Raw genomic sequence first — 115,343 nt, 5'->3', positions numbered from 1 at the left:
GTTGTAGAACTCAATCGTAAAAAGGCCATTGAGATGGCACTTGATGAACAAGAGGGCGATGAGGTTGTCGTCATTCTTGGAAAAGGGGATGAGAACTATCAAATTATTTATGATGAGAAATTACCTTTTGACGATAGGGAAGTTGTAAGAGAACTTCTCAATATTTAAGTATACAAAAAGTCAATATTATTAAAATCTAAAGTTTATACCGACATAACCAATATTTAAGTGTGATGAAGGTGTGAGTGTAGAGTTAAGATCAAGCTTTTGATAGGAGATATTTTTATACTCATATGCAAGTTCTAGATCAAAATGCTCGCTGATTGGGATGAAAAAGCCAGCTCCTAAATTAAATGAACCATAGGTAAGTGAACCGTTATGTAGATCTGCAGGAGTCTCAAGATACCCTCCTCCAAATCCTGCTTTAAGGTAAGGGTTGACATAGATACCAAAGTCCCATGCTTTTAAAAGCTCTACATTAAAACCATATTTTTTCCCATCGTTGGAGTCGAAGATACGAGAATTATTGTCTACATAATCAAATGATAGTTCAACTGCATAGGCTTTTCTGTCTCCATATCCTACTTTAATCTGTGCAGCATTATTGTCAATCGTCCAGTCATCTTCACCATAAGTGATTGTTTCACTATTGTATGCATAACCGGCACCAAAATAGATTTTTGACTCGGCATTGAGCAGTGAAGTGATAAGCAGTAAAAGCAGTATAATTTTTTTCAAAATAGTTGTCCCAAATTTTTTCAAAATTATATCTTAAAAATATGAACTTATTTAGTGATGTTAGAAAATAGGCTGATATTTTTGATATAATTGCACAAAAATTTTAAGGATAATTTCTATGGGAATTCCACAACCGGCATTTTATATTTTCAAATGTGAGCAGTCAGCTCCTCCAGGTATGCCAAAACCATCATGTGTTACACCACAAACTCAAGACCTTTTTCAATATCTTGCACAAAAATTGATGCAAGAGGGAATCATGGGTACAGTTCAACCGATTCGTACTTCATGTATGAACCGTTGTCAAATGGGACCAGTTATGCTTGTTGAGCCAGGTCATACAATGTATGCAGGATTAACTAAAGAAAAAATTGATAAAATAGTACAAGAGCATATCCTAGGCGGAAACGTTGTTGAAGAGTTTGTAATTGACTCTGAGATGTGGGATGAGCCAATTAGCCCGGCTGATATGAAAAAACAGATGGGAATGTAGGAAAAATAATGACAATAGAGATGTTGTACAGCAAAATCCATCGAGCTACTGTGACAGATGCCAACTTGAACTATGTTGGCTCTATTACGATAGATGAGGAGCTTTTAGAGGCTTCCAAGATGCGAGTTGGACAAAAAGTAGAGATACTTAACATCAACAATGGTGAAAGATTTTCTACTTACATTATCCTTGGTGAGCGTGGAAAGCGTGATATCTGTCTTAACGGAGCAGCTGCGCGTAAAGTTCACAAAGGTGACAAAGTCATCATTGTTGCCTATGCTACATATGATGAGAAAGAGCTTGAAACATACAAGCCGACTGTTGTTTTACTTAATGATGAGAACAACATTGACGAAGTTCTAGAGAGTATCTAATGTTTGGGGATATGGGTGATTTAAGTAAAATGCTGCAAGGCTTTGAAGAAAATGCCCAAAAGCTCAAAGATGAACTTGCAAGCAAAACTTTTTCTGTTAAGAGTGGCGGTGGTATGATAGAGCTTACACTTAACGGTAACGGTGAAGTCATTGATTTAAACATCGATGATGAACTTTTAAGTGATAAAGAGTCTCTACAGATTCTGCTTATCGGTGCGATTAATGATGCAAACAAGATGGTTCAACAAAACCAACAGCAAAGTGCTCTTGGCATGCTAGGTGGTATGGGCTCGTTTGGTGGAGCAAAGTAGGTGTTTTTTCGCCTCTTTGTTCTTGCTTCTCTTCTTTTTATAAATCTATACGCCTGTAAAGGCGGTTATGCTGCCTGTGTGGCAAAAGTAAAAGATTCTCACGCAATACAAAACAATACTTTACAAATCCCTCTTAAAAAAAGTACAAGACTGCTTTATACACATAGTAAACCAGATGCAAAAATTTTAAAATATGACCCTTTTCTCTCACTTTATCTCATAGAGGACCCAAAACCTTTTGCATACCCTTTTGATATCAATATGCGCTTGCAACTAGGCACTGCAATGGTGACAGACAAAAGCTCACGTGAGGGAAAATTTATTGAAAATCAGATAGGACTGAACACTTTGGCACGTTACAGTGAACCACTGCTGATTCCATCACTGCTTACGAGTTCTTGCTGTTCACTCGAAGGTGTAGTAACTTCTCGTGACATCATCCAAAAAGAGTATCTTAAACATTTTATAGATGCAAAAAAGAGTGAATATGGTGATATTGGTATTCGTGTGAAAAACGAGAAAGGCTCTGTTATTGTCACTGCAAGTGATCCGTTTTTTGAACACAATCCTTTTCAAGTGGGTGACTGCATAGTAGTTTTTGATGGAAGAAAAGTAAAAGCAGCCTCAACACTGATGCGTATGATTCTTTTTAGTAAAAGAGGTGTGAAACACAAAGTAAAAGTAAAAAGAGGTAATCAATATCTTACCTATACAGTCACAACAAAAAAACGCTATGGTGGCGGTGAACTCAGTGATACATTTTTAGAATCACGGGGGCTTTATTTTGACAGAGCACTCCGACTGATAAGCATAGAGAAAAAGTTCAAAGGCTATGGCATCAAAAAAGGTGACAGACTCATTCAAATCAACGGTGTGAAGATAAAAAGCCAAAAAGAGTTGCGTGAGTATCTTCAAAAAGCCAAAGACTACTCTTCTTTACTTTTTGAGCGTAACGGCTTCCAGTTTTTTGTAAATATTAAGTAGAAAAAAAGTACAATTTCACATGCAAAACTTCGAGCAATTTTTATTAGATAATTTACCACAGTCAAAGAGTATTCACCCGACCTATGAGAGTGCCCTGCACAATATGCTCGAAGCTGGCGGAAAGCGTTTTCGTCCTGCACTGCTTTTAGGCGTTGTCAAAGCCTATAATCCTCTGATGATTGAGTCTGCCTATCATGCGGCATATGCAATAGAACTGTTGCATACTTACTCCCTTATCCATGATGATCTGCCGGCAATGGATGATTCACCTCTGCGCCGTGGACATCCAACACTCCATGTCACTTATGATGAGGTAACGGCAATACTCGTTGGTGATGCGCTTAATACCTACTCTTTTGAACTGCTGAGCAATGCTCCTTTTTCAGATGAGATAAAAGTAAATCTCATCCGTGAGCTCGCACAAAACGGTGGTCTTAACGGTATGGTACTAGGTCAGGCAATAGACTGTTATTTTGAGAACAAGCCTTTGGCTCTTGAAGATATAAAAACACTCCATACAAACAAAACTGCCAAGCTTATAGCTGCGGCATTGAAGATGGGTGCACTCATTGTTGAGCGTGAGAATGAAGCAGATGAGCTTTATGATTTTGGTATAAAACTTGGTCTGCTTTTTCAGATTCAAGATGACATACTCGATGTAACACAAAGCTCTGAAGAGGCAGGCAAACTGACAAACAATGATGAAGAGAAGAACTCTTTTGTAACGATTTTAGGTTTAGATGAGGCTCTGCGTGAGGCGAATCTTTTAGCAGATGAATTAACAAAAAGTATGCAGAGTTTTGATGAGAGCCTACAGCGTGAGCTCTCACCAATACTTACAAAGTACATTAATAGACATAAAAACTAAGGATAGATGATGAGTGATAATGCAATGCGTCAAAAGATGGCAAACAGTATAAGATTTTTAGCAGCGGACATGGTTCAAAAGGCAAATTCAGGTCACCCGGGTGCACCTATGGGACTTGCAGATATTGCAGTGGTTTTAAGTGAGCATTTAAAGCACAATCCTAAAAACCCATCATGGTTAAATCGTGACAGACTTGTATTTTCAGGTGGACATGCAACAGGTCTTATCTACTCACTCTACTATCTTTGGGGATACGGTTTAGAGATTGAAGATCTTAAAAACTTCAGACAGCTCGATTCACTGACACCGGGACACCCGGAATTTGGACATACTGCAGGTGTTGAGATCACAACTGGACCACTTGGTCAGGGTGTGGCAAATGCGGTTGGTTTTTCAATGGCTTCAAAATTTATGGGCGCACAGGTAAACAGCGAGACTGCAAAACTCATTGACCATCACGTTTATTGTCTTTGTGGGGATGGTGACTTGGAAGAGGGCATCAGTTATGAAGCATGTTCTATCGCAGGGCACAATAAGCTTGATAACCTCATTCTTATCTATGACTCAAACCGCATAACTATTGAGGGAAATACTGACCTTTCAATTTCAGAAGATATCAGAGGCAGATTTGAATCTCAAGGCTGGGAAGTTTTAGAGTGTAATGGACATGATTATGACGAGATTGATGCGACTATCACGCAGGCAAAAAAAGCTGACCGTCCTGTAATTATCATCGCAAATACTATCATCGCAAAAGGTGCAGGTCCACTAGAAGGAAGCCATCACTCACATGGAGCACCGCTTGGTGAAGATGTTATCGCTGATGCAAAACGAGGAGCTGGATTTGACCCTGAGAAAAAATTCTTTGTGCCTGAAGATGTAATGGCGCGTTTCCGTTGTGCTATAGAAGCAGGGGACTTGGCAGAGCGTGAGTGGATTCACTCACTTAAAACTGCACCGCTGATGGAGCAAAATGAAGCTTTAGAGGCACTCCTTAACCATGACTTCTCACGCATTCAGTGGCCTGAATTTGACAAAGCGGATGCGACAAGAAACACAAATGGAAAGATTTTAAATGCTATTGCAAAAGCAATTCCTGCATTTATTGGTGGTTCAGCAGACCTTAGTCCATCGAACAAAACATTTTTAAATGACATGGGTGTATTTCCAAAAGGAAAAAACATCTACTTTGGTATCCGTGAGCATGCGATGGCTTCCATCGCCAATGCAATGGCACTTTATGGGCCATTAATGCCATTTACTTCGACATTCTTTGTCTTCTCAGATTACCTTAAACCTGCAGCACGTATTGCAGCACTTACGGGTATTCAGCAGTTCTTTATCTGGACGCACGACTCTATCGGTGTTGGTGAAGATGGACCAACACACCAGCCTATCGAGCATCTTTCACAATTCCGTGCACTGCCTAACTTCTATGTATGGAGACCGGCTGATGGACGTGAGAATGTAGAGGCTTGGAAAAAAGCATTGACAATGGAAAAATCTCCATCTGCTTTTGTCTGTTCACGTCAAGGTTTGGCTGTTTTACCTGATGCTGTTACAGGTGAGGCAAGCCGTGGCGGATATCTTCTAAGCGCTGATGATAATGCAGAAATCACTCTTATGGCTTCAGGAAGTGAAGTGGAACTTGCACTCAAAACAAAAGAAGTTTTAAATGCAAAAGGCAAAAAAGTAAATGTTGTTTCTGTACCGTGTTATGACCTCTTTATTGAGCAAGATAAGGCTTACATCGACTCTATCATTAAGGCTGAAACGAAAAAAGTAGCGATTGAAGCTGCTCGTGGATTAGAGTGGTACCGTTTTGCTGATGAGGTTATCGGGATGGATACATTCGGTGCTTCAGCTCCAGCGGCACAACTTTTTGAAAAATTTGGCTTTACTGCTGAGAAAATAGCACAAAAAATATAAAATAACTCTCTAGATTCTGTCTGCATAAGCAGGCAGTGTCATTATTCTACTATCTACAAACCCACGTCCAACTGTAAAGTGATATAAAATCTGAAACTTATTGTTCTTGAGCCCCAAAAGTGAATGCATCGTATCATCAAGATAACATCCGATACCCGTACCGCTAAGTCCTTGTGAGGTTGCTTCAAGATAGAGCTGTTGCCCAATCACTCCACACTCCCAGTAGAGTTCTTTGTATCTGTGTGGTCCATAATTGACTATCTCTTCTGAAAATCTACAAAGCATTCCCAAAGAGAAACTCCCGTCACTTGCTATATCTTGCGAGCAGCTGATGGCCTTTGATGCAAAGTGGTAGTCATCCTCTTTTAAAAAGTAGAGGTTCTCTAAATCACATGTTTGCCATAAAAAGTCACTGTGCATCTCTGATTGGAGGCTCTCTTTGTCTGCTTCATCTCGGAGTAAAATATAAAGCCCGCTTTTATATCCATCTACTCTATGAACAAATATACAGAGATGTGTTGCATTTCTCTTGCCGTCAAGTGAGCCGTTTACACTGGCAAGTATGGTGTGAAACTGCTTCTGCGTGATTGTTGAGATATCACTCTTCATTACGTGAACACTTCTGCGTTTTAGCACAACCTCTTTAGACTCTTTTGTAGGCTCTCTTTGTACGGAGAACTTTTGGAGCTCTTTTTGTGATATCTCTTTTGTAGAGGTTGCTTCGATGATTTGTGGAATTATCTCCCATTCATGCATCGAAGGGCTTAACTTATTGGCAATGCCATCGTATTTATCTGGCAGAGCAGTGACGAGCTCTGAAATATCGCTCTTTGGAGATATCTCTGTTGGAGAGATGGACAAAACCATATCGGGATGTTCTGTTTCGAAAAAGCGCTCTTTTTGGTCCAGCCCTAAAAGTTTCGCCATCACTGCATCATCTAGCGAGTCCAGTCGCGTTGTATGCCACCCTAACATCTTTGCAGAGAGCACAACACTCTGCCATGCATGCCCTGCATCAAGGTTAACATATCGAAAAGCTCGCTCGCCATATTTCCAGACCTCTCTCCATGCAATGCTAGAGAGGGCAAGAAAAAATGTTCCTTTAGGAAATTGTTGCCATATATCACTCTCAAACTTAGCCAAAAGTTCTAAAGTGTGCTCTTTTGGAGCATAGTGTATGACAGATGAGTGCTGCGATATATCAGAAAGTGCTGGCAGAATCAAATAGGCTTCTGTTGGATGCAGATTCCCACTTGAAGCATTACACCGCACTGCCCACTGGCTTGTGTTAGAACTTTTCCAAGCTGCTATTGCCAAAGAGAATTGCAGTAGTTGTGAGAGTGCTTCTTTACAGAGTGGAGCAGAAGGATTATCGGCATCAAGTAAAGAGTAGGGAATTGTGGCATTCTCTATAGCAAGAGGAAGTACTGTTTTTTGTGTCCCTTGATACTCACGGAAAGGATCTGGTTGCGTACTCCAGTCCATATAACCGAGTGAGCGTGCATATCTTTGCTGTGAATGTTTTGTGACTTCATGGTAATGAAAAACCCTGTTTATATCTTTATTCATAATTTTATTTTAGTTATATTTTCTTAAATGCAAGAGAAAATTTTTTCGCTAGAGATATTTGTAACATTATTTAAAGATAGTCAAGCGCTTTGATGCCTACAAAGATAATGCCAAGAAAAAGAAAGGAGCTGATCAGCACAAGAGCTGTTACAACTTTTGGTCGGCAGTCATAGAGGGATGCCAGATTGACATTGGCAACTGCTAGCGGCATAATGAGCTCTATAAAAATGATGCCTTTTATCATGGAGTCTAGTTCAATGTTATAAAGAACCACAAAAGCAATAAGCGGCAGCAGGAGAAACTTAAAACCCAGTACCCATGAGATGAGCGTTTTGTTTATCTTGTTGATTTTTGTACCATAGAGGTAGATACCAAATAAAAAAAGCTGCATTGTTATAGATGCATAGGCTCCCATCATAAGCATCTTCATAATGGACTCATTTGGTTTGTAGCCATTCACGCTTAAAAATATTGCGAGTATTGCTGCCCAGAGAATAGGCAGCTTTATAATGTTTTTGAGAGATGTTTTTACATCAAAACTTCCGCGTGAGTAGAAATAGACACCTATTGTGTAGACAACAAAGACATTGACAAGGTTAACAACCGTTGTGTAGGGGATGGAAGCCTCTCCAAAGATGGCGATGTTGAGAGGAATACCTAAGTTTCCGGTATTGCCGATGATGGCTACTACCATGGCTATGGAGTACTCTTTTTTATGGCTAAAGAGATGGTGTGCAAAGAGTGCTGAAAAAATCAGCGCAATAACAACTATGACAAGATAGAGTGAGGGCGCATAGAGCAGTGTAATGTCAACCGGATGCAGCAGTAATCCCCAAAAGGTTAGAAAAACCTGTAAAAAGTAGATATTTAAGAGTGTGATGGTCTTATCATCGATTTGTTCTTTAAAAGTTCTTTTGGACAAGTAGCCCATAACGATAAAAACATAAATACTTAAAATTGAAAATATAATTGAACCCATGTTAAAAGTCTAGTATAATTTCACTTATGAATACAATAGAAAATATAGAAAAAACAATAAAAGAGAATATGGCAGTGATGCTTTATTTCTCAGCACCGACTTGTAATGTCTGTCATGCACTCAAGCCAAAGCTGCTTGATGCGATAGAGAAGAATTTCAAAGAGTTTGAGATTATCACTGTCGATGTCTCCGTGGAACAGGATATCGCAGCACACTATAGTGTCTTCGCGATTCCGACGGTACTTATCTTTTTAGACGGTAGAGAGTTTGTAAGAAAATCTCGTCATATGTCCATCGATGAGGTCATAGCTGAGATAAAACGTCCGTATGAGATTATGACCTCATAAAGGCGATAAGTGCAGCTGTGATGGCAACATTGAGTGATTCAACCCCACGTTGCATTGGAATCTTGATGGAGTCATTACAGAGTGCAGCAACCTCTTTGCTCACTCCCTCACTCTCATTTCCAAGTACATAGATACTTCTCTTTTTCTCTTTTATACTGTAGATATCACTCTCTGCGTGAGAAGAGAGTGCGTAGATGTTAGCATCGTCAAGCTCACGCAGCAGATCTTCAAGTTTGTCACAAAAGTAGATAGGGAGTTTAAAAAGTGTTCCTGCACTGGCTTTTACGACCAAAGGGGAAATCTTTGCAGAGTTTTTCTTTGGAAGGATGATACCGTCAACATTTCCTGCAGCACAGCTTCGTATAATCATTCCAAGATTTTGTGGATTGTGAATGCCATCAAGAGCAATGAGCCGATAAGAGTCTAGTTTTTTTATCGTATCAGTACTTTGGTAACTTTTTGAAACTATGTCTATTGCTACGCCCTGGTCCTGTTTGGCATTTTTGGAAATGCGTGAGAGTGCATTTTTGTCATGTTTAGTGACTTCGATACCACGATTTTTTGCTAAGGTCAGTATCTTTTTAATGGAGCCGTCAGGTTTGTTTGAGTTTGCCAAATGAAGTTTGTGAATAGTTATGCTCTCATCTTGCAGCATCTCAATGACAACATTTCTGCCATAGAGTGTAATGACTTTTTCAAAAAAAGCCTTTTTATCTTTATACTCTTGTGAATCACTCATCTTTTACTCCACTATATTGAAAACTATTTCAGTTTTGTTTTTTGTCTTTTTAATCTCATGGACACTCAGCCCTTCTATCTCAAGGCTGTTAAACTCCTCAAGTGATGTGATATTGGCACGTGCTACCTCACGCAGGACTATGCCTCGATACGCTTTTGCCCAGTGAGAAACTGTTTTACCATTCTTTAAAAACTTGAGTGTCGTGTAGGGTTTTGTCACTTTGTAAAACTTGTCATAATATCCTGCGCGCAGGTCTAAAATATCATGCTCACTCAAGTAGAGGTCAAGTTGGTAGGAAAAACGCTCTTTGTAAAACTTCTCAGGAGCAATTTCTCCAATAGAGTTTCCCTGTTTCACTTTATAGTTCGCAATGGTGTCGCCTCCAAGGAGCGGTCCGTAGAGGTTTGAAAATATAAGTGTATGCTCACGCAGGTATGCCTGCGTGAGGCTATCTTGCTCACTGTATTTGAGATAGTCATAAGCCACACCGGCATAACGCTTTATGGCATGCATAAGCGGTGAGTTGAAAATATCTACAATATAAGGCTCACACTCAGAGAACTTTTTAAATCCAAAGAGTTTTTTTATAGCCTCTTCATCACCTGATAGAACTATATCATTGTATGCTTTTAAGATCTCGTCTCTTGCATGTGTCGCTCCAAAGAGCTCTTTAGGAGTTTCATTACCCCCTGCATTTTTTCCTTCTGATGGTGAAAAAAGTATTTTTAACATTATAGTTTTTTGTCCTCAGTAAATTTTTATCTAATTATATCTACATAATGGTATAATGTTTGCAAATGATTCAAGAAGTGTGTATGAAAAACGAGAAAAGTATTCAAGTATTGGGAGCATTTGGGACAAAGGCCAAAGGCTTTGGTACGACATCATTTTTAGTGAATCCGACCACTGCAATAGATGCGGGGAATTTACTCGATGCTTTAGAAGAGCGCTCTATAGAGATAGAAAATATTTACTTGACACACTCACACCTCGATCACATTGTCGATATCGCTTACATATTGGACAACTACTTTAGCCTTCGCACAAAAACACTCAATATCATGGGTTTACCTGAAACGATTGAAGCTGTAAAAGAGAGCTTTTTAAACGATACAATCTGGCCTGATTTCTCTACTATCAAACTCTATGGAAAAGATGAGATGGTTATCAAATACACTGAGATAAAAGAGGGAGAAGTATACCAGATTTCAGAAGATGAAACAATTACACCTTTTTTGACAGACCATACAGTGGCAAGTTGCGGATATATCTATACAAAAGAGAACAACTCTATTATGATTACAGCAGATACCTATTCTTTAGAGAATGTGCAAAAAATCATAGAGAATGATAAATGTATAACGAGCCTGATTCTGGAGTGCTCTTTTTCAAATAATATGAAAGAACTCGCTATTGAGAGTAAACATCTTACTTCTGAGCTGCTTTTTGAACAACTCAATAAGTTCCAAAGAGATGATTTTTCACTCTATATCAATCATATAAAACCGACATATCGAGAAAAAATCTACAGTGAGATAGAAGATTTCAAAGGAAAATGGAAGCCAAAAGTTTTAAATGATAAAGATTTTATAACTTTTTAGCAAAAACTCTTGACATTGAAAATATTTTGCACTATAATTCTGGCTCAAATTCGATGCCGACATAGCTCAGTTGGCTAGAGCAGCTGATTTGTAATCAGCAGGCCCGGGGTTCAAATCCTCGTGTCGGCACCATTGAATTTTGAATATTAGAAACAGTGTTAGACCAGAATATGATACAGTAAGTATCACGGATGGTGGGATAGTCAAGTGGCCAACGACGGCAGACTGTAAATCTGCTCCCTATGGGTTCAGAGGTTCGACTCCTCTTCCCACCACCACTCAAAGAAAAACACGCGGGTGTAACTCAGTGGCTAGAGTTCCTGCCTTCCAAGCAGGCTGTCGAGGGTTCGAATCCCTTCACCCGCTCCACTTTGATTCTGGAAGCTGAAGTATAATTTCACCTTACTTCATAATGACTATATATTATTTATACAAATATCTATATAGCAAAAAATCTAATCACATTTACTAATATTTTATTATATGTAAAGAATCATGCAATGATTTCTTGAGTTTGATAATAACTGTGCTTATGTGGCTCAGTGGTAGAGCACTTCCTTGGTAAGGAAGAGGTCGTGGGTTCAATTCCCATCATAAGCTCCATCACGAAACTATTTAACAAATTTAAGAAATAATTGAATGATTTTTGGATATAATTCCATTTCAATTCACAAATTAAGGTCGGAGGACACTATGGCAAAAGAAAAGTTTGAACGTACTAAACCGCATGTTAACATCGGTACAATCGGTCACGTTGACCACGGTAAAACAACACTAACAGCAGCTATTACTGCAGTACTTGCAGTTAAAAATGAAGCACAGTTTATGGATTATGATCAAATCGATAATGCTCCAGAAGAGAGAGAGCGTGGTATTACTATCGCTACTTCACACGTAGAGTATGAAACTGACAAACGTCACTATGCACATGTTGACTGTCCAGGTCACGCGGATTATGTTAAAAACATGATTACTGGTGCTGCACAAATGGATGGTGCTATTCTTGTTGTATCTGCAGCGGATGGTCCAATGCCACAAACTCGTGAGCATATTCTTCTTTCTAAGCAAGTAGGTGTACCATACATCGTTGTTTTCATGAACAAAGAAGATATGGTTGATGATGAAGAGCTTTTAGAGCTTGTTGAGATGGAAATTCGTGAACTTCTTGATCAATACGAATTCCCGGGTGATGATACACCAATTACTGCAGGTTCTGCATTAAAAGCACTTGAAGAAGCAAAAACTGGTACTTTAGGTGAGTGGTCTGATAAGATTATTGCACTTATGGATACTGTAGATGAGTACATTCCTGAGCCAGAGCGTGAAACTGATAAAGATTTCTTAATGCCAGTTGAAGATGTGTTCTCAATCTCTGGTCGTGGTACAGTTGTTACTGGACGTATCGAGCGTGGTATTGTTAAAGTAGGTGACGAAGTTGAAATCGTAGGTATCAAAGATACTCAAAAAACTACTGTAACTGGTGTTGAAATGTTCCGTAAAGAGATGGAGCAAGGTGAAGCTGGTGATAACTGTGGTATCCTTATTCGTGGTATCGCTAAAGACGAAGTGGAGCGTGGTCAAGTTCTTTGTAAGCCAGGTTCAATCACACCACACACTAAATTTACTGCTGAAATCTACGTATTAAGTAAAGACGAAGGTGGTCGTCATACTCCATTCTTCAATGGTTACCGTCCACAGTTCTACGTACGTACAACAGATGTAACAGGTGCAATCACTTTACCAGAAGGTACTGAGATGGTTATGCCAGGTGATAACGTAAGCATCACTGCTGAGTTAATTCACCCAATTGCAATGGAAAAAGGTACTAAGTTCGCTATCCGTGAGGGTGGACGTACTGTTGGTGCTGGTGTTGTTGCAGAGATTCTTGAGTAGTTTGGATTTTTCCAAACTGCCCAAATCCTTCTAAAGGTAAACAATAATGAGAGAAGCAATTCACTTAGGTTGTGAGAAGTGTACAAGACGTAACTACCACACAACTAAAAATAAAAAAACTCATACTGAAAAATTTTCAGTAAGAAAATATTGTAAATTCTGTAAAGAACATACAATGCACAAAGAGATGAAACTGTAAGGTTTCTTCTAAATTAAGGCACTGGTGCCGCGGGCTTCCTGCCGAAGGAAACCAAGCGTTAGCGTAGATGGCGGAATTATTTCCGACATCGTCACTATTTAGTAGGGGTGCCCTAAATTTTTTACAAAAATTTAGGCGTGTAGCTCCAATGGTAGAGCACCGGATTCCAAATCCGGGTGTTGGGGGTTCGAGTCCCTCCACGCCTGCCACCCATTTATTATTAGTAGAGCTTGAGAGCTTTATTTATAATAAATGACATTTTAAGTATAATGGAAAGAATTCATGGAATTAAGTAAACACATTCGCAATGCAAAACTAGAGTTAAGTAAAGTTATCTTTCCTACAAAAGGTCAGGTAAAACAAGCATATATCGCTGTAATTATTGTTGTATCGGCAGTAGCAGCATTTTTGGCTTTGGTTGACCTTTTAATGTCATCAATAATGTCAGCGATTTTAGGTTAAGGAGAAAGTTATGGCACATCAATGGTACTCAATCCAAACCTATGGAAGTGACAGAGCAGTTAGAGATGCAATCTTTAATATGATTGAAGAGTATGGTCTTCAAGACAAAATTACAGATGTAATTGTTCCAACAGAAGATGTTATCGAAGTAAAAGATGGCAAGAAAAAAGTAAGTGAGCGTTCACTCTATTCTGGGTATGTATTTGCAAGAATCGATCTAGATACTGAGATTCAGCACATGATTCAATCGATTCCAAAAGTATCTGGATTTATTGGCGAGGCAAATGTGCCAACACCTTTAAGTGAACATGATATCAATGTTATACTTGATCGTGTAAATAATCGTGCAGCACCAAAACCAAAAGTATTTTTTGACAACGGTGAAACTGTTCGTATTATTGACGGACCGTTTGCAAACTTTACGGCAACTGTAGATGAGTACGATTTAGAACATGGTACTCTCAAACTCAATGTATCAATTTTCGGAAGAGCTACTCCTGTAGATATCTCTTATACGCAAGTTGAGAAAATCATATAATTTAAATTCATAAAAAGGAAACAAAATGGCAAAAAAAGTCATGGACTATATCAAGCTACAAATTGAAGCTGGTAAAGCAAACCCTGCTCCACCAGTAGGACCGGCACTTGGACAACGTGGTGTTAACATCATGGAATTCTGTAAGGCGTTTAATGAAAAAACAAAAGATAAAATGGGATTCAAAGTTCCTGTTGTTATCACTGTTTACAATGACAGAAGTTTTTCATTTGTTACAAAACAACCACCAGCATCTGAGCTTTTAATGAAAGCAGCAGGTCTTAAAAAAGGTACAGATAATCCTCTTAAAAACAAAGTTGGATCAATCACACGTGCACAATTAATGGAAGTTGTTGAAGCAAAAATCGAAGATTTAAACACTGATGATAAAGAGATGGCTGCTAACACTTTAGCTGGTTCAGCTCGTTCAATCGGTATCGAAATCAAAGACTAATTATAGTCAAAAATCATCGACCACAATGATTTAAAACTCTGTGGCAGAATTATTATGGAGAATTTGTTATGAGCAAAAGATATAAACAATTATTAGAAAAAATTGATAATACAAAATCTTACAGTGTTGAAGAAGCTACTTCTACTGTTAAAGATTTAAAAAGTGCAAAGTTTGACGAAACTGTTGAAATTGCTATGAATTTAAATGTAGATCCGCGTCACGCTGACCAAATGGTTCGTGGTGCAGTTGTACTTCCACACGGAACTGGTAAAACTGTTCGTGTTGCTGTATTTGCAAAAGGTGCTAAAGCTGATGAAGCAAAAGCTGCTGGTGCTGACATCGTTGGTACTGATGACTTAGTTGCACAAATCAAAGAAGGAATCTTTGATTTTGATGTTGTTGTTGCTGCACCAGACTGTATGGGACTTGTTGGTCAAATCGGTCGTATTCTTGGGCCAAAAGGTTTAATGCCTAACCCTAAAACTGGTACTGTAACTCCAGATGTTGCTACTGCTGTTAACAATGTTAAAGGTGGTCAAGTTAACTTTAGAGTTGACAAAAAAGGTAATATCCATGCAGGTATTGGTAAAGCTAGCTTTGATGCTGCACAAATCAAAGCGAACCTTGAGAGCTTTGTTGTTGCAATTAACAAACAAAAGCCAGCTTCAGCAAAAGGTCGTTACATCAAAAATGCTGCACTCTCTTTAACTATGAGTCCAGCTGTTAAACTTGATGTAGTTGAGTTAGCTGACATCAAATAATTTTCCACCCTTATGGGTGTGAAAGTTTTTATTTTGAGATAGTCTTATCTCAGAGTAAAGATTTTCATTTTTGTGGGAATCTGGATAACTTGGACTAAAGATAGATGGGGGCATCTACCGAGTTGGTAGTGAGCTTAATCGTTACCTTTCACCCCTCTTGAAGTTATGTCTGGAAAGGAGAACTAAATGCTTAAGTCAAAAAAAGCTGAAGTAATTGATCAATTAACTACTTCATTTGCTGACACAACTGCAGTTGTTATCTGTGACTATAAAGGTTTGACAGTAGGTCAACTAGAAGAGTTACGTAAAGCTGCACGTGCAAAAGACACAAGTGTTCAGGTTGTTAAAAATACTTTAGCAACAATCGCACTAAACAATGCTGGCATGAGTGGTGTTGAGATCAAAGATACAAATATTTTCATTTGGTCTGATGATGTTATCAACGCTGCTAAAATTGCTGCTGATTTTGCTAAAACAAATGATAAGTTTGTCATTAAAGCTGGTTACTTAGATAAAGAACCTGCAGACGTAGCTAAAATCGAAGCGTTCGCTAAACTTCCTGGTCGTGATGAGCTACTTGGTATGCTTGCTGCAACTTGGATGGCACCAATTACAAATCTTGCAATTGGTATCGATGCACTACGTAAGAAAAAAGAAGAAGAGGAAGCTTAATAGCTGACTCTAATGTGGCATAGGTCACAAAAATTAAAAATATAAAAATAAAACAAGGAGCTATAATATGGCTGTAACTAAAGAAGACGTATTAGAATTTATTTCTGGTTTATCTGTTCTTGAGCTTTCTGAGCTTGTAAAAGAATTCGAAGAAAAATTTGGTGTATCTGCACAACCTGTTGCTGTTGCTGGTGTTGCTGGTGACGCTGGTGCTGCTGCTGGCGCTGAGAAAACTGAATTTGATGTAGTACTTACTGATGCTGGTGCTAAGAAAATCGGTGTTATTAAAGCTGTTCGTGCTCTTACTGGTCTTGGACTTAAAGAAGCAAAAGAAGCATGTGAAGCATTACCATCTACAATCAAAGAGGGTGTAGATAAAGAGACTGCTGAAGAAGCTAAAGCTGCTTTAGAAGAAGCTGGTGCTACAGTAGAAGTTAAGTAATTTCACTTAACAATTTGTGAGGGCTTTGCCCCTCCATCTTTGGGCGCTTTAGCGAAGAGAGAAGACTCTCCTCGCTAAAGTGCCCTTATGTCGTTTATAAGCACTGTAAAAATCTCTTGATTTCCAAGAGTACTTAAAATCTATCTGGTGACGACTAGATACGATATGCTTGAGATATTCAAGCCCCTAATTAACAACTTATCGAGGTAGCCTATGTTAAACACTTTATATTCCGGAAACCGTCTTCGTGTAGACTTCTCTAAAACTCCTCAAGAAATTGAAGTACCAAATTTACTCCAACTCCAACAAAGTTCATATGAAACATTTTTAATGTTAGACAAAAAAGATAGAACTGCTAGTGGAATTGAGAAAGTATTTCAATCAGTATTCCCTATTCATGATGCGCAAAACAGATTGACTGTTGAGTACATCGGTTCAGAGGTAACAAACCCTAAATATACTGTTCGTGAGTGTATGGAGAGAGGTCTTACATATGCTGTAAGCCTTAGAATGAAAACACGTCTTGTACTTTGGGACAGAGACGAAAACACTAAAGAGAAACTTGGTGTAAAAGATATCAAAGAACAATCAATCTTTGTTCGTGATATTCCACTTATGACAGATAGAACTTCTTTTATCATCAATGGTGTAGAGCGTGTTGTTGTAAATCAGCTTCACCGTTCACCTGGTGTAATCTTTAAAGAAGAAGAGTCAACTACTGCTGGAAACAAACTTATCTATACAGGTCAGATTATTCCAGACCGTGGTTCATGGTTGTACTTTGAGTATGATCCAAAAGATATTCTTTATATGAGAATCAACAAGCGTCGTAAAGTTCCTGTAACTATTATGTTCCGTGCTCTTGGTTACTCAAAACAAGATATCTTAAAACTTTTCTATCCTATTCAGACAATTAAGATTGATGAGAACCAATTCTTAATGGATTTCAATCCAAAAGATTATGCAGCACGTCTGACATATGATCTTATGGATGCAGATGGTAAAGTTCTTGTTGCATCTGGAAAAAGACTCTCTGCGAAAAAAGCACAAAAATTCATCGATGATGGACTTAAAGAAGTTCAGTATCCTTTAGAAATTCTACTTGATCGTTATCTTGCAGAGCCTATCATTGACCCTGAGACTGGTGAAGTTCTTTTTGATACGATGACACACATTGATGAGTCAAAACTCAAAAAGATGGCTGAAATCGGTGTAAGTGAATTCAAAATCGCCAATGATTTGGCAGAAGGTGTTGATAGCTCAATCATCAATGCATTCAATGCTGACGCAGATTCATTGAAACTTCTCAAACAAACGGAAGAGATTGAAGATGAGAATGATTTAGCTGCGATTCGTATCTACAAAGTTATGCGTCCAGGTGAGCCGGTAACAAAAGAAGCTGCGAAAATTTTCGTAAATCAGCTTTTCTTTGACCCAGAACGTTATGACCTTACGCAAGTTGGTCGTATGAAGATGAATCACAAACTTGGAATGAACATTCCTGAGTATGTAACAGTACTTACGCATGAAGATATCATCGAGTCTGTAAAATATGTTATCAAAGTTAAAAATGGTCAAGGTCATATCGATGATAGAGATCACTTAGGTAACAGACGTATCCGTTCAATCGGTGAGCTTTTAGGAAATGAGTTACACAACGGTCTTGTGAAAATGCAAAAAGCGATTCGTGACAAGCTCTCTACTATGAGTGGTCCAATGAATGAGCTTATGCCGCATGACTTAATCAACTCAAAAATGATTACATCGACTATCATGGAGTTCTTCTCAGGTGGACAACTTTCTCAGTTCATGGATCAAACGAATCCACTTTCTGAAGTTACACACAAACGTCGTCTTTCAGCTCTTGGAGAAGGTGGTCTTGTAAAAGAGCGTGCCGGATTTGAAGTGCGTGATGTTCACCCGACTCACTATGGTAGAATCTGTCCGATTGAGACTCCAGAGGGTCAAAACATTGGTCTTATCAATACTTTAGCAATGTATGCAAAAGTAAATGAGCATGGTTTCATTGAAGCACCATACAAAGTGATGAAAGATGGAAAAATAACAAATGAAGTTGTTTATCTGACTGCTACACAAGAAGAGGGCAAAATGATTGCTGCTGCTTCAAATAAACTTGATGAAAACGGTCAGTTTGTTGAAGATCTGATTGCAGTACGTCAAGATGGAGAGATTTTACTTCGTAAACCGGAAGATTGTGAATATGCAGACCTTTCATCACAAATGGTTGTTGGTGTTGCTGCTTCACTTATTCCGTTCCTTGAGCATGATGATGCCAACCGTGCACTTATGGGATCGAACATGCAGCGTCAAGCAGTGCCACTACTTCGTGCAAATGCACCAATGGTAGGAACAGGTGTTGAGAAGCTCGTTGCTCGTGATGCATGGGAGTGTGTAAAAGCAAAACGTGCCGGTAAGATTGAAAAAGTAGATGGAAAACATATCTACGTTATGGGTGAAGAAGATGGAGAGATTTTCATTGATTACTATCCATTACAAAAGAATCTTCGTACCAACCAAAACACATGTTTCACGCAAAAACCAATCGTAAATGTTGGTGATATCGTTGAAAAAGGTCAAATCATCGCTGATGGTCCAAATATGGACCAAGGTGAGCTTGCACTTGGTGTAAATGCTATGGTTGCTTTCATGCCTTGGAATGGTTATAACTTTGAGGATGCGATTGTAATTTCTGAGAGATTAATCCGTCAAGATGCATTTACTTCAGTTCACATCTATGAGAAAGAAGTAGAAGCACGTGAGCTGAAACACGGTGTAGAAGAGATTACTCGTGATATTCCTAATGTTCGTGATGATGAGCTTGCTCACTTAGATGAGTCAGGGATCGTTAAGATCGGTACAACTGTAAAAGGTGGAATGATTCTCGTTGGGAAAGTATCTCCAAAAGGTGAAGTAAAACCAACTCCAGAAGAGAGACTTTTACGTGCAATCTTCGGTGAGAAAGCAGGTCATGTTGTAAACAAATCACTCTACTGCCCACCATCTATGGAAGGTGTTGTAGTAGACATCAAAGTGTTCACGAAAAAAGGGTATGACAAAGACCCACGTGCACTCGAGCTTGAGAAAGAAGAGCGTGATTATTTAGAGCGTGAGCACTATGACAGACTTATCATGATTGATAAAGAAGAGATGCTTCGTGTAACAAAACTGCTTACACGTGAGCCTCTTCAAGCTGATATCAAAATCGGTGATACTGAGTATAAAGCCGGTGATGTGATCAATGGTGAAGATCTCAAAGAGGTAAACCGTTTTGCAATGAATGCAATTGTGAAGTCATTCTCACAAGAGATTCAAGATGAGTACACAAAAACGAAAAACCATTTCCAAAAGCAAAAGAGAATCTTCCGTGATGAGCACGAAGAGAAACTCTCTATTTTAGAAAAAGATGATATCTTACCAAATGGTGTAGTGAAGTATGTAAAAATCTATATCGCTACAAAACGTCACCTAAAAGTTGGTGATAAGATGGCAGGACGTCACGGAAATAAAGGTATTGTTTCTAACATTGTTCCTGAAGTTGATATGCCATATATGGAAGACGGACGTTCAGTAGATGTATGTCTGAATCCTCTAGGGGTTCCATCTCGTATGAATATCGGTCAGATTTTAGAGATGCACCTTGGTATGGCAGGACGTGAACTTGGTAACCAAATTCAAGAAGAGTTTGAGAAAAAACAAGCAGATTTCATTAAAAATCTAAGAGAGAAGATGATTACTATCGCTGATGTTGCAGGACTTATGAATGCATCTAAAGTTATCGGTGATATGGATGATGAGACTTTCTTAAAATATGCTCGTGACTGGGCAAAAGGTGTTAAATTTGCAACACCTATCTTTGAAGGTGTCAATGCTGGTGAATTTGAAAAGATTTATGAACTGGCAAAAATGGATGCAGATGGTAAAGTAGTACTATTTGACGGTAAAACTGGTGAGCAGATAAAAGAGCGTGTAAACGTTGGTTACATGTATATCTTAAAACTGCATCACTTGGTTGATGAGAAAATTCACGCGCGTTCAACTGGACCATACTCACTTGTTACACAACAACCAGTTGGTGGTAAAGCACTCTTTGGTGGTCAGAGATTTGGTGAGATGGAAGTTTGGGCACTTGAAGCATATGGTGCATCAGCAGTTCTTAAAGAGATGCTTACAATCAAATCGGATGATGTTGATGGACGTGTTCGTGCATACAAAGCACTTACTCGTGGTGAATTAGTACCAGCTTCTGGAATCCCAGAAACACTATTTGTATTAACGAAAGAGTTGCAAGCGCTTGCATTAGATGTAGAGATTATGGATGAGGTGGAAGACGATGAGTAGATTAGTACCCGTAGAAGTAACAGAAGAGAACAGACCAAAAGATATTAAGCAACTGCAGTTTCGTTTGGCATCACCTGAAAAGGTACTTTCATGGAGTCATGGAGAAGTAAAAAAGCCAGAAACAATCAACTACCGTACGCTTAAACCTGAGCGTGACGGTCTATTTTGTGCAAAAATTTTCGGACCTGTAAGAGATTATGAGTGTCTTTGTGGTAAATACAAAAAGATGCGTTACAAAGGTGTTGTATGTGAGAAATGTGGTGTTGAAGTAACATCTACGAAAGTTCGTCGTACTCGTATGGGTCACATCGAGCTTGTAACTCCTGTAGCACACATTTGGTATGTTAGTTCATTACCATCTCGTATCGGTACACTTCTTGGTATCAAGATGAAAGATTTAGAGCGTGTACTTTATTATGAAGCATACATTGTTGAAGAGGGTGGTGAGGCATACTATGATGCTGAAGCAAAAACTCCTGTTCTTAAATATGATGTTTTAAATGAAGAGCAGTACAGAACACTTGTTCAGAGATTTGGTGAATTAGGATTTAAAGCTCGTATGGGTGGTGAGGTTATTCGTGACCTTCTTGACTCAATCGATTTGGTTGATCTTTTTACACATCTTAAAGAGGCTATCGGTGAAACAAAATCAGAAGCAAAAAGAAAAACTATCAATAAACGCCTCAAAGTTATTGAGTCTTTCTTAAATTCAGGAAACAATCCTGCATGGATGATGCTGACGATTTTGCCGGTTCTTCCACCAGATCTACGTCCACTTGTTTCACTTGACGGTGGTAAATTCGCGGTTTCTGATGTAAATGACCTTTATCGTCGTGTTATCAACCGTAACCAGCGTCTAAAACGTCTTGTAGAGCTTGAAGCACCAGAGATTATTGTAAGAAATGAGAAGCGTATGCTTCAAGAGTCTGTAGATGCACTTTTTGACAATGGTCGTCGTGCAAATGCAGTAAAAGGTGCGAACAAACGTCCACTGAAATCACTTTCTGAGATTATCAAAGGAAAGCAAGGGCGTTTCCGTCAAAATCTTCTTGGTAAACGTGTTGACTTCTCTGGACGTTCTGTAATCGTTGTTGGTCCGGACTTACGTATGGATGAGTGTGGTCTTCCGAAGAAGATGGCACTTGAACTCTTTAAGCCGCATTTGATTGCAAAACTAGAAGAGAAAGGTTATGCAACAACTGTTAAAGCTGCGAAGAAGATGATTGAAGACAAAACAAATGAAGTTTGGGAGTGTCTTGCTGAGATTGTTGATGGTTATCCAGTAATGCTTAACCGTGCACCGACACTGCATAAACTTTCTATTCAGGCATTCCACCCGAAACTCATCGATGGAAAAGCTATTCAGCTTCATCCACTTGTTTGTGCGGCGTTCAATGCTGACTTCGATGGTGACCAGATGGCTGTACACGTACCATTAAGTTCTGCTGCGATTGCAGAAGCGAAAGTACTGATGCTTGCATCTATGAATATCTTACTTCCTGCATCAGGTAAAGCGATTGCTACACCTTCACAGGATATGGTCCTTGGAATCTATTATATCTCTTTAGAGAAAAATGGAGTAAAAGGTTCAAACAAACTTTTTGCAAATGTTGATGAGATTCGTATTGCACTAGAACATGATGCACTTGATATTCACGCAAAAGTAAGAACTCGTGTTGATGGTCGTATCATTCATACAACTGTAGGTCGTCTTTTAATTAAAGCAATTCTTCCTGATTTTGTTCCGGCTGAACTTTGGAACAGAGTTATGAAGAAAAAAGCGATTAACGAAGTTGTTGATTATGTTCAAAAGCATGGTGGTATTGGTGTTACTGCATCATTCCTTGACAGACTGAAAGATTTAGGTTTCAAACATGCGACAGAAGCAGGTGTATCGATCTCTGCTGATGACATCCGTGTTCCTGATATGAAAGCTGGGAAAATTACAGAGTCTAAAAACAGAGTAATTGAGATCCAAAAGCAATTTGAAGCAGGTCTTTTAACAGAACAAGAGAGATACAATAAAATTATCGATGTTTGGACAGATACAAACAATACACTAGCATCAGAGATGATGGATTTGGTACAAAACGACAAAGACGGATTTAACTCTATTCACATGATGGCAGACTCTGGGGCTCGTGGTTCTGCGGCACAGATTCGTCAGCTTGCAGGTATGAGGGGTCTAATGGCTAAACCTTCTGGAGAGATTATTGAGACACCGATTATCTCAAACTTTAAAGAGGGTCTAAACGTTATTGAGTACTTTATTTCAACTCACGGTGCACGTAAAGGTCTTGCCGATACAGCACTTAAAACGGCAAATGCGGGTTACCTTACTCGTAAGCTTGTTGATGTTGCACAAAATGTGAAAATTGTTGAGCATGATTGTCATACACATGAAGGTATTGAAATCTCTGATATTTCAGATCAAAATACTCTGATTGAGTCTTTAGAAGACAGACTAAACGGTCGTGTACTTGCTGATGATGTAATCGATCCAATCTCAAATGAGATTCTTTATGCTGAGGGTACACTGCTTGATGAAGTATCTGCAAAAGTTATCGCAGAGGCTGGAATCAAGACAGCACACATTAGAACACCAACAACATGTAAAAGTGAAGATGGTATCTGTGCACTTTGTTATGGTGTCAACCTTGCAACAGGCCATATTGTTCGTCCTGGTGAAGCAGTTGGAATTATTGCTGCTCAATCAATCGGTGAGCCGGGTACGCAGCTGACACTTCGTACATTCCACGTTGGGGGAACTGCATCAAGTACAGCACAAGAGCGTCAGGTTATTGCAGAAAAAGAAGGTTTCATTCGTTACTATAACCTTAAAACGTACAGAAACAAAGAGGGCAAAAACATTGTGGCTAACCGCCGTAATGCAGCTGTTTTACTTGTTGAGCCTAAGATCAAAGCACCGTTTGCAGGTACTGTAGAGATTCAAACGATTCACGATGAAGTTATCATCAGTGTAACATCTGGAGATGATACAGTAAGATATGCATTACGTAAAAATGAGATTGCAAAACCAAATGAACTTGCAGGTGTATCTGGACAGATTGAAGGAAAATATTACTTCCCATATGAAAATGGTACAAAAGTAGAAGCAGAAGATTCTATTGTTGAGACTATTAAAGATGGTTGGAATGTACCTTCACGTATTCCATATGCGTCAGAGCTTTTAGTTGACAATGGTGCTCCAGTAACACAAAAAATCTTTGCTAAAGAAGAGGGTACTGTGAAGTACTTCTTACTTAAAGGTGATTATTTAGAGAGATTTGAAGGTCTTAAATCTGGATACGAAGTAGTTGAAAAAGGTCTTTTTGCAGCTATTATTGACTCAAATAACCGTGAAGCAGTACGTCACTACATCGCTCGTGGCTCTGTTATTGTTACAGATGATGATGAAGCTGTTGATACGCAAACATTAATCGCAAAACCATCATCAGATGAATCAGTTGTGATTGCAGAATGGGATCCGTACTCAAATCCAATTATCTCTGAAGCAAACGGTGTTGTTAAATATGAAGATATCATTGTTGGAACAACGGCATCTGAGCAGTTAGATGAGCTTACTGGTAAGACACGTCTTATGATCAATGACCATATCTCTTCAGAATACAAGCCGACAATCGTGCTTGCAACTGAAGATGGTGAACTGTTACGTTATGCGATTGAGCCAAAGTCATCTATCTTTGTTGCAGATGGTGCAGAGGTGAAAATTGCTGATATCTTGGCAAAAACACCAAAAGCATTACAAAAATCATCAGATATTACAGGGGGTCTTCCACGTGTATCTGAACTTTTTGAAGGTCGTCGTCCAAAAGCAACAGCACTTATCTCTGAGATTGATGGTGTTGTGAGCTTTGGTAAACCACTACGTGGAAAAGTAAGAATCGTTGTAAGCAATGCTGATAACGGTATCATCAAAGAGTATTTTGTAGATAAATCTCATGAGCCTGTTGTAAATCCTGGTGACTTCGTTCACGCTGGTGAGAGACTTACTACTGGTATTATCTCGTCACATGAACTTTTACGTATCATGGGTGTCAAAGCACTCTATAACTACCTTGTATCTGAAGTACAGCAAGTTTATCGTTCTCAAGGGGTTAACATTGCTGATAAACACATCGAGGTTATCTTTACACAGATGTTACGTCAAGTAAAAATCGTAAAATCTGGTGATACGAAATTCATCGAAGGTGATTTGGTTTCTAAAACGAAATTTGCTCAAGAGAATGAAAAAATCATGCGTCTTGGTGGTCGTCCTGCGATTGCTGAACCATTCTTGGTTGGTATCACACGTGCTGCAGTATCAGCTGATAGTATTATCTCTGCTGCATCATTCCAAGATACGACTAAAGTTTTAACTGAAGCTGCAGTTTCAGCAAAAGTTGATAACTTAGAGAACTTAAAAGAGAATGTTATTATCGGTAGAACGATTCCAGTTGGTACTGGTATCTATAAAGATCAAACAGTTATCTTTGAAGAGCAAGAGGATTAATCCTCTGCTTCTCACGCAAACACTTCTTCACAAAACAAACTCATTTCTTTAATTCCTTCTTAAAATAAGCTTACTTTAAATAGATTTTCTGTATTATTCCGTGTCTATAATTCTCTAAAATTTATCATGAATTTTAGGAATTACATTCTACTGGAAAAAATTAAGTAAAGGAATTGTATGCCTACAATCAATCAATTGATTCGTAAAGAGCGTAAAAAAGTAGTTAAGAAATCAAAATCTGCTGCTTTAAAAGCTTGTCCACAGCGTCGTGGTGTATGTACTCGTGTTTATACAACTACACCTAAAAAACCTAACTCGGCTTTAAGAAAAGTTGCAAAAGTTAGATTAACTTCAGGATTTGAGGTTATTTCATATATCGGTGGTGAGGGTCACAACCTTCAAGAACACTCTATCGTACTTGTACGTGGTGGTAGGGTAAAAGATTTACCTGGTGTTAAGTATCACATCGTTCGTGGTGCACTTGATACAGCTGGTGTTGCTAACCGTATGGTTGCTCGTTCTAAATACGGAACTAAGAAGCCTAAAAAATAATCTGAGATTATTTTTTTAACAACAATATATATTCAAAGATAGCTACAGGGCTTACACGATTAATTTTACGTAAGTTTTGAGTAAATTTGAAAAAATTGAAGACAAGGAAAACAAATGAGAAGAAGAAAAGCTCCCGTTCGTGAAATTATGCCGGATCCAATTTATGGAAGCAAAGTTTTAACGAAATTTATTAACAAGATTATGTTAGATGGTAAAAAATCTGTTGCAGAAAAAATCATCTACAGTGCTATGGATATCATTAGCTCACGTGGTGAGAAAAGTGGTATTGAAACATTTAATGAAGCTATTGAGAATGTTAAACCGATTATTGAGGTAAAAAGTCGCCGTGTTGGTGGTGCTACTTATCAAGTTCCAGTAGAAGTACGCCCAGTACGTCAGCAATCACTAGCTATTAGATGGTTAGTAGATGCAGCACGTAAAAGAAATGAAAGAACTATGGCTGAGAGATTGGCTAATGAGTTTATGGATGCAGCAACTGATAAAGGTGCAGCGTTCAAGAAAAAAGAAGATACATATAAAATGGCAGAAGCTAATAAAGCGTTTGCTCATTATAGATGGTAATAGGAAATTAATATGCCAAGAAGTCATAAATTAGAAGATGTAAGAAACATCGGTATTGCTGCTCACATTGATGCAGGTAAAACAACAACAACAGAGAGAATTCTTTTCTATACTGGTGTTGAGCACAAAATCGGTGAGGTTCATGATGGTGCTGCTACTATGGACTGGATGGAGCAAGAGCAAGAGCGTGGTATTACAATTACTTCTGCTGCAACTACTTGTGAATGGCAAGGGAAACAGATTAACATTATTGATACTCCGGGACACGTTGACTTTACTATTGAAGTTGAGCGTTCTATGCGTGTACTTGATGGTGCTGTTTCTGTTTTCTGTGCTGTTGGTGGGGTTCAACCACAATCTGAGACTGTATGGAGACAACGTAACCGTTATAAAGTTCCTTCAATTGTTTTCGTTAACAAAATGGACAGAACGGGTGCAGATTTCTATGAAGTAGAGAAGCAAATTCGTGAGCGTCTTAAAGGTAATCCAATGCCTTTCCAACTGCCAATCGGTGCAGAAGACAAGTTCGAAGGTGTAATTGATCTTGTAAAAATGAAAGAGATTGTTTGGGATGAAGATGCAGCAATGGGTTCTGCATACCACGAACAAGATATCCGTCCAGAGCTTCAAGAGATTGCTGACGAGTATAGAGAAAAAATGCTTGAAACACTTTCTGAAGTTGATGGTAATGACGAATTTGCAATGAAGTTCTTAGAAGGTGAGGAGATCACTGAAGATGAGATCAAAGCTGCAATCAAAGCTGCAACACTTGGTATGGCAATCGTTCCAATGACTCCAGGTACTGCATTTAAGAACAAAGGTGTTCAGACACTTCTTGATGCTGTTGTAGATTATTTACCTTCACCAGTTGAGGCAGAGCCTATTACTGGTACTATGATGGATGATGAAACAAAAGAAGTTGTTGTAGAATCTACAGACAACGGACCATTTGCTTCACTTGCATTTAAAATTATGACTGACCCATTTGTTGGACAGCTTACATTTATCCGTGTTTACCGTGGATCTTTAGAGTCAGGTTCTTATGTTCACAACTCTACAAAAGATAAAAAAGAGCGTATTGGTCGTATCATGAAAATGCATGCTATCAAGCGTGAAGAGGTAAAAGAGATCTACGCTGGTGAAATCGGTGCGGTTGTTGGTCTTAAAAACACAACGACTGGTGATACTCTTTGTGATCCAGAAGAAAAAGTTGTACTTGAAAGAATGGATTTCCCGGATCCGGTTATCTCTGTTGCGGTTGAACCAAAAACAAAAGCTGACCAAGAGAAAATGGGTATCGCACTTTCTAAACTTGCTGCAGAAGATCCATCTTTTAGAGTTCACACTGATGAAGAGACTGGTCAAACAATTATCTCTGGTATGGGTGAGTTACACCTTGAAATCATCGTTGACCGTATGAAACGTGAGTTCAAAGTTGAAGCAGAAGTTGGTGCTCCACAGGTTTCTTACCGTGAAGCGATTCGTGATGAAGTTGATGAAAACTACAAATATGCGAAACAATCTGGTGGACGTGGACAGTATGGTCACGTTGTATTCAAAATGAAACCTGCTGAAGCTGGTGCTGGACTTGTTTTCCATAACGATATCAAAGGTGGGGCGATTCCAAGAGAATACATTCCTGCAGTTGAAAAAGGTTTCGAAGAAGCTATGCAGGGTGGTGTACTTGCCGGTTATCCAATCGAAGATGTTGAGATCAGTCTTTATGATGGTACTTACCATGATGTCGATTCAAATGAAATGGCATTTAAACTTGCTGCTTCAATGGGATTCAAAGAAGCTGCTAAAAAAGCAAATCCTGCGATTTTAGAGCCGATTATGAAAGTTGAAGTTGAAGTTCCTGAAGAGTATATGGGTGATGTTATCGGTGACCTTAACCGTCGTCGTGGACAAGTTAACAACATGAGTGACCGTGCTGGTAACAAAATTGTTGATGCTTTCGTTCCATTATCTGAAATGTTTGGTTATTCTACTGACCTTCGTTCAAATACTCAAGGACGTGCAACATACTCTATGGAGTTCGATCACTACGAAGAAGTTCCAAGAAATGTTGCTGAAGAGATTATCAAAAAACGTAACGGGTAATTTCTAAACCTCTTTTTATTTGCAACACTTTTGTATGAAAGTGTTGCAAACTTCATTCTTATTTAATAAAAAATAAAAAATTTGTTATAATTGCCTCAAAAAATATAGGTAAATTTTATGCGTAACTTTTTTATATTTCTACTACTGAGTACTCTTTTGTTAGCACAGAACCCGGTTGCTTTTGCCGCATTAGGTGATGTTATCTATAATAATGTCGATAAAATCGAAAAACTTAAAAATATTGATGAGTATAAAATCTACGATAAAAAGATAGATAAGTATGTAGAAGATGTAAAAAAAGCAAAAGAAGAGGGCTTTGCTTTAGAGACTGGTTCTAATGCTGTTTCAAAGAAAGCATACCTTAATAAGCTGCGTGAGCTTGTAAAAACAAATGACTTTTTTGTACGCTCGGTTGCAAGCTCATATGAAGCTGCAAAAAAACATGAAAAAAGCAGACTTTTCTCACAGATAATCAATACAGGTCTCCTTGATACCCAAGAGCGTAAAAAAGAGATAATTGACTACTACTTTGCACATCAGGAAGATATGAATGCAACAGGACTGATTCAAACATACCTAGATGAAGATGCAAAGTTAAGAGCAAAAAAAGAGGCACAGCAAAAAAGAATTATGTCGAAAAAAGAAAAAGAAGCTGAGCGTATTCGCCGTATCAGAGAAAATGACAAGCGTGAAAAAGAGCGTTTGGAGAAAAAACTCCAAGAAGAGCTAAAAAAGAAAAAAGAGGAAATCAGAGAGTATCAAAAAAAGGAACTCTCTAAAACCATTTAAAGGGCTCTTGCTCGTTTGGTCTGCCCTCTAGCGTGAGGTAAGGCTTATACTCTGCTTTATAGGCAAGTGATGGACACTCTTTTACATAGTAGCCTAAATAGATCCATTTTTTACCAGAGTTTTGTGCATATTTTATTTGATTGTACAAAGAGAGCTTACCAAGAGAGTACGATGCAAATTCCGGGTCATAATAAAAATAGATGGATGAGATTCCATCTTCTAAAATATCTATCAAATCAACTGCAATGAGTTTGTTTTCAAAGAAGTAGAGTACTTCATATCCAAAATCTTCATGTCCATTAACAAAAGAATTATAGTAATGATCAGGTGAGGTTTTATTATAATCCCATCCTTTTTTTTCATGCATATAAAGATGATATTTTTCAAAAATTTCCAGATGTTCATGAGAGAGTGTTGGTTTTTGAATGTAAACACGTAAATCTTTGGCTTTTCTCATCACTCGTCTTGCAGATTTTGAAAAGCTATAGTTCTCTACATCAATCTTAATACTTTTACACTCATCACACCCCTCACATATAGGTCGGAAGTACATTTTACCAAAACGTCGAAAGCCTCTTTCAATAAATTCTTGGCACGAGTGAGCTGAACAATTATCGATGACTTTGTAATGCATAGTCTGCTCTTTTCCTTCAAGGTATGAGCATTTATCACCCAGTAAAAATTCTTTAAGTAGATTCATACTCCGATTTTGACATAATAAAGTTTACACATAGCAAAAAAAGGAACGATAGTTTGGAATTTTTTAAAAAACATCAAAAAGAGATAATACGAGTAGTTGGAGCACTGTTGTTAATAGCTGGATTTGTGATAAACTTTTGGGTAACACCTCAAAAAGCAATGAGTGCAAATGAGATTGCTGCTGCAAACTTAGCACGTATGCAGGCAAATGTTGTCGGTAGTAATACTAAACAGGTCAAAAAGCAAGTGGATACTTCTCACATTTCAAAAGCACTTCAAGCTACACGAAAAAAGCAGATGAAGTATTTGACAATTTTTTCTATGATACTCGGAGCACTCTTTTTAGCATATAGTTTTTTAAAAAAGGAAGAGTCCTAAGAACGATTTGTCGCTATTAAGACACCTTCTATCATCTTGTCTATATCTCCATCAAGAATAGCGCTTACATTAGAGTAGGCTTCATTAGAACGTGTATCTTTGACCTGCTGGTAAGGCTGCATGACATACGAGCGAATCTGATGTCCCCAACCTATCTCACTCTTGGCAATGCCTGCCTCTTTGGCTTTTTGTTCTTCAAGTTCCAGCTCATAAAGACGTGATTTTAACATCTTCAGTGCTGTTGCTTTGTTCTTATGCTGAGATCTGTCATTTTGGCACTGTACAACTACGCCTGTAGGAATATGTGTGATACGAATAGCAGATTCGGTTTTATTAACATGCTGTCCACCAGCACCACTTGCACGGTAGGTATCAATACGGATATCTTTATCTTCGATAACAATATCAATATCATCATCGATTTCAGGTGAGACCATGACAGAACTAAATGAAGTATGACGTTTTGCATTGGAATCAAATGGAGATATGCGAACAAGTCTGTGGATGCCATTTTCCACTTTTAAGTATCCATAAGCATTCTCACCTTTGATAAGAATAGTAGCATCTTTAATGCCTGCCTCTTCTCCTGTCTGATAATCCAGTACTTCGACTTTAAAATCATGTCTTTCAGCCCAGCGTTTATACATACGAAGTAGCATTGCGGCCCAGTCTTGGCTCTCTGTTCCACCAGCTCCGGGATGGATAGACAAAATAGCATTATTGGCATCACTCTCACCGCTTAGTAGTACTTCTATCTCCATAGCACGAATCTGTTCTTCTAACTGTGGAGCATCATCATAAAGAGCCTGTAGAGACTCTTCATCATTCTCTTCTTTTGCCATCTCATAGAGCTCTTTGGCATCTTCTACAGCAGATTTTGCAATATTGTACTTTTCAAGTTTGCGTGAGAGCTGGGTTTTTTCTTTTTGAATCTTTGCGGCACGAGCTGCATCATTCCAAAATTCAGGATTGCTCTCTTGCTCTTCTATCTCACGCAGACGAGACTCGATTTTTTGTGGCTCTACAACATCTGTAATATTTTGCATCTTAGTTGTAATATTTTTTAAAAGTTCTGTATATTCGTAATTGTCCATGCTTAGCCTATATGAAAAAATCTCTGATATAATTGCACCATTATATTATATTGGGACTTAAAATGAAGACTATTTCCTCTGCATTGGAATTAAAAGCATATCTGAGAAATGAGAATAAAACCATAGGCTATGTACCAACTATGGGAGCACTCCATGAAGGGCATATCACACTTATCAAAGAGGCTAAAAAAAATAATGAAGTAGTTGTAGTCTCCATTTTTGTCAATCCTACACAGTTTTTAGCGGGAGAGGATTTAGATAAATATCCTCGTCGTGATGAAGCAGATAAAAAGATATGTGAGCTTGCAGGTGTTGATGTTTTGTTTATGCCGCAAGCTGATGAGCTCTATTTTGAAGATGAAGTAAAGATTGTCGCTCCAAATGTTAGAGGTTATCTGCTAGAGGGTGCAACACGTCCAGGACACTTCAGTGGAGTACTGCGTGTTGTGATGAAGCTTTTAAATATAGTAAACCCGACAAATGCTTACTTTGGAAAAAAAGATGCACAGCAACTCAACTTAATTGAGTTAATGATAAAACAGTACTTTATGGACGTGAATATTGTCCCGGTTGATACAGTAAGAGATGCAGATGGTCTTGCACTGAGTAGTAGAAATGTCTATCTCTCAAAAGAGCAGAGGCAAGAAGCACTCAAAATTCCAAAGTCACTCTATGAGGCTTCAAAAATGGTAAGTCGAGGCATAGTGAATGTCGCAGAGATTAAAGAGCAGATGCTAAAAATCTTAGAACCACTTGAGATAGGTTATGTTGCAATACTCTCACGTGAGTTTGAGCCAATTGATGAGGTTGTGATAGGGGAGAGCATTATACTCGTTGAGGCTTTAGTCGGCGATACACGCTTACTCGACAATATTTGGCTCTAAGTATCCTTCTTCTATCATAACATCGACTGCTTGTTTGAAAACAGGAACGGCAGTTTGGGCAGCGAACTGGCTCTTTTTTGGTTGGACAACGATAACACCGATTGTATAGTTGTGAGTTTTGTCATTGGCAAATCCGATAAAGGCAGTATTGTATTTTCTTACATATTTGCCTTTTTCAACAATATGTGCAGTACCGGTTTTACCACCAATTTCCAAACCAGGCGTGATGGCTTTTTTTCCTGTTCCTTTATTGACTGTTTTGATAAGGATTTTTTTCACTCTTTGGGCAGTAGCTCCTCGTAGGACCTGCTGTTCTTCAAAAGGTTCTATCTTTTTTTCTTGATGATATTCATCAATATAACCAGTGACAATCTGCGGTGTTACCATCTTCCCGTTATTGTTAAAGACACTGTATGCTCGCATTAACTGCATGAGATTTGAACGAATCCCATAACCGTATGCACATGTTGCTTTGTATATCTCATTTTCCAATCGTTTTGAAGATGGAATAAAGCCGACTTTTTCATAGATAAGATCAGGTGTGGACTTTTGTGCAAATCCAAACTTTTTAAGACCATTGTTAAACTCATATCCTGAGAGCTTTTGTGCAAGTTGTGCAATCCCAATGTTTGATGAGTAGACGATGACATTTTCAGCACTCAACCAATCAAATTTATGCTCATCTGTGATGACTTTTCTTCCCATCTTAAAACGACCGTTGTGGCCATTGACCAGATCATAAGGATTTACAAGTTTGTGTTCAAGCAGAAGAGAAAAAGTGATAGGCTTTAAAACACTTCCCGGTTCAAAACTATACTCAATCATTCCCGAGTTTAATGAAGGGTAGTCTTTTTTTCTAATTGACTTTGGAAGATATCTGTTTGAGCTAGCCATACTGTAAACTCTTCCTGTGTGTGAATCCATAATGGCTATCATAATCTCTTTTGCATTGAGTTCTATTTTCATAGTGTCAAGCAGTTTTTCTATACGAATCTGCAATGCGACAGGAATGCTTAACTTAATATCTAAACCATTTATCTTTGGTTTTGTAAAACTCTCTTTATTGAGGATGATGTAACCGTTTACATCACGTTTGCCACGTGAGAAACCATCTTGACGAGCAGCTAAATCAGCATCAAATCTTTTCTCTAGCCCTTTTACCCCTTTGATGGCCGTGTAACCGTTGTCTTCTACTTTGTGAGGATACCCGATAATCGGAGTAAGAAGATTGCCATAAGGGTATCTGCGACTCTCTCCACTCTCAATGATACTCAAACCATGAATGGAACGCAGTCCTGTTCGTGGGTTTTTCAGCTCTAGAAAAACTTTAAAACGGCGTAGCTCATAAGAGAGCTTTTTAAGGTACTGTGCCTGAATTTGAGGAATGTTGTAACTTAAAACTACTACACCTTTGCGACGCGAGAGACGTTTTTTAATGGCTTTTGATGTCATACCGGAGTAGATACTAAAGAGCTCTATAAAAAGTTCTCTTTTTTGTGGGTCAATATAACGGGTATCAACGACTGCTTTGTAGAGTTTTTTTGTTGTAGCTATATGGAAACCATCTGCAGAGATAACAGTGCCTCGCTGTGCACGTGAAGACTCTTTTGTATAGAGTGATGGAATATGACGGCTTTTGACAACAGTAAAAAGAATAACACTTAAAAATGCTATAAATGCTAAAGATATAAGAAGATAGAGAAGGAGAATTTTCTTTGATTTGTTTCGATTGACCATTAAGTTATTAGAGTTGTGTTCTACCTATCTCTTTGTATGCGCTCAGTGCTTTGTTTCTGATCTCTAGCATAAGTTTCATACTTGTTTCTGCTTTTCCAATCGCTAAAGCTGCTTGATGGAGGTCTTTTACCTGCCCCGTCGCTAAGTCTGCAATAGCCTGTTCACTCTCTTTTTGCATATCATTGACTTCATTGATAGCAGATTTGAGGTGCTCGGCAAAAGCTTCACCACCTGTTTTTGGTAAAGACTCTTTTTGTTTTAGTAAATCAGCAGTAGATGTTGATGAAATCTCATTTATATTACTCATGCTTTTCTCCATAAATTATTGCAGTAAAGATATCGCAGAATTTGCCATATCTTTTGCACTCTGAAATGCTGCAACGTTAGCTTGGTAAGAGCGGGTTGCTTCTACCAAATCGGCCATTTCCACAACAGGGTTAATGTTTGGATAGGCTACATAACCGTTCGCATCTGCATCAGGGTGGTTTGGTTCATACTTCATAAGTGGTTTTGCATCATCACGTACCACTTTATCAACTATAACACTCATTATAGCAGGATTTACCTTTTTGCCAAATTGATTTTCATCCAATGGATCTGAATATGCTGCACTTTTTGTTTTATCAGCCAACATATCATTATATACATCATTAAAGTTGATTGCTTTAAAGATGACCTCTTTACGACGATAGGGTCCACCTTCATCAGTACGTGTGGTTTGCGCATTGGCAATATTACTAGATATTGCATTTACTCGAACACGTTGCGCAGAGAGTCCATATCCGCTGATATCAAAACTGTTTAAAAAATCACTCATTAGTTAACCTTTGCAGAAGCGTCAATAACACTTGTAAAAATTGCTGAATCTTTTTTGTTTGCCATTACAAGGGCATTGAACATGATAGAGTTTTTACTCATCTCTGTTGTTTCAACATCCAAATCCACTGAGTTTCCGTCATTACGTGCCATATGTCCATCTCGGAAATATAATGTCGGTTGTAAAGCACTTCCTTCTTCTTTTGGTGTTAAATGTTTCGCATTCGTACGAGCCATTTTCAGTTGATGTGAGTTTTCTTTGTAAAGTTCATTTTTTTTAGCAATCAGTGCTTCTTCAAAACGAACATCACGCGGTTTATAATAAGGAGTATCTGCATTGGCAATATTAGATGCTATTATATCTTGACGAGCTGCACGATAGTCCATAGCCTGTGCTAAGAGACCATGTGTTTTAGAGATTTCAATACTCATAAATACTCCTTGTTGAGATGTAACACTAAACAAGCAATTTTTATTCCAATTATTAATTAATCGCTGTAACCTGAACAACTCTTTGGAACCCAGATTTTAATCTGGGCTATATGTGACTTTAAAGCCTAAAATACAAGGCTAAAATCTCACTTTCAAGAAGAATCAGTGCTTTTTTGTTGAATTAAATGTATCACAATATGGCGAGTTTTCGGTGAACTTAGATGAAGTTTACTACTTTTCAGGAAATATTAATAAAAATAGTCTCATAATAGTCTTTAAGATTACAAGAGTAGTCCAAATTTTTTAATTACAAGGAGTTCTTATGAAAAGAGCTGGTTTTACAATGATCGAATTGATCTTCGTTATCGTTATCTTAGGTATTTTAGCAGCAGTTGCTATTCCAAAACTTGCAGCAACACGTACTGATGCTGAGGTATCAAAAGGTGCTACAGAACTTGCAACAGCACTTTCTGATATTGGATCTTATTATACATCTCAGGGTACATTTGCCGCTTTAAGTACAATGACAAATGTTCAGTTTGATGATAATACAAAAGGGGCAAGTGATAGTGATGTTGCTAATTATGTAATAGGAAATGAAGATTGTGTTAAAATTACATTTAATAGTGTTGCAGATGGTAATCTGACAGTAGAGGATATAAATGGAACATCAACGGCAGCATGTACGGGCCTACAAAATGCAACAGCAGATCTTAAGGGGACACATATATTTGGTGGGTCAGGTGTAACTTATTAGAATAATTTCTTTCTTGTTCCCAAGCTCCTGCTTGGGAATATTTTTCTTTCCTTAAAATCCTCAAACTTCAAATTAAAATAATCTAAACCATGTTAATATAAAGAACTATTAAGTAAGGAAACTATATGAAAAATTATAAAAATGCATTTACGATGATAGAACTTGTCTTTGTTATAGTTATTTTAGGAATCTTAGCGGCTGTTGCTATTCCAAAGTTAATAGCAACTAGAACAGATGCAGAGATTTCTAAAGTTGCAGATAATATAATGACTGGTGCGGGGGAAATAGCTTCTTATGCGATGTCAAATGCGAAAACAGAAAATGATTTAAAACTTATGTCGAAGGGAATGAAGGTTTTAGAATCTTCAGGTTATGCTACACTTACTACAAAAAAAGCTGTTATCGCGATGGGAAGTGTCAGTAATTGTTTAACATTAGAAATACTGACAGGTACTACAGATGATAATTTAACCATCTCTTTAGGTACCGCTGGAAATGATACTAAGTGTTTGGCTCTTCAATCTGCAATAGATGCTGCAAAGTATCCAATGAAACTAAGGGGAACGAATGTTACATACTAAAAAAGCTTTCACGATGATAGAGATGGTGTTTGTCATCGTTATTTTAGGGATTTTGGCAGCAATAGCAATACCAAAATTTGCAGCTACAAGAACAGATGCACAGATAGCTAAAGGGCGTTCTGATATTTCTGCCATACGTTCAGCTATTATGACGGAGCGTCAAAGTAGACTCATAAAAGGAGATTCTAGCTGGATTCCACAGTTGAGTGATAACAATACGACACTTTTTACAGGGAGTGATGCTAATCATACCCTCCTTCTCTATGGTGTTTCATCCGGAAATACAGATGGGCATTGGAGAAGAGCAGCAATCAATACGTATGTATTTCGTGTAGGTGGGCAGGATTGTACTTTCACTTATGACGGTGCAGGAAAATTCACTTTAAGTGCTGCACAGCCTGCTATCTGTGATAATCTTGTAAACTAATAAATAATAAAAATTGTATTACTACAAAATCTCTATCATAGGTTCTCCTTTAGAGCCATTTACTTATTCAAGCTCTGATAATATTTCTTCTGGTACCCTTCTCGTAGTAGAGTTTAATAATCGACAAAAAAAGGGTGTTGTCATTGAAAAAACCCAAAAACCAGACTTTGAAACAAATGAGATTTTAGAAGTTCTGGATCTTTTTTACTCTTTAGAGCAGATGAAACTTGCGAGGTTTATTGCTTCATATTATATCTGTTCACTTGGTGATGCTTTTTCTTTGATGGTTCCATTTCAAGAGAAAGAAGAACAACAAGAAGATACGCAGAAATGTTTTGAGAACTCTAAAATCATACTCTCTTCAAGACAGGAAAATGCATTCAACTTTTTAAAACAGCATAAGGTTTCTTTACTTTTTGGAGATACCGGTAGCGGTAAGACAGAAATCTATATGAAATATTTTGAAGAGGTTTTAGGTGAGGATAAGAGAGCACTTTTCTTAATGCCCGAAATCTCTCTGACACCGCAGATGTCTAACAGACTGCAAGAACATTTCGGTGGGCATTTTGTTATCTGGCACTCTAAACTCACCCCTTTACAAAAAAGAAAAGCACAAGAGAAGATAAGAAGTGGTAAAGCAAAGATTATTGCAGGGGCGCGTTCTTCTCTCTTTTTACCTATTAGAGATTTAGGGCTTATAGTTGTGGATGAAGAGCATGATGAGAGTTATAAATCATCCGCGCGACCACGTTACAATGCACGTGATATTGCAATTTATATGGGAAAGATCTATGATATACCTGTAGTGCTTGGAAGTGCGACACCATCACTTGGTTCTTATGTGAAATTTCCTCACATTAGGCTCAAAGGTGGACATTTCAGTTCAAAAAAAGAGTTTATCTATGAAGCGCATACTGAAGAGATTACACCTTTAATCGAGAGTCACTTACGTGAGGTTTATGAAAAAAAAGAGCAATCCATTGTTTTTTTACCCACTCGTGCAAATTTTAAGTATTTGATTTGTGGAGATTGTGGATATACCTTTGAGTGTGCATTCTGTTCTGTTGGAATGAGTCTGCATCAACACTCACGTGCACTGAAATGTCACTACTGTAATTTTACACAGGCAATACCACAGGTTTGTCCTGAGTGTCACTCTTCTCATCTTGTCAGTTCAAGACTAGGAACTGCCGAGGCTATGAATATCATAGCAGAGCTTTTGCCAAGTGCAAAACTTGAACAGTTTGACAGAGATACTATCACTACGGCTGCCAAGTTAAAAAAAATATTGAAGCGTTTTAATGATAAAGAGAGTGATATCTTAGTCGGTACGCAGATGCTTAGTAAAGGGCATGATTATCATGATGTAACTTTAGCAGTTGTTCTTGGGATGGATAATCTTTTAAGTATGCCAGACTACAGAGCTCGTGAAAAAGCGCTCTCATTACTCATTCAAGTAGCAGGGCGCAGTGGTCGTTCCAAAGATGCAAAAGTGATAGTGCAGAGTTTTAATGAGGATTTTTTTCGTACCTATATTGAGAGATATGAAGATTTTTTAGAAGAGGAGAAACTCTTTCGCCAAGAACTCTATCCTCCATATAAGAAACTTTGCCGCATTCTTTTTGCACATAAAAATGCCCAAAAAGCACAAGAAGCTATGCGTGAGATGGAAGGAAAATTGCGGAATTTTCAAGAGTTAGAGATTGTAGGTGCAAAAAAATGTGCGCTTGAGAAAGTAGCGAATAAATATCGTTATGAGATACTGCTACGTTCTGCTAAAAGTACTGATATTATACAAGCTGTACGTGCTTCTATGGTACCGTTGGCAGAAGTGGATATGGATCCTATAGAGTTTGCTTGAGTTTTGTGTTGAAAAACCAGTAAAAAGCTAAAGAGACACCGGTTGTTTTTTGATAGGACTCATCAAAAAGAAAATCTTTTGCATTTTCATATGCTATGCTGATAACCTCTATCTCTTCATCATGAATCCCGCCACCCTCATTTACTCGCATACTCTCATCAATTTGTGCGTAATAGAGTGTCTGATGTGTTCCAGATATGCCAACAGAGGTATAAAAGGAGCTGATTTTTTCAATATTTTCCAGTGGCACATCATAACCACACTCTTCTAAGATTTCCTCTTTTGCTATCTGAACATTTGAGCATTTTTTATCAACGATACCTGCACAGAGTTCATACATATAACCATCATCAGGATTTTTATTGAGTACTGTTACCCGTAACTGTTTTACAAGGATAAAAGCATCTTTTTCTTTATGGTAAAGAAGCACTGCAACACTATCATGACTGATAACAGCCTCCCATCGTTTTTTAATGCCTTTTTGAATATAGTTTATCTCTATGGGCTTGATGAACTTTGTCTCTTTGAGCTCTTGGATAGACTCTATTTTATCCATTGTTTTTGTCCATGAAATGAATGTAAGAGATATTTTCAAATGGTGGGAGCTTTTGAAAAGGTGTTTGGTTGCCCAGATGAAGTTCAACACTCTCATCATAATTTTTCTTCAGACGTAAAAATGCTTTTTTCTCTTTGCCTCTGAGTTTTTTTGTTGTAACTTGTACAACACGCAGTGGATTAATGGCACGACCGCGTTTTCTAAGTTCAAAATGCAGATGTGGACCGGTTGAACGGCCGGTATTGCCTACATAGGCAATGGTCTGTCCTTTTTTGACATATTTACCACGATGTATGCCTCTACGAAAAGATTTTAGGTGGGCATAGCGTGTTTCATAACCGTCATTATGTCTTATTTTTATAAGGTTTCCATAGCTACCAAGCCGTGCAGCATAGACAATTCGCCCGCTTCCTGCAGCTATCACGGGAGTTCCTCTTCGGGCGGCGTAATCAACACCTAGATGGGCTTTCCATTTATGCAGAACCGGGTGCCATCTTCTTTTGGTAAAATAGGATGAAATACGCGCACCACGAACAGGACGAGCGAGTAAAAACCCTTCAACTTCATGTGCTTTTTCATCATAATAACGTCCATCATCATTGAGATAGATATAGTGGCGTTTATGATTCATCTCTATCATGGCAACTTTGAGTGTAGGCATGGAAAAAGGGCGGCCTAGACGGTACTTTTGTTCATAGATCATTACAAGTCTATCGCCTTTGCGGATGTCATTTTTAAAATTAAGAGAGTGTTTAAAACTTGCAACAAAGATTTGAGCGAGCTTTTTACTCCCTGTCTCTTTTAAAATATTGTACATTGGAGAGCTCGTAATTATTGTACTGAAGGCTTCTGTTTTGGTGGTACTGATAATTGGGATGGCTTCAAATTTGTAAGAGTTTTTATCTTTATAGATGTGGATTTGCAGTTCATCATTGAGTGGAAGTAGGATCTGTTCTATTAGACCATTATCATCTTTTAAAATTTGATAATGCACTCCAGCACGCATCTCTTCTGTAAGTCTTTGGTCATCTTTGTCAAGGTTGTAATAGAGCTCTCGAATAGGAAGATTGTGATTTTCTAAAAAGATCAGATAGGTTTCCCCGTTTATCCATCTATACCTTTCCACAACGGAAGAAAAGAGGGATGTTGCCAGTAAAAAAAGTATGAAAAATCGTATCATTAATATTAGCCTGAAATAAATAATGTGCAAAGATTATCAAATTTTTGATTAATATGAGGTTTGTTTGATATAATCGCACTATATTAATAGAAAGTTGAACAATGAAATATACGATTTTACTCATTTTGATGGTTTCACAGATGATGGCAGCTGTGATGAAAGCCCCAATTCTTACTGTTGACAATGATAAAGCACTTGCTACGATAGAGATTGACCATATTGATGTAGGAGTGAGTGGTTTTGTAGTCCATCATATCACACCCGAGCACAGTGTGATTTTGAAAAATGCAACAGTTATGGCATATGATAAAGCCAAAAAAATTGCAACAATTAAAATGAGTGAATTTAATGCACTCCGAAACAACTCTCTGCCATATGGAAAGTATAAACCAGAAGTCGGTGATACGGTAGAGCTTGCTTTTGGGTACTCTCGTGCGCTCTTAATCGCTCCAACTGAAGAGATATATCATCAAATCTCAAAAAGTGTGCGTATTCAGTGGATACATCCAGACCTTTTTGCAACGGTACTCTCTTTTGCTGGGCATCCGACACCGCTTCAGGAAGATTTTACGAGTTTTGCAAATGCTGCAAGTGTTGGACTACTTTTTATCTACTTGGATAAAAAAGTCTATACAGTGGACATTAAGAGTTTTACAATTTTAAATATTACAGATGCCTCTTTTGAAGCCAAGAAAAAACAGACACCTTTTTATACACGTGTAACAAAAATCGATGCTGCTTGGTGGGGTGAAGGGAGTGATGAGATGGAGAATTATGCTCCGCACTATTATAAGCTTTTAGTGCAGAACAATAAAAAGAACAAAGCACTCTATGAGATAGTAAAAAGTCATAAAGAGTTAGTAGATTTAGTTACTGAATTTAAGATAGGAAAATAGTATGATTGAAGCAAAACATTTAGAACATTTTAAAACTATTGTAGGTGATGAGAATATCTACAGTGATAAAGCACATTTAATTGCATACTCTTATGATGCGACACGTGAGCACTTTGAACCTGATGCTGTACTTTTTCCTCGGAATGAAGAGGATGTCAGTGAAATTTTAAAGTACTGTAATGAGCATAAAATTGTTATCGTTCCACGTGGAGCGGGTTCAGGTTTTACTGGTGGGGCACTGCCGAGTTCCGGCGGTATTGTACTGGGCTTTGAAAAACATATGAATAAAATCCTTGAGATTGATATGAAAAATATGGTTGCTATCGTGCAACCCGGTGTTATCAATATGGATCTGCAACGTGCAGTTGAAGAGGTAGGGCTTTTTTATCCGCCGGATCCGGCATCTCAGGATTATTCGACTATAGGTGGCAATGTAAGTGAAAATGCCGGTGGTATGCGTGCTGCAAAGTATGGAATTACCAAAGACTATGTCATGGCAACACGTGCAGTACTCCCAAATGGTGATGTCATTAAAGCTGGAAAGCGAACTATCAAAGATGTTGCAGGCTATAACATTTCAGGTATTTTAATAGCTTCTGAAGGAACTTTGGCAGTTTTAACAGAGATAACTCTCAAACTTATTCCAAAGCCGAAACTGACGAAAACGGCGATGGGAATCTTTCCAACGGTAAATGATGCAATGGAAGCGGTTTATAAAACAATGGCAAGTGGAATTACACCGGTTGCTATGGAGTTTTTGGATAACTTGACGATTCGTGCAGTTGAGCAGACCTTTCATAAAGGACTACCAGTAGATGCCGGTGCTCTTTTGGTTACTGATGTTGATGGCAATTTGGAAGATGATCTGAACTTCCAACTTGACCAGATTGAAAAGGTTTTTAAAGAAAACGGATGTTCTGAATTCCGTCGTGCAAAAGATGAAAAAGAGGCGGCTGATATCTGGTTTTCTCGTCGTAATGCTTCTCCTGCACTCTCAGTTTACGGAAGTAAAAAACTTAATGAAGATGTAACTGTTCCGCGTGCGGTACTACCAGAACTTTTAGAGAAGTTTTATGCCATAGCTGATAAGTACAGTGTAAAAATCCCATGTTTTGGACATACGGGTGATGGAAATGTGCATACGAATGTTATGGTTGACGGTAGTGACCAAGAGCAGGTGAAAATCGCTTATAAAGCGATTGAAGAGGTGTTCCAAGCGACAGTTGACCTAGGTGGGACACTCTCAGGTGAGCATGGAATAGGACTTGCAAAAGCACCATATATGAAAATGGCTTTCTCTGATGCCGAGATGGAACTTTTTAAATCCATTAAAAAAGCCTTTGATCCAAATAATATCTTAAACCCTGCAAAAATGGGACTTGATTAAGACGATGCATCATTTAGCTCGAAAAATCTACAAAGAGGTCAGACAGTTTGTTTTGGCTTTTGTAGATAAAGAGCTGACACTTTTTGCAGCAAGCCTTAGTTTTTATACTATCTTTACTATCATTCCTCTGCTTTTAATAGTGCTGACACTGCTCACTTCCATGCCGAGTTTTGCAGAACATTATGAAAATATCAAAAATTTTATCTTCTCAAATCTGATGCCGGTACAATCTGAGCTTATTATGAAAAATATAGACAGTTTTGTGGCAAACTCTGCGAAAATGGGAGCCTTTGGGCTTTTAATGATACTTGTTGCATCCCTGATGTTTTTTAAAAACTTTGAGTATATAGCCAATAAGATTTTCCATGCAAAATCAAGAACCCTTTGGGAGAGCATAACAACTTACTGGACAATGCTTACGCTCACGCCAATTGCCCTTGGTATCTCTTTTTATATTACAGGCTATATTGCAGCACTGATGGCTTCGAATTCGCTCACTTCCGGACTCAATATTTTGCCACTTGTTCCGTACTTGATTATCTGGGGGCTTTTCTTTTTGATATTTCAAATAGGCCCAAATGCCAAAGTAAATCCAAAAGCATCAGCAATCAGTTCATTTGTAGTCTCCATCATCTTTAGTGCAAGTAAAAATGCTTTTATCTACTATGTTTTTTTGAACAAATCCTATACTACGATGTATGGCTCTTTTGCGATTGTGATGTTTTTGTTTTTATGGATCTATGTCTCTTGGATTATCTTTATCTACGGTCTGAAGTTATGTTATATGATAGATCGAGTATATAAACACACAGAGGCAATAAAAAAGCAGTAGATAAAGTGCTTCTTTTTTAAAAACAGCCAAAAGCGAGAGAAAAATCTCCCCATATAAGACTATATTTGGAACTGCTATTTTCACTGCGTGAGGATTGAGTTGCAGTAAAGAGATAAGCAGTGAGTCAAGCAGATCTCCAAATCCAATCAAATGAAGAAAAATAGAGAGTGGATAAAAAAGAGTAAAGAGTGATGTCCAAAGAATCGAGAGTGGGTGATATAGGCTGAAATTTCCAAAGATGACTAAAGAGTATGGTAGCATCATCAGATAGACCCAAAAAGGAAGCAGAAGAAATTGCCATAGCTTGTTTCTTTGTTGAAAATAGATAAGAAACAAAAAGATATAAAAAACACCGCTGAGACTTAAAGCAAAACCAATACTAAAGAGCAGTCTTGGGAAAAAGGCAATGAGTAATAAACAAGTCAGTAATAGTGTTTGCAGTGAGATGATTTTGATACCTTTCTCATAGAGTATAAATCCGGTACAGAGCATTGCAAAAGCTCTCAGAAGTGATGGTGGTACATCTAAAAAGAGCATATAGGTAAGCAGAACAAAAGTGATAATGAAAAAAGTGTCACGTTGTGCACTTCTATAGGGAAAGTATCTGTTTTGTAAAAGTCTGTAAGGGTATTTAATAAGAAAATACAGAAGTGCTGAGAGTACACCAAGATGAAAGCCACTTATGGCGATAAGATGTGATATACCAAGGTTTGAAAAAGTCTGCTGAAGGTGGTATGGTAGTGACTTTGCCAGATAGAGTGCTTGATAGATAGCGCTTGCATCATTCTCTGCATGAGCTTGGGTAATAGCAGTGGTAATGTTTTCTTTTATAGAACTTTTCGTATCAATTTCCAAAATTTTACTAAAGGCAAAGAAGCCTTTGAGGTACTCTAAAAAAGTAATTTTTCCTGCCCATACCTCTAGGAGAATATTTTTGTCTTTATAGTTTGGCAGATTTTTAGAGGCTGTTGAATAAAAAGTAAAACCATCAAAACTTTTTATCTTTAACACCTGATAGGTTTTTGTTTTGCCTTTTTTTGTAACTTTTGTTTTTGTGTATTGTTTGAGGATTGTCGCGTCTACTAATTGAGAGTCAAATTTTGTGAGTTGTTTGTATTTGTAATATTCATAGGAGAGAGAAGTTGTAAAAAGTAGGATAAAGAGAGTAAGAAGATAGAGGTAATCCTTTCTTGAGCTTAACAGCTCAACTCTCTCTAAAGAAGCCATCTAGATAGGTGGCATCTCAACTTGTGGGACATCAACCTGAGCTGATTTTGTATCGACATTTTCATAGACTGTCTCAACAGCTTGGGCAAAGCTTGGTGCATCAACAAAACGGGTAAGTTTTTTCTGAAAGATGAGTTTTACATGGCCTGTTGGACCGTTTCTCTGTTTTCCGATGATGATCTCAGCCTCTTCTTCCTCTTTTTCAACATAGGTTGAGGTAAACTCTTTTCCTTCTGCACGTGCTGCTTTTTCTCGCTCTTTTTCTTCTTTGTAGAGGTATACATCATCACGATAGACAAAAAGGATGATATCGGCATCCTGCTCAATCGAACCAGACTCACGGATATCACTGAGCATCGGACGTTTATCATTTCTGCTTTCAAGCCCACGGTTAAGTTGTGAGAGCGCAACAATAGGCATCTCAAGCTCACGAGCAAGCATTTTAAGCCCACGTGAGATCTCACTTACTTGGAGGTGTCTGTCTTGGTTACCGATCCCTGACATAATTTGGAGGTAATCAATCACGGCTATCTCAATTTCTGGATGCTTGTTTTTGAGTTTTCTAAGTTTACTTCGAAGTTGATTGATATTGACACTTCCCTGATCATCAACAAAGAGCTTGGCCGAGTTCATTCTGTCAATGGCACCATTGAGTGAGCTCCACTGGTCATCATTCATATCACCGACACGTAATTTCTGTAGAGGAATAGATGTCTGAATGGAGAGCAGACGTAGCATTAACTGCTCAGCCGGCATTTCCAGTGAGAAAAAGGCGACACCTTTGCCTTGATTGATAAGATTGTTTACCGTATTTAAAATAAAAGATGTATTGTGCGTTACCGTCATATCTTCAAGCAAAAAGAGGTGGTTCCCATCAAGAACAAAGCCATAGTAATCATCGACTTTGTCATATTCAACTTTTATGCCTGTGTGAAGATGTTCTCTTTTTGAGAGTAGTTTTCTTGCTTTTTTACGGGCAATTTTAGTTGGTATAGTATCAAGATGACCGAAAATTCTGAGTCGATAGACATCACATACATAGTTTATTTTTTTGATTCTGGCTTTTTTTGTCTTCAGTGAAACACGAAAGCCCAGAGAATCAGCTAAAAATTTAATTTGCTGCGCTAGTTTTTCATCTTTTTGGACAATTTCAAATACGTGATGTTTGTCATCATAATAACCGTCACTGTCGATAAGACCGGCTAAAAGTTTTAATCTGTTTTTTTGTGAATTTCGCAAATAGTCATGTGGAATATGTTTACAATTGAGCACACCCAAATCACGCAGTTTTTTTTGTAAAGAGTTGTCTTTGTATTTTGATATACCTCTTTTCCCTGCTGTAATGGAATATATAGGACATTTCTCTTTGTTATTGTGTTGTTTTGTTACTTGCAAAGAGAGTTTTTTTGTATAGTCTTCTAAAAAGTGAACAACTTCTTTGTCTTGTGTAGCGATACCAACATTGCTTACAGTGCCGTCTCCAAGCCAAATTCCTAAAAAGTATGGATCAACAGGAAGTTGTGTTTTTGGAAAATCAATGGCTACTTTATAACCCTTATAGTTTGAGTGGAATTTTTTACTTTTTTTGTTGTACTCTTTGATGGAAATGTTTAAAATATCACCATGCTTGTGTTTGCCTTCGTTACGTGAGCGTTTGAGTGAGAGAATATGTGATTCGTTGACACGGTAGTCTATACCTTTATTTTGACGTACCCAGTACATTTTTTCACGACCACGGGCAAGTGAAAGGACTCTTCTTGGTGTTGAATCATCACCCATCAATTCATCACCAACAACAACATCTTCAACATTTTTGAGTGTGCCGTCATACATGACAACTTTTGTACCTCGTCCAAGGCATTTCCCCATCGCAGGCCGTGCAGCGATGATGACAAGGTCACCTTTACCAAAACCAGTTGTCATTTTGTTTAGCTCTTTAAAACCGGTATCTACCCCAACGAGTACAGAATTGCCACGTGCTTTCATCTCTTTGATGTACTCCATCGTGTCAAAGGTCATCTTTGGAGAGTCTTTGAAGTCACTTGTCTGATTATCCTGAGTGATCTCATAGAGCTTTTTTTCTACGATGTCAACGACTTCTACAGATGGCAGCTCTTCTTCTACGGTTACTCGTTTTATCTCTGTTGTGAGTGTTAAGAGATGGCGTTTTAGCGATTTGTCTTTAATCTCATCGACATAGGCTTTGGTGTTAGAGATTGGGTTTGCAGCTAAAATCTCAAGCATTACCTGTTCATCAAATTTCTTTGCACGAATCAGCTCTTTTTTTATAAACTCTTCATCGATTGGCTGGTCTTTTTGCAAAAGAGTCAACATCGCTTGAAATATATCTTGATGCGCAGGAAGGTAGAAGTCATCTTTGTTGAGTATGACACTTAGCTCATCAAACTGGCTTGGCTCGAAAATGATAGAACTTAGAATTGAACGCTCAAATGCTAAATTGTAGAGATTATCTTGCATTTTATTCTCCTGCCATTTTTTCTATTTCACTGACAAAACAGTCAACCAACTCTTTTTCATCAAGGTTTGCAACGACTTCCCCTTTGACCATAACAAGTCCTTTTCCTTTACCGTAGGCGATGGCGACATCTGCGTGAGCTGCTTCACCGATGGCATTGACAACGCATCCCATCACAGAAACATTCAGTGGAGTTTTAATGTGTTTTGTACGTTGTTCTATCTCAGCAACTGCACTTACTAAGTCTGCTTCTATACGACCACAGGTAGGACAAGAGATGATATTGAGCCCATCAGGCATCGCTCCACTGTCTTTAAGGATTGCACGACCGACATTTATCTCCTCTTCAAGCTCACCAGTGATGCTGACTCGTATAGTATCACCGATACCATCAAGTAAAAGTGCACCCAAGCCAATGGCACTTTTTACTGTTGCATGAAAGATAGTGCCCGCTTCTGTAACTCCTAAGTGAAAAGGATAATTATTACGAGGGCGCAGCATTCGATAGGCATCGACTGTACGTTGTACATCACTTGCTTTGAGCGAGATTTTAATATCATCAAATCCCAAATCTTCCAAAAACTTGATGTTATACTCAGCTGAAGCCACCATCGCTTCTGCCGTAGGACCATACTTGTTATCGAACTCTTTTTCCAAACTTCCTGCATTGACGCCGATGCGGATTGGCAGGTTTCTCTCTTTGCAGGCTTTTACTATCTCTTTTATCTTGCTTTTATCACTGATATTTCCAGGATTAAAACGGATGCAGTCCACTGACTCTGCAGCAATGAGTGCGAGTTTATAGTTAAAGTGGATGTCTGCAACAAGTGGTAGAGAGATCTGCTCTTTTATGCTTTTAAGCGCAAGTGCATCTTCCATATCAGGTACTGCTACTCTGACAATGTCACAGCCTGCAAAATGCAGACGATTTATCTGCTCCACTGTTGCTGCAACATCGTGTGTATTTGAATAGGTCATAGACTGAACAGAGATAGGTGCATCACCACCGACTGTAACATCTCCGACATAAATTTTTTTGGTTGGGTATCTCTTTATCATAGAGAGATTTTATCTTTTTTTATATGAAGAAGTGCTTTAGAGGAAAAAAGTCTGCTTATAAGGCAGACTTTTTGCAAGGGTTTTAGAATTTAAAATCAAGATTTGTGTAGATATAGCGACCTGGTTCGTTCATCAACATTACATCTGTTGTACCGCCAGTGACTAAGATAAGGTCTGCATATGTATTGCTCTGTGCATATGTTTTGTTAAGTATATTATTTACACCTACAGTAAGGTCAAATTTTCTATTAACCGCATGTTTTACTTTTGCATTTAAGATTGCCCAGCCAGCAAGAACCTGTTCACCGTTCTCGTCATCGATTGTGTTCCATCTGTCACTTGCACGTACTTCAAGTGTTGCGATAGAATTATTTGCATATTCATAGTTCAGTGCCACATTTCCACGCAGTGGTGCCATATCTGCTAAGTTTGTATTTGTCTGTCCGGCAAGTGCTTTGTCTTTTTTACCACGTTTATAAGAAACTCCCATATCAACACTCATATCATCTGTGAGATAGATAGAAGCAGTTGCTTCTCCACCATAAATGTATGCATCTATATTTTCAAACGCATGTACATCTAGAGTAGATGCATTATTGTCTGCATCTTTGTGATAGTAGATATAATCTTTGAGTTTTGAGTAGAAAGCTTTTATTTTAAATTGAAAGTTAGCAGTATTTGCTTCATAGCCTAAATCTATTTCTTGATTTGTAGTATCTTTTAAATCATGAGTCCCTACTTCATTACCCGTAGAACCTAAAAAATAGAGCTCTCTAGCATCTGGTACACGATAAGCTTGTCCAATACCAAAGAAGATCTTATTCTCTTTATTGATATGATATGTCCCTAAAATATTTGCCCCCACAGAGTGATAGTTATTATCCTGGTAGCTGTCATTTGTAATGATGGTATCATCCACTCTCGCACCGACGGAGAGATTAAAAGAACCATATTTTTTATCGAGTTTTGCAAAAAGTGCACTGTTCTTTGTTACTGCATTATCAATACTTTTTCTATAACCAATTGCTGCTGCTGAGCCATTTTTTTCATAGTGTCCGTCCCATTTTCGTTTACTTGCATCAAGACCAAGAAGAAGTTGGTAGGAGTTGATATCAAAACTGTTTTTGAGTTTAATTCCATCCATATTGGTGGTGAGCCAGTTTGTCACTACTATGCCTGTATTTAACGAAGACATTCTATAATCTGTACCCATTGGATGGTCAACATCAGAGTGATAATATTGTAAGTTGATATTTTTGTATGTATCACTGATACTGTCGATATTGTACTCTACACTGTAGATATTTGAGTCATCATAAATAGCATCCATTTTGGAGTTTGCATAAAGAACATCATCACTTCTGTTTGCTGTAACGCTTAGACGCAGTTCTTGATTTTCAAATGTTTTAATAAAAGCTTTTGCCATCGCACTATTTTTAGTATAAGCCGGCATATCATAATAAGCAGGTTGTAATCTAGGGTCTTTTGAACCAGTGAGTGTTGTTGAGTTGGCAGCTTGGTATTTGTCAATTTGCTGTGCTAAAGAGTCACCATTTCCATCATGATACTGATCAGCTGATTCTGTAGAGACTGTTGCAATCATACGGATAATGTCATTGCCTCCACTGAATGTTGCTCCGAATTTTTTGTAGTTCCATGAACCAAAACCAAGATTAACAGAGCCTTTGAAATCTTTTGAGGGTTTTTTTGTGCTTATTTTTACACCACCGCTGAGTGTTCCAAAAGAAGTAACATCATATGGTCCTTCGATAACTTCTAGCTTATCAATCTGATTTGCTACAACGTGAGAAGCAGGGGGATCCATTCTATTTGGACATGCACCATAAACCTTTGTTCCGTCAACTTCTACTGTGATGTTGTCACGTTTTTGTCCACGAATGAGGATATCATTAGCAATGGCACTGCGACGTGACATATCAATGGCAGGTACATTGTCACTGAGTGCCTGAGCAAGATCAGCAGAAGTTTGTGCCTTCTGTGCGACATCAGTTACAACTGTTGCTTCAACATTAATGGGTTCTAAAGCTACATCAGCAGAGTAGAGAGCTGAGACAGCTAGAAGCGAGAGAGTAAGTGTCTTTTTCATTATAATTCCCTTGTTTTTATCTTAAATAATAATTCTAAATCTTTGAGATAAGATTTCTTTATTGATAATAGTAAAAGAAGTGTTAATAAAGTGTTAATAAAAGAAAAAATTCTGCTAAAATTGCATTATGAGTAAAAGTGAAAAGATACAAAAAACAATCACCATTGCATTAGGATTTGCCTTGGCAACCTATCTAATTATGAGTGGTATGGCGATACTGAACAGTGAAAAAAAGGCAGATGAAAATAAGACCGGCAGAATAGAGAATCTAAAAAAAGAGTGAGACCTGCAGACCAACACTTTTTGCAAAGTTCATTGTTACACAGTGCAGTGAACCGTGTTGACGGATAAGTGTAGAACAATCAATGCCGATAACTTCTCTTTTTGGAAATGTTTTTTTAAAAACCTCAAGAGCTTCCCTGTCTTGAGCTACATTATAAAGTGGGACAAGTACAGCACCATTGACAAATAAAAAGTTTGCATAGGTTGCAGGCAGTCGCTCTTCTTCATAGTAAAGTGCATCAGGCATCGGTAAGGCTATGAGTTTGAGCCCTCTCTCTTTTGCTATCATTGAGAGCTCTTCTTCCATCAAATGCAGCTCTTTATAGTGTTCATCCGCTTTATCTCTGCATTGTACGTACATAATGGTATCTTCATTGATAAAACGGGCAAGTGTATCGATATGTGAATCGGTATCATCACCGGCAAGATATCCATGGTTAAGATAAAGTATATGCTCTGCTCCAAAATACTCTTTTAGGTTCTGTGTGATTTGGATGTTATTGAGCTTTGGATTTCGGTTAGGGTTGAGCATACATGCTGCTGTTGTCAAAACAGTGTCTTTGCCGTTACTCTCAACAGCACCACCCTCTAGGACAAAGTCTAGCTTTTGCACAGGCAGTGTATAGATATCTTTGATTGTTTGAGACATTGCATTGTCTCTGTCTGCTTCAAACTTTTCTCCCCATGCATTAAATGTAAAGTCAAGCAGTTCTGTCTTACCGTTTTCTCTCACACATAAAGTAGAGCAGTCTCTTGCCCATGTATCATCAGTTGCGTACTCTGTAAAAAAAAGATTTTTATGCGATGCAAAATGTTTTTGTGTCGCTTCTTTATCTGCACAGATAACGAGACAGTTTTGAAACTCTTTTATTGTGTTGATAATATCTATAAAACAGTTCTGTGCCTCACGCAGATAAGGTGCCCAATCTGTTTGTGCGTGAGGAAAGATGATTTGTGTGAAACCTTGTTCTTCAAACTCTGCGATTAATCGTTTTTTCTCAAACATACTGTATAATTTCCTATGGCTTACATAACATTGAATAAACAACATTTTTTCAACAACTTAGATATTATTGCACAACGAAGCAAAGGCAAAGATAAAATAGCACTTGTTTTAAAAGATAATGCGTATGGTCATGGTTTGCGTGAGATGGCAGCTATGGCACAGGAGTACGGTATAAGCAGAGCTGTTGTCCGCTCCTATGTTGAAGCAAAAGAGATTGAAGAATTTTTTGATTATATTTTGGTTTTGGCAGATACTCCACAAGAAAAGAGTGCGAAAATTTGTTATACGATAAATGATTTAGACTCCATCTCAAAGTTTCCCAAAAAGACAAAAGTAGAATTAAAAGTAAATACAGGTATGAATAGAAACGGTATTGAGATGGATGAGCTGCGTGAGGCATTTTTCTTGATACAAAAACAAGAGTTAGAACTAGAGGCTGTCTTTACCCACCACAGTTGTGCTGATGAAGATCAGTCTGTTTTTGAACAACAAAATAAAAATTTTGCGCAGGTCAAAAAAGAAGTAACAGCTTTGGCAGAAGCATTTGGAATGAAAAGGCTTCGTTTTCACTCTGCCAACTCTGCAGCACTTTTTCAAACGGATGATTTTACAGAAGATATGGTACGCGTAGGTATCGCTGCCTATGGTTGTTTGGAGCTCTCTGGAAATGTTGATGCAGAGGCCTTACAACCTGTATTATCGCTCTATGCAAAGAGAAATTCAACACGTCATCTGGACAAGGGTGTATGCATAGGATATGGTGCTAGCTATACAACTTCACGTGAGTGTCAAGTGGGAAATTATGATTTTGGGTATGGCGACGGTTTTTTACGAGCTTGTTCTAACAGGTATGAGACACCTGAGGGTATCTTGTTGCTTGGCAGAATCTCCATGGATAACAGCTCTTTTTTATCCGTTGCAGAGGAGCTTTTGATTTTTAATGATGCAAGAGTGGTAGCACGTGCAGCGGGGAGTATCAGCTATGAGATATTGACCGCGCTTAAACCCTATCTTAAAAGAGTTATTTTAGAGTAAGAGCGGTGCAGGTCTTCCGATATAGTATCCTTGAATAAAATCTACACCTAAGTCAGAGAGTAACTCCAAAGCCGTTTCATCTTCAACATACTCTGCAATTGTTTCAAGACCAATGTTTTTCGCAAAAGATACAATGGTATGTGTAATTTTTTGCGCATTTTCATTTGTGGTTATATTTCGGATGAGAGAGGCATCAATTTTGAGATAATCAACATTGAGCTCCAAAACATGAGAAAAGTTGGAGTATCCGCTTCCAAAGTCATCGATAGCGATTTTCGCCTGATACTGTTTCACCTCTTTGATAAAGTTTTTAATATCTTCATAGTTCTCTATCTCGTGACTCTCTAAAATTTCAAAAACAACTCTTTGTGGTGTTGCATAGGCAGCGAGTTTTTCTAAAATAAAATGAACAGTTCTCTCATTGCGGATATCATCTATGGAGAGGTTGATTGAAAATTCATACTCCTCTTTTTTTTCAAAAAAAGCAAATGTTTTCTCTATCATGATATGTGTGATATGGTGATAGAGTTTTGATTTGATGGCAATATCCAAAAAACTGTAGGGTATGATAACATCACCACTTTGTGTGATAATTCTGACAAGTGACTCATACTTCTCCACCCGTTTTGTGTGGAGATTGTAGATAGGTTGAAAATAAGGATGAATCTTATCATTGGCAATGGCATCTTTAAGTAGCGATACCCCTTGTATATTTTTATTTACTATCTCTGTCGTGTCTACAAGATTGTCATAAATGATAAGATTTGTTTTTGCATTTTTTGCGACCTGCAGTGCCATGTCTGCTTTTATGATCAGGTCATCTTCGTTGGAAGCGATACCACAGCTGACAGTTATAAAGATAGCATTATTGGCAATAAGGTACTCATTTTTTTGAATCTCCTGTAGCAGTTTTAAGATTTTTTTTATGAAGGTATCAGTATCGATGTTCCATAAGCTAAAGACAGCATACTCATCACTAGGCAACTTGTAGACTATTGAGTGTTTATCATTGCAAAAAGCATCAATTTTTTTTGCTAAGAGTATGAGTAAAGCATCTCCGACATTATGTCCGTAAAAATCATTGATATCTTTGAAACTGTCAATGTTTATAAGGGCAAGGTGTTTATTTTTTTTCTCTTGGGTGTTATTAATGTCCTCTAAAAACTGTAATCTGTTTGGCAGACCAGTCAGTCGCTCACGTACAAGTGTCTCTTTGAGCTTTTTTGTTTGCATTCTGATTGTTTGACGTAAAAAAGTATTTATCTTTTTTGATTTTTTTGCGATAGTATAGATAATAAAAAAGAGAATTAAAAAGGCGATGATGTCATAAATGACTGAATAGATGAAGTGGTGAAAAAAGTAGTTGTTGAGTTTCTCTTTTGGCAGTTTAATGCTTAGTATGCCTCGAAGCTCTCCAAGCTTGTAGTCATATGCTTTGTCATAACGTTTTTGGATAAATGCAGGAGCTTTCTCTTTGGAAGCATGACATTGCAAACATTTTGACTCCATGATCAAAGCAGATGCATATTGATAGTAGTCAGGATTCTCACTGCTAAAGTACTCTTTTTCCATAGGATGTTCTTTAAAGTACTCGATGGCTTTTAGCTCCTCTTTATCCGCTTGGTTTTTTGGGTCTCTTGCTCTGTCTGAGACTGTTTGCAAGCTGATGGCAAAGGGGTTGTTCTGTGAAAAGGATTTATTGATATAGTAAGAACTGTAAGCCGGTAGCCCTTTTAGAGTCTCTTGATTGAGAGGAATCGTTTTATCAAAATAGAGTTTTTGGTAATAGTTTCTATGCACCATTGCATGAGATTTTAAAACCTGTGCCTCTTTTTTTGCAAACTCTTGAATCTGCAGCTGTGTATCGTTATAACTGTAAAAAATTCTCAGGAGTAAAACCAGTAGAAAAATAGATGGAACAATATAGAGGATTTTATGATTTAGATATTTTTCCATTGGATTACCTTATTGAGCGATTATAGCTAATTTTTCAATAAAACTTTCTTTTTTGGACTCTATAGCTTAGAATAATACTCTTCTTGCCTGAAAGTATTTTGCTCTCCAGTAGGGATTATGAATATTAGAAAGAATCACACCATATTTACTTGAGGCATGAATAAAGGCTCCTTTTTTAAGGTAGATCCCTGAGTGTAAAACATGGTAGGATGTTTTAAAAAAGAGAATATCGCCCTCTTTTAAAGCCTTTTTTTGGACTTTCTTTCCTACTTTTATCTGCTCTTTTGTTGTTCGTGGAAGCTCGATATGAAAGGCTTCTTTGTAGATGGTTTGCACCAGTGCAGAGCAGTCTATGCCACTCTTGCTCTCTCCCCCGTAGCAGTATTTGACTCCTGCCCATTTTTCGTATGACTCGTAGAGTTTCTTTGTGATATGATTCTTATTTTCTAAGTTGTAGCTTGGCTTGTTTTGAATGTTTAAAGAAATTTTTTTATAGGGTTTTGGTGAAGAAGAACAGGATGAGAGTAGAAAAACTGCTAAAAAAACAAGAAGCTGTTTCATAATACTTAAGAACTTATCTTGACAATCGCTTCTGGAAAAAGTACACCGTCAATCCCTAAGAGTGCCATCTCTTCAATTTCACTCTCTTGAGTGATATGTACCAGGATTTTTGCATCAAAGAGGTAGTTCTCTGCTATATTTTGTGCTGTTTTTGCCAACTTCTGATGTACGACTATGTAACTCGCCCCTAAAGCAGCAGCATAAAGAAGTTCTGTAATGTTTGTCACTCCAAGTCCAAAAGCGATATGGTTGCTGCTAAGATGCTCAATAATATCAAGATTGCTTTCATCAAAGTCCAAATAGATTTTAGAAGATGGAGGTGTCTTTTGGAGACTTTCACTATCAAAGATATGAAAAAATTCATCATTTTTAATAAATCTATGTCCAAAAATGAGCATTATTTTCCAGCCTTTTTTATGCATTCATCAGAGCAGTAGTATTTTCCACTGCTTAAAATAGACTCTGAAATCTCAACATAAACACCACAGTTGGCACATTCGACCATTTCGTTTGCTTGTGGCTTTTGTTCTTTTTTCTTGGCTGTAGTGCTGCTTTTTTCTACATTCTTTTGCTTAAAAAACATAATATAGACGATGTAGATAACGGCACCGACAAGTAGTGCTTTTAGTATCATAGACTCTCTCCTAGTAGTAAATAATGTCTGTTGTGTCTCTCTATAATTTTATGTGCCATGCCCTGTGAAGCTTTTACTTCATCAAAGACACGCTCGCCTTTGTAGAAGAGAAACTTTGTATCTTTATCCCGTAGTTTTGTACTGAGATCTAAGAGCATTTTTGTATCTGTTACTGCACGTGAGGTGATCAGTTCGAAAATCTCACTCTCCATCTCTTCGACTCTTTTTTTGACTATACGGACATTTCCAAGACCCAGATCCGCTTTTATAAACTGTAAAAAACTTGCCCTTTTCGCAAGTGGTTCAACAAGTGTTACTTCTGTATCAGCAAGAGCAAAAGCCAAAATCATACCAGGAAATCCGGCACCTGTACCAATATCAAGCAGAGAATTTACTGTAGGTAAAAAGCTGACAGGAAAGAGTGCATCGAAGATAAACTCATCAAGTGTTATTTCATCTTTTGCACCTGTTAGGTTGTGAATTTTATTCCACTTAAAGAGGTGATCTTTATACTTTGTAATATTATCAAAAAAATTGTCTGGCAGAGAAATATTCTCTTTTTCTACACGTGATTGTAAATTCATAGGGTATTTTATCTTAAAAAAACTCTCAAAATGATTTATCTGTAAAATTTAAAGTTATTTTTGCCAATGTTTTTGGCATTGTACATAGCTCGGTCTGCATATTTTACAAGTGTTTGTCCATGTTTGGCATCATCTGGATAGAGACTGATTCCTATACTGCAGGTTACAATGAGTTTTTTATCATGGAACTCTATTGGTATTCGTATTGATTCTATAAGAAGTTTTGCAATGGTTGCCACACTCTCTTTAGAGTCAAACTCTTCTAAAATAATCAAAAATTCATCTCCTGAGAGACGTGAGACTGTATCGGATTCTCTCACGCAGTTTTGCAGACGTTTTGCTATCTCTTTAAGTACGATGTCTCCTACTTCATGTCCATAGGTATCATTGATATCCTTAAAATGATCAAGATCAACAAAGAGCAGTGCAAATTTTGTATATTTTCTTTTTGCTTTAGCAATTGCCTGCGTGAGTCTGTCTTCAAATAAGACACGATTTGGGAGTTTTGTCAGCGTATCATAGTGTGCCTGATAGGCAAGAGTCTCTTTTTGTTTGAGTATTGCAGATTGGGCCTTTTGTGCATCTGATATTTGAATATCAAAGATAACATAGGCCTCTTTATTGTTATAGCTAATCTTATGCATAAAGGATTGAACTCCATAGCTTGAGCCATCTTTGCGTCTGTGTTGAGAGATATTTGTTGCATTGCCATTTTTGAGCATCAGCTCTTTAAATCGTGTGACTGTTTCATGTATCATTGAGGTGTTTATGTCATAAATATTCATAGCAAGGAGTTCATCTTCACTGTATCCAAGCGTTTTAATCACACCGTCATTGACATAGAGGTAATGGTCTGTTTTGAAATCGACAATATAGATCTCTATAAGTGAGTTTTTCATGATACTTGCAAGCTCTTGACTTGTTAAAAGGAGCTGTGAGAGTTCATTGGTCTGTTTTTTTACCTCTTCTTCCAAAAGACTCTTTTGTTTTTTTAAGAGTGAGTTGAGTATCTCATTTCGTTGTTCATACAGATACAAAAAGGTCATACTTAAAATGATAGGAATTGTGATGTAGAAATATTGGAACATTGTATATTTTGCATCTGAAAACTGTTCCAAGCTCAAAATTGCAAGTACAGAGATGGCAGAGAAAAAGAGACCTACTTTCTTCCCTTTGAGAAAAAATGCGGCAAGAATCAAAACTATGTACCATGTCGTACCGATTATACCAATGTTCCTAAATGTAAATGTTATAAGAAAATAAAAAAGAGCCAAGAGAAGCGGAATGGAGATGTTGATACTCTTTTTTGACCTTCGTGCTGTTATGAGAGTGATAAGTGAAGCCACTACTGCTCCAGTATCAATGATTGCCTGGACTTCCTGATGTGAAATGTAGCGTAAAAAAGATAAAAAACTCAACATGACAATGATAATGGTAAGAATGGAATTGACAAGTATAAACTGGAGTTTAAGCTCATACTCTTCTTCTTTAAAATTAAAACCGCTTAGTAAAAAGTTTGTAATATTTATCATCAAATAAACCTTCTAATGCTTCATTGTACTCAAATATATATAAAATATATATAATATGTTGAATTTTATGACTGTGTAGATGACCAAAAGCCTTCTTGCATTTTAGTGAGCAAGAGAGGACTTTCTATAAGCGCATATTTCTTATATGCGTACAAGCACATTTTTACTAAAATTGATTAAGAGAAGATTTTTTTCATAGCATTGAAGAAGATTTTAAAGATGCCTTTGTTACCAACAAGATTGTCTATGAAGTCATCATAGCTAAGGCCTTTTTCTTCTAAAAATCCTCGAAGGTATTTTTCACTTCCTTCCATTCCGCTCTCTTTTTCAATTTCCAAAAGTTTTTGATAGATAGGTTCGATAGCTTCAACTGCTTTGCGAGGGGCAGCTTTTCTAAAAGCAGTGTGGGAGATGATTTCATTGGTAATAGGATCTACTTTTGGCTCAAATTCAGTTACAACCCAGTAGTAGCTACCGTCTTTTGCTAGATTTTTCACAACAGCCATGATATTTTGGGCTTTGTTAATTCTGTCCCACATCATTTTAAAGACAACTTTTGGCATGTCAGGATGTCTGATTAGTGAATGGGGTGTACCGATAAGTTCCGCTTCACTGTATCCTGAAATTTCTACAAAATAGTCATTCCCATATTCTATTATGCCTTTTGGATCGGTCTTTGAAACAATATAACGTTTTGGATTAAGTTGTATTTCGTGATTAATCGGTTCTGGACGTTTCATAAAAGTTCCTTATTTTTTTAACTTATGCTATTATATACTTTTTTAAAGGTAAATTTCAATGAAAAAAGAACAAAGTGTTAATTCTGTACAAAAAGCAAGAGAGGCCCATCTATTGCAAATGGAGAAGATACATGCAATTATTGAGGGGAAAAAGGTTAATAATCCTACTGCCGTTTCAAAAAAAGAGTGTGACTTTGGACATTGGATTTATGATGAGAAAAATCATGTACGAGAGCTTATTGGAAGTCAGTTTTATAGTAAACTTGATATTTTACATGAGCAGTGGCATAAAGAGTATTTTAAAATCTATAACATTTTTTTCAAAGAAGAGAAAAAAAGAGGACTCTTTTCTAAATTTTTGGGTAGGAGCAGTGTGGATGCTTTGGAGATTGACAAAGCAAAGCTCTATTATGTCGAACTTCAGGCAACAACAGATGAGCTTTTAAGAGTACTTGCTGCTGCACAGAGAAGACTTGAAGCACTTCCAGAGTCTAAGTTTCATTAGACCTTTTTAACAGTTTCGTCATTTTATATCTGCTCAGAGGTTGTGAATAGTAATAACCTTGAATTTTTTTACATCCGTTTACAAGCATAAACTCTTTTTGCTCTTTTGTCTCTACACCTTCTGCAATAATATGAAGATTTAAACTCTTTGCAATAGCAATAATCGCTTTTGTAATGGCTATATCATCTTCATCGTAAGGAATCTCTTTTATGAAAGAGCGATCGATTTTTAGTTTGCTCAGAGGTAGTTTTTTAAGATAGGAGAGTGAAGAGTATCCGGTCCCAAAGTCATCAATGGCAATCGAGATCCCTATGTTACTTAAACGTTTAAGCTTTTTAATGGACTGTTCAGGGTTTTGCATTACCTGACCTTCTGTGACTTCAAGCTCAAGCCATGAAACCTTAAAGTTGTTCTCTTGCATTGTTTGCAGGAGATCGGTAATAAAATTATTTTCATTAAGCTGTTTCATAGAGAGGTTGAGTGCCAGTTTACCAGGGTTGAGCCCTTGTGCATACCAACTGCTAAATTCCTGCATCGCCTGTTTCATTATAATTTTGTCGATATCAATGATAAAACCGTTTTCTTCAGCCATGGGAATGAACTCTGAGGGAGGCACAATACCCACGTGAGGATGTACCCATCGAACAAGCGCTTCCATACCGATAATCGTTTCTGTCTCTGCATTATATTGTGGTTGAAAATAGACTTCAAACTGATTCTCTTTGATAGCAATACGCAGGGAATTTTCCATAATGACCTTTTCAAAAGCCTGTTGTGTCATCTCAGAAGAGTAGAACTGGAAATTGTTTCGTCCTTCATCTTTTGCTTTGTACATCGCTGTATCTGCATATTTTAAAAGGTCTTCTTGTGTCTCGGCATCATTGGGGTAGATACTGATACCAATACTGGAAGATATATGGAGAGAATGATGTTTTGTCTCAATAGGTTTTTTTAAGCTGTTAATGAGTTTTTGCGCAACAGTTGCAGCATTCTTTTCACTTTTAAGATTTTTTAGAATAATAGTAAACTCATCACCGCCCAAACGTGAGAGTGTGTCTTCCTCACGCAGCACTTTTTGGAATCTTTTTGCACTCTCAATAAGGACCTCATCTCCAATATGATGCCCAAGCGAATCATTAATCTTTTTAAACTGGTCGAGATCAATAAAAAGAAGAGCAAATTTTTCCTCATTACGTTTTGATGTAATGATCGCCTGTTGCAATCTGTCTTGAAAAAGAGTACGATTTGGAAGGTCCGTAAGGGTATCATGATAAGCTTGGTACTCTAAAAGTTTTGCTTGTTGATGATGCTCTTTTTCCAGTGCGATAAGTTCACTGATGTCCGTATCAAAGATAACAGCAGCATCCTTCCCGTGGTATGCGAGTTTATAGATATAGGATTGGACATGATACTCTGTTCCATCTTTACGCTGGTGGATAGTACGATTTAGAACCTTTTCCCCTTGTTCTATCTTTTCTTGTAAATAGGCAATTTTACTTTTTTCAAGATAAGGATTGATATCACGGACAGTTTTTTGAAGCATCTCTTCATTTGTATAGCCTAGAGCTCTGCAAGCACCTTTGTTTACATAGAGATAGCGGAGTGTTTCTAACTCAATGATATAGATTTCGTTCGAGGAGTATTCCAAGATTGCAGCGAGCTCTTTTGCTTCTTCTTTGATGTTGGTAATCTCTGTAATGTCCTGCGTTGTACCTATCAGTTTTAGGGGTTGTTTATTCTCATCAAAAATCACTCGTCCATTTATAAAAAGGTCAATAATAGTGCCATCTTTTCTGCGTGCTTTACAGGTAAATTTGAGTACTTTTCCTGTCTGAATGGCTTCTTGGAGCAGAGTCTTTGCATCGGTGATATATTCTGGAAGAAGCATGAAAAAAAATGTATCTATAGAGACCTCTGTGCCCTCTTTGAGACCATAAATCTTATAGCTCTCTTTAGACCAAACGGATTTTTTCGTTTTAAGGTCAACTTCCCAGCTTCCAAGTCCTGCAATATCTTCAAAGTGACGAAGTACACTCTCTCGTGCTTTGAGCTTTTTAAGAGCAATTTGGGGAGTATCTTTTGTTATATCTATTGGCATATGTTACTCTTTAAAGAAGATGACCCATGGCATCACGTTTTACATCCAAATAATCTTCATTGTATTGGTTGGCTTTCATAACTATTGGCACTCTCTCAACAATTTCAACATCAGAGATAGCATTTATCTTATCTGGATTATTCGTAAGTAGTTTGATCTTTTTAATGCCAAAATGATGGAGTATAAAAGTGACAATCTCATAGGTGCGTTCATCTGCCGCAAAACCAAGTTGATGATTGGCTTCTATGGTATTGTAACCTTTGTCTTGAAGAGCATAGGCATTTATCTTGTTTAATAGACCAATATTACGGCCCTCTTGACGCAAATATATAACCATACCACCTTTTTCATTGATGAGTGAAAGGGCATACTCGAGCTGATCACGGCAGTCACATTTTAAGCTTCCTATCGCATCACCTGTAAGACACTCTGAATGGACCCGAACAACAGGTATTTCACCCAACTCTTTTGCATATATGACAAGGTGCTCTTTTTGCCCCTCTTTAAATGCCTTTACTTTAAAATCGCCAAATCGTGATGGTAAATTCGCTACCTCTGAAATCTTTATATTCATTAATTAATCTTTAAAATGGTAAAATCTTTTCTTCAAACACTATTATAATCAAATATAGCAAAAAAAGGGTTTAAAAATGTTTCAAAGATTCCGTCGTACTCGGCTCAATCCACATCTGCGTGCATTAGTGCGTGAGACACATGTAAGAGCAGATGATTTTATCTATCCGCTTTTTATTAGAAGTGGAGAGGGTATTAAAACAGAAGTAGCTTCCATGCCGGGTGTTTATCAGATGAGTATTGATATGGCCATAAAAGAGTGTGAAGAGTTGAAATCTTTGGGACTTTATTCCATTATACTGTTTGGTATTCCTGATGTAAAAGACTCTATTGGAAGTGATGCGCTTTGTGAACATGGTATCATAGCATCTGCCGTACGTGAGATAAAACAAGCACATCCCGATATGTTTATTGTGACAGATTTATGTTTTTGTGAATATACGGACCATGGGCATTGTGGTATTATTGATGAAGAAAAAGAGACCGTTCTCAATGATGCAACACTGGAGATCTCAGGGCAGCAGGCAGTCATTCATGCAAAAGCAGGTGCAGATATGATAGCACCGAGCGGAATGATGGACGGCATAATTGAGACTCTGCGTGAGGCACTTGATGAGGCAGGATACAGTGAACTGCCTATTATGGCATATTCGACAAAATTTGCTTCAGGTTATTATGGACCGTTTCGTGATGTAGCAGAATCAACTCCAAGCTTTGGTGACAGAGCTTCTTATCAGATGGACCCGGCTAATCGTCGTGAAGCAATCGCAGAGTCTATCAGTGATGAAGCTCAAGGAGCTGATATACTTATGGTAAAACCGGCTCTTGCATATCTCGATATTGTACGTGAGATAAAAGACAATACAACACTTCCAATGGCAGTTTACAATGTAAGTGGTGAATATGCGATGCTGAAGTTTTCCGGAATGAATGATTTGATAGATTATGAGCGAGTAGTTATGGAGACAATGGTGAGTTTTAAACGTGCAGGTGCGGATATCATTATCTCCTATCATGCCAAAGAAGTGGCAAAAATGCTACAAAACAGATAAATTAAAGAAAAGTATACTAAAATTACTGATAATAAAAGACAGGATTGTATCGTGAGACATTTTTTAACACTCAAAGATTACACAAAAGAAGAAATTTTAGAGATAATACATCTGGGCCTTGAGATAAAACAAGATCTGCAAGCCGGAATTTATAAAGAAGAGCTAAAACACAAGACATTAGCGATGATTTTTGAGAAATCTTCTACACGAACTCGCGTGAGTTTTGAGACGGGGATGTTTCAGCTTGGCGGTCATGCACTCTTTCTCTCCAATCGTGATATCCACTTAGGACGCGGTGAGCCTGTAAAAGATACGGCACGAGTCATTTCACGTATGTGTGATATGGTAATGATACGAACGTACGAGCACTCTATGATAGAGGAGTTTGCACGATATTCAAAAGTACCTGTCATTAATGGTCTGACAGATTCTTATCATCCTGTACAGCTTTTGGCTGATTATATGACAATGATAGAACATGGTGTAGCAGAGAATGCCGTGGTTGCTTACATCGGTGATGGAAACAACATGACACACTCATGGCTCTTTTTAGCTGCCAAACTGGGTTTTGAATTACGCATTGCAACACCAAAAGGGTATGAAGTAGAGGCTGAGGTACTGCATGAGGCACTTGCATTTGCAAAAGAGAGCGGGGCTGTTATCAAAGTTATGAATGATCCTAAAGAAGCGGTTCGTGGAGCAACTATTGTAACAACAGATACATGGGCGTCCATGGGTCAAGAGGATGAAAAAGAGCAGCGTATAAAAGATTTTGCAGGTTTTATGGTAGATGGTCTGATGATGTGTCTCGCAGATAAAGATGCGAAGTTTTTACATTGTCTACCTGCGTATCGTGGTCAGGAAGTCAGTGAGGAGATTTTAGAGTCTCACGCAGAGATAGTTTTTGTCGAAGCAGAAAACCGTCTTCATGCACAAAAAGGTCTGATGGTCTGGTTGGATCAACACAGAGACTAATTTTTAGTCTCTAAATCCATCCTTTGGCATTTTCCAGGATGGCTTTATTACTTGTATCGTATGCTTTGATAATAGCTGAGATTAACGCAGTTCCCTGATCGAAGTATTTATCTGGATCGACTTTATTCGGAGTTTTTAGCAGCTTTTTTTGTGCAAAATTTATATAAGATCTTACACCTTTGTTGATAGTTGTGAGTTCATTATTTATATTTGCTCCTAGTTCACCTGGATGCTTTGCAACGATTTGTGTCATCTGATTTTGAAGTTTTTTATTTAAAGACTGCAGCTCATAAGCAAGTGCTTGAATATTTTCAATATCACTCTTGGTAACTTTGCCTTTTGCTGCGATACCTGCTCCCAAACCTCTCAGTCGTCCCGTATATTCTGTCATAGGAAGCATAATCTCCATCATTACCGAAGAGATGTCTTTTCCAAAAGGTGTGAGATCTTTTGCAAAGCGTTTTGAGACACTTTGTGCAAGCATAAGTGTATGGTCTATCTGCTCTGTATAAGCAGAAAAGGTTTTTTGTGGATCTTGTTTAAATGCTTTACGGTTGAGTTTTATCAGTGCTTGAGATATTGCGGTTGCACGTGAATTTATAACAGGGTCAGCTGCAAGTGGGAGTGATTCCATATTGCCAATGGCCCTTTTCATATCATCTCTGCTGGTAAAAACAAGCAGCATTGCTGCTGTATTACCATTGAGATAAGAGTTTGTTAAACCCCTTGTCTTTTGTGTCGCTATGATAAGGTTTTTTAAACTTTCTATATATTTAGAGGTATTTTTCTGATCTTCATTACTGAAGAAAGATCTTGCCTGTAAATTAAAGAGGAGTAGTAAAATAAGTACAAGTGAACGCATTGTGACTTCCTGTTATTGTTTCAAGATGTTATTGTGGTTATGCGTTATTGTACCTAATTAACTTAATTAATACCTTATACCAGTGACAGTTCTTATTTTTTCTATCATTGGTAGTGCGATCTCTTTGGCTTTTGTTGCACCAAAATCAAGAATATCTCTTACTTCATCCTGATGTGCTTGGTAGTAAGCTCTTTTTTCTCTGTAAGGTTTGAAATACTCCCAGATGACATCATGCAGGTAAAGTTTAAAATGTCCATGACCCTCTCCACCACGTTTATAGCGCTCTTGAAGTTCTCTGCACTCATCTTCATTTAAAAAGAGTTTTGCCATATTGTAAACATTACAGTTTTCATACTCTTTTGGTGCTTCCATCGGAACATTTTCAGTAACAATTTTTTTAATAGTTTTAAGCTGTTTTTTTTCATCACCAAAGATGTTTACCGTGTTGTTGTAGCTTTTTGACATCTTTTGACCATCAATTCCAGGAACTGTTGCAACATTTTCTTCTATCTTAAATGTTGGAAGTTTAAATATCTCTCCATACTCATTGTTAAATTTCACAGCGATATCACGGGCAATCTCCACATGTTGGATCTGGTCTTTTCCAACTGGAATGATGTCCGGAGAGTAGAGCAGAATATCTGCTGCCATCAGGACTGGATAGGAAAAGAGTGAATGGTTCGCAGCGATGCCTTTGGCAGTTTTATCTTTGTAACTGTGAGCACGCTCTAAAAGCCCCATCGGTGTAAACGAAGAGAGTGCCCAATAGAGCTCTAGTACCTCTTTTACATCGGACTGTACCCAAAAAGTTGCTTTTTTAGGGTCAATTCCCAAAGCCAAAAAGTCAGTTGCACTCTGCATAGTAAGTTCTGCTAGTTTTTTCCCATCTTTGACACTTGTCATCGCGTGATAGTTCGCTATAAAAGCAAAAGTATCATTCTCTTTTTGTGCATCGACCATCTGTTTAATAGACCCAAAATAGTTTCCAATATGCAAATCACCTGATGGTTGAATACCAGTTAATACTCTCATATCTCAAATTCCTAAATAATTTTTTGTGTATTATACCCATCTCAGCTTTATTTTGTTATTATATATCTAAATATAAGGGCCCAAATGTGCTCGTAATAAAAGGATTTATGATGATAGTACAATATCGTGCAAAAGATATTAATTTAAATGATGCAAATAAAGCACACATTGAAGCTGCAGTAGAGAAATTTAAAAAATATTCATTGGATTTAACACGTGTTATGTGTAATGTAATGGCTCAAAAAGATGGTGTTAGTGTTGAGTTCGAGATTCATGTGGCACATGCTGCGCCAATCGTCATTACAGAGAATGATAAAGATTTGGATGCTGCGATCGATATCGCAATTGATCGTGCAAGTAAAGCACTTCGTCGTCTCCATGATAAAATGAAAGATCATAAAGCATCTTCAATAAAAGAATTAGATGTAGTTGATGCATAAAAGTGTATCGGCTCTATTGATTTTCTTTCTTTTAGCCTTCTCTATAGAGGCTAAAGAGACAAAAAAGTACTCTTTTCGGGTTGCTTACGGATATGCAAGTGAGAAAGATTTGGGAGATATCCTATTTACTTTAAACTTTTCTAGACATCCAAGAGATTTAAGTACAGTTGCCGTGGATGGCGGTTACCTTCTTTATGAAGCAATAGGAGATATGCCTTTAGAACTGTATGCAAAAGGTGGTTTGTCTTATTTTTATGAAGATCAATTTAACAACACCTATGAAGCTATTGTATATCTAAAGCTCATCTATAATCTGGATTTTTATGAAAATAGAGTGCGTTTTGGTTTTGGTGAAGGTGTCTCTTATGTAAACGACAAGTTAGAATCTGAAGTCATTGAAGCAAGAGTAGAGAATGATAAAACTTCTAAGTTTTTAAACTATCTTGATATCACTATAGATTTTGATATCGGAAGAGTGACGGGTGTCAAAGCTTTGGAAGATGTCTATTTTGGTTATCTTTTAAAACACCGTTCTGGAGTATTTGGTCTCTACAACGGTGTTCATGGTGGGTCTAACTATAACTCTTTGTATATAGAGACGAATTTTTAAAGGCAAAAATATGTATGATTGGATACTTTGGTTTCATGTGATCTCGTTTATCTCGTGGTTTGCAGTACTGTTTTATCTACCACGGCTCTACGTATATCATATGGAACATATAGAGAACAGAGGTTTTGTTGAGGTTGTTAAGATTCAAGAGATGAAACTCTACAAGTACATTGGTGTGCCTTCTATGTGGTCGACAATTATCAGTGGAGCTGCTCTTATCTATATGGGTGAGTGGATGCGTTCACCTTGGTTGCATGCAAAACTACTCTTTTTAGCTCTTTTGATAGCGTACTTTTATTCTTTAGATGTAATCCGTAAGCGATTGCTTGAAGATAGATGTACAAAAAGTGGAAAATTTTTCAGAATGTATAATGAAGTACCGACAATTTTAATGCTTTTAATCGTCGGTATGGTAGTGTTTAAGCCTTTTTCTTAAAACAAAAAGGCTTCTATTTTTTACTCTCTTGCTCTTCTTGTTGCATACGTTTAAAAAGTACGACACCCAAAGTTGTTAGTGCTGCACCTGAAAACAAAAAAACAATCGCTAGTGATATATTCATCATCTCTCTCCTCTTCTTTTTGCTTTAAAGAGCAGTGGTGTCCCTTCAAAGTTAAATGTTTCACGAAATTTATTTGTCAGATAACGTCTGTAGGTAAAGTGAAGCCCTTTTGGTTTGTTCATAACGATGGCAATCTTTGGAGGGCGTGTCTCATACTGTGTCGCATAGTAGATACGAATAACTTGACCGTGCATACTTGGGAGTGTATGGCGGCGAAGCGCGCGTTCAAGAACTTCATTGACCTGAGATGTCGAAATTCTTTGTGAATAGTTCTCATTGATCTGTAAGATCATATCATGGAGTTTATCAACCCGCTGACCGCTTTTTGCAGAGAGTGTAATGATAGGTGCATAGGAGAGAAATTTAAATCGCTCACGCACCTCTTTGATGATTTTATCATGTTCTTGTTTGTCTGCGATATCCCATTTATTTAGAACGATGATACAGGCAAGATGATTATGATCAACAAGTCCTGCGATTTTCTCATCAAGGTCCAAAAATGGCTGGCTTGCATCAAGGACAACGAGTGCCATATTTGCATTCTCTAACATTGCTTTTGTACGCATAAGAGCATATTTTTCAATCCCTATGATACGTCCCCGGCGGCGTAGTCCTGCAGTATCGACAAAAGTAAGCTGTTTACCTTCATACTCAACCGTCTCATCGATCGGATCTATGGTTGTTCCCGCAACACTACTTACTACAGAGCGTTCTTCCCCTAGAAGAGCATTTAAGAGTGAACTTTTACCAACATTTGTACGTCCGATAATGGCGATTTTGATGTGGTTAATGTCATTTTCATCAAACTCTTTGATGTTGTCATTGTTCGCAAAGATTGAGTCATCTTCAACTTCATCTTCATCCTCGTCCCAGTAGTAAAAATCATCATCTTCATCTTCTTCATACTGTGCAAAGAACTCTTCATCACTGAGCTCCTCTTTTTCTTCATGCACAACTGTGATTTCATCTTCTTCTTTGATGATATCTTCATCAGGGAGTTTTTCATATATCCAATCAAGCAGTGCTACAGTATTTCTGTTATGTGATACTGATATACCAAAGATATCCCCCGTCCCAAATTCATAGAAATCCCAAAGCTTCTCTTTCATCTTATCATTATCTATTTTGTTGACAACAAGGGCAATCTCTTTACCCATTGACTGAAGTTCATAAAAGAACTTTTTATCTTCATCTTCAGGGATGCTTTTCCCATCTACCATATAAAGGATGATATCTGCTGCATAGGCAGCTTTAAGGCTCATCTCTTTTATTTTGTCAAACAGCTCACAACCTTTGTCTAGTCCACCTGTATCAAGAAGAATTGCTTGCTTGTCATTGATGACGACATGCTTTCTCTTTACATCACGAGTTGTGCCTGCAAGGTCTGATGTGATGGCATCTCTGTTTTTTATAAGTCTGTTAAAGAGTGAACTTTTTCCAACATTTGGACGTCCGATAATGGCAATTTTTTTCATGGAGTGTAACCTTATATAAATAATAATGAAAGCGTATTAGTTTTTTTTGAAATTATATCTAAATAATGAAAGAAAAGGGTCTGTTGAGGTTTAAATACCCTGCGTGAGGGTATTTAAAAGAGGGGTTATTCTGTAGGAAACTCTTTGTCAAGTTGCTCTAATGCCTGTTTTGATTGAAACTGCTGCCAGAGTGCATTATCATTTTTAAAGCTTGACTTGATAGCTTTTTTCACCTCTGCATTGATACTTTCTTCAGGAACAGTTACAAGCAAATAGATAGCACCTGATGGAGCTTCCCAGTAGTCAATTGCCTTAGAGTTTTTCAGATCAACTTTTGCAAGCTGTTTTGTGACGGCAGTTGTTACTTTATCAACTGTCTCAGCTGAACCGTTACCAGTTGCACGTGTAAAACCTTCTACTTTATCTTTTACCTCTGTTTGGATCTGTTGTGCAAGTGATGAACGACCGTTCATAAGTGCTACTCTTCTCATATGAGCGATGCCTGCAGCAGACTTCTCAGCAACACCGACACCTGCGTAATAACCTTCAACTTGAGGAATACATGTCCACCTCGGTGCTAAAACATTTTCTATTTTACATTGAAAAGTTGGATTGTAAGCCTCTTTTTTCGGCTCTGGCTTCTTGTCACTACATCCTGTGATTGTCAGCAGTGCAACAGCTATGACAGCAGTGTTTTTGACAATATTTTTCATTAAACTAATCCTTCTTGTAAACTTAAGTAAAGATATACTAACATAAATATTTAATAAGAAATATTAAAAAAAAGAGAAAAAATAGAGATTAAGGAAAATTGTGAAGCAATATTATGGCTATGCAAATTTTAGAGATGATACAAGACAACTGATAGAAAGAGTCAAAGATTTTGAAGCCGAGGCAATAGTCACAATAGCACGTGGAGGCTATACACTTTCACATGCTATGGCTGAGGGTTTAGATATCCGTGATGTGCAGAGTATTCGAACAGAGTTGTATGACAAAGAGTGCAAACGAGAAACATTGAGTCTTTTTGGAAGTTGTGACTTTAAAGTCACAAAGGTGTTGGTTGTAGATGATATTGCTGACAGTGGAGAAACATTAGCATATATTATGGAGTATCTGCAAAAAAACTTCTCCGATGTAACTTTTAAATCAGTAACACTTTTTTATAAGAAAACATCTATTTACGAGCCTGATTTTTGGGTCAATGAGGCAAATGCATGGATAGAGTTTTTCTGGGAGAAAGATTTTCTTTAAGGTTGTCTGTGTCCGCTATGGAGTTTGTTAAAGTCCGTATCATAGATATATGCAGCGATATCCTCTAAAACATCTTTTTCATAAGCAATGTGGGGCATTAGCTCATGTTTTTTGATGGCATCTTGCATGATAGAGGTCTCACGTGAGGGGTTTGCTACCCACTCAGAGAGGTACTTTACAAAATCTCGCTTCTTTGGAAATGCACTTATATATCTTTTGCGTACTTCTATGATAGCCGGAGCAGACTTCTCTTCAAGCTCAAAATGGCATGTTACACAGTTACCGTGAAAGAGCAAGGCACCCATCTCATCTGAAGCATGTAGGCTAACAAGTGTAAAAAGAAGTATTAAAAGTTTTCGCATTTATCCTCGTGCCTTTTTAATCATCTCATAAGCCTGATTGATCTCTTGGGTCTTTTGGGTCGCTTCTTCTATATAGCTCTCACTTTTACCTTGAGACTTGATGATGTCAGGATGATATTGGCGTACAAGTTTTCTGTAGGCTTTTTTGATCGTTGCCATATCATCATTTGGAGATACACCGAGAAGTTTGTACGCATCTTCAAGAGATTGTTTTGGCTGCACATTTTGCATCATCTGCTCAAACTGATCAAAAATTGCGTGGTATGCATTTGGGTCAAACTGCATCGCTTCTGCAATGGTTGCGAGAATTGTCTCTTCACTTTTGGTGACTTCACCATCTGCAAAACTAAGCTGAATTAAAAACTGCATAAATTGATGCTGCATTGCCTGGGAGCGTTTTGTTGCGTGAGAGAGTGCGTGAGCTAAATGTTCGATGTTATCCGTTCTGTTTTTCTCTTCGTTGAAAATATCTTTGAGTATCGCTTTTGCCTTGTGTGGCTCTGGGAATACAGAAGATATATCATCAAGCATATTCGATATAAGTTCGGCCTCAAGTGCATCAACCCGTCCGTCTGCTTTGGCAACTTTTGCACTAAGGGCTACAAAGAGCCCCAATTCATTCTTTTTCAGTGAATCATAGGAGATAGAGAAATCTTTAAAGGTCTCTTTCGAGTACGTTTCATACCTTGCATAACTTTTAAATACATAATAAAAAATAGCACCAAGAAGCGCAAGAAGTAGTATATTTCCCATCAAGTTCCTTTGTAAAAGAGGTCTGTTGTTTTTATGTTATTATACAGATGAAAAGAAAATAAAAAGCAAGGAGTTTATCATGGTAAAAGTACTGAGTGATGATACCCGTAAAGATTTCCTAGGATTTGAGCTGAGTGGGATTGTTACAGCTGAGGATTATGAAAAAACATTGATTTCTGCTGTGCAAGAGAAACTCAAATCAACAGATAAACTCAGAGTACTTTATCATGTAAAAGAGGATTTTGATTCTTATGAGCTCAAAGCGATGTTTGATGATGCAAAAGCAGGAGTGGAGTTTTGGAATAATTGGGAGAAAATTGCTGTTGTCAGTGATGTTTCATGGATAATCAACGCTGTAAAGATATTTGCTTTTATGCTGCCTGGAGAGATTAAGACTTTTTCTAATGCTGAGCTAGAAGAAGCGAAGGAGTGGTTATTTTCATAAAATGATACAATTCGCTTTATGAAACGTCTTAGAAATTTAAACAAGGGTGTAAAGTATATGCTGATAGCTAGCTTTACATTCGCAATTATGGGGGCTTTTGCCAAGCTTTCAAGCCAGTATATGAGCTCACTTGAAGTGGTCTTTTTTAGAAATATTGCCGGTGTCATACTCATCGGTCTAGCCGTGCTGAAAAAACCGATGCAGCATCAGGGTGGCAAACCTTTACTGCTCTTTTTTCGTGGCTTTATGGGATTTGTAGCACTTTTGGCCTTCTTTTACAACATTGCACATATCTCTCTTGGTGATGCAATGACCTACTCAAAGACATCTCCTATATTTACTGCAATTTTTGCCTGGCTTTTTCTGCGTGAGAAGCTTGATCTTAAGGCTTGGATAGCTGTTTTTGTCGGTTTTATCGGTATCGTGTTTATTACACAGCCTAGTGGATTTGGATTTTCAAAATATGACCTGCTAGGAATATTTTCCGGTGTAGGTGCTGCACTGGCTTATACTTCTGTACGTGAGCTAAAAAGCTACTATGATACACGAGCAATAGTGCTTTCCTTTATGCTTGTTGGTACTATTGGTCCTGTTGTGCTCTTTGCTGTATCTCCATATATTCATATGCCAGAACTTGATTTTATGCTTGGGGAATTTGTGATGCCAGAGGGCATTGTCTGGGTTTATGTTATAGCGATGGGACTCTTTGCAACACTCTCTCAAGTGCTGATGACAAAAGCATATGGGGAGACAAAAGCAGGAATTGTCGGAGCGGTAAGTTATACGAATATACTCTTTTCAATTTTAGTTGGACTCTTTCTTGGTGATGCACTTCCAAGCCTAAGTACGAGCTTTGGAATCATTCTTATTGTCTTTGCTGGAGTGATGGTGGCAAGGGCTAAATAGATTTTTACAATAATTTGGCTATAATCTCTTACATTTTTTTAAAGGGCACCTCTAAAAATTCTAACAGTCCTCAGAGGGATAAAACAGAGATGAAATTGTGAAGAACTTTTTTTGAGTCATAGCTAAAGCTATGATGATGAAAAATTCTTTGCAAGTTTGCTCTGTTTTATCCCTCCCTTCGGGCAAAAGAGAAAAGTCCATACTCTGCGTTAATCTTTTTTAACTTAGCTACGGCTAGGTTTTCAAAAGACTGCCTTGATTATGAATTTTTCTCTTATGCTGAGGATTATTAGAGTTTTTAGAGGTGCCCTAAAGGGTATAGATGAAACTTTTGGCTGGTCCTTGCGTTATTGAAAGCGAGGAAAATATTTTTAAAATTGCGAAGTCTTTGGAGAAGTATCAAGAAGATAGCACGATAGACTTCTATTTTAAAGCGAGTTTTGACAAAGCAAACCGAACATCACTGGAGTCTTTTCGCGGGCTTGGAATGGATGAAGGGCTGCGTATACTACAGAAAGTCAAGGATGATTTTGGCTATAAAGTAGTAACGGATGTGCATGAGTCTATTCAGGTTGCACCTGTGGCAGAAGTTGTAGATATGCTGCAGATTCCTGCTTTTTTATGCCGTCAAACAGATCTGCTTGTAGCATGTGCCAAGACAGAGCGTGAGATAAACATCAAAAAAGGGCAGTTCTTAGATGCCAATGCGATGCAGTATCCGCTCTTAAAAGTGCTCCAAACACGTGGTTGTTCTCAAGCGACATATGAGAATTCACAAAAGCACGGAGTATATCTCTGTGAACGCGGTAATACTTTCGGCTATGGCAACTTGGTTGTTGATATGCGAAACTTGGTACTGATGCGTGAGTTTGCACCAGTCATCTTTGATGCAACACATTCAGTACAACGTCCGACTGCAGAGAACGGTAAAACCGGAGGAGACAGCTCAATGGTTCAGTATCTCGCAAGTGCTGCTGCAGCTGTTGGAGTTGACGGTTTCTTCTTTGAGACACACTTTGATCCAAGTATTGCACTCTCAGATGGTCCAAATATGATAAAACTTGATGAGCTCGATGCTCTCATAACAAAAATCAAAAAAATTCAAGAAATTAAATAAAGGAAGTAAAGATGAATCTAATCGAAGGTAGATTAAAAGTAGTAAACGGTAAAAAAATTGCGATAGTAAGTACAAGATGGAACCATTTCATCGTTGACAGACTTGTAGAAGGTGCAAAAGATGCATTTGACAGACATGGTGGAAAGCAAGATGACTTGACACATGTTTTGGTCCCGGGTGCCTTTGAACTTCCAATGGTAGTAGACCAGCTTCTCTCTAGCGGAAAATATGATGCTATATGTGCACTTGGTGCAGTTATTCGTGGTGCGACACCGCATTTTGACTATGTAAGTGCAGAAGCAACAAAAGGTATCGCTACAATGAGTCTAAAATACCAAAAACCGGTAAGTTTCGGACTTCTTACAACTGATACTATCGAGCAGGCAATCGAGCGTGCAGGAACAAAAGCAGGGAACAAAGGTTTTGAGGCAATGACGACAGTTATTGAGATGTTAGACCTTTACGAAGCTCTATAAAAATGCACTAGTGCATTGGGCTTTCTGCCGAAGAAAACCCAGTGTTAACGTAGGTAGCAGGATTACTCCTGATACCGTACAAAATGAAGAAGGGGGTTCCCTTCATTTTATGTAATAAAATTAAGGAGTTATGATGGCAACAAGACATCATGCAAGAATGGCTGTTGTCAGCCTTTTGTACGCGTTTGATTTAGGCAATGGCAATACTTCAGAACATACAACAGAGATACTAGAAGAGAAAAAAATTCGTAATAAACAGCGTGATTTTGCACTTGATCTCTATGAAGGTGTAATGGAGCACTTAGAAGAGATAGATAAGGCAATCACCCTGCATTTGAAAGATTGGGATTTTGAGCGTTTGGGTGCGATTGAGCGTGCAACTCTTCGTCTTGCTGCTTATGAAATCTTATTTGGTGATTTGGATTCTGCTGTTGTTATCAATGAGGCAGTAGAGATTACAAAATCTTTTGGAACAGAGCAATCTCCGAAATTTATCAATGGTGTTTTAGACGCGATAGCAAAAGATAAAAAGTAAAAATATGAAAAAAATCGTTCTTCTTGCAGTGCTTCTTGCAACATATGCTTTTGGAGCAAATCAGTGTATCGTCTGTCATAAAGGCATCGAAGATATTCGTGATAGAAACTCTTCGATGATGCGCTCGATTTTGCGAATATCAGAGAAAGCTGGACATCCTGGAAATGACTGTATCGTCTGTCATGGAGGAAATCCAAAAAGCAAAAGTAAGAAGTATGCACACAGAGGAACAGTAGAGTACTTTAAGAGTAATCCAGGCCCAAAAGAGTACTATCCCGCACCGGCAAGCTCTTGGATAAATCAAAATACATGTGGTGTTTGTCACCCTAACCAGGTAGCGGCACAGATGAACTCTTTGATGATGACCGAACAGGGAAAGATTCAAGGAGCGATGTGGAGCTTTGGTGCCAAAGAGGGCTACACCCATGTCAATGGAAACTACAAAACAAAAAATCCGGACGATCCGCATAAACGATTAGGTACGGACACTTACCGGGTCTATATGGAAAAGCTTGCAATGATGGAGCCGCAGGGTTTTCCAACAGAGATGAAAGAACTCCCCGCCGCACCTACAGTTGAAGAGATACACAAAGACCCGTCACTTGCAGTTTATACCTACCTCCGTCAAGAGTGTCTGCGTTGTCATACAGGAAGTAAAGGTCGTTACAGACGAGGTGATTATAGAGGAATCGGGTGTGCATCATGTCATGTTCCTTATTCAAATGAGGGCTTTTATGAAGGTAATGACAAAAGCATCAAGAAAAAAGAACGCGCTCATATGCTCTCGCACCAGATTCAATCTTCACGCAAGGTAAAAGTTAAGATCCATGATGTAGAGTACAGTGGTGTACCGGTTGAGACCTGCTCAACATGTCATAACCGTGGAAAACGCATTGGAGTGAGTTATCAGGGACTTATGGAGACAGAGTATCAGTCTACTTTTGATGCCGAGGGACATGGACAGCCAAAGCTCCATACGAAACGTTACCTGCATATGAAAGAGGATGTACATTACAAAAAAGGGATGTTGTGTCAGGATTGCCATACATCAAATGACCTTCATGGTGACGGTTTTTTAGCGGGAGCAAACCTGGGAGCTGTTGAGATAGAGTGTCAGGATTGTCACGGGACTACAAAAAAATACCCTTGGGAATTGCCAATAGGGTACTCTGATGAATTTTCTGAAAAAGAAAAAGTCGGAAAACCAAGAGGTGTGACACAAACAGTTGCAAAATATCTCAAACAGGGCTACCTTCCAAAAGACAAAGGTGATGGTTACATCTTGACAGCACGTGGAAATCCACTTCCAAAAGCCGTTAAAAAAGGCAACAAAATCATCATGCATCTGGCTTCTGGCAAAGATATCGAACTCAAACCGCTTAAGCTTTTAAAAGAGGAAGAGGCACTCTCAAAAGAGGCACTCGTTGCTATGGATGTCGTTGAAGCACATACATCTGAGATGGAGTGTTATACCTGCCATGCAACATGGGCACCACAATGTTACGGATGTCATGTCAAAGTTGACTACAGCGGAGGCAAAAAAAATCCGGACTATCTAAAAGCCTCCCATGATCATGATATGCATGGAACAACAGGTGGTATGCGAGATCTGAAGAAGTACCTTGTTCCTGGAAAGGTAACAGAGACTCGCTCTTATCTGCGTTGGGAAAACCCTGCTCTGGCACAAAATGGGGAGGGACGTATAACTCCTGTTATTCCTGGGTGTCAGACAACTATTACCGTAATTGGTAAAGATGGAAAAGCACTACTGCAAAACTATATCTTTAAAATTCCAAATGTAGAAGGTGCAGGTAAAGAGGGACAAAATGCCATCGATATGGCTCCTGTTCAACCTCATACCATTCAAAAAGAGGCACGTTCGTGTGAGAGCTGCCATACTTCAGATAAGGCACTTGGACTCGGTGTCGGTGGTGGAAAGCTGGGTGCTGATCCGAGTAAAACAACAATTATGGACTTGATGAGTGCAGACGGTAAGATAGTACCAAAACAAGTAGATGAGCAGATTCCAGCAATCCCAAATCTGAAACATGATTACTCACAGTTTGTTGATGAAAATACAACACAGTTAATGACGGTAGGGCATCACTGGAAGCTTTCGCATCCATTGCAAAAAGATGAAAGAGACAAGCTTGACCGTCGTGGAGTATGCTTGTCCTGTCACCAAGATATTCCAAAGGGTAACCTTGCTGTATCGGCAATGACGCATATTGCTCAGATGGCAGAGCTAAAAATTGACAACAAAGAACATCAGGGAATTTTAAATAAGATACTTAATCTTGGTGCATTGCTTCAAGTTATAGGTGGAGGGTTTATAATACTTCTGATTTTATATGTTATCTATAGAAAGTTCATAAAGCAAAAATCGATTAATCCAATGAGTAGAGGATGGAAATAGTGAAAAGAATGATAGTCATGTTGAGTCTGGCAGTTGCACTCTTTGCAAATGATATGATCATAAAAGAGAGTCACTGCAGTGTTGATGCAACGATAAACAATATAATAGATGCACCAAAACTTGTGCAAAAATTAAATAAAGCACTTGATGATATCACAACAAAAGCGGGACAATGCAAAAGAGACTAAGCAAAGAAGAAGCACTTGATCTAATCAGAAATGCAGATCTTAAAACTTTAGGAAAGATGGCAAGCGAGCGTAAGCGTGAGCTCCATCCAAAAGGAATCACTACTTTTGTCATAGACAGAAACATAAACTATACAAACATCTGTTGGGTTGATTGTAAGTTTTGTGCCTTTTACAGACATGAAAAAGATGCTGATGCCTATGTACTTACCTTTGATGAGATAGATGCAAAGATAGATGAACTGTTAGAGATCGGTGGAACGCAGATACTCTTTCAAGGCGGTGTGCATCCAAAACTAAAAATCGAGTGGTATGAGGATCTGGTAGAGCATATTCATCAAAAATATCCGACAATTACGATTCACGGATTTAGCTCGATCGAGATAGATTTTATCGCCAAGGTCTCACGCATCTCTGCTGAAGAGGTACTAGAGCGTCTAAAAGCAAAAGGTTTGGCTTCTATTCCGGGTGCAGGTGCAGAGATACTCTCAGACAAGGTACGAGATGTCATCGCTCCTAAAAAGATTGATGCAGATGTGTGGGTAGACATCCATAGAAAAGCCCATAAGCTTGGTATAAAAAGTACAGCTACGATGATGTATGGAACAGTAGAGAGTGATGAGGATATCATCGAACATTTTGATATGATTCGTCGTCTTCAAGATGAGACAGGCGGATTTAGAGCCTTCATCATGTGGAGCTTTCAAGGGCAAAATACAGAGCTTTTACGCCTCATTCCAGATATGGAAAAACCATCATCAAACCGCTACTTAAGACTTTTGGCAGTTGCACGGCTCTATCTTGACAATGTAGTAAATATTCAAAGCTCATGGGTAACACAAGGACCTTACATCGGACAGATGGCACTGCGTTTTGGTGCAAATGATTTGGGTTCAACTATGATGGAAGAGAATGTTGTAAGCTCTGCGGGTGCTGCATTTTCCATGGCAAAAGATGAGATGGTTCACCTCATTAAAGATATAGGTGAGACACCGGCGATTCGAAATACTGCTTATGAGACTTTAGAGATATTTGAGTAGATGAAAAAAATAGTATTAGCATTTTTATTGATAGGACAGATTGTAATGGCAGCAAAGATTGATAGTATTGAAGTTAAAGGGATAACGATTCCTCTGATTTTTGAAGAAGATGTGCGTTTACCGATTGTAAATACACAGATAGTTTTTACAAATTCAGGAAGTATAACAGACAAAAAGATAGCAGGTCTTGCAAAGTTTTCTGCAAAGATGCTCAATGAAGGCTCACGTGAGATGGGTGCAAATGGATTTGCCGAAAGATTAGAGTCCAAAGCTATTCACATTGCAGCATCGACGGGGAGTGAAACTTTTGTTATTGATACAGGCTCACTTAATGAGCAGTTTAAAGAGAGTATGAAGTACCTCAAGATGCTTTTAGAAGAACCAAACTTTACAAAACGCTCATTAGAGAAAGTAAAGACGATGACAATGGGTGCAATCTCACGCAAAGAAAATGATTATGACTATGTAGCTTCCAATGCACTCAAAAAACTGCTCTTTGATGGAACGGTTTTAGCACAGCCCTCAGCTGGGACACTAGAGAGTGTCAAAAGCATCAAGCTAAAAGATGTAGAGAGCTTTGTAAAAGAGCATCTTGTTCTCTCACGTGCTATTATAGTCGTTGGTGGGGATGTGGATATCGAAGATATCAAAAAGCAGATGAAAAAAGTGCTTAAAATTTTGCCAAAGGGCAAATCTGAACCACTGCCTCACTATGAAGCAAGCAGTGATGCAAAGACAGATATCTTAAAACGCACAACAGAGCAGGCATATATCTACTTTGGTTCACCATACAATATGGCCGTCAATGATGAAGATTACTATAAAGCAAGAGTAGCGACATTTATCTTGGGAACTGGTGGTTTTGGAAGCAGACTTATGGAAGAGATACGTGTAAAACGTGGACTTGCATATTCTGCGTATGCCCGTGTGCATGTGAGTAAATCAGTAAGCTATTTTAACGGTTACCTTCAAACGAAGATAGAGTCACAAAATGAAGCAAAAGAGACGGTAAAAGAGGTCATAGCAGAGTTTGTTGCAAAAGGTGTAACCGCAGATGAGTTAGAGCAGACAAAGAAGTTTTTACTCGGAAGTGAACCACTGCGTGTAGAGACAATGAGCCAGCGCCTTAACCGTACTTTTATGGACTACTATAAAGGTTTTAAACCGGGACATTCTCAAGAAGAGCTAGAGAAGATTAAAAATCTTAAACTTGCAGACTTAAACAAGTTTATAAAAGCACATAAAGAGATATTAGAATTGTCTTTTGCTATTGTGACGAAGTAAAGAGATACTCTTTGCTTTACAGACTTGATTTTATCTTATGGGGTATGGATAACAGTGGACTTGAATTATAAGTGAACCGTTTGTTTAGTACTTTTTGATATATCAGGAATATATAATATGTCATTAATATTTGAATTTTGAGAGATAGGTTCACCTATTATTTCCAAGGATTTGTTAGGGTATATGCTTAATAGTTGTTTTTGTATTTCCTTTGCCAAATAATATGCTAAAGATGGTGGTACAGCATTTCCTACCATTTTATAACCTGCACTCAAATTTTTATAATAAAATTTATGATTATCTGGGAATGTTTGAATTCTAGCACATTCTCTAATGCTAAGTCTTCTATATAAATGTTCACTATGAGGAACAAATATTCTTTTATTTTGCTCCACAAATTGCATTTTAGGAGCTTGCGGATGAAGTGGAGCATGTCTTCCACCTGCTTGTATTGTAAATGATGGTTCATCCCAACTTCTGACTCTATTTCTTGACATAAACATTGATGAAAAACCACCAGTCATAAATTCATGATTTTCAATCTTACAGTCATCACCATTTGTATAATTTTTATCTTTCGCAGGTAAAACATTATCTTTTAAATCAAAAATTACATCTTTTAAGAATCTTTTTTTTGAAAATGGTTTTGGGAATTCAAAGGTGATATTTAAATCTTTTCTAAATCCAATAAAAAATACTCTTTTTCTATCTTGTGGTACTTTATAGTCATGAGCATTTAAAAGCTTGAATGATAAGTTGTATCCACTATCAATAAAATGATTTTTAATATTTTCTAGTGCTTCACTATGGCGACTTGCTAACATACCAGAAACATTTTCAGCCAAGAAGAACAGAGGTCTTGTATCTCTTAAAACCCTAATAAATTCAAAAAATAGTTGTCCTCTATGATCATTTATTCCTTTAAGCTTACCTGCTTCGCTCCAGCTTTGGCAAGGTGGTCCACCTATTAAACCAATAGCATCAGGAATATCACTTGATGGAATGTTAACAATACTTCTTCTATCTAGTTTAGTATTTGGAAAATTTTTTTCAAATGTTTCCCAAATCTCTTTGTCGTATTCATTTGCCCAAATAGTTTTAAAACCTGCTTTTTCAAAACCTAAATCTAATCCACCAGCTCCAGAAAATAATGATATTATATTCATTTACTTTCCTTAATTGAAAGTTTATTTGTAAATAAAGTTTTTGGCGCTTTTAATAAGTTAATATCAAACTTTAAAGATGGTTCAACTCTTGAACTTGCATTATGTATTCTAAATGAAAGTTCCCAGTCATTATTTAGTTTTATGATAAGCGTTGTTTTAGTGTCTTTTTTATAGTTAATACTAATTATTTTAGTGGGTAAATTTACTTGAGGTATTTTAAACTTAGGAATAATTTCTTTAAATGGCAGATTTAATGTTCCATGTAAGTTATATGCTTGAATTTCTATATTATGTTTACTTTTGATAACTTTATAAAAATCTTTATTTCCTATTAGGTATTCTACTAAAGTAGAAGCAACTTTTGCTGGATTAGTGTTATATATTTTGAATAATTCTTTTTTAAATGCTTCTAATACTGGGTGATATATGGATGTGTGATAATCTCCTAAGGATTCCCAAGTTTTTGTTTTATTACTTTCTTTTCTCATTTTATCAAGAGAATCAAAGATAGGTTTTACTTCATCAAAATAAATATTAGATACAGGTATTCCAAGCCACTTTTTTCCAAAATCAATTTTGTTTGAAAGTCTTGAATGTTTTATAGCTTTATGATTGTTTTTCGCAGATACTCCTATTTCCCACTTTTGTAATAAACGAATAGCAACAATATCTCTTACATCTCCATCTTTACCTTTATCATCTGTTAATATTTCTAGTTGTAAAATGTCATTATCATCAAAGCTATTTGATAGTCTAGGTTCAATATCAATTAAAAAATTTACTGCAAAACTAGCGTAAAGAGAGAATTCACTTTGTATAAGTGTACCAAATGAGTCAAAATGTTTTTTTGCTGTTATATATGCTTTATTTTCTATAACTTCTACTGCTGTACCTCGTTGTAGTTTTTCTTGAAATTCTTTTAAAATGGCATATTCAAATGCTTTTCCATTTTTTGTTTGAGTTGATTCTTTTCCCATCAAATTTCCAATTAATTATTTAAGATTTGTTATGATAACAAAAACTCTCTTTAGAATAAATGTTAGCTTATAATAAAAAAGAAGTATATACCAATTTTATTGGATTTTTAGAAATATGTCAAATTGCAAAGTTTTTAATTAATTTTTGAGATTTTTACTATTATTCTTAAATATTGATTGTGTGTTAATGTCCAAAAAACAGTAATAATATACCAACTGTTTCTTAAAGGAGTGAAGTTGTGAATGTTATGGTTACAAGATTTTTTAATAAGAGTTACGAAATTAATATGGTATAAACATTTATAAAAAAATAAAACGGCAGGGCATGGCACAGACACTTATAGGGCAGATTGACAGGGTTCTTTTTGAGGGGGATGACGGTTTTTTTATTGCGGTACTAAAGTCCGGTGAGAAAATCAGTGGTGTTTACTATGAGAGTGCCATTGAGAACATCAAAGGTTCTGCTATTACGCTAGAGGGTGAGTGGCATGAGCATAAGAAGTATGGACGCACCTTTAAGTTTGACTCCATAAAGGTAAATCAAAACGAACTCTTTTTCTTTCTCAACAAAATCATCAAAGGCTTTACCAAGAAACTCTCAGCAGATCTTATAGAGCATTTTGGTTCAGAAGAGCTTGTCAATATCTTAGACAATGACATTGAGCGGTTGTTGGAGTTTAAAGGCATCAAAGAGAAGCGACTCAAAAAGATTCAAACCTCTTGGAAAAAGTTTCGCTCGATGCGTGAGCTTGGTGAGTTTTTAAGCCCTTATAATGTCTCTCCAACACTCCTAACTACTATTGCAACTGCTATGAAAGATGTGAGTGAGCCCTGTTCTAAAATCAAAGAAAATCCTTATATACTAACTTCCATTTCCGGTATCGGCTTTAAACGGGCTGATGAGTTGGCACTGAAGATGGGTGTCAGTGCTGAGGATGAAAACCGTATCAGCTCGGCGATGGATTATGTGCTTTTAGAATATTGTGAAGCAAATGGAAACTCCTGTATTGAAAAGTCACTGCTCTTTAGCGGACTTGATGAGCTGCTTGGTTTTTATCAAAAAGAGTATCTTTATGAAGCGGCTTTGGTTGAGCGTGTGAGTGAGGGAAGCATTGTCCTTATGCAGCACGATAGACTCTCTCCTGCACGGCTTTATGATGCAGAGAAGTTTTTGTATGATACTTTTACCAAGCGAGCTAAGCTTGACAGTGGGGGATTTGTAAAAGATCTCGACGCATTTTTGGTAGATTCAGAGCTGAAACTTGGTGAGCAACAGCGAAAAGCAGTTGAGATCATCAACAATGGTGCAAGCATCCTTTTCTTGGTTGGTTATGCAGGAACAGGAAAGAGCACAACTTCCAAGACGATTTTAGAGCTTTTAAATACCCGTTATGACAACAAAGAGATTATTACCTGTGCACTTAGTGGTATTGCAGCGCAGCGCATTAGTGATACAACAGGGTTTGAGTCTGCTACGATTCAGTCACTGCTTGTTAAACATGAAGAATCAGACAAGTTTCCCTACTCGGTAGTTCTCATTGATGAAGCCTCGATGATAAACTCGACACTCTTTGCACGCTTAATGGGGAAAATCTCAAATAAAGCCATTGTTATAATTGTAGGGGATGATGCGCAACTACCGCCTATTGGGGCTGGAAATGTGCTGAGTGACGTGCTTACTCTCAATCTTGCTCCCATTGTAAAGCTCACGCAGATATACAGACAGAGTGAAGATCAGGCCATTACGCTCATTGCCAATCAGATCCGACAGGGTGAAGTACCACAGTATAAAGGTGTGTATGAGGATTTTGAATTTGTAGATGTCAATATTGCCAACTATTATGCTCTGAAAAATCAGCTCACGCAAGAGGAGCTTAAAGAGCTACGTGAGAAGAACTCTCAAGATATCATCGCCGAGATGTTGCACCGTGTAGTAGCAAGCATTGAAAAAGCACGCTATCGTCTGAACAATAAGCAGATAAAAGAGTATCTAAACTATTTTCAGGTCATTACGCCGATGAAGGGCGGCACGCTTGGTACGACCAATCTCAACAAAATTTTGCAGGAGTATTTTAACCCCAATCCTAAAAAGTGCATCAAGCGTGGAGAGTTAGAGTTTCGTCTAATGGACAAGGTCGTGCATACCAAAAATGAGAATATGACCTCATGGAGTTCTGAAGGGTTTAAAATGGGGGAAGACTCAAATGAAAGACGAGTCTTTAATGGTATGAGCGGACTGCTCTTTCGCATCGATGAAGAGGAAGAACAGGCCTATGTCTTTTACCCAAATGAAGATATCGTTGTAAAGTATGAGTATGATGAGCTAAAAGCATACCTGATGCTCTCCTATGCTTTGACAATCCACAAAGTACAGGGCATGGAGTATGACATTGTTGTTATTCCAATGAGTTTTACGCATTTTATCATGCACAACACGAAGCTTATCTATACAGCCATCACACGCTCAAAACATCGCTGTATCATCATAGGCGAGAGTGGGGCTTTTGAGTCAGCCTGCAGACGTGTGGCAGTAACAGAGCGTGATACCGTGCTTTTAGAACTTGGGAAAAGTTAAGGGCACCTCTAAAAACTCTAGCCTTCTGAGGATGATTAGAGTTTTTAGAGGTGCCCTTAATCTATTTTCTAAAGAAAAGATTGATACAGAAGGATGTATGATTAGAGTAAGAGCTTAGTTGCAAAAGGAGTCTCTTATGCTAAACAGTTCTAAGATAAAAGCTGTTTTATGTGACATTGGTGGTGTTTTGTATGTTGGAGATAAGCCCATTGACGGTGCCATTGAAGCAGTGAATGCCATAAAACAAAAGTACCCCATCCGATTTTTAACTAACACAACCCAAAAAACTTCTTCTCAGGTTGTAGAAAAGCTTCAAAAGATGGGCTTTGATATAGATGCGCAAGAACTCATTACTGCTCTAGATATAACGAAGCGATTTTTGGAAAACGAGAAAAGTTCGGCAGAGTTTTTGTTGACAGAGGATGCAAAGAAGTTTTTTACTGATCTGCAGCAGTATCCTAAAAAATATGTTGTCGTGGGCGATGCACAGGAAAACTTCTCATACCAGAATCTTAATCGTGCTTTTCGTATGCTTATGGAAGATGCCCAGCTGGTTGCCATTGCAAAAAATCGCTATTTTAAAGATGCAGATAACAAATTGAGTATGGATGCTGGTTGTTTTGTAGCAGCTTTGGAGTATGGTGCTGCAAAAAGTTCACAGCTTTTGGGAAAACCAAGCCGTTCATTTTATCATTTGGCATGTGAAGATTTGGGAGTAAAACCGAATGAGTGCATGATGATAGGAGATGATATCGAAGGTGACATTCGGGGTGCACAGGAAGCCGGACTGCAGGCTGTACTGGTAAAAACAGGTAAGTTTAATTTGAAAGATCTGGACCTTGGAGTTCATCCTGATAGTGTTATAGACTCTATCGCTGATTTTCTAGAAGTTTAAAACCAACGATATTGTCAGATTATTTCAAAGAAGTTTTTTATTTAGTGAAGAGCTTTTCTAGCTCTGATGCATCTTTGAGATTTTGAATATTTGTAATTTTTAAGTTATCAAGAGTAACAACAACGATGCTCTCTTTATTCATTTCTTTTGTGAACTCTGCTGAGAGTTTGTCATCATTGATAAGAAGGATTGGGAATTTTAACTCTTTTAAGTCAGGTAAGATAAACATACTTTTGATAATTCCCGGTGCTGCACTGACATCTGCAACGTAAACAGCTTTATGTTCTGCTAGAAAATTGGCAGGTTTTGACTCTAAAAATTCATTACAAGCGTGTCCTGTCGGTTTTGAAAAAGAGAAGAAAACGATTTTTGTATCTGCCGCGATAGTTGCCGGTTTTTCATTTTGGTCTTTAAGTTTGATGTCTGTCAAACTTTTGCCTACTGCAAGTTTTGCCTCTACATTTTTGTTCTCTTCTGATTTTGAACTACATCCTAAAAAAAGCAGTGTAATTGCCAAGATAGCGATAATTTTTTTCATATTTTCTCCCGTATGATTCGATTTATGTAAGTCTACTAAAGTGTTGTTGAGATTATAATACGAATTATATTTACTTAACTCCTTTAATAGTTTCTAAAGTAAGCAATTTTATTGTAGAATTTGGATGAAAAAAATCAAAGGAGTACCATCATATGGCATGGGCAACAGCAAGACATATTTTAGTAGAGAGTGAAGCGAAGTGTAATGAGTTAAAAGAGGAGATAGAAAACGGAGCGGATTTTGGTGAGATTGCAAAACAGTACTCAACATGTCCATCTTCAAGAAACGGTGGTGATTTAGGTCAGTTTGGACCAGGACAGATGGTGCCTGAGTTTGACAAGGCGGTATTTAACGGAGATGTCGGTGTGGTTTATGGACCGATTCAGACACAGTTTGGTTATCATCTTTTAGAAGTAACTGCGAGAGGTTAAGGAAGTATCAATGGTAAAAGTAGCAGCGATTCAGATGAGTATGAGTGAAGATAAATCTGCAAATGTAAATAAGGCAAAAAGACTCGTGCGTGAGGCTGCTAAAAATGGTGCAAATATCATACTTTTACCGGAGCTTTTTGAAGGGCTTTACTTCTGTAAAGATATGGATGCAAAGTACTTTTCATGGGCTGCTCCTCTGAAAGATAACAGACTTATAAAAGAGTTTCAAACACTCTCACGTGAGCTTGGGGTTGTTTTATTGGTCTCTTATTTTGAAAAGGCCGATGCAGAGTATTTTAACTCACTTGTTGTTATCGATGCTGATGGTACATTGATGCAAAACTATCGAAAGACACATATTCCGGATGGTCCGGGTTATGAGGAGAAGTTCTACTTTAAACCGGGTGATACCGGCTTTCAAGTCTATGAGACAAAGTATGGGAAAATTGGCGTGGGAATATGCTGGGATCAGTGGTTTTGTGAAACTGCACGAGCATTGACACTGATGGGTGCAGAGATTATTTTTTATCCCACAGCCATCGGAAGTGAGCCGGAGATCCATCTGGACTCAAAAGAACACTGGCAAAGAGTACAGATGGGACATGCCGCGACAAATACGGTACCCGTCGTGGTAGCAAATCGTTATGGAGTGGAAGTGGGTGAGAGCTGTGAGCTTACTTTTTACGGTTCATCATTCATTACTGACTATACAGGTGCGAAAATAGCCGAAGCCTCACGTGACAAAGAGGAGATACTCTGCGCTGAATTTGACCTTGAAGAGAATGCAAAACAAAGAGAGTACTGGGGACTTCTGCGTGATAGAAGAAGTACTATGTATGCAAAGTTGTGTGAAGAATAATATCTTCCAAATCTTCTAGTTTTGCATGAGTGATATCTTGAAATTGTGAGCGGTTAAAGGTCTGTTGTCGTTTTGCAAGCTGAGCAGTATGGGTAGAGATGAGTTGGAGCATCTCTTCTTTGTCTATCTTTGCATCTAAAAAGTCCAATACTTCTACAATCCCGATGGCTTTCATAGCGTTTGGAACTCGTGTATATTTTTGTTCGAGATATGCCACTTCATCGATAAGTCCCATATCATACATCTGCTGCGTTCTTTTTGTAATACGCTTACGCAACACTTCACGCTCCACATCGATATTGAAAATTGGCAAATCTTTTATAATCGGCTTGGCAGGATTTTTTGAAAACCACTCACTAGGTGTCATTCCTGATGCTTCTAAGATAAGCAGTGCTTTTTCGATGCGGTAGCGATCATTGGATGCTATTTTTTGCATATATGCTGCATCTTTTGTAAGTAACGCTTCATAACTACGTGTGAGATTTTGGAGCTTTTCTTTGACACGCTCCTGCGTGAGCTTTGTAATCTCTGGAAGAGGAGAGAGCCCATCGAGCAGAGATTTCAAATAAAATGAGGTACCACCGACAATGATGAGGTTTTTATCATCTTCTTTACATTTTCGTACAACATCATGGTAGAGCCGTATAAAAATCTCCACACTAAAGTGCTCATTTGGCCAGAGTTCATCAATACCAAAATGCTTTATCTCACGCAACTCCTCTTTAGAGGGTTTTGCGGCAACGATATCTATCTCTTTATAGATACTGAGTGAATCGATAGAGAGAATGTAAGCATCTATCTCTTTAGCGATTTTGATGGCTAGATCACTTTTTCCCGAAGCAGTAGGACCGATGAGTGCTAGTTGTTTCATAAGCGGATTATAACACAAGTTCAAACTCTGCATAGAGAGGATTATGGTCAGAGATATCTTTTGTATCAATGGCTTCTGCACGGAGAACTTTGATACCACGATAGTAGATATGGTCAATCTCTTGAGAGAAGATACGTTTTATATGGTGTGGATTTTCAGGCTCAAGTTTCTCTAAAGAGAGCTCTTTTTGAAATGCTTGCAGAAGTGCAAATCGTTTTTTGCTCCAGTTGTTAAAGTCCCCTGCAACAATGAGTGCGCCGTCAAGTTTTGCAATAGTGGTGGTTATTTTCTTTAATTCATCAGCAAAAATTTTATGGCTTACAAAATTAATAGCGTGTAGATTGACAATGTGAAGCGTTTTATTACTGCAGATTTGATGTTTGGTGATAAGCAGACTTTTATGTGTGATAAAACCAAGCTCTTTTTTTGTCGTGCGTCTGTTTTGAATCGCTTCAAGTGCAAAGTTTGTGGCAGTACAGACACCGTAGCAGTGATGTTTTGTCTCTATATTTGCAGCAAGAAAGTAGGCGTGTTTATGGAAGAAAAAAGTTGATTTTTTCGGGTATTTTACCTCTTGGAAAAGTAAAATATCACTCGGATAACTCTGCATCAATGCATGAAATTTTTTCTCAAAAGCCTCTGTTTGGTTCTCTTTATGTAGATTCCAGACTAACAGAGAGAATCTGCAAGCAAGAGGCTTTTTTGCATGGAGTGTGTTTTGAAGAGAGGTTCTTGTTGCAAACATTGTTAGAGTATCGGCGAAGTCAGTCTTGCCAGACGTGTGATGAGTTTAAATGCAAAAGGCATTTTCTCTATATCAGCCATTTTAACTTCAGATGCGTGTTTAAAATCATCTTCAAACATTTTCTTTACCTCTTGTGTAAACTCCTTATTTGCGATAAGAGCTGTGATTTCAAAATTAAGGCGAAGTGAACGGTTATCAAGATTTGCTGTACTGACAGCTGCGTGAGAGTCATCTAAGAGCATTGCTTTTTGATGTAAAAAACCATCTCTGTATCGAAAAATCTTCACACCTGTAGAACTTACTGTCTCAAAATAGGTAAAAGAAGCAAGATAGATAAGCAGGTTATCCGCTTTTTGTGGAATCAGGATGCGAACATCCACACCGCGAAGTCCTGCCAGCTGTAAGGCTTTTATGATAGCACCATCAGGTACGAAGTAGGGGCTCGATATCCAGATGCGCTCTTTTGCAGCATTAATGGCCTGCAGGAACATCAGCGAAGCAGTCTCTATCTCATCAGCAGGAGAAGAGGGGATAATAAGAACTTTTTTATCTGCGTTTGTTGCAGGTCTTGGTATCCATTGCAATTCATTAATGAGGTATTCTGCGGCCCAAAACCAGTCTTCGATAAATGTCTTTTGAATGGCAATGGCTGATGGACCTGTGATTTTTATATGGGTATCTCGCCAGTGTCCAAATCTTTTACTTTTAGAGAGATACTCATCACCGATATTATGCCCACCAGTCCAAGCAGATTCACCATCAACGACGACGATTTTTCTGTGGTTTCGAAAGTTGATTTGAAATCTGTTTTTTATTCCTTTTTGTGTATTAAAAGTATAGACCTCGATGCCAATACGGCGCATTGTCTCAATGTACTCATCTGAGAGTTGATAGCTGCCTATCTCATCATATAAGAAGTAGATATTTACTCCTTCTTTTGCTTTTGTGACAAGAGCTTCTTGGATCTGTACACCAAGTGTATCATCACGAACGATGTAAAATTCAAGAAGTATATAACTTTTTGCTTTTTCAATGCCTTGTAAAATACTTTGAAATGTTACTTCTCCATCGATGAGCAGCTCAACATCATTTGCATGAAGATAGGGCATTTTTGCCAGTTTTTGGGAGGCTTTTTCCAAAAATCCAAGAGATTCTTTAGCGGGTCTGTAGCTTTGTAGATGGGTGACAATTTTATGAAGTTTATTACTTACGAGTTTTTCAGCCTCTTTTCTGGCTGTGGTGTAGCCGTTGAACTTGCTTCTGCCAAAAAGCCAGTAAAGAGGTACGGCAATATAGGGAAATGTAAGTAGTGAGATAACCCATGCGATGGCACCTTGAGAGGTTCTTACCGTCATAACGGCATTGAGTGCAGAGATGATACCCAGCAGATGAAAAAATGCTAAAACATAGAGTATCATCGGTAACATTGCTACTACTTTTTACTTTCTTGAACTATTTGGGCATCTTCTGTTGTTTCAGTAAGAAGTTTTGGCTCTTGCGATGGCTGTATATTACCGCTGAGTGCTTTGATGAGTTCACTCTCTTGCTCTTTAGCGAGTTTACCGCTGGCAACGGTATCGATGATTTTTTCAGCGATACGCATACGTGTCATATTCTCCTGCTGATGAAAATATTTGTTAAGGTTGTCCTGGTAGGCTCGAAGCTGGTCATCATGTTTGCGCTTGAAGTAGAGATAGACAAAGTAGCTGATGATGACTAAAAGTAAGAAAAGTATCAATAGAAGATAGCGTTTTATCTCCATCGAATCAGCCCGCTCCAAGTCACGCAGTTTTGCCTCAAAGGACTCTTTTTTAGCTTCAGCTTCGAGTTTTATCTTCTCTAAAAGTTGCTCTTTTTCCAGTTTTGCCAAAGTTGTCTGTGACTCAATTTTAGCAAGTTCCTGCTCTTTTTGTGCATCTATTTTTTTGAGTTGCACCTCTTTGGCAGCGGCTATTTTTTCTTCAAAAGCTTTTTTCTCTTGGAGTTTTTTTGCAGCTATCTCTTCGGGAGATTCACCAAAGTTACATGCACTAAGAAAAAGTGTTAGCAGGAGTAAAGATATAAGTTTCATTTTTGCCTCAATTAAGGTTGTCTGTGAGATATTTTACTAAAATTTTTGTTAATTTACTTTGTAGTATAATTAGCCTAAAAAGAACTCTATATATATATAAAAGAAGTTGCATGAAGCAGTATAACTACATCTACGATACACAGGATGCTTTTTTGAAGTATATTGATTCTCTTGCAATAGAGAAAGACTCCAGTACTGTTCTCATTCAACTTTTTAGCTCGCAAACATACAAACAGATACAAAACAATTTAACAGAGATCCTTGAAGTACTGCCTCACGCAACACTTATCGGGACATCTACTGCAGGTGAGATTATTGCAGGGAAGATGATCAACAGAAGTACTGTTTTAAGTATTTCCGTATTCCAAAAGAGTAAAATAAATGCTTTTTATGCCATAGAAAAAGACTCTTATAAATTAGGTCTTACACTCTCAAAAAAAGTTTTTCATAAAGATACAAAATGTGTTATCAGTTTTTTGGATGGACTTGGGCATAATGGTCAGGAGTATCTTCTTGGCTTAAATTCTATGAACTTTAACAAGGCTGTCATCGCCGGTGGTATGGCAGCAGATATGCTGGACTTTCAAAAGACATATACGATTTTTGGCAATAAAATATTTTCCGGCGGTGCTGTTTGTGTTGCTTTAGAAGGAGAAGATTTAGAAGTACTGCAGGATTATAATCTTGGTTGGCATGCAGTCGGTCCTACCTTTGTCATAACAAAATCTGAAGGTGCCAGAGTCTATGAGATAGATAACCGTCCTATAAAAGATATATATGCAGAGGTATTAGGAGAGTTTGCAGTTGAGAATATGCCGGCTTCAACCATAGAGTTTCCGTTGATTTTAGAAAATGATGATATGCTCATAGCACGCTCAATGCTGAGTGTTGCAGAGGATGGCAGTATATTGTATGGTGGTAATATTGAAGAGGGTTCTGTTGTACGCTTTGGAATCGGAAGCAGAACACTTGTTAATCAGTACAATCCAAAAGAGCAGCTCAAAGCATCAGAAGCGCTGCAGGCATGTTTTATCTACTCCTGTATAGCAAGAAAGATGTTTTTAGAAAAGGATTTGGAAAAAACTTTCCGCGTTATTGAAAATACGGCGCCAACAAGTGGTTTTTTTACTTACGGGGAGTTTTTCTTTTACAAGCAGCAGACAAAACTGCTCAATATTACGACAACTTTGCTTTTTTTACGTGAAAAAGGGACACAAACACTGCCACATCACCCGGTAGGCAAAGATAATATCTACAATGCATCCAAGACAGACAGTGCACTCTTTAATCTCATAGAGTATGTGACAAGAGAGTTAAAAGAGCAGGAGAGAGGTTTTCGAGCCTCTAAGTTCAAACTTGATGAGTTTTTAAAAGCACTCGAGAGTAGTGTCATCATCTCTCGTACAGATACAGATGGAATCATTACCTATGTGAATGAACAGTTCGAAAAAATAAGTGGCTATACACGGGAGGAACTTTTAGGTAAAGCACATAGTATCATACGTGATCCGAATACTTCCGATGCCCTTTTTGCACAAATGTGGGAGACCATTACAAAAGGGAAGATTTGGAAAGGAGAGTTTTCCAACAGAGCCAAAGATGGGTCTATCTATCATGTAAAATGTTCTATTATTCCGATTCATGATGAAAACAGTAATGTCATAGAGTATATGGCTATTCGTGAAGATGTTACTTCTTTGGTCGAGAGTAGAAAAAAAGCAGAAGAAGCAGGTGCTGCACAGGCGATGTTCTTGGCCAACATGAGTCATGAGATTCGTACTCCTATGAATGGTATTTTGGGTTTTTCCGAACTTCTCGCAAAAACAGACCTTGATGCAACACAGGAAAAATATGTCAAAGTCATTGGAAGCTCAACTAAGATACTGCTTGAGATTGTTAATGACATCCTGGACTCTTCAAAGATAACAAATAAAAAAATCGTTCTTGAAAAAATTCATATCAATCCGTTCGAAGAGTTTATGACGACATATGAGCTACTTAAAACAGCTGCACAGGAGAAGTCTATAAACTATACGATCGAAATTGATGAGAAGATTTCAAAATGTATCTTAAGTGATGCGATGCGATTGCGACAGATAAAAATAAATCTGCTTTCAAATGCCATCAAGTTTACACCAAAATTTGGTGAGGTCGCATTTAAGGTCTCTTTGATTAAAACAGAAAAAAAGAAACAAACCCTCCGTTTTAGTGTTGAAGACAGCGGTATCGGGATTCCAAAATCCAAGATAAAAGAGATATTTAAACCTTTCTCACAGGCAGATGCATCGACGACAAGAAAGTTTGGAGGTACTGGTCTGGGTCTTAGTATCAGTTCTGATCTGATCAAGGCTTTTGACAGTGAGCTTAAAGTGACATCGCAAGAGGGAAAAGGAAGTAAGTTCTACTTTGAGATGACTTTTGATCTGTGTGAAGAGAGGGAGCTTGAAGATACAGAGTCTACAGAAGAGAATGTTTGTCAAAAAGATGAAGATTGTGACAGATTACACTTGAAGGTTTTAGTAGCAGAAGATTATGAGGTCAACCGTATGCTTATTGAGTCTATATTTCAAAAGTATAAAAATATTACGCTTGATTTTGCTGTTAACGGTAGAGATGCTCTTGATAAACTCAAAGAGCAGAAATATGACCTTATCTTGATGGATATCAATATGCCGGTACTCAATGGTATCGATGCAACAAAATATGTGCGAGAGAAGCTTCATTTAGATATACCTATTGTTGCATTGACGGCAAATGCCCTTGAAGGTGACAAAGAGAAGTTCTTACAATGCGGTATGAATGATTATTTGAGTAAACCTATTGATGTGACTGCTTTGGAAAATATTTTATGTAAATACTCAAAAACAGACAATGAGATGGGTCTGCTTTTAATTGAAGAAATTTTAGAGAGTTTAAAGAGTAAAATAGGCTTGAGAGAAGCGGTCTCTGTAAAACTTTTACGTACATTTTTAGAGAGCCTCAAAGAGGAAGTTCCAGAACTTGAAGAGGCCATCAAACTAAAAAATATAACACAGATATATAAAATCGTCCATAAGTTAAAAGGAGCTGCGAGTGCACTCTATATCAGTGATATTTCTGAACTTATGAGTGGTATTGAGAAAGATGCAGAGATGAAAATTCTAAGAGATTATGAGCTTGAAATTGATCAGATGTATATGTATATCAAAACTTTAGAGAATGGTCTGTCAAATATCATCTAAGTTTAAATCACTTTTTGATAAGATATAACATAAACACAAAATATGGGGTGGAATTTGCAAAGACTGATACAAAAAGCAAAAGATTTTAACGAACTAGTCATGTTTGAACACTCTATATTTTCACTGCCGTTTATTTTCATCGCTATGGTTGTTGCAGCAGATGGATGGTTTGGTTTTGGACTGCTCATTTTAGGTGTTTTAGCAGCACTGAGTGCTCGAAACTTCGCAATGGGTGTGAACCGTTATGCTGACAGGGACATAGATGCAAAAAACCCTCGTACTGCAACGCGACCAAATGTAGATGGGCGCCTGGATGCAGTGAGCATGATGATATTTATAGTTGTTAATGCACTCATTTTTATTGCTGTTGCCTATCTGATAAACTCTTTGGCCTTTGCACTCTCTCTGCCTATACTCTTGGTACTTGCATCATACTCTTATTTTAAACGTTTCTCTTCTTTGGCACATGTTGTTTTGGGGCTTGCCCTTGGTCTTGCACCGATTGCCGGTGTTGTAGCCGTGAGTGCTACGATTGAGCTTTGGTCTGTTTTACTCTCTTTGGGAGTGATTTTTTGGGTAGCTGGATTTGATCTGCTTTACTCTTTGCAAGATATCGATTTTGACAAAGACAATAATCTCTACTCCATTCCCTCGCGTTACGGAGCAGAGGCTACACTCTTCATCTCGGCACTCTTTCATGCTTTGGCAGTTCTTTTTTGGATTTTATTTGTTTGGGCAGCTGACCTTGGCTTTTTCGCTTATGTAGCAGCATTTGGAAGTGGATTTGTTCTATTGTATGAGCAGCAGTTGGTACGACGTGATTTTACGCAAATTGACAGAGCATTTTTTACAGTAAATGGCTACTTGGGCATTGCCTTTTTTCTACTGATAATAATTGATAGGATAGTCTCATGAGTCAACCTCGTTTAGTCCCAGCACCGATAAGTATTGCATTCTCAGAGGCTTCACTGGATAAGGAGGCATATGAGAGAGAGTTTCAACAGCTCAGTGAGAGTGATGATGACCCAATAAGCCAGTGGCTAAAACTTGCAAAAGCAAGAGGTGATACGGCTGAGACAGATCCTGTGCTTTTAAATCTTGTCGTAGAATTACATAGAAAGATAGACGCGTTAGAGGCATTTTTGAAAAATGAGACACCAAAACGGGTCTCCCTCACGCAGGAAGTGGAGATTGAATCCATTGGGTTTGAGCATTTCAAACTTAAAGAGCCACTGCTGCAAGCCGGGAAGATCTACTATGGGCGTGTAGCGATGCCTGTACACCCTAAACGTGATGTCGGACTCTTTTTTAAAGCGTTAGATTCACAACTGGCAGAGACAGTCCGTATGCATGAGAGAGATGAGAAAGAGTGGGCGGCTTATATGACAGCACGTGAGAGAATTTTAATTCGTCAGGCAAGAGAGAAAAAACAGTGAACTTAGAAAATTTTCAATTTAATATTGAGTATATTATTGTCATTATGGCGGGAGTTATTCTTTACCTGCTCTATTATGTCTACTCAAAAGATTCCGACTACTCACGTAATATCCGCTCAGTCGCTTCTGTGGTAGAAGATCTAAACAGAGAGATATTTTACTTAAAACGTGAGCTTAAAGAGACAGAATCTGCTATCAAAAAAGCACCATCGCGTATGAGTGATGATGAGATTTATCAAGAGATAGAACGCAGTGTCTATGATATGGTCCAACCGCTTTCACTTGCACTCAAACAGATACAAAATAACATTGAGAGCATTGAAGTAGAGATAGAGTCCCGCATCGCACAATTAGAGAGTGGCGTGAAGCAGATTAGCATTCCTTCTTCTATTCATGGCAATGATGATGAAAAAATTATCTCCTTGTTTCAACAGGGGGTATCGATTGATACAATCGCAAAAGAGTTACATATTTCAAAGCCCGAAGTTGAGTTTGTTTTAAAAATCAACAAAATAAAGTAGATTGATGGGTGCAGACAGACAGCTTTTTACACTTGTAAGTATCCTGATAGGACTCAGTATCATCCTCTCTTATACACTCACGACTTATACGGTACTGCTTTTTGGCGTCAATGAGTTTCACTTTGTCATCCGCCAATCCATTTTTGCATTTTTGGGTATTGGTATCATTTATACTCTTTCACAACTTAATCCGGACAAGTGGCTCAAACCTATCGGTTTTACGCTCTTTTTTGGCTCTTTGATTTTAATGATAGCGATGCCGTTTTTACCTGAGACGATAGTGAGTGAGGTAGGAGGTGCAAAGCGGTGGATAAAGATCGCAGGTTTCTCTTTGGCACCTGTTGAGTTTTTCAAGGTCGGTTTTGTCTATTTTCTTGCATGGAGTTTCTCACGCAAGTTAGGGCATCATGATGGTATGGGACTCAAAAATGAGTTTAAACGATTTCTGCCTTATGCGGTTATCTTTATTATGGCGATGTTTATCATTGCCTTTTTACAAAAAGATTTGGGACAGGTCGTTGTTTTAGGTGCAACCTTGCTTTTTATGCTTATCTTTGCAGGAAGCAGTTTTCGTTTTTTCCTTACTATCTTGGGTGGGATTTTCAGCGCAGTTGTTGTCTTTATACTAACAGCCGAGCATCGAATCTTGCGTATAAAATCATGGTGGTCGATAGCGCAAAACTCTGTTTTGGAACTCTTGCCGGATGCCATAGCAGATAAATTGCGTGTACCTGTTGAAGTAGAACCCTATCAGATAGGAAACTCGCTCAATGCCATTCATAACGGTGGCTTTTTCGGTACGGGTCTTGCAAACGGAACATTTAAACTTGGATTTTTGTCAGAGGTGCATACGGACTTTGTCTTAGCAGGTCTTGCAGAAGAGTTTGGTTTTGTCGGGCTTTTATTCGTTGTCGTGGTATTTATGTGGATGCTACAGCGAATTTTTAAAGTAGCCAATCGTGTGGAAGATACAAGTCTATACCTTTTTAGCATAGGAATAGGACTTACTTTGGCATTTTCGTTTTTGGTAAATGCCTATGGAATCAGTGGCATCACACCCATTAAAGGGATCTCAGTTCCATTTCTTTCCTATGGGGGTTCTGCTATGCTTGGTGCTTCCTTTGGAGTTGGGATGGTGTTGATGGCTTCCAAAAAAGCAGATATGAGTTAGAGGCTACGATATGAAATTATGTGTAACAGGCGGTGGAACAGGCGGGCATTTGATGATAGCAGAGGCGATTGTAGAAGCTGCTGTAGCTGAGGGGCATGAGTGCATCTTTATCGGTTCAAAAAAAGGGCAGGATAGAAAATATTTTGAACACGGCAGCTCATTTTCGCATGTCTATTTTTTAGATACGACAGGAGTTGTCAATCAAAAAGGGCTTGGAAAATTAAAGGCACTCTATAAAATATTAAAAGCACTTCTTAGCTCACGCAAGATACTCAAAAAACATAAAGTAGATGCCGTTTACAGTGTAGGTGGTTTCTCTGCTGCACCTGCCTCTTTTGCGGCACTTACACTTTATAAACCTCTTTTTATTCATGAACAAAATGCAGTTACAGGACGACTTAACGGACTGCTAAAAAGATATGCAAGAAGTTTTGTTTCTGCTTATGATAAAGAGTCTCCAATCAAAGGTTATCCTGTCAAATCGGTTTTTTATAAAACGGCACACTTGCGCCAGCAGTTGCGTACCATCATCTTTTTAGGTGGAAGCCACGGAGCAAAAGCTATCAATGATTTGGCTTTGAGTATTGCTTGGAAGCTGAAAAAAAGAGGTATTGCTATCATTCATCAAGCGGGTGAAGCTGATTTTGAGAGGGTAAAAGAAGAGTATGAAACACTTGGAGTTGAGGCAGAACTCTACGGCTTTACAAAAGAGTTGCCATCTCTTATAAACAGAGCAGATATGGCAGTCTCACGCAGCGGAGCTTCAACACTTTGGGAACTAACAACGAATGGTTGTCCTGCTCTTTATGTTCCATACCCGTATGCAGCAAGAGATCATCAATACGACAATGCAAAGTTCATTGTCGATAACAATATGGGCTGGTGTGAGCGAGAAGGCGAAGGGCTCAAAAGCAAACTGCTCTCCATCATCAAAGAGCCACAGCTTAAAGAAAAGAGCCAAAAACTTTTAGAGTACGCACAAAAAGATGTGGCTCAAAAGATGATAAAAGATGTAGAAGCGAAGATACAATAGTTAGGTATAATACTTATAAAAGAACTCAAAAGAGGCAAAGATATGGATAAAAAAATTTTAGCTACACTGACAACGCTTAAAGAACGTCTGCGTGAGGATGGATTTATCATTGATGGTATTTTTGGTTCTTTTGCACGTAATGAAGCGACATCGCTAAGTGATTTAGATATTTTGTATCATCTTGAGAGACCTTTTTTTGAAAAATATGAAGGCTTTAGCGGTTTTAAGCGTCTTGATGAAATTAAAGAGTATATCTCAAGTAAAACTGCAAAAAAAATAGACTTGGCACCAAAAAACAATCTTTCAAAAACTGCGCAAAAATATATTTTGGATGAAGTAATATATGTCTAATCGTTCGCAACAGGCAAAGATTGATTTTATTGTAGAGATGATTGAAAATATTGAGATTATCACATCTCGGCATAAAGGTATTGTCAAAGCTTTAGAAGATGTGGAAGGATGGATTGCAATACTTATGGGTTTATCGCAAATAGGTGAAACTCTGAAAAAGTTTGATGATACAGTTATTGAAAAATATGATTTGAAAAAAGACAGAGATGGTGCTTACTATACGCGTAATTATATTGTACACGATTATGAAGGTGTCGATTTAGGATTTGTTGAGAGTATTGTAAGAGATTATTTGCCAAAACTGAGAGAAAAACTTGCACACATTTAATAAAAATCAAAATATTATGCTTCTTATCAAGGAAAAAACCAAGTGATCCATGAACTTGCACAACAACTTGTTGATCTGATATTTGACTGGGGGTATTTGGGGATATTTATCATGATGGCGATTGAGTCTAGTTTTATCCCTTTTCCTTCTGAAATAGTTTTGGTTCCGGCAGGATATCTGGCCAGTTGTGGGGATATGAGCATCTCTTACATTATGATGAGTGCTATTTCTGGAAGTTTGGTCGGGGCATTTGTGAACTACTATCTTGCCTTTACACTCGGGCGTAAATTTTTACTGCGATATGGCAAATATTTTTTTATCTCCCCGGAGGTACTGGAGAAGATGGAGAGCTATTTTAAAAAACATGGGCATATCTCCACTTTTTCAGGCAGGCTTATTCCGGGTATTCGTCAGCTTATCTCCATTCCCGCCGGACTCGCAAAGATGAATCTTTTAGAGTTTAGTGTCTTTACAACACTGGGTGCTGGTATCTGGGCTTTGATACTGACACTTTTAGGGTATTATATCGGTGAAAATCAGGAACTTATAAAAGAGTACTTAAAAGAGATAACTACTCTTGTTGTTGTGTTACTCATAATCATAGGCGCGCTATACTATCGTTATCAAAAAAAGAGAGAGTCAAAGTGATAAAAGAAAATATGAACTATATGTTTGAAGCCGGTTTTTTAGGAACACGTGCACCGTTTTTTATGGATGTGGTGACACTTATCGTTGCTTGTTTGCCTCTACTTGTTTATGTGGCGGTTTTGTTTGCAAAGAGTAAAAAGTACAAACTCCATACACTTTTACAAAATGTTATCTTTGTTTTTTCTGTTGTTGTCATTACTTACTTTGAGCTTGGTGTACGAGTAGGTGGAGGTTTTAAGGCATTTATCGTTGATAGTGGAGTTTCTCACACATATGCTTCAGTTGTTTTGGGTGTTCATATTTTGATAGCAACCATTACTTTCTTTTACTGGATACTCATTATGATTCGCGCAAATTATGAGTTTGTAAAAAAGCTCATCCCAGGACGAGCTTCCAATGCCCATAAAATCTTGGCAATCAAGACATTCACAGGCATTGTCTTTACATCATTTAGCGGTATTTGGGTTTATCTGCTATTATTCGTCTATTAGAAATTCAAGGAGTCAACTATGTTAGAACTTGGTCAAAAAGCACCGGATTTTTGTCTGCCAAATCAGGATGATGTCGAGATTTGTCTGCGTGATTTAAAAGGAAAGTGGGTAGTGCTCTATTTTTACCCAAAAGACAATACTCCTGGATGTACAATCGAAGCATGTGAATTTACAGAAGCTGCACCGGATTTTTCATCACTTGATGCTGTGATTTTAGGTGTGAGTGCAGACTCTACCAAAAAACACAGAAACTTCATCGAGAAGAAAAATCTAGGTATTACACTGCTCAGTGATGAATCAACTGAGATGATGCAAAAGTATGGTGTGTGGCAGCTGAAAAAAAATTACGGCCGTGAATATATGGGTATCGTTCGCTCAACATTCATAATAGACCCAGAGGGTGTAGTACGTGTTAAATGGGAAAAAGTTCGTGTGAAAGGGCATGTAGAAGCTGTTAAAGAGAAGCTTAGTGAGTTGAAAAACGCATAAACTAAAAAGAGAAAATCTCTTTTTAGTATCTATAGCGTAGATAGAAACGGATATCTTGTGCTTTATCTACATAGTTAGAAGCATTTGTCATATTGTTTGTGATTTCAACAGCATTTCCTGTTGTATTACCAAAGAAACCATTACTTCCGGCATATTTATAATCTATATATGTATAGCGGATTTGAAGTGATAAAATATCTTCAACCAATGGCTCTGTGAAGTATGCCTCGTACGCGTCACCACGAGCGGCTACTTTTGAACCGATATTTGTATCTTCTGCATAAGTGATACTTCTCCAGTACTGTGTACCATGGTTGTACTCAAGTCCCCAGCGTCCCTCCTCAGAGATAAGTGAAGGAAATTGTGTTCCAACCCATACAGAGTAACCTGTTTTACTCTCTCCCGGATTTGAAACAAGCATACCCTGATCAGCGTTAGGATCGGTGATACTCATTGCACCACTTACAAAGAAGATAGTGTCATCTAAAAAGTCATTGATACCATCACCTATACCATTAGCTACTACATTTGCAGTAATAGAGTGTAATCCCCCTACTGTGTAGAATTGATTTTGAGGAACTCCACCGACAAAAACCTGATCGATTAAATTACTTGCATAGTAATATTGAGAATTAATGCTGTATTGACCATCATCATAAGGGACAAAGATAAGACCAATTAAATCAATATTTGGTTCAACATCAGTATCATTTGCATATGGTGCTGCAGTGAATTTATGAGAAGCATTACTCATACCTCGACCGGCACAGAATTTCAGATACATGCCATCAGCACCTGTAATGTTTTCCAGCCCAAATTTTGCACTAAGACCATCGAATTCAACATTGATACTGTGTCCCATTGGTGAAGCTGCATGGTCATCATCTCTAAGGTTGATAAGATGGCCGTTTGTTGATGGACGACGACCGACACTGAAGGTCCACGGTATATCAGCTCCTAAAAATTCACTATCTTTATAGAAGAAGTATGCTGAGCGAACTCGTACAATATCATCGTAAGCATTTTCATTCGCTATCCAATCAAAGTTTTCAAAGTTATATCCTATCGTATCATTGTCAGTTCTCTGTCCAAAAGCTTTATTGTAAGCAAGTTGCCCCGTAAAACTAAGGTGTTGTGTCGCTGCCCAGTTCATGTTCATCCATAATCTGTTTGTCATAAAGGCATCATTTTTCTGTTTGCTACCATCTGCCATTTTATAATCAAGATTTTCGATTGCAAAACGATAGTCAACACCAAATTTTAGGTGGTTTCCATTTGTGTTTCTGTTAAGATCACTAATGTTTTCCTGTATTTCGGCAATTTGATCTTCTATGCTATCTTCTTCGTCATCATCCTCTTCATCATCAGATTCAGCCTGATTTGCTTGCGCAACTTCTTCTTCATCACCATCTTCATCGCTTGTTGCTTTAGATTCTTGTGATTTTAAACTCTCTAGCTCTTGTTGCATCTGCTTCATCTGAAGCTCCATCATCTGGATACGATCATACATAGACTCTGCACTTAGGTTGGTTCCAAGAATTGTCGCAGCAGCCAGTGATAGTAGTAAAGGCTTGTTCATCTTTTTCCTTTTTCTGTGATATTGTTGTGATACTATACATCATTAATTATAAAGATAGTTTTAAATTTTTACTATATTACTATAAATATTAATTATATTTTGTCAGCTTATGTCTATTATTAGCAGAGTAAAACAAAAGCTAGATTTAAATAAATTTTTAGTATAATTCACGGATTTTTCTTCTGTAATGCACAGTCGAAAATATTAACAGGTTATGTCAAAAAACCGGTGCAACTTCCTCTCTAGGGAGTCAATGCTCGACATCTCCAAAGCCAACCGGTGAAAACAAGGGAACCGCTTTTTGCACTGCAAAAATGTTTCTTTAGTAATTCTGGCTCATTATGAAGCCCTTAAAGGACCTTAAATGGTAACTATGAAAGACCTATTGGAATGTGGTGTACACTTCGGACACCAAACTCGTCGTTGGAATCCAAAGATGAAAAAATTCATCTTCGGTGTAAGAAAGAACATCTATATCATCGATTTACAAAAAACACTTCGTTACTTCCGTAACACATACCAAATCGTAGTTGATGCAGCAGCAGAAGGACAAACTATCCTTTTCGTTGGTACAAAAAAACAAGCACGTAACTCAGTTCGTGAAGCTGCGATTGCATGTGGTATGCCATATGTAGACAACAGATGGTTAGGTGGTATGCTTACTAACTTCCCAACTATTCAAAAATCTATCCGTAAACTTGATGTTATCACTGAGATGCAAGAAAACGGTCAAATCGATCTTCTTACAAAGAAAGAGGCATTAATGCTTTCAAGAAAAAAAGAGAAGCTTGAGATGTATTTCGGTGGTATCCGTGATATGAAAAAACTTCCAGATATGCTTTTCATCGTTGATGCAGTAAAAGAGCATACAGCAGTTCTTGAAGCTCGTCGTCTTGGTATCCCTGTTGTAGCTCCACTTGATACGAACTGTGACCCAGACCTTATCACTTACCCAATTCCTGGTAATGATGATGCTATCCGTTCTATCCAACTTTTCTGTCGTGAAATGACAGCAGCGATTAACGAAGGTAAAGCTCTTCGTGATGGTCAAGGTGAAGAAGTAGAACAGACTGAAGAGGTTGCAACTGAAGAAGCAGCGACTACAGAAGCTCCAGCAACTGAAGAAAAAACTACAGAGGAAGCGTAATTATGGCAGCAGTAACAGCAGCAATGGTTAAGGAGCTTCGTGCAGCGACTGATGCTCCGATGATGGATTGTAAAAAAGTTTTAGTTGAAGCTGACGGAGATATGGAAAAAGCAAAAGAGCTTCTAAAAGAGCGCGGTATCGCTAAAGCAGCTAAAAAAGCTGACCGTGTTGCAGCAGAAGGTCTTGTTGGTTACAAAATGGCTGACGACTTCTCAAAAGCAGCAGTAGTTGAAGTAAACTCTGAGACTGACTTCGTTGCACAAAATGAAGGTTTCCAAAATCTTGTAAAAGATACAGTAGAAGAGATCTACAACAATGAGCCAGCTGATGTTGAAGCACTGAATGCTTCTGCATATGGTGAAACTTTTGTAGAGACTGTTACAAAAATCGGTGAGAAGATCGAAGTTCGCCGTTTTGCAGTAATGAAAGCAGAACCAACTGAAGCGATGAATGGTTACATTCACTCAAACAACCGTATTGCAGTTATCGTAAAAGCAAAATGTGACTCTGAAAAAACTGCAGAGTGCATGAGAGATACGCTAAAACAAATTGCAATGCACGCATCTGCTATGAAACCGACAACTCTTTCATATAAAGATTTTGATGCTGAGTATGTTGAGAGTGAAACAAAAGGTCGTATCGAAGCACTGAAAAAAGAGAACGAAGAGTTAAGCCGTCTTGGTAAACCTCTTAAAAACGTTCCAAAATACATCTCTATGATGCAACTCACAGATGAAGTTATGGCACAAGCTGAAGCTGACATCAAAGCTGAGTTATTAGCAGAGGGAAAACCTGAGAAGATTTTAGACAAAATCATTCCTGGTAAAATCGCTCGTTTTATCTTAGATAACACACTTTTAGATCAAGAACAAGCACTTCTTGACCAACAATATGTTTTAGATGATAAATTAACTGTTGCTGAGGCAGTTGAAAAAGCTGCTAAAGCATGTGGTGGTACAGCTGAGATCACTGAATTTGTTCGCCTTGAAGTTGGTGAAGGAATCGAGAAAAAAGAAGACGACTTCGCAGCAGAAGTTGCAGCACAAATGGGTTAAGCTTTAGGCTTAACTCAACCTCTATTAAATATTCTCCCCTTTTTTTAATCAACTCTTGCTTTCATTCATGATATAATCATCCAATGATAAAAAATAATGTAAAAAAAATTGTGGTCATTGGTGCTGGATATGGTGGTGTAAGATTAGTTGAAAAACTCTCACGCAATCATAGTTATGAGATAGCTCTTTTTGATAAGAACCCTTATCACTTTATGCAGACGGATGTATATGACTTAATAGCCAATGAAGTAGATTTTGCAAAAATTATTGTTGATTTGTACACTTTATGCAGTGGGCTTGGTGATAATGTTTCTTTCTATAATCAAGAAGTAAAAGAGATAGACTTTAGTCATAAACGAGTTTTTACTGATACACAGAGATTTTCTTATGATTATCTTGTTATTGCTGTAGGAGCGAGAACAAAGTTCGTAAAAAGCATTCAAGGACTTAACGAGTATGCACATGGAGTCAAAGCATTACACCGTGCAATGTATTTTAAACAGAAGTTTGAGATGTCTCTTTTTCGAAAAGTGGATGCAAGTGGGGCAAAGTGTGATCCTTTAAATATTGTTATTGCAGGTGCAGGACTGAGTGGTGTGGAAATCGCAGCACAAATGGCCTCTTTTGCCAAAGAGTTCTATTGTAAAAATCATTTTTTATGTAGAAAACTCAATATTGTGCTTGTGAACTCATCCCAGAAGATTTTAAAAGGTATGGATATTTTTTTGGTAGAAAAATCAGAAAAAAGATTGCTCAACTTGGGTGTGACTATTAAGAACAATGTCCGTGTTGCGTCACTTACAAAAGAGTATGTCTATTTGAGTAATGGAGAGAGCATTGCTATGGACTTTATGATATTTGCAGGAGGTATTGAACCAAACGGGCTTATCTATAAACTTGATTTGCAAAAAGACAAACGAGGGTTCCTGTTAACAAATGAATTTTTACAAACACCGCAATATAAAGAGGTTTTTGTTATAGGTGATGCAACAATCCTACATAAAAATGAGAAGATTATCGCGCCAACGGCTGATGTAGCAGAACAGATGGCTGATATATGTGCTACAAATATAGAGCTTTTAGATAAAGGCAAGACATTACGAAAACACTCCATAAAATCTCGTGGTATATTAATCTCTTTAGGAAGAAATTATGCTGTAGCAAAAGTTTTTGGTCTTTTTTTTGATGGGTATTTTGCCTATTGTGTGAAAAAATTTGTCGAAAAAAGCTATGCATGGCATTTGGATAGAAAATCGAAAAATGGCTGTCAGAAAATATTTAAATAAGCTAGATTTGAATATAATCTTTTCATGAATCTATTATCTGCAACAAACTTATCGCACTCTTTTGATTATGAACTTTTTAACAATGTTTCACTTGAACTTAATCGTAAAGAGAGTATTGCTATCATAGGTATTAGCGGGAGTGGGAAATCGACACTCCTGCACCTTTTATCAACACTTTTAAAGCCTGACAGTGGAACGGTTGAGCTTTTAGGGGAAGATATACTCTCTATGAAGCCAAAAAAACTTTCACTTTTACGTCGTAATGAACTTGGACTAATATTTCAATCACACTATCTTTTTAAAGGATTTAGCGGATATGAAAATCTTGAAGTGGCTGAGATATTGGCAGGGGAGCCTATAGAAGAAGAACTTTTAGAGCGTTTAGAGATAGAACACTGCATCCGCCAAAAAGTAACTGAGCTCTCCGGAGGACAGCAACAACGTGTTTCCATCGCAAGGGTTTTAACAAAAAAACCGACAATAATATTTGCAGATGAGCCAACAGGGAATCTTGACAAAGTAACAGCAGGGGAAGTGATGGAGCTCTTCTTTGAGTATATTCACAAACACAAAGCAGCTATGGTCCTTATTACACATGATGAGACCTTGGCACACATGTGTGATAAGGTTTATAAATTAGAGAATAAAGAGCTGATAAGAGTGAAGTGATGGAGTTGGCACAAATATTTAATGAAGCAAATGCCGTTGGTTTTATACTGCTTTATTTTCGTTTTGCTGCACTTTTCATTGCTGTACCTATCTTTTCACATAACAACATTCCTATGAACATCAAAGCGGCAATGGCTTTTTTCTTTACAGTGGTTTTTTACGCCTCTATGCCTCCTGTGCAAATTGCACTTACTGTTCCTTCTATCATCATTGCAATTTTGGGTGAATTTATGCTTGGACTTGTCGTCGGTGTTGCTCTGCAGCTTGCTTACAATATCATTACATTCGCAGGTGGACAGATATCGTTTATGATGGGGTTTTCCATGGCAAGTGCCATTGACCCGCAGTCTGGTATCTCTATGCCAATTATCTCACAGTTTCTTTCTCTGCTTGCATTAATGGTACTCCTTGCACTTAATCTGCATCATTGGATGCTACTCTTAATTGACCATAGTCTTAAAACCGTTCCTTTGGGTGGATTTATGATGAGTAATGACTTTTTTAATTATATTATCCATGCAACATCAAGTATGTTTTTAGTCGGTTTTATTATCGCTTTTCCTATCATTGCACTCTCTTGGTTGGCTGATATTATCTTTGGAATGCTTATGAAAACTATGCCTCAGTTTAACCTTTTGGTTATTGGTTTTCCTATTAAGATTATGGTTGCATTTGCTGTTCTTATAGCAATACTTACGGCAGTTATGCTGATACTCAAAGGTCAAATCCAAGAAGCTTTCAATGCTTTGGAGATGTTTTTTTAGTTTTTTTAGGGTACAATAATATGATTTTAAACAATCATAGATGCTCTCATAAGGAATATGCGTGAAGATACTACTGTTGAATGATAACCCGGTTGTAAACAAATTAGTTACACTAAGTGCACAAAAGACTTCAGACGAGTTAGATATCGTCCAAAGTATTGATGATATAGTAAACGATTCCTATGATTTGGTAGTAGTAGATGACAGCATAGGTGGTGATGAAGCTTTAGATGAGTTAAGAAAGAAACTTACTTTTTCTAAAAGTTTATATATCTGTGCCCGAGATGCACAAAAGAGTGAAAAGTTCAACACAACACTCAAAAAGCCATTTTTACCGACAGACCTTGTGGAGCTTTTCGCTATGTATGACAAAGAGATAGAAAAAGGTGAGGATCTACCAGAGACGCAGAGTGTCGAAGAAGTAGTGCAAGAGAGTCAGGAGAGTAGAGTAGAAGAGCCTGCTGAAGAGATAGAAGAGCTAGAGAGTTTGGATGTAGATAATATGCTTGAGCTGGATGAACTGGACGGGATTGATGACTTGGATGAACTTGATGATTTTGAAGAGATAGCACTTGATGAACAGGTAGAGTTTGATAGTGAATCATTGGAACTGGACATTGATGGTGCTACAGAAGATACAACACTAGAACTTGATGAGTTTGATGAAACACTCATAGATGAAGAGTCTTTGGATGATGAAAACCTTGGAGAGAGCGTTTTAGATGATGAAGAAGCACAAAAGGTAAAAGATCTTCTTGATGAAACAAGTGTTGATGCTGGAAGCTCTTTGGCTATTGATGATGTGCCAGAAGTCTCTGATGAAGAGAGTGTTGTCAAAGAGTATGATCTTGCCCTTGACATGGAAGATGAAGCTGATGTCAATATTGGTGAAGAGCCAACTGAGGAAGCGGAGTCTTTAGAGATGGAAGGTGAAGGTGAAAATCTTACGCTTGAAGAGTTGGAGAGTGAGACTGTTGAAGAGCTTGAGGATATCGTGGATGAAGCGCTAACAGAAGAGTTGGCTCTTGAAGAGGAAGACATAGAGTATGATATGGCATTGGATTTGGAAGATGAGGCCGATGCTGATATTTCAAAAGATGATGTGCTCTTAGCAGTGGATGATCTAGATGAAAATGTTGCAGAGGATAGTGTTTCTGAAGATGAGTTGTTCAGTGAGTTTGATGAGAACAGTGAAGATGAAGAATCAGCAGTAGAAGAGAGCAGCGAAGAAGTTGCGCAAAGTGAGGATGCAGCTAAAGATATGTTCGAAGAGCTTGGAATCTTTGATGAAGCTGTTGACGCAGATGAAAGTACAGAAGATGAAGCGAAATCAGTACTTGATGAGACTCTTGAAGAACTTGAGTTGTCAGATGAGGAAGAAGAACCTGAACCTGAAGAGACAGATGAAGAAGATGCTATAGAAGAAGTGATGGAAGAGGAAGTTGCTGATATCGAAGATAGTGAGGCTCAAGAAGATAATGTTGAGGATATAGAGCAGCAGATACAAGAGGCTGTTGAAGAGTTGAGCGAAGAAGATTTAGAGAGTGAACTTGATGATGAAACACTGCTTGGTATCGCAGCAGCAGAGATAGACGCACTTGATAGCTTAAGCTCTAAAGATCTCAAACTTGCTCTTGGAGAAGAGATAGAAGAAGAGGAAGAAGAGATTTCTGAGCCAGAAGAAGAGGAAGAAGAGATTTCTGAGCCAGAAGAAGAGAGCCCAGAGGTAACAGCAGAAGATGTTGAAGAGTTACTTGAAGAAGCTGAAAAAGAAGTTGAAGATGAAGAGAAAATCGAGGGAGTTGAGGCACTGAAAAAGCTTTTAGAAGCACTGAGTGATAAAGATGTAGCAGCCTCAATGAAGGGAATGAAAATTACAATAAATATAGAGTTGGATAATAAATAATGAGTAAAATAAATGGTGCGGTTTTAGTTCTTTCAGGTCCGAGTGGAGCAGGAAAAAGCTCTTTAATTCATAAGATAATCGATGATATCGGAGAGTGTTACTTTTCCATCTCGACGACAACAAGACCTATGCGTGAGGGTGAAGTTGAGGGTGTTGATTATCACTTTGTTGACAAAGAAGAGTTTGAGCGTGAGATAGAAGAGGATCAGTTTTTAGAGTATGCTGTTGTTCATGGTAATTATTATGGAACTTCACTACGTCCTGTAAAAGAGGCACTTGGTGCAGGAAAACTTGTTATCTTTGATATTGATGTTCAGGGTAACTCTGCTGTTCAAAACAGGCTTGGAGATATTACAACTTCTGTATTTATCACACCACCAACACTCTCAGAATTGAAAAAACGTCTTGAAAATCGCTCAACTGATGCACCAGAGGTCATAGAGAGACGTATAAAGATGGCACGAAAAGAGATTCAGCGTGTATCAGAGTATGAGTATCTGCTTATCAATGATGATTTGGATGTTGCAGCTGATAAGTTGCGTATTATCGCTACAACCGCTCGTTTTAAGAAATCAAATGATGAGATCAACTTATTTGTAAACCAATGGGAAGATGTGTAAGCTCAGTGAGCTTATTTATGTAAGAGAAGTTACAGAAAAATAACGATATACTTCATCACTTAATTTTAAACAAGGAAATATACTATGGGAATGCCTAGTGGAACAGAGTTACTACTTATTTTTGGAATTATCGTACTGCTTTTTGGTGCGAAAAAGATACCAGATTTAGCAAAAGGTCTTGGTAAAGGGATCAAAAACTTCAAACAAGAGATGAAAGAAGTTGATGAGGTTGAGGTAGAAGCTCCTAAAAAAGTTGAAAAAAGTGAAGAGGTAGCCTCTAGCGAAGAAGCTCCAAAAACTACTACACAAGCGTAAGCCTTGAAACAACGTGTATCGGCGCTACTGCGCGAAAAGTTAGGTCGTGAAGTTGTTTTAGAAAAGCCACGTGACCGCTCTTTTGGTCACTTTGCTACTCCTATTGCTTTTTCTCTGGCAAAAGAACTTCGAAAATCTCCTATGGTTATTGCCGATGAACTTGCTTCATCTTTTGAAGATGCAGATGAGTTCTCAAGTGTAGAACCTGTAAAGGGTTACTTGAATTTTCGTCTCAGTGAAGACTTTTTAAGTGAATATGCTTCTTGGGCATTAGATAACCCACAAAAGTTTGCAACACAAGAAAAAAATGAGAAGATTCTTTTAGAGTTTGTCAGTGCAAATCCTACAGGACCATTGCATATCGGTCATGCAAGAGGTGCCGTTTACGGTGATACACTCTACCGTCTTGCAAAACATCTGGGTTATGATATTACTGCCGAGTATTATGTCAATGATGCAGGAAATCAGATTGATCTGCTTGGGCTTTCCATTCAACTTCATGGACGTGAAAATCTTCTTGATGAGACGGTAGAGTATCCTGAATCTTATTATCGTGGAGAGTATTTGGATGCACTCTCACGTGATGCTATGGAGAAGTTCGGTGCTGAGATTTTCCATGATGAATCACGCCGCCGTGAACTTGCAATGTGGGCTAAAGATGAAGTGATGAAGATCATCGTGAAAGATTTGGCAGATACGAACATCCATTTTGATACTTTTGTTTATGAATCCACGCTTTATGATGACTGGGATAGAGTTATGAAGAAGATGGGTGACGGTATCTATGAAAAAGATGGTAAAGTCTGGATAGCCTCTGAAGCAAAAGGCGATGAAAAAGACAGAGTTGTTGTGCGTGAGGATGGTCGTCCGACTTATCTTGCAGGCGACATCGTTTATCATAACCAAAAGTTTGAGCGTGGATATGACCACTACATCAACATCTGGGGTGCGGACCATCATGGCTACATTGCCCGTGTAAAAGCTGCGATTGAGTATCTTGGCTATGACTCATCTAAACTTGAAGTACTTCTTTCTCAAATGGTAAGTCTTTTAAAAGATGGTGAGCCATACAAGATGAGTAAGCGTGCCGGTAATGTCATTTTAATGAGTGATATTGTTGAAGAGATAGGAGCTGATGCTCTACGCTTTATCTTTGCAAGTAAAAAGAGTGATACTGCACTGGAGTTTGATCTCTCTGAGTTTAAAAAAGAGGATAGTTCAAACCCAATTTTTTATATTCAGTATGCACATGCCCGAATCAAGACACTCCTTTCAAAAAGTAAGCTCAGTGAAGAAGAGATAATGAAAGCAGAGCTCAAAGGTCTTGGTGAAAATGCAGATGTGCTTCTTTTTGATGCACTTTTACTACCTGAAGTTGTTGAAGATGCATTTTCTACGCGTCAGGTACAAAAGCTGACAGATTATCTCAAATCATTGGCGGCATCTCTGCATAAGTTCTATTATGATGTGCGTATGATTGGTACGCCTAATGAAGCTAAACTCTTGAAGTTGATGCTTATTGTGGCACTAAGCATTAAAACGGGACTTTCATTGATGGGAATTGCGGCAAAAGATAGAATGGTAAAAGAGGACGAATAAGTCTCTTTTACTGTTTGATCTCAGGGTAGAGCTTTTCTACCTCTTTGATATACTTTTTTGGAATCTGAATTAAAATCGGATTTTTCTCTTTATCTAGCCACTTTATAATCTTTTGTAAATCTCTTTTAGACATTGAAGTGCATCCGACAGTTGGATGATCTGTTGATTTTTGAATATGAATAAATATACATGAGCCTCTTTTTGCCACTGCATGAGGGTTATGTGCTACAACTATACCGATTTCATACTGTCCATCGCCTCTACGCATATGCTCAAAGCTCTTTTCATCTCCATGGGCTTCTATGATTTGGTTGTAAAAAGGGGATTTGCTATCATCCACACAGATAAGTTTGTTGTCTGCATAGAGATAAGGCAGTTTTGTTTGTGTGGTTGGTGCATATCCAAAACTCTCAGTAAGCGCAAAGACTCCGGCAGGTGCTTTTTTATCACCTTCATATTTTAGAGGTTCATCCTCTGCGTGAGCTATGGTTTTGATGCCGATTCCCCATCCAAGACCATTTTTCCCAAGATTGACCTCTATATCACTACAGACTTTTTTCTCTCCCTCAAAGCAGGAGAGCTTGGCTTTTGGGCTGCTAAAATCATCAGCAACGACTAGGAGTATCTGTTGTGATGAAAACAACAATGTTGAAAAACTTAGTGTAATTAAGAAACTTTTTATCATAAAGTATGGTACTATTACTATTATATGAAGTCAAGAGCAAAAAGGCAAAAATATTATGAGTATTAAAATAAGACAGGCAAAGGCTGAAGACGCGCCTTTTTTAGCACAAATGATGTTACAAAGTTCGAGAGCTGGGAAAAAAGATGGACTTTTCGATTTGGTTTTTGAAACAAATGATAATGCACAACTTTTAGAAAAACTCACAAAACTTGCAACTACCGAGGCAAAAAGCCATTGTAACTATAGAAATTTTTTAATTGCTGAAATGGATGGACAGAGTGTTGGTACACTATGCAGTTATGAACCTCGTAAAGCGACAAAAGAGGTCTTTATCAAAGCACTTCAAGAAGTTGGATGTTCCCAAACAATAGAAGAGACACTCAGCATTGTGTATGAGTGTGAATTAGATATCAGCCGCACAGCAATCATGTTTGATTTTATGGAAGAGCTTGAGGGCTGCATCGATGTTGGAGTTCTCAAAGCTCTTATGCAGAAGTCACTCCTTACTGCACGCTTAAAAGGTTACAGTATAGCACAGACTATCATTGAGATTGGCTCTCTAGAAGCAGAACTTTTTTATAAAAAACTCGGTTTCACTCCTGTTGATGAAAAAGAGTGTGAACGCTATAAAGAGACTTTTGGTCGTAGCGGACTCAAACTGCTCTCAATCGCATTTTAGGATATATCCATAGAATTTTCAGCCTTAAGTGTTCTGCCTTCGCTCTTGGCAATAGCACTTGCTCTTTATTCGCGCAATGTGCTTTTATCTCTTTTTGGTGGTGTCTTTTTAGGTCTTTTTTTACTTCAAGATTTTTCTTTTTTTGCTACGCTTGATGCTACGCTTTCTCTTTTTATCTCTTTACTCTCAGAAGCTTGGATAGGAAAGACTTTGGTCTTTGCTGTTTTAGTTGGAAGTGTGATGGAACTTATAGAGAGAAGTGGAGGTATCAATGGTTTTGTGGAGTATATGACACAAAAATCCAAACTTGTTGCATCTCCTCGTTCTGCATTGATGGTAAGTTATATCATAGGAGTTGTGATTTTTATAGAATCATCCATCACCTCTTTGATTGCCGGTGCAGTTGGCCGTCCTCTTTGTGACAAGGAAGGTGTGCCTCACGCAAAGCTGGCCTACATTTGTGACTCCACATCTGCACCTATTAGTTCACTGATAGTGCTTAACGGTTGGGGAGCTTTGCTTTTAGGGCTCATCGCTACTCAGATTGACTCTGGGCTTATCAGTGGTGAGAGTGTTGATTGGCTTATTAAAAGTGTTGTCTATAATTTTTATGCCATATCAGCACTGATAGTTACTTTTTTGGTTATTTGGTTTAACATTGATATAGGTCCTATGAAGGCAGCTCTGCCATCCAACTCTCACGCAAGGCTCATGTTCAACAAAAGTGCACCGATGCACTATATGATAATGCCGATTATAGTTATGATTGTTTCTGTCTTTGTTTTTTTATATCTTACGGGAAATGGCAATATTTTAAAAGGAAGCGGTTCAAGCTCCATCTTTTACACAATGCTTACTACACTAGGGTTTATGTATATTTTGTATGTCATGAAAGGAAAAATGAGTACAAAAATATATCTGCTCTCAAGTTTTAAAGGAGCAAAAAAGCTCTTTGGCATAGCAATGATACTTCTTTTTGCTTTTGCCATAGGAAAAGTGACACTGCAGCTCCATACCGGGCTCTATCTTGCATCTCTTGCAAGCAATAATCTCTCCCCTTATCTTCTAGCAGCAGTGATTTTTTTACTGAGCTCCATCATATCATTTTCAACAGGGACAAGCTGGGGGACATTTTCGATTATGATTCCAATAGCAGTACCGATGGCAGTGGGACTTGATGCCAATGTTTCTCTTGCAATAGGAGCTGTAATTAGTGGTGGTGTCTTTGGAGATCACTGCTCACCCATCTCAGATACGACGATTATTTCTTCATTAGCAAGTGATTGTGAAGTTATAGAGCATGTAAAGACGCAGCTCCCGTATGCTCTTATAAGTGGAGTGGTCGCAATTATATTGTTTATAGTGTTTGCAATTTTTGCTTAGGAGTAGATATCTTTTCGAAAACCAATACGTAAAACAAGTAAGATAATTGCATCTCCATCAATACGAAAAAGTACGCGGATTTTTCTTGCTACGATAAATCTGTATTGTGAGTCAAACTCACTCCCTTTGAGCTCACGCACTTTTTTAGACTCTTTTAAAATCTCAAAATTATCTGCAAGATAGTGAAGCTTGTTTACAATTAGAATCTGATCCGGTTTTGCAAAAGATTTCAGGTCTTTGAGAGATTTTTCGGAATACTTTATCTTCACAGCTCAATGCCTAATTCTTTATAAACATCTTCACTCTCATAAACTTTCATTTTGCCTGATTTTATATTTCGTGTAACTGCATCAGCAACGATACTGTCAGTATAGTCAAAATAAAAATCCAAAGCATTCTCAACTATCTCTTTTTGTGATTTGTGCATAGCTGAAGCAACTTCCTCTAACTCTTTTGCCAAAGATTCATCAAGTGATATAAGTTTTTTTACTGTTGCCATTGTTTATCCTTTTGTATGTCTAATTATATATCTAAAATCATATCTTGTCAATAAACTATGAAGTATTCGAAATTTAGTAATGGAGTTCACTTTTAATAAGAGTTTTATTTGTAAAGTGGAAGTATGTTTATTGTATCGTTGTTTAGCGTATCTCTAAAAAAGCTAGAGATACACCAAGGAGAATATTATATTATTTTAAGATTTTTATTTGCCGGTTTCTTCTAGTGAATTTTGACTACAAGAACCTTTTTTTGCCATGTCAAGCTCAGAAATAGCTTTTTTTGCTTCTTCTTCATCAACTGTAGGCACGCATCCCATTTGGCCACCCCGCGCATTTTGATTTGGCCAGCGCGCGCATGAATACTTGGCCACCTCACGCACTTGTTATTTGGCCACTTTTTCTTCTTGATGCGTATATAAG

General features: G+C 37.9%; 119 protein-coding genes, 5 tRNA genes and 1 pseudogene (1 of these 125 running past the window's edge). 81 read left to right on the top strand and 44 right to left on the bottom strand.

Annotated elements, in window-relative coordinates:
• Positions 1–168 carry the 3' portion of a UDP-N-acetylmuramoyl-L-alanyl-D-glutamate--2,6-diaminopimelate ligase gene (locus MNY27_RS02430; RefSeq protein ID WP_152183717.1) on the top strand. It extends 1,125 nt beyond the left edge of the window, so only the last 168 of its 1,293 coding nucleotides appear in the window; its start codon lies beyond the left edge, outside the window; the stop codon is at positions 166–168.
• A 21-nt stretch (positions 169–189) separates the two neighbouring features.
• Here MNY27_RS02430 and MNY27_RS02425 read toward each other — a convergent pair whose 3' ends face one another.
• Positions 190–738: an outer membrane beta-barrel protein gene (locus MNY27_RS02425; RefSeq protein WP_152183716.1), complete on the bottom strand. Its 549-nt coding sequence runs from the start codon at positions 736–738 to the stop codon at positions 190–192.
• Between the two features lie 118 nt (positions 739–856).
• On the opposite strand from MNY27_RS02425, the gene MNY27_RS02420 reads away from it, so the two are divergent.
• From MNY27_RS02420 to tkt, 6 genes are read left to right on the top strand one after another with little or no spacing between them, the layout of a single operon-like run.
• Complete coding sequence (locus tag MNY27_RS02420) at positions 857–1,231, top strand: (2Fe-2S) ferredoxin domain-containing protein (protein ID WP_152183715.1); 375 nt, start codon at positions 857–859, stop codon at positions 1,229–1,231.
• An 8-nt stretch (positions 1,232–1,239) separates the two neighbouring features.
• Complete coding sequence (panD, locus tag MNY27_RS02415) at positions 1,240–1,605, top strand: aspartate 1-decarboxylase (protein ID WP_152183714.1); 366 nt, start codon at positions 1,240–1,242, stop codon at positions 1,603–1,605.
• The gene (locus MNY27_RS02410) at positions 1,605–1,916 is read left to right on the top strand and encodes a YbaB/EbfC family nucleoid-associated protein (protein WP_152183713.1); all 312 of its coding nucleotides are present in this window, start codon (positions 1,605–1,607) and stop codon (positions 1,914–1,916) included. The genes panD and MNY27_RS02410 overlap by 1 nt, the downstream gene beginning before the upstream one ends.
• The gene (locus MNY27_RS02405) at positions 1,917–2,900 is read left to right on the top strand and encodes a PDZ domain-containing protein (protein WP_346391826.1); all 984 of its coding nucleotides are present in this window, start codon (positions 1,917–1,919) and stop codon (positions 2,898–2,900) included. It abuts the gene before it with no gap.
• Between the two features lie 19 nt (positions 2,901–2,919).
• Entirely contained in the window at positions 2,920–3,768 is an 849-nt protein-coding gene (locus MNY27_RS02400; RefSeq protein ID WP_152183711.1) for a polyprenyl synthetase family protein, read from the top strand.
• A gap of 9 nt (positions 3,769–3,777) precedes the next feature.
• Entirely contained in the window at positions 3,778–5,697 is a 1,920-nt protein-coding gene (tkt, locus tag MNY27_RS02395; protein WP_152183710.1) for a transketolase, read from the top strand.
• Positions 5,698–5,706: 9 nt separating this feature from the next.
• On the opposite strand, the gene MNY27_RS02390 is transcribed toward tkt, so the two are convergent.
• Positions 5,707–7,266 carry a SagB/ThcOx family dehydrogenase gene (locus tag MNY27_RS02390; protein WP_346391825.1) on the bottom strand — a complete coding sequence of 520 codons (1,560 nt, stop codon included), beginning with the start codon at positions 7,264–7,266 and terminating at the stop codon, positions 5,707–5,709.
• A gap of 70 nt (positions 7,267–7,336) precedes the next feature.
• Positions 7,337–8,245: an AEC family transporter gene (locus MNY27_RS02385; RefSeq protein ID WP_152183708.1), complete on the bottom strand. Its 909-nt coding sequence runs from the start codon at positions 8,243–8,245 to the stop codon at positions 7,337–7,339.
• Between the two features lie 26 nt (positions 8,246–8,271).
• Here MNY27_RS02385 and MNY27_RS02380 point away from each other — a divergent pair, with 26 nt between their 5' ends.
• Complete coding sequence (locus MNY27_RS02380; protein ID WP_152183707.1) at positions 8,272–8,592, top strand: thioredoxin family protein; 321 nt, start codon at positions 8,272–8,274, stop codon at positions 8,590–8,592.
• On the opposite strand, the gene rlmB is transcribed toward MNY27_RS02380, so the two are convergent.
• Together rlmB and yaaA are read right to left on the bottom strand one after the other, a co-directional pair.
• Complete coding sequence (gene rlmB / locus MNY27_RS02375) at positions 8,579–9,331, bottom strand: 23S rRNA (guanosine(2251)-2'-O)-methyltransferase RlmB (RefSeq protein ID WP_152183706.1); 753 nt, start codon at positions 9,329–9,331, stop codon at positions 8,579–8,581. The genes MNY27_RS02380 and rlmB overlap by 14 nt on opposite strands.
• A 3-nt stretch (positions 9,332–9,334) precedes the next feature.
• Positions 9,335–10,063, bottom strand: a complete 729-nt coding sequence (yaaA, locus tag MNY27_RS02370; protein WP_152183705.1) for a peroxide stress protein YaaA — start codon at positions 10,061–10,063, stop codon at positions 9,335–9,337.
• 83 nt (positions 10,064–10,146) lie between these two features.
• Between yaaA and MNY27_RS02365 the strand changes: the two genes are divergently transcribed.
• The 20 genes from MNY27_RS02365 (at position 10,147) to MNY27_RS02270 (ending at position 29,248) form a co-directional block, all read left to right on the top strand.
• A complete protein-coding gene (locus MNY27_RS02365; RefSeq protein WP_346391824.1) occupies positions 10,147–10,932 on the top strand; it encodes an MBL fold metallo-hydrolase in 786 nt (261 codons plus the stop codon).
• 55 nt (positions 10,933–10,987) lie between these two features.
• A tRNA-Thr gene (locus MNY27_RS02360) sits at positions 10,988–11,064 on the top strand.
• A 61-nt stretch (positions 11,065–11,125) separates the two neighbouring features.
• Positions 11,126–11,210, top strand: a tRNA-Tyr gene (locus tag MNY27_RS02355).
• A 15-nt stretch (positions 11,211–11,225) separates the two neighbouring features.
• Positions 11,226–11,301, top strand: a tRNA-Gly gene (locus tag MNY27_RS02350).
• A gap of 159 nt (positions 11,302–11,460) precedes the next feature.
• Positions 11,461–11,535: transfer RNA gene (locus MNY27_RS02345), tRNA-Thr, on the top strand.
• Positions 11,536–11,625: 90 nt separating this feature from the next.
• A complete protein-coding gene (gene tuf / locus MNY27_RS02340; protein ID WP_152183703.1) occupies positions 11,626–12,825 on the top strand; it encodes an elongation factor Tu in 1,200 nt (399 codons plus the stop codon).
• Positions 12,826–12,871: 46 nt separating this feature from the next.
• Complete coding sequence (rpmG, locus tag MNY27_RS02335; RefSeq protein WP_152183702.1) at positions 12,872–13,024, top strand: 50S ribosomal protein L33; 153 nt, start codon at positions 12,872–12,874, stop codon at positions 13,022–13,024.
• Positions 13,025–13,157: 133 nt separating this feature from the next.
• Positions 13,158–13,233 (top strand) — tRNA-Trp (locus MNY27_RS02330).
• A 73-nt stretch (positions 13,234–13,306) separates the two neighbouring features.
• Positions 13,307–13,486, top strand: a complete 180-nt coding sequence (gene secE / locus MNY27_RS02325) for a preprotein translocase subunit SecE (RefSeq protein ID WP_152183701.1) — start codon at positions 13,307–13,309, stop codon at positions 13,484–13,486.
• Positions 13,487–13,496: 10 nt separating this feature from the next.
• Positions 13,497–14,024, top strand: a complete 528-nt coding sequence (gene nusG / locus MNY27_RS02320; protein WP_152183700.1) for a transcription termination/antitermination protein NusG — start codon at positions 13,497–13,499, stop codon at positions 14,022–14,024.
• A gap of 25 nt (positions 14,025–14,049) precedes the next feature.
• A complete protein-coding gene (gene rplK, locus MNY27_RS02315; RefSeq protein WP_152183699.1) occupies positions 14,050–14,475 on the top strand; it encodes a 50S ribosomal protein L11 in 426 nt (141 codons plus the stop codon).
• 68 nt (positions 14,476–14,543) lie between these two features.
• Positions 14,544–15,236: a 50S ribosomal protein L1 gene (gene rplA / locus MNY27_RS02310; protein ID WP_152183698.1), complete on the top strand. Its 693-nt coding sequence runs from the start codon at positions 14,544–14,546 to the stop codon at positions 15,234–15,236.
• A 186-nt stretch (positions 15,237–15,422) separates the two neighbouring features.
• Positions 15,423–15,908 carry a 50S ribosomal protein L10 gene (gene rplJ, locus MNY27_RS02305; protein WP_152183697.1) on the top strand — a complete coding sequence of 162 codons (486 nt, stop codon included), beginning with the start codon at positions 15,423–15,425 and terminating at the stop codon, positions 15,906–15,908.
• A 67-nt stretch (positions 15,909–15,975) separates the two neighbouring features.
• Entirely contained in the window at positions 15,976–16,350 is a 375-nt protein-coding gene (gene rplL, locus MNY27_RS02300; protein WP_152183696.1) for a 50S ribosomal protein L7/L12, read from the top strand.
• Between the two features lie 213 nt (positions 16,351–16,563).
• Positions 16,564–20,709 (top strand): DNA-directed RNA polymerase subunit beta, encoded by a 4,146-nt coding sequence (gene rpoB / locus MNY27_RS02295; protein ID WP_152183695.1) that lies wholly within the window; start codon positions 16,564–16,566, stop codon positions 20,707–20,709.
• Positions 20,702–25,222 carry a DNA-directed RNA polymerase subunit beta' gene (gene rpoC / locus MNY27_RS02290; protein WP_152183694.1) on the top strand — a complete coding sequence of 1,507 codons (4,521 nt, stop codon included), beginning with the start codon at positions 20,702–20,704 and terminating at the stop codon, positions 25,220–25,222. The genes rpoB and rpoC overlap by 8 nt, the downstream gene beginning before the upstream one ends.
• A gap of 177 nt (positions 25,223–25,399) precedes the next feature.
• Positions 25,400–25,774 (top strand): 30S ribosomal protein S12, encoded by a 375-nt coding sequence (gene rpsL / locus MNY27_RS02285; RefSeq protein WP_152183693.1) that lies wholly within the window; start codon positions 25,400–25,402, stop codon positions 25,772–25,774.
• A 114-nt stretch (positions 25,775–25,888) separates the two neighbouring features.
• On the top strand, positions 25,889–26,356 hold the full coding sequence (gene rpsG / locus MNY27_RS02280; protein WP_152183692.1) for a 30S ribosomal protein S7: 468 nt from the start codon (positions 25,889–25,891) through the stop codon (positions 26,354–26,356).
• A 12-nt stretch (positions 26,357–26,368) separates the two neighbouring features.
• On the top strand, positions 26,369–28,459 hold the full coding sequence (gene fusA, locus MNY27_RS02275; RefSeq protein ID WP_152183691.1) for an elongation factor G: 2,091 nt from the start codon (positions 26,369–26,371) through the stop codon (positions 28,457–28,459).
• 117 nt (positions 28,460–28,576) lie between these two features.
• On the top strand, positions 28,577–29,248 hold the full coding sequence (locus MNY27_RS02270) for a hypothetical protein (RefSeq protein ID WP_152183690.1): 672 nt from the start codon (positions 28,577–28,579) through the stop codon (positions 29,246–29,248).
• Here MNY27_RS02270 and MNY27_RS02265 read toward each other — a convergent pair.
• Positions 29,235–29,948 (bottom strand): arginyltransferase, encoded by a 714-nt coding sequence (locus MNY27_RS02265; RefSeq protein ID WP_152183689.1) that lies wholly within the window; start codon positions 29,946–29,948, stop codon positions 29,235–29,237. The two genes, MNY27_RS02270 and MNY27_RS02265, sit on opposite strands and share 14 nt — an antisense overlap.
• Before the next feature lie 53 nt (positions 29,949–30,001).
• On the opposite strand from MNY27_RS02265, the gene MNY27_RS02260 reads away from it, so the two are divergent.
• Positions 30,002–30,325: a hypothetical protein gene (locus MNY27_RS02260; protein ID WP_152183688.1), complete on the top strand. Its 324-nt coding sequence runs from the start codon at positions 30,002–30,004 to the stop codon at positions 30,323–30,325.
• Here the strand turns inward: MNY27_RS02260 and prfB are convergent.
• Entirely contained in the window at positions 30,322–31,419 is a 1,098-nt protein-coding gene (prfB, locus tag MNY27_RS02255) for a peptide chain release factor 2 (protein WP_346391823.1), read from the bottom strand. The two genes, MNY27_RS02260 and prfB, sit on opposite strands and share 4 nt — an antisense overlap.
• Before the next feature lie 62 nt (positions 31,420–31,481).
• On the opposite strand from prfB, the gene panC reads away from it, so the two are divergent.
• Complete coding sequence (panC, locus tag MNY27_RS02250; RefSeq protein WP_346391822.1) at positions 31,482–32,303, top strand: pantoate--beta-alanine ligase; 822 nt, start codon at positions 31,482–31,484, stop codon at positions 32,301–32,303.
• Here panC and MNY27_RS02245 read toward each other — a convergent pair.
• Genes MNY27_RS02245 through flgB form a run of 4 tightly spaced genes read right to left on the bottom strand, consistent with a single transcriptional unit; the run spans position 32,280 to position 35,288 of the window.
• Positions 32,280–34,040 carry a penicillin-binding protein 2 gene (locus tag MNY27_RS02245; protein ID WP_152183685.1) on the bottom strand — a complete coding sequence of 587 codons (1,761 nt, stop codon included), beginning with the start codon at positions 34,038–34,040 and terminating at the stop codon, positions 32,280–32,282. The two genes, panC and MNY27_RS02245, sit on opposite strands and share 24 nt — an antisense overlap.
• A 7-nt stretch (positions 34,041–34,047) precedes the next feature.
• The gene (fliE, locus tag MNY27_RS02240; protein WP_346391821.1) at positions 34,048–34,347 is read right to left on the bottom strand and encodes a flagellar hook-basal body complex protein FliE; all 300 of its coding nucleotides are present in this window, start codon (positions 34,345–34,347) and stop codon (positions 34,048–34,050) included.
• Positions 34,348–34,362: 15 nt separating this feature from the next.
• Positions 34,363–34,857: a flagellar basal body rod protein FlgC gene (gene flgC / locus MNY27_RS02235; protein ID WP_152183683.1), complete on the bottom strand. Its 495-nt coding sequence runs from the start codon at positions 34,855–34,857 to the stop codon at positions 34,363–34,365.
• On the bottom strand, positions 34,857–35,288 hold the full coding sequence (flgB, locus tag MNY27_RS02230; protein ID WP_152183682.1) for a flagellar basal body rod protein FlgB: 432 nt from the start codon (positions 35,286–35,288) through the stop codon (positions 34,857–34,859). Before flgB ends, flgC begins: the two co-directional genes overlap by 1 nt.
• Positions 35,289–35,610: 322 nt before the next feature.
• Here flgB and MNY27_RS02225 point away from each other — a divergent pair, with 322 nt between their 5' ends.
• From MNY27_RS02225 to MNY27_RS02210, 4 genes are all read left to right on the top strand, one after another.
• On the top strand, positions 35,611–36,045 hold the full coding sequence (locus MNY27_RS02225) for a prepilin-type N-terminal cleavage/methylation domain-containing protein (RefSeq protein ID WP_346391820.1): 435 nt from the start codon (positions 35,611–35,613) through the stop codon (positions 36,043–36,045).
• 125 nt (positions 36,046–36,170) lie between these two features.
• The gene (locus tag MNY27_RS02220; RefSeq protein ID WP_346391819.1) at positions 36,171–36,626 is read left to right on the top strand and encodes a prepilin-type N-terminal cleavage/methylation domain-containing protein; all 456 of its coding nucleotides are present in this window, start codon (positions 36,171–36,173) and stop codon (positions 36,624–36,626) included.
• Positions 36,613–37,053, top strand: coding sequence for a prepilin-type N-terminal cleavage/methylation domain-containing protein (locus tag MNY27_RS02215; RefSeq protein WP_152183680.1), 441 nt, complete (start codon positions 36,613–36,615; stop codon positions 37,051–37,053). Before MNY27_RS02220 ends, MNY27_RS02215 begins: the two co-directional genes overlap by 14 nt.
• Positions 37,054–37,066: 13 nt before the next feature.
• The gene (locus MNY27_RS02210) at positions 37,067–38,914 is read left to right on the top strand and encodes a primosomal protein N' (RefSeq protein ID WP_152183679.1); all 1,848 of its coding nucleotides are present in this window, start codon (positions 37,067–37,069) and stop codon (positions 38,912–38,914) included.
• Here the strand turns inward: MNY27_RS02210 and MNY27_RS02205 are convergent.
• Positions 38,898–39,470, bottom strand: a complete 573-nt coding sequence (locus tag MNY27_RS02205) for an NUDIX domain-containing protein (protein ID WP_152183678.1) — start codon at positions 39,468–39,470, stop codon at positions 38,898–38,900. The two genes, MNY27_RS02210 and MNY27_RS02205, sit on opposite strands and share 17 nt — an antisense overlap.
• A complete protein-coding gene (locus tag MNY27_RS02200) occupies positions 39,463–40,650 on the bottom strand; it encodes a M23 family metallopeptidase (RefSeq protein WP_152183677.1) in 1,188 nt (395 codons plus the stop codon). Before MNY27_RS02200 ends, MNY27_RS02205 begins: the two co-directional genes overlap by 8 nt.
• A gap of 101 nt (positions 40,651–40,751) precedes the next feature.
• Here MNY27_RS02200 and MNY27_RS02195 point away from each other — a divergent pair, with 101 nt between their 5' ends.
• From MNY27_RS02195 to MNY27_RS02185, 3 genes are read left to right on the top strand one after another with little or no spacing between them, the layout of a single operon-like run.
• Entirely contained in the window at positions 40,752–41,546 is a 795-nt protein-coding gene (locus MNY27_RS02195) for a plasminogen-binding N-terminal domain-containing protein (protein ID WP_152183676.1), read from the top strand.
• A gap of 1 nt (position 41,547) precedes the next feature.
• Positions 41,548–42,933 carry an FAD-linked oxidase C-terminal domain-containing protein gene (locus MNY27_RS02190; RefSeq protein ID WP_346391818.1) on the top strand — a complete coding sequence of 462 codons (1,386 nt, stop codon included), beginning with the start codon at positions 41,548–41,550 and terminating at the stop codon, positions 42,931–42,933.
• A 4-nt stretch (positions 42,934–42,937) separates the two neighbouring features.
• A complete protein-coding gene (locus tag MNY27_RS02185; protein WP_152183674.1) occupies positions 42,938–43,765 on the top strand; it encodes a YihY family inner membrane protein in 828 nt (275 codons plus the stop codon).
• Here the strand turns inward: MNY27_RS02185 and MNY27_RS02180 are convergent.
• The 4 genes from MNY27_RS02180 to MNY27_RS02165 form a co-directional block, all read right to left on the bottom strand.
• Positions 43,709–44,992, bottom strand: a complete 1,284-nt coding sequence (locus tag MNY27_RS02180; RefSeq protein ID WP_152183673.1) for a ComEC/Rec2 family competence protein — start codon at positions 44,990–44,992, stop codon at positions 43,709–43,711. The genes MNY27_RS02185 and MNY27_RS02180 overlap by 57 nt on opposite strands.
• Positions 44,993–47,470 carry a replicative DNA helicase gene (gene dnaB, locus MNY27_RS02175; RefSeq protein WP_152183672.1) on the bottom strand — a complete coding sequence of 826 codons (2,478 nt, stop codon included), beginning with the start codon at positions 47,468–47,470 and terminating at the stop codon, positions 44,993–44,995.
• 1 nt (position 47,471) lies between these two features.
• Complete coding sequence (ispG, locus tag MNY27_RS02170) at positions 47,472–48,527, bottom strand: flavodoxin-dependent (E)-4-hydroxy-3-methylbut-2-enyl-diphosphate synthase (RefSeq protein WP_152183671.1); 1,056 nt, start codon at positions 48,525–48,527, stop codon at positions 47,472–47,474.
• A gap of 82 nt (positions 48,528–48,609) precedes the next feature.
• Complete coding sequence (locus tag MNY27_RS02165) at positions 48,610–50,634, bottom strand: TonB-dependent receptor (protein ID WP_152183670.1); 2,025 nt, start codon at positions 50,632–50,634, stop codon at positions 48,610–48,612.
• 127 nt (positions 50,635–50,761) lie between these two features.
• On the opposite strand from MNY27_RS02165, the gene MNY27_RS02160 reads away from it, so the two are divergent.
• Positions 50,762–50,917 (top strand): hypothetical protein, encoded by a 156-nt coding sequence (locus tag MNY27_RS02160; protein WP_188109447.1) that lies wholly within the window; start codon positions 50,762–50,764, stop codon positions 50,915–50,917.
• Here the strand turns inward: MNY27_RS02160 and MNY27_RS02155 are convergent.
• The gene (locus MNY27_RS02155) at positions 50,903–51,922 is read right to left on the bottom strand and encodes an agmatine deiminase family protein (protein ID WP_152183669.1); all 1,020 of its coding nucleotides are present in this window, start codon (positions 51,920–51,922) and stop codon (positions 50,903–50,905) included. The two genes, MNY27_RS02160 and MNY27_RS02155, sit on opposite strands and share 15 nt — an antisense overlap.
• A gap of 15 nt (positions 51,923–51,937) precedes the next feature.
• On the opposite strand from MNY27_RS02155, the gene MNY27_RS02150 reads away from it, so the two are divergent.
• Positions 51,938–52,957, top strand: a complete 1,020-nt coding sequence (locus MNY27_RS02150) for an alanine racemase (protein ID WP_152183668.1) — start codon at positions 51,938–51,940, stop codon at positions 52,955–52,957.
• On the opposite strand, the gene MNY27_RS02145 is transcribed toward MNY27_RS02150, so the two are convergent.
• From MNY27_RS02145 to MNY27_RS02115, 7 genes are all read right to left on the bottom strand, one after another.
• Positions 52,949–54,913, bottom strand: coding sequence for an EAL domain-containing protein (locus MNY27_RS02145; protein ID WP_346391817.1), 1,965 nt, complete (start codon positions 54,911–54,913; stop codon positions 52,949–52,951). The two genes, MNY27_RS02150 and MNY27_RS02145, sit on opposite strands and share 9 nt — an antisense overlap.
• Positions 54,914–54,979: 66 nt before the next feature.
• On the bottom strand, positions 54,980–55,474 hold the full coding sequence (locus MNY27_RS02140) for an NlpC/P60 family protein (RefSeq protein ID WP_152183666.1): 495 nt from the start codon (positions 55,472–55,474) through the stop codon (positions 54,980–54,982).
• Positions 55,475–55,479: 5 nt separating this feature from the next.
• Positions 55,480–55,872 (bottom strand): hypothetical protein, encoded by a 393-nt coding sequence (locus MNY27_RS02135; RefSeq protein WP_152183665.1) that lies wholly within the window; start codon positions 55,870–55,872, stop codon positions 55,480–55,482.
• Positions 55,872–56,108, bottom strand: coding sequence for a PP0621 family protein (locus tag MNY27_RS02130; RefSeq protein WP_152183664.1), 237 nt, complete (start codon positions 56,106–56,108; stop codon positions 55,872–55,874). The genes MNY27_RS02135 and MNY27_RS02130 overlap by 1 nt, the downstream gene beginning before the upstream one ends.
• Positions 56,105–56,692 carry a 16S rRNA (guanine(527)-N(7))-methyltransferase RsmG gene (gene rsmG / locus MNY27_RS02125; protein ID WP_152183663.1) on the bottom strand — a complete coding sequence of 196 codons (588 nt, stop codon included), beginning with the start codon at positions 56,690–56,692 and terminating at the stop codon, positions 56,105–56,107. The genes MNY27_RS02130 and rsmG overlap by 4 nt, the downstream gene beginning before the upstream one ends.
• A 35-nt stretch (positions 56,693–56,727) precedes the next feature.
• The gene (locus tag MNY27_RS02120) at positions 56,728–58,224 is read right to left on the bottom strand and encodes a GGDEF domain-containing protein (RefSeq protein ID WP_152183662.1); all 1,497 of its coding nucleotides are present in this window, start codon (positions 58,222–58,224) and stop codon (positions 56,728–56,730) included.
• Between the two features lie 176 nt (positions 58,225–58,400).
• Complete coding sequence (locus tag MNY27_RS02115; RefSeq protein WP_152183661.1) at positions 58,401–58,964, bottom strand: PAS domain-containing protein; 564 nt, start codon at positions 58,962–58,964, stop codon at positions 58,401–58,403.
• 58 nt (positions 58,965–59,022) lie between these two features.
• Between MNY27_RS02115 and MNY27_RS02110 the strand changes: the two genes are divergently transcribed.
• A complete protein-coding gene (locus MNY27_RS02110; RefSeq protein WP_152183660.1) occupies positions 59,023–59,469 on the top strand; it encodes a CZB domain-containing protein in 447 nt (148 codons plus the stop codon).
• Here MNY27_RS02110 and MNY27_RS02105 read toward each other — a convergent pair.
• Together MNY27_RS02105 and ribA are read right to left on the bottom strand one after the other, a co-directional pair.
• Positions 59,456–61,567 carry a bifunctional diguanylate cyclase/phosphodiesterase gene (locus MNY27_RS02105; RefSeq protein ID WP_152183659.1) on the bottom strand — a complete coding sequence of 704 codons (2,112 nt, stop codon included), beginning with the start codon at positions 61,565–61,567 and terminating at the stop codon, positions 59,456–59,458. The two genes, MNY27_RS02110 and MNY27_RS02105, sit on opposite strands and share 14 nt — an antisense overlap.
• A 10-nt stretch (positions 61,568–61,577) precedes the next feature.
• Positions 61,578–62,141, bottom strand: a complete 564-nt coding sequence (gene ribA / locus MNY27_RS02100) for a GTP cyclohydrolase II (protein ID WP_152183658.1) — start codon at positions 62,139–62,141, stop codon at positions 61,578–61,580.
• Between the two features lie 76 nt (positions 62,142–62,217).
• On the opposite strand from ribA, the gene hemB reads away from it, so the two are divergent.
• Together hemB and argF are read left to right on the top strand one after the other, a co-directional pair.
• Complete coding sequence (gene hemB, locus MNY27_RS02095) at positions 62,218–63,192, top strand: porphobilinogen synthase (RefSeq protein WP_152183657.1); 975 nt, start codon at positions 62,218–62,220, stop codon at positions 63,190–63,192.
• A gap of 51 nt (positions 63,193–63,243) precedes the next feature.
• Positions 63,244–64,167, top strand: a complete 924-nt coding sequence (gene argF / locus MNY27_RS02090) for an ornithine carbamoyltransferase (protein WP_152183656.1) — start codon at positions 63,244–63,246, stop codon at positions 64,165–64,167.
• 10 nt (positions 64,168–64,177) lie between these two features.
• On the opposite strand, the gene MNY27_RS02085 is transcribed toward argF, so the two are convergent.
• Positions 64,178–65,029 (bottom strand): nitrate- and nitrite sensing domain-containing protein, encoded by an 852-nt coding sequence (locus tag MNY27_RS02085; protein WP_152183655.1) that lies wholly within the window; start codon positions 65,027–65,029, stop codon positions 64,178–64,180.
• Positions 65,030–65,095: 66 nt separating this feature from the next.
• Entirely contained in the window at positions 65,096–66,061 is a 966-nt protein-coding gene (gene trpS, locus MNY27_RS02080; protein ID WP_152183654.1) for a tryptophan--tRNA ligase, read from the bottom strand.
• Between the two features lie 110 nt (positions 66,062–66,171).
• On the opposite strand from trpS, the gene raiA reads away from it, so the two are divergent.
• Genes raiA through hemJ form a run of 3 tightly spaced genes read left to right on the top strand, consistent with a single transcriptional unit; the run spans position 66,172 to position 67,547 of the window.
• Positions 66,172–66,501: a ribosome-associated translation inhibitor RaiA gene (gene raiA / locus MNY27_RS02075; RefSeq protein WP_152183653.1), complete on the top strand. Its 330-nt coding sequence runs from the start codon at positions 66,172–66,174 to the stop codon at positions 66,499–66,501.
• The gene (locus tag MNY27_RS02070) at positions 66,494–67,111 is read left to right on the top strand and encodes a hypothetical protein (protein ID WP_246153820.1); all 618 of its coding nucleotides are present in this window, start codon (positions 66,494–66,496) and stop codon (positions 67,109–67,111) included. The genes raiA and MNY27_RS02070 overlap by 8 nt, the downstream gene beginning before the upstream one ends.
• A gap of 10 nt (positions 67,112–67,121) precedes the next feature.
• On the top strand, positions 67,122–67,547 hold the full coding sequence (gene hemJ / locus MNY27_RS02065) for a protoporphyrinogen oxidase HemJ (protein WP_152183652.1): 426 nt from the start codon (positions 67,122–67,124) through the stop codon (positions 67,545–67,547).
• Positions 67,548–67,670: 123 nt separating this feature from the next.
• Here the strand turns inward: hemJ and der are convergent, their stop codons facing one another.
• Both der and MNY27_RS02055 read right to left on the bottom strand, forming a co-directional pair.
• Positions 67,671–69,146, bottom strand: a complete 1,476-nt coding sequence (der, locus tag MNY27_RS02060; RefSeq protein WP_346391816.1) for a ribosome biogenesis GTPase Der — start codon at positions 69,144–69,146, stop codon at positions 67,671–67,673.
• A gap of 125 nt (positions 69,147–69,271) precedes the next feature.
• Positions 69,272–69,859, bottom strand: coding sequence for an LPP20 family lipoprotein (locus MNY27_RS02055; protein ID WP_152183650.1), 588 nt, complete (start codon positions 69,857–69,859; stop codon positions 69,272–69,274).
• Between the two features lie 100 nt (positions 69,860–69,959).
• On the opposite strand from MNY27_RS02055, the gene MNY27_RS02050 reads away from it, so the two are divergent.
• Positions 69,960–70,400, top strand: coding sequence for a phosphoribosyltransferase family protein (locus MNY27_RS02050; RefSeq protein ID WP_346391815.1), 441 nt, complete (start codon positions 69,960–69,962; stop codon positions 70,398–70,400).
• On the opposite strand, the gene MNY27_RS02045 is transcribed toward MNY27_RS02050, so the two are convergent.
• Positions 70,397–70,762 (bottom strand): cytochrome C, encoded by a 366-nt coding sequence (locus MNY27_RS02045; protein WP_346391814.1) that lies wholly within the window; start codon positions 70,760–70,762, stop codon positions 70,397–70,399. The genes MNY27_RS02050 and MNY27_RS02045 overlap by 4 nt on opposite strands.
• The gene (locus MNY27_RS02040) at positions 70,763–71,515 is read right to left on the bottom strand and encodes a DnaJ domain-containing protein (protein WP_346391813.1); all 753 of its coding nucleotides are present in this window, start codon (positions 71,513–71,515) and stop codon (positions 70,763–70,765) included.
• A 79-nt stretch (positions 71,516–71,594) separates the two neighbouring features.
• On the opposite strand from MNY27_RS02040, the gene MNY27_RS02035 reads away from it, so the two are divergent.
• From MNY27_RS02035 to MNY27_RS01995, 9 genes are all read left to right on the top strand, one after another.
• Positions 71,595–71,960 carry an STAS/SEC14 domain-containing protein gene (locus MNY27_RS02035; RefSeq protein WP_346391812.1) on the top strand — a complete coding sequence of 122 codons (366 nt, stop codon included), beginning with the start codon at positions 71,595–71,597 and terminating at the stop codon, positions 71,958–71,960.
• 18 nt (positions 71,961–71,978) lie between these two features.
• Complete coding sequence (locus MNY27_RS02030) at positions 71,979–72,866, top strand: DMT family transporter (RefSeq protein ID WP_152183646.1); 888 nt, start codon at positions 71,979–71,981, stop codon at positions 72,864–72,866.
• Positions 72,867–73,188: 322 nt separating this feature from the next.
• On the top strand, positions 73,189–73,983 hold the full coding sequence (gene kdsA, locus MNY27_RS02025; RefSeq protein ID WP_152183645.1) for a 3-deoxy-8-phosphooctulonate synthase: 795 nt from the start codon (positions 73,189–73,191) through the stop codon (positions 73,981–73,983).
• A gap of 11 nt (positions 73,984–73,994) precedes the next feature.
• The gene (ribE, locus tag MNY27_RS02020) at positions 73,995–74,459 is read left to right on the top strand and encodes a 6,7-dimethyl-8-ribityllumazine synthase (RefSeq protein ID WP_152183644.1); all 465 of its coding nucleotides are present in this window, start codon (positions 73,995–73,997) and stop codon (positions 74,457–74,459) included.
• 133 nt (positions 74,460–74,592) lie between these two features.
• Entirely contained in the window at positions 74,593–74,994 is a 402-nt protein-coding gene (gene nusB, locus MNY27_RS02015; protein WP_152183643.1) for a transcription antitermination factor NusB, read from the top strand.
• Positions 74,995–74,998: 4 nt separating this feature from the next.
• Positions 74,999–77,410 carry a multiheme c-type cytochrome gene (locus MNY27_RS02010; RefSeq protein ID WP_346391811.1) on the top strand — a complete coding sequence of 804 codons (2,412 nt, stop codon included), beginning with the start codon at positions 74,999–75,001 and terminating at the stop codon, positions 77,408–77,410.
• Between the two features lie 8 nt (positions 77,411–77,418).
• Positions 77,419–77,598 carry a hypothetical protein gene (locus MNY27_RS02005; protein WP_246153819.1) on the top strand — a complete coding sequence of 60 codons (180 nt, stop codon included), beginning with the start codon at positions 77,419–77,421 and terminating at the stop codon, positions 77,596–77,598.
• Positions 77,583–78,635 carry a dehypoxanthine futalosine cyclase gene (locus MNY27_RS02000; protein ID WP_346391810.1) on the top strand — a complete coding sequence of 351 codons (1,053 nt, stop codon included), beginning with the start codon at positions 77,583–77,585 and terminating at the stop codon, positions 78,633–78,635. The genes MNY27_RS02005 and MNY27_RS02000 overlap by 16 nt, the downstream gene beginning before the upstream one ends.
• Positions 78,636–79,919, top strand: a complete 1,284-nt coding sequence (locus tag MNY27_RS01995; protein ID WP_346391809.1) for a pitrilysin family protein — start codon at positions 78,636–78,638, stop codon at positions 79,917–79,919. It begins immediately after the preceding gene.
• 65 nt (positions 79,920–79,984) lie between these two features.
• Here the strand turns inward: MNY27_RS01995 and MNY27_RS01990 are convergent, their stop codons facing one another.
• Positions 79,985–81,085: a DNA cytosine methyltransferase gene (locus MNY27_RS01990; protein ID WP_152183639.1), complete on the bottom strand. Its 1,101-nt coding sequence runs from the start codon at positions 81,083–81,085 to the stop codon at positions 79,985–79,987.
• The gene (locus MNY27_RS01985) at positions 81,082–82,062 is read right to left on the bottom strand and encodes a HaeIII family restriction endonuclease (protein ID WP_152183638.1); all 981 of its coding nucleotides are present in this window, start codon (positions 82,060–82,062) and stop codon (positions 81,082–81,084) included. Before MNY27_RS01985 ends, MNY27_RS01990 begins: the two co-directional genes overlap by 4 nt.
• Positions 82,063–82,387: 325 nt before the next feature.
• Between MNY27_RS01985 and MNY27_RS01980 the strand changes: the two genes are divergently transcribed.
• On the top strand, positions 82,388–84,637 hold the full coding sequence (locus MNY27_RS01980; RefSeq protein ID WP_152183637.1) for an AAA family ATPase: 2,250 nt from the start codon (positions 82,388–82,390) through the stop codon (positions 84,635–84,637).
• A 136-nt stretch (positions 84,638–84,773) separates the two neighbouring features.
• Positions 84,774–85,532 (top strand): TIGR01458 family HAD-type hydrolase, encoded by a 759-nt coding sequence (locus MNY27_RS01975; protein WP_152183636.1) that lies wholly within the window; start codon positions 84,774–84,776, stop codon positions 85,530–85,532.
• A gap of 37 nt (positions 85,533–85,569) precedes the next feature.
• Here the strand turns inward: MNY27_RS01975 and MNY27_RS01970 are convergent, their stop codons facing one another.
• Entirely contained in the window at positions 85,570–86,070 is a 501-nt protein-coding gene (locus MNY27_RS01970; protein WP_152183635.1) for a hypothetical protein, read from the bottom strand.
• A 149-nt stretch (positions 86,071–86,219) separates the two neighbouring features.
• On the opposite strand from MNY27_RS01970, the pseudogene MNY27_RS01965 reads away from it, so the two are divergent.
• Positions 86,220–86,501, top strand: a pseudogene (locus MNY27_RS01965) (peptidylprolyl isomerase); the annotation flags it as partial.
• 10 nt (positions 86,502–86,511) lie between these two features.
• On the top strand, positions 86,512–87,360 hold the full coding sequence (gene aguB / locus MNY27_RS01960; protein ID WP_152183633.1) for an N-carbamoylputrescine amidase: 849 nt from the start codon (positions 86,512–86,514) through the stop codon (positions 87,358–87,360).
• On the opposite strand, the gene miaA is transcribed toward aguB, so the two are convergent.
• Genes miaA through MNY27_RS01940 form a run of 4 tightly spaced genes read right to left on the bottom strand, consistent with a single transcriptional unit; the run spans position 87,332 to position 91,047 of the window.
• Positions 87,332–88,231, bottom strand: a complete 900-nt coding sequence (gene miaA / locus MNY27_RS01955; protein WP_152183632.1) for a tRNA (adenosine(37)-N6)-dimethylallyltransferase MiaA — start codon at positions 88,229–88,231, stop codon at positions 87,332–87,334. The two genes, aguB and miaA, sit on opposite strands and share 29 nt — an antisense overlap.
• A gap of 7 nt (positions 88,232–88,238) precedes the next feature.
• A complete protein-coding gene (locus MNY27_RS01950) occupies positions 88,239–88,976 on the bottom strand; it encodes an endonuclease/exonuclease/phosphatase family protein (RefSeq protein WP_152183631.1) in 738 nt (245 codons plus the stop codon).
• Positions 88,977–88,978: 2 nt separating this feature from the next.
• Entirely contained in the window at positions 88,979–90,403 is a 1,425-nt protein-coding gene (gene cls, locus MNY27_RS01945; protein WP_246153816.1) for a cardiolipin synthase, read from the bottom strand.
• Between the two features lie 5 nt (positions 90,404–90,408).
• On the bottom strand, positions 90,409–91,047 hold the full coding sequence (locus tag MNY27_RS01940; protein ID WP_152183630.1) for a hypothetical protein: 639 nt from the start codon (positions 91,045–91,047) through the stop codon (positions 90,409–90,411).
• Between the two features lie 110 nt (positions 91,048–91,157).
• Here MNY27_RS01940 and MNY27_RS01935 point away from each other — a divergent pair, with 110 nt between their 5' ends.
• From MNY27_RS01935 to bcp, 11 genes are read left to right on the top strand one after another with little or no spacing between them, the layout of a single operon-like run.
• On the top strand, positions 91,158–94,268 hold the full coding sequence (locus tag MNY27_RS01935) for an FIST N-terminal domain-containing protein (RefSeq protein ID WP_346391808.1): 3,111 nt from the start codon (positions 91,158–91,160) through the stop codon (positions 94,266–94,268).
• Positions 94,269–94,322: 54 nt separating this feature from the next.
• Complete coding sequence (gene mqnP / locus MNY27_RS01930) at positions 94,323–95,183, top strand: menaquinone biosynthesis prenyltransferase MqnP (RefSeq protein WP_152183628.1); 861 nt, start codon at positions 94,323–94,325, stop codon at positions 95,181–95,183.
• Positions 95,180–95,704 (top strand): hypothetical protein, encoded by a 525-nt coding sequence (locus tag MNY27_RS01925; protein ID WP_152183627.1) that lies wholly within the window; start codon positions 95,180–95,182, stop codon positions 95,702–95,704. Before mqnP ends, MNY27_RS01925 begins: the two co-directional genes overlap by 4 nt.
• Positions 95,701–96,225, top strand: coding sequence for a hypothetical protein (locus MNY27_RS01920; RefSeq protein ID WP_188109446.1), 525 nt, complete (start codon positions 95,701–95,703; stop codon positions 96,223–96,225). Before MNY27_RS01925 ends, MNY27_RS01920 begins: the two co-directional genes overlap by 4 nt.
• Before the next feature lie 4 nt (positions 96,226–96,229).
• Entirely contained in the window at positions 96,230–97,396 is a 1,167-nt protein-coding gene (locus MNY27_RS01915; protein WP_152183626.1) for an FtsW/RodA/SpoVE family cell cycle protein, read from the top strand.
• A 10-nt stretch (positions 97,397–97,406) separates the two neighbouring features.
• Positions 97,407–98,429, top strand: coding sequence for an undecaprenyldiphospho-muramoylpentapeptide beta-N-acetylglucosaminyltransferase (gene murG / locus MNY27_RS01910; protein WP_152183625.1), 1,023 nt, complete (start codon positions 97,407–97,409; stop codon positions 98,427–98,429).
• A 42-nt stretch (positions 98,430–98,471) separates the two neighbouring features.
• The gene (locus tag MNY27_RS01905; RefSeq protein ID WP_152183624.1) at positions 98,472–98,780 is read left to right on the top strand and encodes a nucleotidyltransferase domain-containing protein; all 309 of its coding nucleotides are present in this window, start codon (positions 98,472–98,474) and stop codon (positions 98,778–98,780) included.
• Positions 98,773–99,108 (top strand): HepT-like ribonuclease domain-containing protein, encoded by a 336-nt coding sequence (locus tag MNY27_RS01900; RefSeq protein ID WP_152183623.1) that lies wholly within the window; start codon positions 98,773–98,775, stop codon positions 99,106–99,108. Before MNY27_RS01905 ends, MNY27_RS01900 begins: the two co-directional genes overlap by 8 nt.
• Positions 99,109–99,150: 42 nt before the next feature.
• Positions 99,151–99,756, top strand: coding sequence for a DedA family protein (locus MNY27_RS01895; RefSeq protein ID WP_152183622.1), 606 nt, complete (start codon positions 99,151–99,153; stop codon positions 99,754–99,756).
• Positions 99,753–100,247: a DUF420 domain-containing protein gene (locus MNY27_RS01890; protein ID WP_246153815.1), complete on the top strand. Its 495-nt coding sequence runs from the start codon at positions 99,753–99,755 to the stop codon at positions 100,245–100,247. The genes MNY27_RS01895 and MNY27_RS01890 overlap by 4 nt, the downstream gene beginning before the upstream one ends.
• An 18-nt stretch (positions 100,248–100,265) precedes the next feature.
• Positions 100,266–100,736, top strand: coding sequence for a thioredoxin-dependent thiol peroxidase (bcp, locus tag MNY27_RS01885; protein WP_152183621.1), 471 nt, complete (start codon positions 100,266–100,268; stop codon positions 100,734–100,736).
• Between the two features lie 22 nt (positions 100,737–100,758).
• Here the strand turns inward: bcp and MNY27_RS01880 are convergent, their stop codons facing one another.
• A complete protein-coding gene (locus MNY27_RS01880) occupies positions 100,759–102,315 on the bottom strand; it encodes a DUF3373 family protein (RefSeq protein ID WP_152183620.1) in 1,557 nt (518 codons plus the stop codon).
• Between the two features lie 364 nt (positions 102,316–102,679).
• On the opposite strand from MNY27_RS01880, the gene rpsB reads away from it, so the two are divergent.
• From rpsB to argS, 9 genes are all read left to right on the top strand, one after another.
• Positions 102,680–103,462 carry a 30S ribosomal protein S2 gene (gene rpsB, locus MNY27_RS01875; RefSeq protein ID WP_152183619.1) on the top strand — a complete coding sequence of 261 codons (783 nt, stop codon included), beginning with the start codon at positions 102,680–102,682 and terminating at the stop codon, positions 103,460–103,462.
• A gap of 2 nt (positions 103,463–103,464) precedes the next feature.
• The gene (gene tsf / locus MNY27_RS01870; RefSeq protein ID WP_152183618.1) at positions 103,465–104,517 is read left to right on the top strand and encodes a translation elongation factor Ts; all 1,053 of its coding nucleotides are present in this window, start codon (positions 103,465–103,467) and stop codon (positions 104,515–104,517) included.
• 83 nt (positions 104,518–104,600) lie between these two features.
• Positions 104,601–105,803 (top strand): NAD(P)/FAD-dependent oxidoreductase, encoded by a 1,203-nt coding sequence (locus MNY27_RS01865; RefSeq protein WP_346391807.1) that lies wholly within the window; start codon positions 104,601–104,603, stop codon positions 105,801–105,803.
• Positions 105,804–105,827: 24 nt separating this feature from the next.
• Positions 105,828–106,472, top strand: a complete 645-nt coding sequence (locus MNY27_RS01860) for an ATP-binding cassette domain-containing protein (protein WP_152183616.1) — start codon at positions 105,828–105,830, stop codon at positions 106,470–106,472.
• Positions 106,472–107,236 (top strand): flagellar biosynthetic protein FliR, encoded by a 765-nt coding sequence (gene fliR, locus MNY27_RS01855; RefSeq protein WP_188109445.1) that lies wholly within the window; start codon positions 106,472–106,474, stop codon positions 107,234–107,236. Before MNY27_RS01860 ends, fliR begins: the two co-directional genes overlap by 1 nt.
• A 61-nt stretch (positions 107,237–107,297) precedes the next feature.
• A complete protein-coding gene (locus MNY27_RS01850; RefSeq protein WP_346391806.1) occupies positions 107,298–109,142 on the top strand; it encodes a DNA topoisomerase IV in 1,845 nt (614 codons plus the stop codon).
• Complete coding sequence (gene gmk, locus MNY27_RS01845) at positions 109,142–109,762, top strand: guanylate kinase (protein WP_346391805.1); 621 nt, start codon at positions 109,142–109,144, stop codon at positions 109,760–109,762. The genes MNY27_RS01850 and gmk overlap by 1 nt, the downstream gene beginning before the upstream one ends.
• A gap of 84 nt (positions 109,763–109,846) precedes the next feature.
• Positions 109,847–110,077, top strand: a complete 231-nt coding sequence (locus MNY27_RS01840) for a twin-arginine translocase TatA/TatE family subunit (protein WP_152183612.1) — start codon at positions 109,847–109,849, stop codon at positions 110,075–110,077.
• 3 nt (positions 110,078–110,080) lie between these two features.
• Positions 110,081–111,676, top strand: coding sequence for an arginine--tRNA ligase (gene argS, locus MNY27_RS01835; RefSeq protein ID WP_188109444.1), 1,596 nt, complete (start codon positions 110,081–110,083; stop codon positions 111,674–111,676).
• 7 nt (positions 111,677–111,683) lie between these two features.
• On the opposite strand, the gene MNY27_RS01830 is transcribed toward argS, so the two are convergent.
• Positions 111,684–112,361: a hypothetical protein gene (locus tag MNY27_RS01830; protein WP_152183611.1), complete on the bottom strand. Its 678-nt coding sequence runs from the start codon at positions 112,359–112,361 to the stop codon at positions 111,684–111,686.
• Between the two features lie 55 nt (positions 112,362–112,416).
• On the opposite strand from MNY27_RS01830, the gene MNY27_RS01825 reads away from it, so the two are divergent.
• Positions 112,417–113,040 carry an acyl-CoA acyltransferase gene (locus MNY27_RS01825; RefSeq protein WP_152183610.1) on the top strand — a complete coding sequence of 208 codons (624 nt, stop codon included), beginning with the start codon at positions 112,417–112,419 and terminating at the stop codon, positions 113,038–113,040.
• 45 nt (positions 113,041–113,085) lie between these two features.
• Entirely contained in the window at positions 113,086–114,423 is a 1,338-nt protein-coding gene (locus MNY27_RS01820) for a Na+/H+ antiporter NhaC family protein (RefSeq protein ID WP_346391804.1), read from the top strand.
• Here MNY27_RS01820 and MNY27_RS01815 read toward each other — a convergent pair.
• Both MNY27_RS01815 and MNY27_RS01810 read right to left on the bottom strand, forming a co-directional pair.
• On the bottom strand, positions 114,420–114,692 hold the full coding sequence (locus MNY27_RS01815; protein ID WP_152183609.1) for a type II toxin-antitoxin system RelE/ParE family toxin: 273 nt from the start codon (positions 114,690–114,692) through the stop codon (positions 114,420–114,422). The genes MNY27_RS01820 and MNY27_RS01815 overlap by 4 nt on opposite strands.
• Entirely contained in the window at positions 114,689–114,922 is a 234-nt protein-coding gene (locus tag MNY27_RS01810) for a ribbon-helix-helix protein, CopG family (RefSeq protein WP_152183608.1), read from the bottom strand. The genes MNY27_RS01815 and MNY27_RS01810 overlap by 4 nt, the downstream gene beginning before the upstream one ends.
• Positions 114,923–115,343: the final 421 nt, after the last annotated feature.

It is taken from the genome of Sulfurimonas sp. NWX79 (genome assembly GCF_039667035.1).
In the GTDB taxonomy this organism is placed as follows: Bacteria; Campylobacterota; Campylobacteria; order Campylobacterales; family Sulfurimonadaceae; genus Sulfurimonas; species Sulfurimonas indica.
Note: the sequence above shows the minus strand (reverse complement) of the source record. Positions and strands in the feature narration are given on the sequence as shown.

Coding starts and splice junctions, on each gene's coding strand:
- MNY27_RS02420 (WP_152183715.1), top strand. CDS start 857: ATGGGAATTCCACAACCGGCATTTTATATTTTCAAATGTGAGCAGTCA.
- panD (WP_152183714.1), top strand. CDS start 1,240: ATGACAATAGAGATGTTGTACAGCAAAATCCATCGAGCTACTGTGACA.
- MNY27_RS02410 (WP_152183713.1), top strand. CDS start 1,605: ATGTTTGGGGATATGGGTGATTTAAGTAAAATGCTGCAAGGCTTTGAA.
- MNY27_RS02400 (WP_152183711.1), top strand. CDS start 2,920: ATGCAAAACTTCGAGCAATTTTTATTAGATAATTTACCACAGTCAAAG.
- tkt (WP_152183710.1), top strand. CDS start 3,778: ATGAGTGATAATGCAATGCGTCAAAAGATGGCAAACAGTATAAGATTT.
- MNY27_RS02390 (WP_346391825.1), bottom strand. CDS start 7,266: ATGAATAAAGATATAAACAGGGTTTTTCATTACCATGAAGTCACAAAA.
- MNY27_RS02385 (WP_152183708.1), bottom strand. CDS start 8,245: ATGGGTTCAATTATATTTTCAATTTTAAGTATTTATGTTTTTATCGTT.
- MNY27_RS02380 (WP_152183707.1), top strand. CDS start 8,272: ATGAATACAATAGAAAATATAGAAAAAACAATAAAAGAGAATATGGCA.
- rlmB (WP_152183706.1), bottom strand. CDS start 9,331: ATGAGTGATTCACAAGAGTATAAAGATAAAAAGGCTTTTTTTGAAAAA.
- yaaA (WP_152183705.1), bottom strand. CDS start 10,063: ATGTTAAAAATACTTTTTTCACCATCAGAAGGAAAAAATGCAGGGGGT.
- MNY27_RS02365 (WP_346391824.1), top strand. CDS start 10,147: ATGAAAAACGAGAAAAGTATTCAAGTATTGGGAGCATTTGGGACAAAG.
- tuf (WP_152183703.1), top strand. CDS start 11,626: ATGGCAAAAGAAAAGTTTGAACGTACTAAACCGCATGTTAACATCGGT.
- rpmG (WP_152183702.1), top strand. CDS start 12,872: ATGAGAGAAGCAATTCACTTAGGTTGTGAGAAGTGTACAAGACGTAAC.
- secE (WP_152183701.1), top strand. CDS start 13,307: ATGGAATTAAGTAAACACATTCGCAATGCAAAACTAGAGTTAAGTAAA.
- nusG (WP_152183700.1), top strand. CDS start 13,497: ATGGCACATCAATGGTACTCAATCCAAACCTATGGAAGTGACAGAGCA.
- rplK (WP_152183699.1), top strand. CDS start 14,050: ATGGCAAAAAAAGTCATGGACTATATCAAGCTACAAATTGAAGCTGGT.
- rplA (WP_152183698.1), top strand. CDS start 14,544: ATGAGCAAAAGATATAAACAATTATTAGAAAAAATTGATAATACAAAA.
- rplJ (WP_152183697.1), top strand. CDS start 15,423: ATGCTTAAGTCAAAAAAAGCTGAAGTAATTGATCAATTAACTACTTCA.
- rplL (WP_152183696.1), top strand. CDS start 15,976: ATGGCTGTAACTAAAGAAGACGTATTAGAATTTATTTCTGGTTTATCT.
- rpoB (WP_152183695.1), top strand. CDS start 16,564: ATGTTAAACACTTTATATTCCGGAAACCGTCTTCGTGTAGACTTCTCT.
- rpoC (WP_152183694.1), top strand. CDS start 20,702: ATGAGTAGATTAGTACCCGTAGAAGTAACAGAAGAGAACAGACCAAAA.
- rpsL (WP_152183693.1), top strand. CDS start 25,400: ATGCCTACAATCAATCAATTGATTCGTAAAGAGCGTAAAAAAGTAGTT.
- rpsG (WP_152183692.1), top strand. CDS start 25,889: ATGAGAAGAAGAAAAGCTCCCGTTCGTGAAATTATGCCGGATCCAATT.
- fusA (WP_152183691.1), top strand. CDS start 26,369: ATGCCAAGAAGTCATAAATTAGAAGATGTAAGAAACATCGGTATTGCT.
- MNY27_RS02270 (WP_152183690.1), top strand. CDS start 28,577: ATGCGTAACTTTTTTATATTTCTACTACTGAGTACTCTTTTGTTAGCA.
- MNY27_RS02265 (WP_152183689.1), bottom strand. CDS start 29,948: ATGAATCTACTTAAAGAATTTTTACTGGGTGATAAATGCTCATACCTT.
- prfB (WP_346391823.1), bottom strand. CDS start 31,419: ATGGACAATTACGAATATACAGAACTTTTAAAAAATATTACAACTAAG.
- panC (WP_346391822.1), top strand. CDS start 31,482: ATGAAGACTATTTCCTCTGCATTGGAATTAAAAGCATATCTGAGAAAT.
- MNY27_RS02245 (WP_152183685.1), bottom strand. CDS start 34,040: ATGGTCAATCGAAACAAATCAAAGAAAATTCTCCTTCTCTATCTTCTT.
- fliE (WP_346391821.1), bottom strand. CDS start 34,347: ATGAGTAATATAAATGAGATTTCATCAACATCTACTGCTGATTTACTA.
- flgC (WP_152183683.1), bottom strand. CDS start 34,857: ATGAGTGATTTTTTAAACAGTTTTGATATCAGCGGATATGGACTCTCT.
- flgB (WP_152183682.1), bottom strand. CDS start 35,288: ATGAGTATTGAAATCTCTAAAACACATGGTCTCTTAGCACAGGCTATG.
- MNY27_RS02225 (WP_346391820.1), top strand. CDS start 35,611: ATGAAAAGAGCTGGTTTTACAATGATCGAATTGATCTTCGTTATCGTT.
- MNY27_RS02220 (WP_346391819.1), top strand. CDS start 36,171: ATGAAAAATTATAAAAATGCATTTACGATGATAGAACTTGTCTTTGTT.
- MNY27_RS02215 (WP_152183680.1), top strand. CDS start 36,613: ATGTTACATACTAAAAAAGCTTTCACGATGATAGAGATGGTGTTTGTC.
- MNY27_RS02205 (WP_152183678.1), bottom strand. CDS start 39,470: ATGGATAAAATAGAGTCTATCCAAGAGCTCAAAGAGACAAAGTTCATC.
- MNY27_RS02200 (WP_152183677.1), bottom strand. CDS start 40,650: ATGATACGATTTTTCATACTTTTTTTACTGGCAACATCCCTCTTTTCT.
- MNY27_RS02195 (WP_152183676.1), top strand. CDS start 40,752: ATGAAATATACGATTTTACTCATTTTGATGGTTTCACAGATGATGGCA.
- MNY27_RS02190 (WP_346391818.1), top strand. CDS start 41,548: ATGATTGAAGCAAAACATTTAGAACATTTTAAAACTATTGTAGGTGAT.
- MNY27_RS02185 (WP_152183674.1), top strand. CDS start 42,938: ATGCATCATTTAGCTCGAAAAATCTACAAAGAGGTCAGACAGTTTGTT.
- MNY27_RS02180 (WP_152183673.1), bottom strand. CDS start 44,992: ATGGCTTCTTTAGAGAGAGTTGAGCTGTTAAGCTCAAGAAAGGATTAC.
- dnaB (WP_152183672.1), bottom strand. CDS start 47,470: ATGCAAGATAATCTCTACAATTTAGCATTTGAGCGTTCAATTCTAAGT.
- ispG (WP_152183671.1), bottom strand. CDS start 48,527: ATGATAAAGAGATACCCAACCAAAAAAATTTATGTCGGAGATGTTACA.
- MNY27_RS02165 (WP_152183670.1), bottom strand. CDS start 50,634: ATGAAAAAGACACTTACTCTCTCGCTTCTAGCTGTCTCAGCTCTCTAC.
- MNY27_RS02160 (WP_188109447.1), top strand. CDS start 50,762: ATGAGTAAAAGTGAAAAGATACAAAAAACAATCACCATTGCATTAGGA.
- MNY27_RS02155 (WP_152183669.1), bottom strand. CDS start 51,922: ATGTTTGAGAAAAAACGATTAATCGCAGAGTTTGAAGAACAAGGTTTC.
- MNY27_RS02150 (WP_152183668.1), top strand. CDS start 51,938: ATGGCTTACATAACATTGAATAAACAACATTTTTTCAACAACTTAGAT.
- MNY27_RS02145 (WP_346391817.1), bottom strand. CDS start 54,913: ATGGAAAAATATCTAAATCATAAAATCCTCTATATTGTTCCATCTATT.
- MNY27_RS02140 (WP_152183666.1), bottom strand. CDS start 55,474: ATGAAACAGCTTCTTGTTTTTTTAGCAGTTTTTCTACTCTCATCCTGT.
- MNY27_RS02135 (WP_152183665.1), bottom strand. CDS start 55,872: ATGCTCATTTTTGGACATAGATTTATTAAAAATGATGAATTTTTTCAT.
- MNY27_RS02130 (WP_152183664.1), bottom strand. CDS start 56,108: ATGATACTAAAAGCACTACTTGTCGGTGCCGTTATCTACATCGTCTAT.
- rsmG (WP_152183663.1), bottom strand. CDS start 56,692: ATGAATTTACAATCACGTGTAGAAAAAGAGAATATTTCTCTGCCAGAC.
- MNY27_RS02120 (WP_152183662.1), bottom strand. CDS start 58,224: ATGATAAATATTACAAACTTTTTACTAAGCGGTTTTAATTTTAAAGAA.
- MNY27_RS02115 (WP_152183661.1), bottom strand. CDS start 58,964: ATGAAACGTCCAGAACCGATTAATCACGAAATACAACTTAATCCAAAA.
- MNY27_RS02110 (WP_152183660.1), top strand. CDS start 59,023: ATGAAAAAAGAACAAAGTGTTAATTCTGTACAAAAAGCAAGAGAGGCC.
- MNY27_RS02105 (WP_152183659.1), bottom strand. CDS start 61,567: ATGCCAATAGATATAACAAAAGATACTCCCCAAATTGCTCTTAAAAAG.
- ribA (WP_152183658.1), bottom strand. CDS start 62,141: ATGAATATAAAGATTTCAGAGGTAGCGAATTTACCATCACGATTTGGC.
- hemB (WP_152183657.1), top strand. CDS start 62,218: ATGTTTCAAAGATTCCGTCGTACTCGGCTCAATCCACATCTGCGTGCA.
- MNY27_RS02085 (WP_152183655.1), bottom strand. CDS start 65,029: ATGCGTTCACTTGTACTTATTTTACTACTCCTCTTTAATTTACAGGCA.
- trpS (WP_152183654.1), bottom strand. CDS start 66,061: ATGAGAGTATTAACTGGTATTCAACCATCAGGTGATTTGCATATTGGA.
- raiA (WP_152183653.1), top strand. CDS start 66,172: ATGATAGTACAATATCGTGCAAAAGATATTAATTTAAATGATGCAAAT.
- MNY27_RS02070 (WP_246153820.1), top strand. CDS start 66,494: ATGCATAAAAGTGTATCGGCTCTATTGATTTTCTTTCTTTTAGCCTTC.
- hemJ (WP_152183652.1), top strand. CDS start 67,122: ATGTATGATTGGATACTTTGGTTTCATGTGATCTCGTTTATCTCGTGG.
- der (WP_346391816.1), bottom strand. CDS start 69,146: ATGAAAAAAATTGCCATTATCGGACGTCCAAATGTTGGAAAAAGTTCA.
- MNY27_RS02055 (WP_152183650.1), bottom strand. CDS start 69,859: ATGAAAAATATTGTCAAAAACACTGCTGTCATAGCTGTTGCACTGCTG.
- MNY27_RS02045 (WP_346391814.1), bottom strand. CDS start 70,762: ATGCGAAAACTTTTAATACTTCTTTTTACACTTGTTAGCCTACATGCT.
- MNY27_RS02040 (WP_346391813.1), bottom strand. CDS start 71,515: ATGGGAAATATACTACTTCTTGCGCTTCTTGGTGCTATTTTTTATTAT.
- MNY27_RS02035 (WP_346391812.1), top strand. CDS start 71,595: ATGGTAAAAGTACTGAGTGATGATACCCGTAAAGATTTCCTAGGATTT.
- MNY27_RS02030 (WP_152183646.1), top strand. CDS start 71,979: ATGAAACGTCTTAGAAATTTAAACAAGGGTGTAAAGTATATGCTGATA.
- kdsA (WP_152183645.1), top strand. CDS start 73,189: ATGAAACTTTTGGCTGGTCCTTGCGTTATTGAAAGCGAGGAAAATATT.
- ribE (WP_152183644.1), top strand. CDS start 73,995: ATGAATCTAATCGAAGGTAGATTAAAAGTAGTAAACGGTAAAAAAATT.
- nusB (WP_152183643.1), top strand. CDS start 74,593: ATGGCAACAAGACATCATGCAAGAATGGCTGTTGTCAGCCTTTTGTAC.
- MNY27_RS02010 (WP_346391811.1), top strand. CDS start 74,999: ATGAAAAAAATCGTTCTTCTTGCAGTGCTTCTTGCAACATATGCTTTT.
- MNY27_RS02005 (WP_246153819.1), top strand. CDS start 77,419: ATGATAGTCATGTTGAGTCTGGCAGTTGCACTCTTTGCAAATGATATG.
- MNY27_RS02000 (WP_346391810.1), top strand. CDS start 77,583: ATGCAAAAGAGACTAAGCAAAGAAGAAGCACTTGATCTAATCAGAAAT.
- MNY27_RS01995 (WP_346391809.1), top strand. CDS start 78,636: ATGAAAAAAATAGTATTAGCATTTTTATTGATAGGACAGATTGTAATG.
- MNY27_RS01990 (WP_152183639.1), bottom strand. CDS start 81,085: ATGAATATAATATCATTATTTTCTGGAGCTGGTGGATTAGATTTAGGT.
- MNY27_RS01985 (WP_152183638.1), bottom strand. CDS start 82,062: ATGGGAAAAGAATCAACTCAAACAAAAAATGGAAAAGCATTTGAATAT.
- MNY27_RS01980 (WP_152183637.1), top strand. CDS start 82,388: ATGGCACAGACACTTATAGGGCAGATTGACAGGGTTCTTTTTGAGGGG.
- MNY27_RS01975 (WP_152183636.1), top strand. CDS start 84,774: ATGCTAAACAGTTCTAAGATAAAAGCTGTTTTATGTGACATTGGTGGT.
- MNY27_RS01970 (WP_152183635.1), bottom strand. CDS start 86,070: ATGAAAAAAATTATCGCTATCTTGGCAATTACACTGCTTTTTTTAGGA.
- aguB (WP_152183633.1), top strand. CDS start 86,512: ATGGTAAAAGTAGCAGCGATTCAGATGAGTATGAGTGAAGATAAATCT.
- miaA (WP_152183632.1), bottom strand. CDS start 88,231: ATGAAACAACTAGCACTCATCGGTCCTACTGCTTCGGGAAAAAGTGAT.
- MNY27_RS01950 (WP_152183631.1), bottom strand. CDS start 88,976: ATGTTTGCAACAAGAACCTCTCTTCAAAACACACTCCATGCAAAAAAG.
- cls (WP_246153816.1), bottom strand. CDS start 90,403: ATGTTACCGATGATACTCTATGTTTTAGCATTTTTTCATCTGCTGGGT.
- MNY27_RS01940 (WP_152183630.1), bottom strand. CDS start 91,047: ATGAAACTTATATCTTTACTCCTGCTAACACTTTTTCTTAGTGCATGT.
- MNY27_RS01935 (WP_346391808.1), top strand. CDS start 91,158: ATGAAGCAGTATAACTACATCTACGATACACAGGATGCTTTTTTGAAG.
- MNY27_RS01925 (WP_152183627.1), top strand. CDS start 95,180: ATGAGTCAACCTCGTTTAGTCCCAGCACCGATAAGTATTGCATTCTCA.
- MNY27_RS01915 (WP_152183626.1), top strand. CDS start 96,230: ATGGGTGCAGACAGACAGCTTTTTACACTTGTAAGTATCCTGATAGGA.
- murG (WP_152183625.1), top strand. CDS start 97,407: ATGAAATTATGTGTAACAGGCGGTGGAACAGGCGGGCATTTGATGATA.
- MNY27_RS01905 (WP_152183624.1), top strand. CDS start 98,472: ATGGATAAAAAAATTTTAGCTACACTGACAACGCTTAAAGAACGTCTG.
- MNY27_RS01900 (WP_152183623.1), top strand. CDS start 98,773: ATGTCTAATCGTTCGCAACAGGCAAAGATTGATTTTATTGTAGAGATG.
- bcp (WP_152183621.1), top strand. CDS start 100,266: ATGTTAGAACTTGGTCAAAAAGCACCGGATTTTTGTCTGCCAAATCAG.
- MNY27_RS01880 (WP_152183620.1), bottom strand. CDS start 102,315: ATGAACAAGCCTTTACTACTATCACTGGCTGCTGCGACAATTCTTGGA.
- rpsB (WP_152183619.1), top strand. CDS start 102,680: ATGGTAACTATGAAAGACCTATTGGAATGTGGTGTACACTTCGGACAC.
- tsf (WP_152183618.1), top strand. CDS start 103,465: ATGGCAGCAGTAACAGCAGCAATGGTTAAGGAGCTTCGTGCAGCGACT.
- MNY27_RS01865 (WP_346391807.1), top strand. CDS start 104,601: ATGATAAAAAATAATGTAAAAAAAATTGTGGTCATTGGTGCTGGATAT.
- MNY27_RS01860 (WP_152183616.1), top strand. CDS start 105,828: ATGAATCTATTATCTGCAACAAACTTATCGCACTCTTTTGATTATGAA.
- fliR (WP_188109445.1), top strand. CDS start 106,472: ATGGAGTTGGCACAAATATTTAATGAAGCAAATGCCGTTGGTTTTATA.
- gmk (WP_346391805.1), top strand. CDS start 109,142: ATGAGTAAAATAAATGGTGCGGTTTTAGTTCTTTCAGGTCCGAGTGGA.
- MNY27_RS01840 (WP_152183612.1), top strand. CDS start 109,847: ATGGGAATGCCTAGTGGAACAGAGTTACTACTTATTTTTGGAATTATC.
- MNY27_RS01830 (WP_152183611.1), bottom strand. CDS start 112,361: ATGATAAAAAGTTTCTTAATTACACTAAGTTTTTCAACATTGTTGTTT.
- MNY27_RS01825 (WP_152183610.1), top strand. CDS start 112,417: ATGAGTATTAAAATAAGACAGGCAAAGGCTGAAGACGCGCCTTTTTTA.
- MNY27_RS01810 (WP_152183608.1), bottom strand. CDS start 114,922: ATGGCAACAGTAAAAAAACTTATATCACTTGATGAATCTTTGGCAAAA.